Origin of the sequence: Candidatus Methylopumilus rimovensis, from assembly GCF_006364615.1 — a bacterium.
In the GTDB taxonomy this organism is placed as follows: domain Bacteria; phylum Pseudomonadota; class Gammaproteobacteria; order Burkholderiales; family Methylophilaceae; genus Methylopumilus; species Methylopumilus rimovensis.
In genome coordinates this window covers 922,747-1,038,089 of the sequence record NZ_CP040986.1, presented here as the reverse complement: position 1 = coordinate 1,038,089, position 115,343 = coordinate 922,747, and the positions used below count along the sequence as shown (strand labels likewise).

Sequence of the window (115,343 nt, the reverse complement as noted above, 5' to 3'; positions counted from 1 at the left end):
TCCATGACATAGGAGTATTTTCTTTCCGTAAATTTCGACAAGTATCGGATCATGTAATAAAACAGCACCTGTCTTTTTTTCGAAGGCTGATCCTATAAGAAAATCTCTGTTACCATGCATTAAAAAAACTTGAATATGTCGATTCGTTAATTTTTTGAGAGCTTCAATTACATTTTCGTGTTGGTTTGAATCATCGCCTATCCAATATTCAAAAAGATCCCCAAGTATGTAAAGCGCATCGACTTCATTGGTAACTTTATTTAAAAAGCTTACAAAAGCATCAGTGATACTTGGGCGGCTTTCGCACAAGTGAATATCTGATAAAAATATAGTTTGATTAGGCAATATTAATCAATAGTGACATTGAGAATCGTTACAGTTTCACGAGGGACATCTTGATGGCCGCCTGAGTTACCTGTTGCAACTTTTTGAATTTTATCTACAACATCAGTCCCTGAGGTAACCTTTCCAAAAACACAATACCCCCAGCCGTCTTGTCCTGGGTAATTTAAGAAATCATTATTGTTTACATTAATGAAGAATTGGCTTGTGGCTGAATCAGGAATGGAAGTTCTTGCCATGGCAATAGTATATTTATTATTTTTAAGACCGTTATTAGCTTCATTTTTTATGGGATTTTCAGTGGACTTTTGTTTCATTGAGCCATCAAACCCACCCCCTTGAATCATGAAGCCGTCAATTACTCTATGGAAAATTGTGCCATTGTAATAACCACTTTTCGCGTAACTTAAGAAGTTTTCGACAGTAATGGGAGCTTTGTCAGCATCAAGTTCTAAAACAATATTACCTAAACTGGTTGAGAGTGTAATCACTTAGATTCCTTTATTAAAATATTAATTGATATGTTTTGCATTAATGATTATGACAGGCCTAATAGGCACATCCGAAAAGCCCCTTGAGTTAGCTGTAGGTAATTGGCCAATTTTATAAACTACATTCATGCCTTCGATGATTTTTCCAAAAACACAATAACCGATAGCGCTTGGTTCAGGACTTGTGTAGTTTAAAAAATTATTGTCGATAAGATTAATAAAAAATTGAGCCGTTGCAGAGTTAGGGTCATTTGTTCTCGCCATTGCAACCGTTCCCGCGCTATTTATTAATCCATTATTGGATTCATTAGCAATCGGAGGCTGGGTCTTTTTTTCTGACATGTCTCTTGTAAATCCACCACCTTGAATCATAAAGTTACTAATGACTCTATGAAACACAGTTTCTTTATAAAACCCGTTATCGACATAGTATAAAAAATTACTGACTGTTTTTGGCGCCTTATCAGGGTAAAGTTCAATTTTAAAGTTGCCCTGATTGGTTTCAAATTCAACAATTGGATTGGCCGCATAAGACAAAGGTGAAAAGAAGAAAAAAACAAAAAATAACTTAATTAAATTAAGCGCCGCCTTCATACATTATTCTCCATTCATTATTTTCATTGATCCAATACTGTCTTTTATTCATTTTATTCATAATTGTAGGACTTTTATAATCTTGTATAAAATCTACTAAAACTATTTCATTTTCTGTATTTGGGTAATCAAAGAATGAAATTTCGGATAGCCCGACAGAAACCTTAGCTTTTTGAGACTGTATCAACTTTTTTCTCTCTGCCCATGTGTCGAAGTTATCCTTCTCGCTGAAAAAATTTTTTGAATAAAACTTGAGGTAATTGTCAGTATCTTGGTCTTCCCAATTTTTTCTCCAAGTCTCTATAGCATTAACAAGGGAAAGTTTTTTTTCAGTTAAATTTTTATTGGCAGACTCTAAATCTTTTAGCGAACGAAAAGAAATGATAACTGGGATTTTATTAGTATCTAAAACAGAGGATAGCTTCATTAAATCAGGATTGCTTAATACAATACATCCATCGCTTGCGAGCGGCGCTCTGTTGTAGGTTGTTTTGGGGGTTCCATGAAGCCATATGCCCGAGCCATTTCGTTTATTTTTTCTATCAATCTCATTTGGATAACTTAAAGGATAGGCTGCATCCCCATAAAAATCTGATAATGATTCTTTGATCTTTTTGCCTGTAAAGTAGACACCTACCGGTGTTTTCTTGTCACCTTCATATTGTTTGCCAAATCCATTCTTACCTATAGATACATAATAATCATCTTTATAAGTAAGTTTTCCATTAATATTTTCGTATAAATAAAGTCGGGAGTTAACTGCATCAACATAAAAAAGATATTTATCCTTTTCATTTAGTTGGGCAAAAATTTTAGGTTCGTTTTGAAGGTTAAGACTATTAAGATATCTTTCAATTCTTACTTTTGCTTCATTTTTAAAATTTTCAATCTCTTCTTTTTTTTCACTTTTATGTTCATCTCCAATACCACTAATTTGCTTTGCATGCGCTAAAAGCAAATCGCCTTGAATAAGATAGGCTAATTTAAAATTAGGTGTTTGTTTGATAAGGGTATCTATCGTTTCGAGTGCTATATCTAATCTTCCTTCAGAAATTTCTACTAAAGATTTAACAAGCATTTTCTCAGGCGATTCATATCTTAATTCAGCGGTATTGAAATTTTTGTTTGATAGAAATACCTCTTCACTTAAAGATTGAGGAATATAAAAAAGCGCAAAGATTAAAAAAAAGAAGAATTCTTTTTTTGGGGAATTGTTGATGAAGGTTTCCATCAATTACTGTTTGCCAGAATACTCTTGCTCAATAAGCCATGCAGAACCATCTTTTCTTAAGATGAGAGTTTTGCTTGAGATTTGACTTAATTTATTCGACGTATATTTCTGTTTAAAAGTTACTTGAGCAAAACTATCACCCTTTCTTGATATTTTTGCTTCAGATACTTCCACAGTAATTATATCTTTACCTAAAATTCTATTTTTTCTTGAATCTTGCCAGTCAGAGAAGCTTTCCCCGTTAGGCGTTTTGAAGTTAGGAGAATATTTAACTAAATAGCCATTAATATTTTTTGATGACCAAGCTTCAGCCCAATCAGTAATGAAGTTATTAATTTCTGATTCACCAATATTAGAAACATTATTTTTAACCGCAGGCGCTTCTTGAGGTAAATTCTTTGGCGGTTGAGTATTCGGAGTGACCGAAGTAGTTGATGAAGCGGTATTTGCCGGTGTCGCTTGGGCTATTAACGGCTTCTTATTGACATCATTATTAGTGGCTACTTGAGCTGGGGTCGAAATAGGCGTGGCTGGCGGTTTAATATCATTTGCATTGAAGAGTTTTTTAATAAGAGATAATTTTGTTTTAGCTTGTACATTTGTTTTGTCAATTTCCAAGGCTTTGTTGTAGGCGACTGTAGCGCGTTTCGTATAAAGATCACCTAAGTTAACATGCGCGGTTGCATAGCTAGGATGAGTTTTGATAGCTGATTCAAGTGCCTTTTGCGCTTTATCATAGTCACCTAATTCAGCGTAAAGTACCGCTAAGTTATTAAATGGTTCAGGCAAACTTGGATGTTTTTCGGTGAGATAAGTAAATGCTTGTATAGCTTCGTTATATTTTCCGAGCTCAGCATTAACAACCCCTTTAATAAAAATGACCTGAGGATCATTCGGGTTTGTTTTAAGATATTGATCGATTTGTTGAGCCGCTTTTTCTTTTTCGCCCTTTTCAATCAATTGCATGATTGATTTAAAATCGTCAGCCGCATAAATTTCATTTGCGATAAAAAATGTAGATAGAGATAAAAGGATAAACAGTAAAAAACCTTTTAAATTCTTAATATTAGAACATTCGTTTTTTTGAGGCATGGTATGATTTACCCTAATAAATTTAGCATAATTCTACCAAATAGCACCCTTATCATCTATATGTTATTTATGAATAAGCCCTTCACTATCTCCTTGTTTTTCTTAGCCTTACAGGCTTATTTGTAATGATTAAAATCTATAACACCCTTTCAAAAAATAAAGAGACTTTTAAGCCTATCCAAAAAGGGCAAGTAAACATGTACGTTTGTGGTATGACTGTTTACGACTTATGCCATATTGGACACGCACGAGTGATGGTTATTTTTGACGTGGTAAGGCGTTGGTTTGATATTTCAGGATATAGCGTCAATTACATCAGAAACATTACTGATATAGATGACAAGATTATCAATCGCGCCATTCAAAATAACGAGTCTATACAAAACCTTACTCAAAGATATATAGATGAGATGAACGCCGATGCAAGAGCCCTTGGTGTTATAAATCCTTCTAAAGAGCCAAAAGCAACCGAACATATTCAAGACATGGTTTTTATGATTCAAACATTAATTGAAAAGCAACATGCTTATCTTGCTAAAAATGGAGATATTTTTTATTCAGTAAGATCTTTTAATGAATATGGGAAGTTATCAGGTAAATCAATTGAAGATTTACGTGCAGGCGAGAGGGTTGATATTGACCAAAATAAGCATGATGAATTGGACTTCGTTTTATGGAAGTCTGCAAAACCTAATGAGCCTAGCTGGGATTCGCCTTGGGGTAAAGGAAGACCAGGCTGGCATATCGAATGTTCGGCTATGAGCTCTCATTATCTTGGACATCATTTTGATATTCACGGAGGCGGACAAGACCTTCAGTTCCCTCATCATGAAAATGAAATTGCTCAATCTGAAGCCGCTCACGATTGTAAGATGGCTAATTATTGGATGCATAACGGCTTTGTTCGGGTTGATGATGAAAAAATGTCTAAGTCCCTTGGAAATTTTTTCACGATTCGGACAGTGCTTGAAAAATTTGATCCAGAGGTAGTAAGATTTTTTATTTTAAGAGCTCATTATCGAAGCCCTTTAAATTATTCAGATGCTCATCTTGATGATGCAAAATTAGCATTACAAAGATTATATGTAAGTTTAAGAGGGTTTAATATTGAACATGATGATGTAGATTGGAATCACCCATTAGCAGGTAAATTCAAAGAAGCTATGGATGATGATTTCAATACCCCAGAAGCTATTTCTGTTCTATTTGAATTGGCTAATGAGATTAATAAAAATAAGTCTGCGCCACTAGCTAACTTACTTAAAAGTCTAGCAAAAACAATTGGCCTTTTAGAAAGAGATCCAGAGGCTTTTCTAAAAGGAGACACAAAAACTTCTCTTGATATTGATGCATTAATTTCTCAAAGACATGAAGCGAAAGCCGGCAAAAATTTTAAAGAAGCGGATCGTATTAGATCTTTATTGCTTGCAAATGGTGTTGTGTTAGAAGATACACCCCAAGGGACTATTTGGAGAAAAGAATAAGTTATGCCAGTTAATCTTAAACCACTTACTATCGATTCTATTTTTCCTATTAAAGGCATATCACTAGGTATTGCTAAAGCGCATATTAAAAAACCTAATCGTAAAGACTTGTTGTTAGTGACTATTGCCGAAGGCTCAAAAGTTTCGGGCGTATTTACACAAAATGCATTTTGTGCAGCACCCGTTTTTCTTTGTAAAGAACATTTAAAAAATACATCAGGCATTCGTGCACTCGTTGTGAATACAGGTTGTGCTAATGCGGGCACAGGTGAAGATGGCATTTTAAAAGCTAAAGAAACATGTGAAGCTGTCAGCAAACTTCTATCGATTGAGCCACACCAAGTTTTACCATTTTCTACAGGCGTCATTTTGGAAAGTCTACCCATTGATAAAATCAGAAACGGATTACCTGACGCATTAAAAAATTTGGACTCATCTCATTGGATAGATGCAGCTGAAGCCATTATGACTACAGATATTGCACCAAAAGCTGCGTCGAGAAAAATAAAGATTAAAGATAAAGAAGTTGTTATTTCGGGAGTAAGTAAAGGCTCTGGCATGATTCATCCAAATATGGCTACTATGCTTTCGTTTATTGCAACTGACGCTTCTATCAATCAAATCTTGCTCGACAAACTTCTCAAAGAAGTGACAGGGGAATCATTTAATTGCATTACTGTTGATGGAGATACATCCACTAATGATTCATTTATTCTGATTGCTACAGGAAAAGCGGAACATGATGAAATTAATCAAGAAGATAAAAGCTACGAAATTCTTAGAGATGCCATCCGTGAAGTTGCTATTGAATTAGCGCAGGCTATCGTAAGAGATGGTGAAGGCGCTACGAAATTTATTACTATTCAAGTGGAATCAGGCCTTGATAATGCTGAATGCAGAAAAGTGGGATTTGCGATAGCGCACTCACCTCTCATCAAGACAGCTTTCTTTGCATCCGATCCAAATCTTGGGAGAATATTAGCTGCTATCGGTTATGCGGGTATCGAATCGCTTGATATTACAAAAATACAATTATTCCTAGGAAATGTCTTGGTAGTAGAAAAAGGTGGTCGTGCAATTTCTTACACCGAGACACAAGGTCAGGAAGTCATGAAGCATCCAGAAATTAGCATGCGAATACTTCTTAATCGAGGTAACGCAAACGCCACAATATGGACATGTGATTTTTCATATGACTATGTAAAAATCAATGCTGACTATCGTACTTAAATTGTGAATATTGTTCTCGCAGCAGCAGCCGTTATTCAAAGGCAAGATGGATTTCTTCTTATGGCTCAGAGGCCTCCTGGGCGAGGGTGGAGCGGTTGGTGGGAATTTCCAGGCGGCAAGATTGAAGAAAATGAATCACCTTTTGAAGCGCTTCAAAGAGAGCTTCAAGAAGAAATTAATATTTCTGCAAATGATGCGACATTATGGTTTGAACGTAGTTATAGCTATCCAGACAAAAAGGTTTACATTTATTTTTTTAAAGTCACGAATTGGACTGGTGAAATTAAATCATGTGAGAATCAATTATTAGAATGGCAAAATCCATCTCATGTATCGGTTGCGCCAATACTCCCAACTAACTTATTTGTTCTGAAATCTATTTTACTTCCTCCAGTTTATGCAATTACCAATATTGAAGAGTTGGGCGAGAAATTATTTTTTGAACGATTAAAAATCAAATTAGAAGAAGGTTTAAAAATGATACAGGTGAGAGAAAAAAAATTACCTTATCAGGATGTAAAAAAAATAGCTCAAAAGATTTTAGATTTAGCGAAACCTCATCAAGCAAAAGTTTTAATTAATGAGAATGAAAAGCTCGCACTAGATATTGGAGCTGACGGAGTTCATTATCCATCACATAGTTTGATTCAATTAAAAGATAGACCAGAGTTTTCAATATGTGGCGCTTCTTGTCATAACCTAGAAGAGCTTATGATTGCACAAGATTTAGAAATGTCATTTGCTGTTCTTTCTCCCGTTCAAAAAACTGAATCACATCCACTCGCTGATCCGATAGGCTGGGAAATTTTTAGTGAATACGCGAATAAGTTAGATATGCCGATATTTGCCTTAGGTGGACTTAATCAAGTGAGTCTAACCAAATCCTGGCAATGCGGTGGACATGGCGTCGCGATGCAAAGAAGTATTTGGGAATAAGGCTATTTAATCAAAGCATCGATTGATTTATCAAAAGAATGATTTGTTTTGTCTTTAAAATGTAATATCAATTTCACTTTTTGACCAGCTTTAAGAGGGCCTTTAAAATCCATAAGCATTAAATGGCTACCACCAGATTTAAATTCAAAAGTCTTGCCATGTTCAATTTTAATTTCATTTGTCATGCGCATTTTCATAATACCTTTTTCTATAATAGTATTATGCATCTCAATCGTTTTAATTCTCGAAGATGTCACCGAGGTTAGGATTAAATCCTCATGACTTAAGAGTGACATGTAAGCGACACTCATGTCATCACCTTCATCAGTAGAGCCAATCCAGGCATTTTCAATTCTAATATCTCGCGCTGCCAATATATCTGTCGAAATTAAAAGTGCAATTATAAATAGTGTAAATTTTAAGAATTTCATAGTGAGAGCCTTAAAAAAAATTTCAAGTAATATCTTCGTTTAAATTTTCGGGGTTGATTTCAACTGGAATTTTATATCCTTCATTAGCCCATTGACCCAAATCAATCATGCGACATCGTTCGGAGCAGAAAGGTCTAAAAGTATTAGATAAGCTATACTCAATACTTTCGTTGCATTGTGGACAGTTTACAAAAGTAATCTTTGTTTTCATAGCCAACAGATGCTGTATTTAAATTCAAGATTCAACTTAACAGGCTCTTTTTTTAACTCTTCATTCAGCTGATTAAAGAAAACATTGACTGTATATTTGTTTGCACTAATCTCGGGATAAATATTTAAAGTTTTTTCAAGTTCAAGTCTTATGAGGTCAAATGTTTTTAGTGGATCTATGGTTTGCTGATGCTTACCTTCTTTTGCTTTAATCGATTCTACGTGACATTGATTCCTCAGTATCAATAGAATGACAGAGGCTGCATCTTTGAAAACCATAAGAGGTTGTGCCCAAGATTTAAAATCTTCTAGTTTGGACTTTCTTGTTTTGTGAGAAGCCCAGTTACGGAAATTAGGAAAATCAACATCTAATAAACCACCTGGCGAACTGATTCTTTTTTTTACTTCTTCTAAAAATAAATTGTTATTGAAATTAAAACCAGGCTTTACATCTATATTCTCTAATTTTTTTCGAGCGACTTGTATCATTGGAATGATTTCTTTTGGATTAAGCTGATCCTCTTTTAATGCTTGATGATCTAGTAGAGCTAATTGTTTCTTTTCTTGTCTTTCAAGCTCTTGAAGAAAATCAATTTTTAAATCGGATCTGGATACAAGTTGCACTATCTCAAAGAGTGTATTGAAGCAACCAAACTCAAAATAGTCGTGTGTATTTTTTAATTGGTGTTCAAATTTTTGATAGATTTCTTCAATACGAAGGAGTCTTCGAATGCGTTCATTAAGGGGAAATTCAAATATGATCATATGGGCATTATCGGATTGATTTTATTTAACAGCAACTAAATTTAAATATTTTTGATGTAATGCCTTAATCGATTCTGTGAGCATTTCTATTGAGCCATCATTAAGAATAACATCATCACCTTTTTCGATGCGGGAACAACGATCAATTTGTTGTTCGATAATGGATTGAATAATTGATGTCTCGATACCATCTCTTTTTTTAACACGTTCAATCTGATTACTTACTTCGCAGTCAATCACAAGTGATCTTGATATGAGACTTGTATACTGGTTTGTTTCAAATAATAGAGGGATATCGATCACTACATAAGGCTCATCAGATAATGCATTTAATTTTTCTTTTACTTCCTTAAGAATTCTTGGATGAAGGATCTTTTCAAGTTTTATTTTTTGACTTTTATCTGAAAAAATAATTTCCCTTAATTTTTTTCGATCCAATCGATTATCTTTATCGAATATATCCCCAAAGACTGATTTGATTTCCTCTATAGCCTGATGGTTTGTTTCTGTAATTTCTTTTGAAATTTTATCGAGATCAATGACTTTAATATTTAAAGATTCGAATATTTTTAGCGCTTCACTTTTACCTGATCCGATGCCGCCAGTCATCCCAATAATAAACATTATTTACCTTAAAATTTTTTAAATATTATGAATAAATTTACTTGAAATTATAGAATTAATCACCATTAATTGATCATGAATGATTTAAACTATGACCTATGAGTGAATTACAAAATACACTAAACAACTTAACTTCCGCTGAAGATCAGTCCGCTTGGAGCGATTTAGTGATTTGTCGAGTAGAAGTTGATTTGCCTAATTGGCTTTCGCAGCTCGCGGGAGGAAACAATTGGCAAGTTTACTCTGAATCCGAATATGACCACTCTATTAGTTTCTTGTTGCGACAAGGCAAAAAGGAAGCTGAAGTGACTTTGTTTAACAATGGCTATGCGCAAGTGGATCTTAACGGTAAATCAATTTTTGATGGATCCATCACTTCAGGCACAAATAAATGCGCACATTTAACTTATTACCGTGCCGACAATGGCGATCCTATCGTGCTAAATTAATAATCCCTTGTTGTCACAAATTGAGTGAGCGCCAAGAGCGCATCTTTATAAACTGAAGATGTAATGTGTTGAATTAGTTTTTCGCCTTTTTCTATCTCTTCTTTTGCAAGCTCTCTTACATATTCTAATGCTTTGGTTTCTTTGACAGCATTTAAAACACTTTCTAGCTCTGTTAAGCCGCCATTTTCAATGGCCGCCCTGATAATGTTTTTTTGCTCATCACTACCTTTCTTCATGGCATATAAAAGAGGTAGTGTAGGTTTTCCTTCGGCTAAATCATCGCCTAGATTTTTCCCTATTTCTTCAGGATTGCCTGATAGATCAAGAACATCATCAATCAACTGAAAAGCAATACCCATATACTTCCCAAACTGAGCAAGAACTTTAATATCATTATCATCAGCGCCACCTATAATGGCACCGAGTTCGGCCGCAGATTCAAATAATTTAGCTGTTTTGTAGTAAACAACTTTTAAATAATCTTCATCCTCAATAGAAGCGTTATGAATATTTAGGAGTTGCAAGACCTCACCTTCTGCAATTGTGTTTGTTGTATTTGCCAAAACCTCCATAACCTTCATGTGATTAATTTTCACCATCATCTGAAATGCTCTAGAGTAGATAAAATCACCCACTAAAACGCTCGCAGCATTTCCAAAAATAGTATTCGCTGTTTTGTGGTTTCTTCGTTTTGTGGATTGGTCTACCACATCATCGTGAAGAAGGGTTGCGGTATGAATAAACTCAATGACAGCAGCCAATTCATGGTGCTCTTTTCGAACAGGTCCAAAGAGTCCGCCAACCAAGAGAAGGGTGCTGGGTCTTAAACGCTTGCCGCCACCCTGAATAATATGGCCTGCGACTTGGTTTACGAGAGGCACTTCGGAATGAAGTGAGGCGCGAATAACCTCGTTTACGGCCAGTAAATCGCTTTTAATTGGGGATAAGATGGTGCTAAGGGTCACAAAAACAAGGCTTCAAGGGTTTTAAAGGCTTATTTTAACATAGCCCTCTCCACTGCTTTTGTAGGCAAAAAACCTTCATCTTTAGCCTTGAAGAGTTTGCTTAACAAGCCTAATTTAAGTATAATTCGCGATTCTTTTAGAGTTGTTAAAGTTTGAGGTTTTATCATGTACGCAGTAATCAAAACAGGTGGTAAGCAATATCGCGTAAATCAAGGCGATAAGCTTAAGATTGAAAAAATAGCAGGCGATGTGGGCGCGAATGTCGTTCTAGATCAAATTTTGACAGTCGTTGATGGTGATAATGTGACGATAGGCTCTCCTATTGTAAGAGGCGCAAGCGTTACAGCAACCGTAGTAAGCCACGGACGCCATGATAAAGTGCGAATTTTTAAAATGCGTCGTAGAAAACACTACCGCAAATCTCAGGGCCACAGACAAAGCTTTACTGAGATTCAAATCGATAAAATATCAGCTAAATAATTTAAGGATTAATCATGGCACATAAAAAAGCAGGCGGAAGTTCAAGAAACGGTCGTGACTCCCAAGCCAAACGTTTAGGGGTAAAGGCTTTCGGTGAGCAAGTAGTTTCAGCTGGTAGCATTATTGTTCGTCAACGCGGCACTAAAATGCACCCGGGTGTGAATGTTGGTATGGGCAAAGATCATACTCTTTTTGCAAAGGCTGACGGTAAGGTAACCTTTACCATCAAAGGCGCATTAAAACGTAAAACCGTTAATATTGTTCCAGTCTAAGCGACTCTAAGATTCTTCAAAGCCCTGTCAGTTGATAGGGCTTTTTTATTTGGTAAATTGATATTATGAAATTTATAGACGAAGCAACCATTAAGATTTACGCAGGCGATGGCGGTAATGGCGTTGCAACATTTCGTCGTGAAAAATATGAGCCTATGGGAGGTCCAAGCGGAGGAGATGGCGGCCGGGGAGGCTCTGTATTTTTTGAAGCTGATCAAAATTTAAATACACTCGTCGATTATCGTTATACGCGAACTTTGAAAGCGCAAAGAGGTGAAAACGGAAGAAGTGCCGAATGTTACGGCGCTAAAGGCGATGATTTAATATTGAAAGTACCGGTAGGGACAGTCATTTCAGATAAAGCGACCGGAGAATCTTATGCTGATTTAAGTCAGCATGGGGATAGAGCGCTTCTAGCTAAAGGCGGTAAAGGTGGATTGGGCAATATTCATTTTAAGTCGAGTATTAATCGAGCGCCACGACAATGCACTAAAGGTGAACCCGGGGAAGAATTTGAACTTTACCTAGAGCTTAAAGTATTAGCTGATGTCGGCCTTTTAGGTATGCCAAATGCAGGCAAATCTACTTTTATAAGATCTGTGTCGGCCGCAAAACCAAAAGTAGCCGACTATCCCTTTACAACATTGCATCCTAATTTAGGTGTGGTAAGAGTCGGAGAGAATCAGAGTTTTGTGATTGCTGATATTCCAGGTTTGATTGAAGGCGCATCAGAAGGGGCTGGATTAGGGCATCAATTTTTAAGACATCTTGCCAGAACTACATTACTCTTACATCTGGTTGATATTGCACCCTTTGATCCTGCAATCAATCCAGTAGATGAAGCGCGAGCTATTGTGAATGAGCTTAAGAAATACGATGAGCTCTTGTACCAAAAACCACGTTGGTTAATTTTAAATAAAATTGACATGTTGGAAGACGTTGCAGAGAAAGTAAAAACATTTATAAAATCTTTTGGTTGGACGGGCCCTGTATATTCAATCTCCGCTATTAAAGGGGTTGGTTGTAAAGAGCTTACATATGACATCATGACTTTTATAGAAAAAAATAAAAAAAATCAAAATGAAATCGTTATTAACGAATAGCCAGCGCATTATTATTAAAGTGGGTTCCAGCCTGGTCACCAATCATGGTGAAGGGCTGGATCAAAAAGCTATTGCTTCGTGGGTAGAGCAGATTGCTCACCTCGTTAAATCAGGCAAAGAAATTGTTTTGGTGACGAGTGGTGCTGTAGCTGAAGGTATGCAAAGATTAGGTTGGAAAGCCAGACCTACTTTAATTAATGAATTACAAGCGGCCGCAGCTATAGGTCAAATGGGTTTGGTACAAATTTATGAAAAGAATTTTTCACAACACGAATTAAAAGCTGCACAAATTTTATTGACACATGATGATCTTGCAGATCGAAAAAGATATCTCAATGCACGTTCTACATTAAACACTCTTTTAGAGCTTAAAGTCATTCCAATTATTAATGAAAACGATACAGTCGTTACAGATGAAATTCGTTTTGGTGATAATGATACATTGGCATCATTAGTTGCTAATTTAATTGAAGCGGATCTTTTAGTTATTTTGACTGATCAGCCAGGATTATTTTCTGAGGACCCTAGAAAAAATAAAGAAGCTAAGCTTGTTCATTATGGTGTTGCAGGAGACTTGTCTCTTGAGGCTATGGCTGGAGGCGCAGGCTCTTCAATAGGCACAGGCGGTATGCTGACAAAAGTTTTGGCAGCTAAACGCGCATCTAGAAGTGGTGCTCATACTATTATTGCATCAGGTAAAGAAGAAAATGTTTTAATTCGATTAAGCCAAGGCGAGATGATAGGCACTCATTTAGAAAGTAAACAATTAAAAGTTGCAGCAAGAAAACAATGGCTCGCCGATCATTTACAATTAAGGGGTAAATTGGTATTGGATGATGGCGCTATTGAAGCGCTTAAAAAAGAAGGTAAGAGCTTACTCCCTATCGGCGTAACTAAAGTCGAAGGTGATTTCGATCGAGGCGAAGTGGTCGTTTGTGAAGATGCAGAAGGACGCGAAATTGCACGTGGACTTATTAATTACAATGCAACTGAAACAAAAAAAATTATGGGCAAGTCCACTAATGCGATAGAAAATTTATTAGGCTACATTGATCAGCCTTCATTGATTCATCGAGATAATTTAATTTTACTTTAAGACTTTTAAAGGGAGTTTTACATGGCAGAAAATAAAAAACTTGTAGCCATCATCATGGGGTCAGATAGTGATTGGCCAGTCATGAAGTTTGCAGCACAAATGCTTGCGGATTTTGAAGTGCCCTATGAAGCTCAAGTGATTTCAGCCCATAGAACTCCAGACCTCATGTTCAAATTTGCTGAACATGCTGCAAAGGAAGGTTATCAAATTATTATTGCAGGTGCTGGAGGCGCTGCACATCTTCCAGGTATGGTTGCATCTAAAACAACATTACCCGTATTAGGCGTACCTATTCCTTCCAAGCATCTTCAAGGTCAAGACTCTTTATTATCTATTGTTCAAATGCCACGAGGTATTCCTGTAGCAACTTTTGCTATTGGAGAAGCGGGTGCTGCAAACGCAGGACTTTTCGCAGTATCTATTTTGGCGCATGAAAATAAAGTGTTAGCTAAAAAGCTTGAAATTTTCAGAGAGAAGCAGGCAAAAAAAGTAATTGATATGAATCTATCGGAGAAGCCTTGAGTCAACTAGATCAACCGATTTTACCTTCAGCGATGCTTGGTATTCTTGGGGGAGGCCAACTGGGCCGCTTTTTTGTCATTGCAGCTCACGAGATGGGCTATAAAGTGACTGTTTTAGATCCTGATCCAAATAGTCCCGCAGGAGCCATCGCAGATATTCATTTATGCAAAGCTTTTGATGATTTCTCGGCATTGGAAGAGATGAGAAATACATGCCAGGCCGTGACTACGGAATTTGAAAATGTATCTGCTGATAGTATGGATTTTATATCCAAAAAAATACATGTAAGTCCGTCTGCAGAATCAGTAAGAATTGCTCAATACCGTGTTCTAGAAAAAACTTTCTTAAAAGAGTCAGGTCTTCCTGTAGGTCCTTTTGAAATTATTCGAGAAGATAAAGACATTCCTTCGGAAACCTCTTCTATTTACCCTGCGATTCTAAAAGTCGCGCGTTTTGGTTATGACGGCAAAGGTCAGGCAAGAGTCGCTTCACAAAAAGAAGCTATAGCCGCATTTCATCAATTCTCAAAACAAGAATGTGTATTAGAAAAAATGCTTCCTTTAGATATGGAAGTTTCTTTGGTTTTGGCGCGAGATCAAAAAGGCTATATCAAAACATTTAATGTTTCAGAAAACATTCATACGAATGGCATTCTCGATGTGTCTATTGTGCCAGCTCGTTCAGCAAAAGCGATTAATGATTTGGTAGATCAACTCGCAAAACGCGTAGCCGAAGCGCTTAATTATGTTGGTGTTTTAGGTGTTGAGTTTTTTATTAGTGAAGGCAAAGTTTTTGTAAATGAAATTGCTCCTAGACCCCATAATTCTGGACATTACACCATTGATGCCAATGTGACGAATCAGTTCGAACAGCAGGTAAGGGTATTAGCAGGTCTCCCGCTCGGAAGCTCACGATTTCATTCATCTGCAGTGATGGTGAATCTTTTGGGTGATGTTTGGACAAATAGCAAAACAAAAGAACCTGAATGGGATAAAGTCTTTAGAGAGCCTGGTTTAAAAATGCATCTTTATGGCAAACACGAAGCAAGGTCAGGTCGCAAAATGGGCCACTTTACAGTGCTAGATGAGAAACTAGATATAGCCTTTCAAAAGGCTATGGAAGTAAGAAAACTTTTAGGAATTGCTTAGATCAAAGAGAGAAGCTCTCTTTGATATTAAGCCATTGATTTGATTGCTGCGTTTAAGCGTTGTTTATGACGTGACGCTTTGTTCTTGTGAATAATCTTTTTGTCAGCAATACGGTCGATGACTGAAACATTTTCTTGGAAAGATGTTTTTGCAGCCGCTTTATCGCCCGATTGAATTGCTTTTAAAATCTTTTTGATTGCAGTACGCAAAGTTGAACGCAAACTTGCATTGTGGGCTCGTTGCTTCGTTGCTTGGCGGGCACGCTTTCTAGCTTGTGCGGTATTTGCCATGTTTATCCTTTAATTAATATCTTTATATTACGAAGGCGAGAATTTTAGCGATATTTGAGGTTTTATACAAGATAAAACGTTCATTTTAAGCCTAAATTTCAGTCATATTCCCTTGATATTCTAAGCTAATCAATATTTTTCTTGGAAATCTTGATAAAACGACCGCCATGCTAAAATCTTTGTAATTTAGTGATACTTAAATAGATAAAATCAATGAATCTTCTTAAAGCGCTCGCAACCGTCGGAAGTATGACTTTCGTATCAAGAATTTTAGGTTTTGTGAGAGATAGCTTAATCGCCAAAATTTTTGGTGCAGGTATGGAAACGGATGCCTTCTTTGTAGCTTTTAAAATCCCTAATTTATTAAGACGCATTTCTGCTGAAGGTGCTTTTTCTCAAGCCTTTGTACCGATTCTTGCTGAGTACAAGAATAGGCGAAGTTATGAAGCCACACACCTTTTGATTAATCATGTTTGTTCATTGTTGACTCTTTTTCTTATTGTTATTACATGTGTAGGTATTTTTGCAGCACCTTGGCTTGTCTATATTAGCGCGCCCGGTTTTATTGAGCATTCAGAAAAATTTCAGCTTACCGTTGATTTATTGAGGATTACATTCCCTTATATCTTTTTTATTTCTTTAGTGTCGATGGCGGGGGGCATTCTTAATACATTTAACAAATTTTCAGTACCGGCTTTTACACCTGTATGGCTTAATTTATCCTTTATTTTTGCGGCATTATTTTTTGCGGACTATTTTGATCGACCTATTTTAGTATTGGCTTGGGCTGTATTTGTCGGAGGCGTTCTCCAATTAGTTTTTCAGATTCCTTTTTTAAAGGAGATTGGATTTATTCCCAAATATCAGTTAGATCTTAAAGATGAAGGCGTATGGCGAATCATAAAGCTTATGGCACCTGCTATTTTTGGTGTTTCTATCGCGCAACTGTCTTTACTTATCAATACTATCTTTGCATCCTTTCTTGAGACGGGCAGTGTTTCATGGCTTTATTATGCGGATCGACTGATGGAATTTCCTGCAGGCGTTTTAGGTGTCGCGCTCGGTACAATTTTACTTCCGAGCCTTTCAAAATCATATTCAGGCAAAGACCAAAAAGAATATTCGGGCTTGCTTGATTGGGGCTTAAAATTAACATTCATTCTTGCAGCTCCAGCAGCTGTAGCACTTGCCGTGCTATCACTTCCTTTAATAACAACCTTATTTCATTACGGCGCTTTTAATAGGCACGATGTTTTAATGACACAACAAGCTACAATCGCATACAGCTTTGGATTGATGGGTCTAATTATGGTTAAGGTGTTAGCCCCTGGATTTTATGCAAGACAGAATATTAAGACCCCAGTCAAAATTGCGCTCTTCACTTTATTTTCTACACAATTGATGAATATGGCATTTATCGGCCAATTTAAACACGCAGGTTTAGCGCTTGCGATCGGTTTAGGCGCTTGTTTAAATGCAAGTCTTCTTTATTACCACTTAAGAAAAGAAAAATATTACAAGCCACATGAAGGATGGACTAAGTTTTTAATAAAGCTTTTTGTCGCATTAACCTTGATGGGATTAACTTTATTTTATTTAAAAGGAGACTCATCTCTTTGGCTTGAATATTCTATTTCAAAAAGATTAATTTATTTAGTGATGCTTATTCTTGTTGGTTCTAGTGTTTATTTTGGCGCGCTATGGGTGATGGGATTAAGACTACAATCATTCATTCGAAGAGCCATCTAATTTTTCGTAATGCAAGTCTTTAGACATTTTCCATTGAATTCGAATGCGCCTATTGGCCTTACCATTGGCAATTTTGATGGCGTTCATATAGGCCACCAAGCGCTTATCAAAAAATTAATTGCAGAATCCAGAAAAAGAAACCTCACTCCTTCAGTGATGACTTTTGAGCCGCATCCTAAGGAATTTTTTATATCTGAAAATGCACCTTCTCGGCTTACAACATTAAGAGAGAAGTTAGAGTTTTTTTTAGACTATGGCATTGAAAAAGTTTTTGTTTGTGCTTTCAATCAAAAGTTTTCAAATATTTCTAGTGAAGCGTTTATGGGTCAAATATTGAAAGAGCAATTAAAAGTTCAATTGCTGATTGTGGGCGACGATTTTCGTTTCGGATCTAAACGACAAGCAGGAATTGAAGACTTAAAAAAAAATGCATTTGAGTTATTTGAGATTCCAGAAATTGATTTGAATGGCAAAAGGGTATCAAGCACTCGCATTAGAGAAGGCCTTAAAGAGGGGCGTATTCAGGAAGTAAACCAATTCCTAGGTAGGCCTTATACAATCAGTGGAAAGGTAGTTGAGGGCGATAAGCGTGGCAGACAAATGGGTTTTCCAACTGCCAATATACATATGAAGCACCTGAGACCAGCGCTAACTGGTGTATATGCGGTAAAATTAGGAAATAGAAATGGTGTTGCTAATCTTGGAGTCAGACCTACAATGGCAGGCACCCCAAAACTGTTATTAGAAGTTCATCTACTTAATTTTAATGAAGACATTTATGGCCAGCATGTTCAAGTGACTTTTTTAGAAAAAATTAGAGACGAAATGAAATTTGAAAATATTGATGCACTGATCGAACAAATTAAAAAAGACGTAGCTCACGCAACACGTTATTTTGAAAAATAGAACATATGACCGAAGAAAATAAATACCAATTAAATTTACCAGACACGCCATTTCCTATGCGAGGTGATCTTGCTAAACGAGAACCTGTTTGGGTTAAGCGTTGGCAGGAATTTAAGCTTTATCAAAAAATAAGAAAAAAAAGAAATGGCGCTAAGAAATTCATTCTGCATGACGGCCCCCCTTATGCGAATGGTGATATTCATATCGGCCATGCTGTAAATAAAATCTTAAAAGATATTATTGTTAAATCGAAAACATTATCTGGATTTGATGCGCCTTATATTCCGGGATGGGATTGCCACGGCCTTCCAATTGAACTTGTTGTTGAAAAACTTCATGGTAAAAATATTGACCCTAAAAAATTTAGAGAGTTATGTCGAGAATATGCAGCATCACAGGTTGAAAAACAAAAAAATGATTTCATACGTTTAGGTGTATTGGGAGATTGGGATAGACCATATCTCACCATGAATTTTGAAACCGAAGCTGATATTATGAGAGCGCTCGGGCACATTTACCAAAATGGCTACCTCTACCAAGGAAGTAAGCCAGTGCATTGGTGTGTTGATTGTGGTTCGGCATTAGCTGAGGCAGAAGTTGAATATGAAGATAAAACTTCTCCAACAATTGATGTCGGCTTTAAAGTTACAGATAGCGAAACTTTAAAAAATATATTTAATATTAAAGAAATAAAAGACACGTTTGCAGTCATATGGACAACCACACCTTGGACACTTCCGGCGAATCAGGCGGTATGCGTTCATCCAGATTTGAATTATGGTTTGTATAGTACTGAAAAATGCAATCTCATACTTGCTGAAGATTTAGCTGAAAAAAATATTGCACATTATGGTTTTGAGTCTTTTAAGAAATTAGCTTCTTGTAAAGGCCAGTCTTTAGAACACCTTAAGCTTAATCATCCATTTTATAAAAAGGATGTACCTGTCATATGTGGCGATCATGTCACTCTAGATGCTGGAACCGGCCTCGTGCATACAGCTCCCGCGCACGGCTTAGAAGATTATGCGGTAGGTATGCGATATAAATTGCCTGTAGATAATCCTGTGAATGAAGAAGGTAAGTTTTATTCTTTTGTAGAGCAATTTGCAGGTGAAAGTATCTGGGAAGCCAATAAAAAAATTATCGAAACATTAAGTGCAAATCAATGTTTATTTGCTTCAAAAAAATTATCACATAGTTACCCCCATTGCTGGCGCCATAAAACCCCAGTGATTTTTAGAGCAACACGCCAATGGTTTATCGGCATGAATCAGGAAAATAATAAAAAAACATTGCGTGATAAAGCAAACGATGCCGTCAGCCATACAACATTTTATCCTGAATGGGGTAAAGCTCGCTTGGAGGCTATGATTAAGAACCGCCCTGACTGGTGTGTTTCACGTCAAAGAAACTGGGGCGTTCCTATGCCTTTCTTTGTTCATAAGGAAACTTACGAGTTACATCCGCGAACAAATGAATTAACGGAGCTCGTTGCTAAAGAAGTTGAGAAGTCAGGTATTGAGGCTTGGTTTAACTTAGACGCAAAGACTTTACTTGGCGAAAATGCTGATCAATATAAAAAAATAAGTGACACATTAGATGTTTGGTTTGATTCCGGAACAACACATGCATCTGTATTAAAAAAACGTGAAGACTTAGCTTATCCAGCTGATCTTTATCTGGAAGGCTCAGATCAGCATCGGGGTTGGTTTCAATCGAGCTTACTTACAGGTTGCGCAATTGATGGAAGAGCGCCTTATGAATCTCTATTAACGCACGGCTTCGTCGTTGATGGAAGTGGACATAAGATGAGCAAATCAAAGGGTAATGTTATAGCACCTCAAAAAGTTATGGATCAATATGGTGCTGATATTTTAAGATTCTGGGTAGCTTCCACTGATTACTCTGGCGAACTGACTATTTCAGACGAAATTTTAAAGCGCGTTGCAGAAGGTTATAGACGCATTCGAAATACCTTACGGTTTTTATTGGCCAACCTTGGTGATTTTGATGCCAAAAAAGATTTGCTTCCAGTCAAACAGTGGTTATCAATCGATCGCTATGCATTGCATTTAACGCATCAACTTCAAGATCATATTAAACAAGATTATGCGTCCTACGAATTTCATTTAGGGATGCAAAAATTTGTAAGTTTTTGTTCTGAAGACTTAGGTGGATTCTATCTTGATATTTTAAAAGATCGACTTTATACATCAAATGAAAATTCAAAAGGAAGACGCGCTGCACAAAGTGCAATCTTTCATATTTCGCATGCCCTAATGAGATTGATGGCGCCTGTTTTAAGTTTCACCGCAGATGAAATTTGGCAGATTCTTATGCCACAAAGTGATGAATTAGTATTTATGGATACATGGTATGACATTCCAGCTCATGAGTTGAATACTAGAGAGTTATTAGCATGGGAACATATTATTCATGTGCGTGCGATCGCCAATAAAAAAATTGAAGAATTACGTGAAAAAGGTTTGGTCGGTTCTTCACTTCAAGCTGAGATTGATATTTACGCATCAGGTGACATTTATCAATCCTTGTCATTGCTTCACGAAGATCTTAAGTTTGCCATGATTACATCGCATGCAAAGCTTCATGAAAGACAGGGTGATTTACATATCGATGTTCGCGCAAGTATTCATAAGAAATGTGATCGATGTTGGCATTATCAAGAAGAAGTTGGATCACATCATGAACATCCAACTATTTGTAATCGATGCATTAGTAATCTTTTTGAAAAAGGCGAAGTAAGATCTCATGCTTAAGTATATTGTGATTGCATTCTTGATTGTTATTTTGGATCTCATATCCAAACAATGGATATTTAATCACCTAGATTTTGGAAGCGCTTTAGTAATAACTCCATTTTTTAATATTGTGCATTTTCAAAATACGGGAGCCGCTTTTAGTTTTTTAAGTGAAGCTTCTGGCTGGCAGAGATATTTCTTTATCGTCATTTCATTGATCGCAATTGTTATCATAATTCGATTAATGCGTGAGCGATTAAAACAGCCATTATTATGCCTAGCACTCGCTTTTATACTTGGTGGAGCCATAGGTAATTTGTGTGACAGAAGCTATTATGGCTTTGTGATCGATTTCATTTATGTTCACTATGAAGCTTATTACTGGCCAGCATTTAATGTGGCAGATAGCTTTATTTCAATAGGCGTCTCTTTAATTCTTTATGATGCATTTAAAAACAAAAAACCTTTATTGAGCTAATCATGCCTGACTGGAAAAAACTTATAGAAGGTAAAATCGCTCTCGCCAAAAAAGGCTTAAAACGAAACGAACCCAATCAAAATGATCGTATTCCCGCAGGGCAAACTCTCACCACTAAATTTCCCATACTTGATTTAGGAATCAGACCTGACATAGATGAAAGTAATTGGAAATTAAAAGTGTTTGGTCTTGTTGAAAAAGAAATTGATTTGGACTGGATGTCTTTATTGAAACTCCCTCAAACAAAAGATATTTCAGATTTTCACTGCGTGACACGCTGGTCCATGTTGGATGTGCCGTGGGAGGGTGTTTTAGCTAGGGACATTTTAAGTTTGGCTAAGCCATTAGATAAGGCTAATTTTGTGACGCTTCATAGTTATGACGATTACACAACTAATATCCCATTAGAAGTTATGTTAGATGATGATGTGATTGTTGCGCACCATGTTTTTAATAAGCCGTTAGAAAATGAACATGGCGGCCCAGTGAGATTAGTCGTGCCTAAACGTTATGCATGGAAAAGTGCAAAGTGGCTAAAAGCCATTGAATTGCACGCTGAAGATAGGCCGGGTTTTTGGGAGGTACGCGGATATCATAATGACGCTGATCCATGGCTTGAAGAGCGTTTTTCTTCTGACGATATGATTTAAATATGAAATTCTCGAGTCAAAATAAACTCACGACAACACGTGGTGCTTTATTTGAGAATTTAAAGCGTATCTTTTTATTAAGAATAGTCATTATTGTTTTTCTTATTCTGTCTCTTGTCGCACTTCGATATCTAAATATTCCGCTGCCTCTTCATTCGATTGCGCTCGCTCTTTTTTTAATGACTCTATTAAATGGATGGACCTATTTAAAACTTAAGCGGGGCAAAACGCTCTCAGATAAAACGATTTTGTCCCAACTTATTTTGGATGTATGCGTTTTAACTTTTATGTTCTATTTTATTGGGGGTTATGGCAATCCATTTATATGGATGTATCTTATTCCCATCACGATTGGGGCCGTGTCTCTAAAGAAATCTTATCTATGGTTTTTGACTAGCATCTCTTTTATAAGCTATACCGCACTTATTTTCTTTAATCGCCCTATTTCTCATTTACATATGCATGAGTTTGAATTCAAATATGACATTCATTCGCTTGGTATGTGGTTGGGATTTATAGTTTCAGCTGCCGTCATTACTATATTTGTGAGTCGTATTGGACAAAATCTTCGTGATCAAGATAGATTCATCGCGAATGCTAGAGAAAAAGTATTAGAGAGTGAGCGTATGCTAGCACTGGGCGCTGTTTCAACGAGCACCGCGCATGAATTAGGAACGCCTTTATCTACGATGGCGGTTATTACCAAAGATTTCGAGCATTTCTTGGCTAAGGATAAAAAAGCTTTAAAAAAACTATCTATCCTTACAAGTCAGATTAAACGTTGCAAAGAAATTTTAGCAACATTATCTTCAGCATCCCAAGATATTCATCAAAAAAAGATGACCAAGGTAACCGTTAATCAATTTATCTCAGAAATAGTTGATCGTTGGCGTGATACAAGGCTATCCACTCAATTAAGCTTCAAGAAAACATACCTGAATAAAAACTTGAAAATTAATTACGACCGAGCGCTTAGCCAAGCCATTCAAAATTTACTGGATAATGCTGCTGATGCGTCCGAAGATAAAGTTGATTTTTCAATTAAAACAGATAGGCGATACTTATCTTTAATCATTCGAGATTACGGAAATGGAAATGCGGCACATCTAAATCAAAGTATGTATCAGCCACAAAGTTCTTCCAAGGGCCTGGGACTAGGTGTTTATTTAAGCAAAACTATTTTTGATTTGTATGAAGGTTCTTTTGAATTTAATGCACATCCAAATCAAGGTATGATAGCAACAGTTAAAATTCCCATCGAGCGTTTAATGGATGCAAAAAAATCATGAATGCTATCCAAGAAATTTTATTAGTTGATGATGATGCGACCTTTAGGGGCGTGTTAGCGGACTCATTAAAAGCAAGAAATATTATAGTTTATGAGGCTGAAAATTTATCTTCGGCCATTAATGTAAGTAACAAAAAATTAATTAATTACGCTATCGTCGATTTAAAGATGCCTGGCGACTCAGGCTTGGTTTTAATTAAGGAGTTAAGGGCTTTAAACTCAGAAATGAATATTGTGATGCTCACGGGTTTTGCAAGTATTGCAACTGCTGTAGAGGCCGTAAAATTAGGCGCTAATCAGTATTTGGCAAAGCCTGTGAATGCTGAAGAAATATTAGAGGCTTTTAGAAAATTAGATGGTAATGAAGATCATGATATTCACTCGACACCTCTTACGGTTGATAAACTTGAATGGGAACATATCAATCGAATTTTAAATGAGAATAGCGGTAACATTTCTGCAACTGCCAGGGCTTTAAATATGCACCGCAGAACACTTCAAAGAAAGCTTCATAAAAAAATCAATTAAGGAAACTAGAATTTAGCCTCAATGCCCATGTATGCTGATCGTCCATCACCTGGGTAGTATGCTCTGCCACCATTTCCTGCATAATTACTATTAATATTAGTGGTTGCAGCATATTTTTTATCTGCGATGTTTCTTACATCCAAAAACCATGACCAAGTTTTATTAATATTTTGTCCAGCCTTAAATCCAAAAATAGTAAATGGGTCGTTGTATAAAGAGTTCGTATTGTCCATTGGCGCTCTTGAAGCATATTCAATTTTAGGTCCTGCATAGAAGTTAGGATATGAATTTCTGTCCTCAGATCCTGAGTGATATAACATTTCTGCTCTTAGCAATACAGGCGCGAAACCAGGCATTTTATTATTACGATAAATTTCGTTGTCATCAAATTTAAAATCACTATAAAGCAAAGCCGTCTTTACTTCTAAATGATTATTAAGAAAAGCCTGCCCCCCAAATTCTATGCCTTGATGAATTGTATTAGGAACGTTAATAGTTTGCGCGCCAGTTTCACAGTTAGGATTAGTTAGACACATTGTTTGAAATTCATTTTTTAAATTGGCCCTAAATAATGTTAAATCCCACTTTATCTTTTGCGCTATATCACCCCACTGGGCTTGACCACGGGATCCAATTTCGTAGGTTACTCCCGATTGAGCACTTCTTGCTGTAGTTGTATTGCCAGCCGTTGCTATTATAGGAGCCTCAAAATTTCTACTAATACTCCCAAATATTTGATTGTCATTAGAGATATTGTAAATTAAGCCAACTCTTGGACTCCATTGATTGTAGAGTCGATTAAAATTAGTAGCTCCTGGAACTATGTCCGAAACTTTCCTTCTAGCACTGTCATATTGGAGGGCTGCAACTAATAAAGTTTTGCTGGTTAGGTTATATTTATCTTCTATCAAGAAACTATGGTTCGTAGATGTTTGTGTGTAATCGGATGTCGCAGCCCCTGAACTATTACCCATATTATCTGTGGGCTTTGATGTTCCATCTGTGGTGCCATAACTGGGCAAATAGGCTAAGGTTAGTTTATTTTTATCTGTGACATTCGTAAACTTAAGATGACCACCATATGTTTGAGCATGTTGCTCTACTATGGTACCTATAGGGTGCCATAATTCTAGATTCATTGCATAAAGTGCAAATTCATAAGTATTATTTCCATTAATATAAGTTGTTTTATTTGAAATACGCTGTGAATCAATATCTCTTCTATAATTGTTTTTATTGCGCCAAGGTTGCACACCTGCTACTGTTGATCCTACTGTTGATCCTGTTGTAGTAAATGAACTTGCCTGGCTAGGATCGCTCTCTAGTTCATCTTTTGTTAAGTAACCAGGCAATTGAGTTCTGCTTCTTACAGCGCTAAGATAAAATCGTGTCTCTAAATCGTTTGAAATTTTAATACCAACATTACCAATAATTTTTTGATTCTCCATTTCAGCATGATCTCTAAATCCATTCTGAAAGGTTGTGCTTCCAGCTAAATAATAATCATAAAGATTACCACCGTCTTTAAAGTCTGAATATCCTGCAGTGCTCGAAAATATTTTCCTGTAAGCGAAACTACCAGCTTCAGCTCTGATTTTTGTCCCTGGGTTATTTAATCCGGTAGGCGTTACAAAGTTAATTGATCCTCCCAGAGTGGTTGCGCCGTAGATTGAAGCGTTTGGCCCTCTTAATACCTCTACATAACTTGAGGCATTGGGGTCAACTGTTTGCATATCAAAAAATCCATCAGCATAATTTATAGGTACGCCATCTTGCAGTATTTTGATGCCAAAGCTATGAAAAGTCCGGCTGAGTGCTGATCCACGAATCGAAACTCTTGCCTCTTCAGATCCAAAACGATCTTGAATATAAACTCCTGGTGTATAGCCTAAGCTATCTTGCCAGGTTGATTGCCTTCCTTTGCGAACATCTTCCAGATCTGTAATAGATGCTCCACCAGGAATGGTTTTTATAAGCGCTCGTGCATCTTTAATGTTTAGCTGAGTTGAGGATTTATTTGCTAATTCATTAATCTCGATAATTGGCGTAGTATTTTCTCCAGCTATTGCTATTGATAAGTGAGAAATGAAGAATAAGGCGAATAATTTATTTATAGGTTTTTTCATTGTAATTTATAGCTTAAGTATAATTTGAACCCGAATGCTAACTTATTAAAGTTATTTAAAAAAGTGACAAATTGTCGCATCTTGGTATCGATACATTGATTAGATATTTATGAAATAATAGAGAAATAATTTTAGCTCAATAGAATTCAAAAAATATAAAAACATTTAATAAACAAGCTTGCGTTTCGCATGCTTACATAAAAAAAGCTATGTTTAAATTAAATCCGATTGTTAAGTTTTTTAAAAAAATAATATTTTTATTAGTAATTATTTTATGTGAGGTAAGTATTGCTCATGAAGGCCATAGCCATGGACCCTCTGTTGCAACTTCTGTCTCATTTGACGAATTGGGGACTTTATGGCGAGTTAGGGAGCAGCAAGGCTTTATTATTGTTGACTCATCGAATGATCAGGGGATGAATTTTTCAAAAACAATAAATGTAAATACTGAATTACAGAAGATAGCTACATCTGGAGATGCGAAGCCTAAAATTTCCATTGGACCAGAAGGAAATATTTATGTCACATGGACCCAGAAACTTTCAAAACCCTATACAGGTTATGTATGGTTTGCTAGATCAAAAAATCATGGCAAAACTTTTGAATTGCCTCAGATTGTTCATCAAGATAAGTCAGAAATAACACATAGTCTTGATGCTATCAATGTAAATAAAGACGGACGAATTTTTGTAGCATGGGTAGATAAGCGCGATTTAGAAAAAGCCAAACTTCAAAATAAAGAAAAAGAATATAAAGGAGCAGCCTTGTATTATGCTGTTTCAGAAAATTTTGGCGAATCATTTAAAATTGAGAAAAAAATTGTTGATAGCAGTTGTGAATGTTGCAGAATTGCTCTTACAAATGACAAGAGTGGAAACATTATTGCTATGTGGCGGCAGCTTTATGATGGAGGCATTAGAGATCATGCAGTAGCTAAGATTGATATTAACGATAATGTCGTTATTAATAGAGCCACTTTCGGTGGTTGGAAAATTGATGCATGCCCCCATCACGGCCCAGTAATAACAAAAGGAGGGGACTGGGGATATCACATGGCTTGGTTTGATGGAGGAGAGAAAGCAGGTTTATTTTATGGGCGAATCGATGGCGATGCTTGGGTAAGTTCACCCGCTAAGAGGTTTGGAAATATAAATTTTCAGCCAAGCCACCCGTCACTGATAAGTATCAATGAAAAAGTTTATTTGGCTTGGAAAGAGATTAATGAATTTGGTAGCTATATTGTTTTATCTGTGTCAGAAGATGGCGGGAAAAATTGGCTAGAATCTAAGGTAATTAAAAAAACTGATGGCGTTTCAGACTACCCAGAGCTTATTCAATTTAATAATAAAGCCTTTCTTTCTTGGAACACCATCAAAGATGGCTATCAATTAATATCTCTAGAATAGGCTATATGAAATTAAAGATTCTTTTAATATTTTTGTTTTTTTCGAACTTTTCATTTGCATATGATTTTATGCCGTTTGATATTAACACTCGAAAAGCTATTGAGACGAAATATCTCAATCAGCCTTTGATTATTTCTTTTTGGTCTATTGATTGCCCATATTGTATAGAAGACCTTAAAAAACTTGGTAAAGTCCTCACTAAAAATACAAGCGTTAAATTAATCACAGTATGTGTAGATGGAAAAGAGTCTGCTAAAAAAGCTGAAAGAATTTTAAGTCAGGCAAATCTCCCTCAGCATGAACAATATCAATATGCAGAGGTTGATGAAGATAGGCTCAGATATAGTATTGATCCAAATTGGTACGGTGAGCTTCCTAGAACATACTTTTATGATGCAACGCATCAAGTCACTCCATTAAGTGGAAAAATCTCTAAAGCATTTCTCGATAAATGGTTTAAAAAATAATTCCATAAACTGATTGAAATTTATCAATTCATCCCCATATAAGAAGTATTAGACTAATTTATGAGGAATTAACATGCGTTTTGATAAATTGACCACGAAGTTTCAGCAAGCATTTGCTGATGCACAGAGTCTTGCAAATGCGAATGACAATCCTAATATCGAGCCAGTTCACATGGTTCAAGCCTTGCTTGACCAAGACGACGGAAGTACAGCTTCACTTTTATCTTATGCGGGTGTTAATTTAGCACCTCTTAAAGTGTCGCTTAAATCAACTATTGATAAATTACCTAAAGCTGAGAGTAATCAAGGTGAAATTTCAATATCTCGAGATTTAAATAATCTTTTAAATTTAACAGAAAAAAATTCACAAAAACTAGGTGATGCTTATATCTCAAGCGAGATGTTTTTATTAGCATTGGCTGATGATAAAAGTGATGTGGCTAAATTATTAAAACAACATGGTTTAACCAAAGCGGCTTTAGAAAAAGCTGTTCAATCTGTAAGAGGTAATGACAAAATAAATTCTCAAGATGCAGACGGCCAAAGAGAAGCCTTAAAGAAATATACAATTGATTTAACAGAACGAGCTCGCATCGGTAAGCTTGATCCAGTGATTGGTCGTGATGATGAAATCCGTCGCACTATTCAAGTTTTACAACGACGTACGAAAAATAACCCTGTATTGATTGGTGAGCCTGGTGTGGGTAAAACAGCGATTGTAGAGGGTTTGGCGCAACGCATCGTCAATGGTGAAGTCCCTGACTCATTAAAAAATAAACGAGTGCTATCACTTGATATGGCAGCATTATTAGCAGGAGCAAAATACCGAGGAGATTTTGAGGAACGCTTAAAAGCCGTTTTAAAAGAAATTGCGTTGGATGAAGGTCAAACGATAGTTTTTATCGATGAGATCCATACGATGGTAGGCGCTGGTAAGACCGAGGGTGCTATGGATGCAGGCAATATGTTAAAACCTGCATTAGCACGTGGCGAACTTCATTGTGTAGGCGCTACGACTCTAGATGAATATCGAAAATATATTGAGAAAGATGCTGCATTAGAAAGACGATTCCAAAAAGTGCTCGTAGATGAACCTTCTATGGAGGCTACTATTGCAATACTTCGTGGCCTGCAAGAAAAATATGAGCTTCATCACAATGTCGAGATTACTGATCCTGCGATTGTAGCTGCAGCAGAATTATCACATCGATATATTACGGATCGATTCTTACCTGATAAGGCAATTGACCTAATTGATGAAGCTGCATCTCGTATCAAGATGGAGATTGATTCTAAACCAGAAGTTTTAGATAAATTAGAACGTCGACTTATTCAATTAAAAATTGAACGTGAAGCTATGCGTCGCGAAAAAGATGAAGCGTCTAAAAAACGTTTTGAGTTGATTGAAGATGAAATTAAGAAGCTTGAAAAAGAATTTAGCAATTTGGAAGAAATTTGGAAATCAGAAAAAGCACAACTTCAAGGCTCAAAACATATCAAAGAAGAGATTGAACAAATACGTTTAAAAATTGAAGAGGCAACACGAAAAGGTGAATGGCAAAAAGTGTCTGAGTTGCAGTATGGAAAATTACCAGAATTAGAGACGCAACTTAAACAAGCTGCTAAAGCTGAAACTGCCAAGACCCAAGCAAATCGCATGCTTCGAACCGAAGTGGGGGCTGATGAAATAGCAGAAGTCGTGAGTCGTGCCACAGGCATTCCTGTGGCAAAAATGATGCAAGGTGAACGCGATAAGCTTTTAAAAATGGAAGATAAACTCCATGAGCGTGTCGTAGGACAAGATGAGGCTGTTCGTGTAGTGTCCGATGCAATTCGTCGTTCAAGATCAGGTTTAAGTGATCCTAATCGACCTTATGGCTCCTTCCTTTTCTTAGGACCCACAGGCGTCGGTAAAACCGAGCTATGTAAATCATTAGCTAACTTTTTATTTGACTCCCCAGATCACTTAATCAGAATTGATATGAGTGAGTTTATGGAGAAACATTCTGTAGCTCGATTAATTGGAGCTCCCCCAGGATACGTTGGCTATGAAGAAGGTGGTTATCTCACTGAAGCAGTGAGACGTAAACCTTACAGTGTCATTTTATTAGACGAGGTAGAAAAAGCACATCCAGATGTGTTTAATGTGCTTCTTCAAGTATTAGACGATGGACGTTTAACAGATGGACAAGGACGAACTGTAGATTTTAAAAATACAGTGATTATCATGACATCTAACTTAGCTTCTAACATGATCCAAGCGATGTCGGGTGATGATTATCAGGTCATTAAATTAGCTGTGATGGGTGAAGTTAAAAATCATTTCCGTCCAGAGTTCATTAATCGTATTGATGAAGTGGTTGTCTTCCACGCGTTAGCAGATGATCATGTGAAATCGATTGCAGCAATTCAGTTACAATATTTAAAAGATCGATTGGCACAACTTGAAATGAAAGTGGACATTACGGATGCTGCCTTAGAAGAAATTTCCAAAGAAGGATTTGATCCAGTCTATGGTGCAAGACCTTTAAAGAGAGCGATTCAATCTGAAATTGAAAATCCACTCGCTAAAGAAATTTTAGCAGGCCATTTTATGGCAAAAGATACCATTAAGATTGATAGTGTTTCAGGTAAACTTAAATTTACTAAAATTTAAGTAAAGTCTTGATTGATGAAACAGGCTAGTCAAACATTGGCGATCCGTACTTCGGGTCGCCATTTTTATGATGTCACCCAAAAAGTTTTGGATTGGGTAAATGAATCGGATTTCAAAGAAGGCTTATTAACGCTCTACGTGCAACATACTTCAGCGAGCCTACTTATTAATGAGAATTACGACCCTGATGTTTTAGTTGATTTAGAAAGTTTTTTTGAGCGCTTAGTACCTGATGGCGATTCTTTGTTTATTCATACAGCTGAAGGTGAAGATGATATGCCGGCGCATATCAGAACTGCCCTAACACAAACCAGCCTGTCTATACCGATCAAGCAAGGTAAAGTTGCTCTAGGCCAATGGCAAGGTATTTTTTTATACGAACATCGCTATCAATCGCATGAGCGACGTATCTTGATGCATGCGATTGGTGAGTAATTTATTTGATTGAAGTCCAGGCCAAAGGATCAAAAGGTTTACTGAGTTTTCTTAATTCAAAATAAAGACCATTTGATTCGTTTCCGCCGGTGTTACCTACTAAAGCAATCACGTCTCCTCCGCGCACAATTTCGCCTGTCTTTTTGAGTGTGGATTGATTGTTCCCATAAAGGCTCATAAAACCCTCCCCATGATCAACAATAATAAGATTGCCAAAGCCTCGAAGCCAGTCAGCAAAAACCACTCGACCTGTTGCGATTGATTTTACTTCATTACCTTCATTGGATTTAATAAATAAACCTTTCCAAGATAAGCCAGTATCTTCCCGTGGCGAACCAAATCGATTAATCACATCTCCCTTTACAGGTAAGCTTAACTTACCTCGTAGCGATTCAAATTTCTGACCTGTAAATGTTTCTGTAGGGATAGTTTCATTCCTCACAATAGGTGTTTTCGAAGATATTTTTTCTTCTCGCTTAGAAGGTGCGGGTGCTGAGGGCAATCTTGCCAAACGATCAACGAGGTCAGTCAATCTTTTTTCATCTCGCATTAATTTTTGGATTTCATTACGTTGCTGATTAATTTTAGAAGATAAGCTTGCAATGAGTTTGGCTCGATCTTTCTTTTGTGACTCGAGCTCAGCCCGCTTAACTTCTTCCTTTTGTTTTAAGTTCGCAATTTCTTTTAGTTTCGATGCGGTTTCAAGGCTATAGGCCTCAATCTTTTTTAAATTACCTTGCATTTGATAAATACTTTTAGCGCGAGCCTTAGCCACATAAGAATAGTATTGAATATTTCTCGCGACAACACTCGGATTTTCAGATTGGATAATCATTTGTAAATAACCAGGATCGCCATGGAGATATTGTTGGTAGATTTGCTCGCTTAACATTTTTCTCTGGAGATCAACTTGAGATTCTACCGTATCAGATTGTGCTTTGAGTTCTTGAAGTTTGGTATAGTTTTTCTTTTGTTGAACTGATATTTCGTATAGTGAACGATTAGTATCGCTAATTTGTTTTTCACTTTTTTTTAATTGATCAGTTGCATCTTCCTGCGCTTTTTGTGTCCCGCTCAATTCTTTTTTAAGCTGGTCAATTTTTTCATGAACAGCATTTAAATTTTCTTTCGCGGAATCAGCTTTAGTTGCAGCTAAAGCAGAATGAGATAAAAATAATATGAAGATGCATTGAATTAAAAAATTCAATGGGACATTTTTGACTTTAATCATTCAATTGAATTAAGTTTTGTCCTGTCATCTCGGATGGTTGTTTTTCACCCATGAGATAAAGCAGGGTAGGAGCAATATCAGAGAGTTTTCCGTGAGGCTTAATTGTCGCTTTACGACCTATATAGAGTAAAGGCACCACGTTGGTGGTATGTTGGGTATGGACTTGTTTATTTTCATAATCTTCCATAAGTTCTGCATTGCCGTGGTCTGCCGTAATGATGACTTCACCACCAATTGCTTCCATAGTATTCACCACTTGTCCGATACATACATCAAGTGCTTCCATTGCTTTAATCGCGGCGTCAAGATTACCCGTATGACCTACCATATCAGCATTCGCAAAATTACATATGATGGCGTTATATTTTTTACTTTGAATGGCGTCGGTAAGTTTTTGTGCGACTTCAAATGCGCTCATTTCAGGTTTTAGATCATAAGTTGCAACCTGAGGGGATGGTACTAGAATGCGATCCTCACCATCATATACAGTTTCATTACCGCCATTAAAAAAGAATGTGACGTGCGGATATTTTTCTGTTTCTGCAATACGTAGTTGTTTTAAACCTAATTTCGAGACGTATTCACCAAACGAATTATTTACTGATGTCGGTTTAAAAATAGCCGATGATTTTTTATCATTTTGATCATATTGAGTGAGTGTGAAATAGTGACTGATATTGATTTTCTTTTGACGTTCAAAAGCATCAAAGCTATCTTGCAAAAGCGCATCTGTAATTTGTCGCGCACGATCAGATCGATAATTCATAAACACAACTGCATCACCATCTTGGATAGTGATGGCTTTTTGATTTTCATCATGAATGGATGTGGGTTTTATAAACTCATCCGTTTCTTCCCTTTCATATCCTTTGTGAATCGCATCAATCGGATCTCTGAGATGAATAGGAGACCCCATGGTTAATGCGTTATAAGCCAACTCAATACGAAGCCAGCGCTTATCGCGATCCATTGCATAGTAGCGACCTGATATAGAAGCAATTTTACCAATACCTATGTCTTTTAAATGAGATTCGAGTTGTTCGATATATTGCAAAGCGCTTTTAGGTGGCGTATCTCGACCATCCAAGAAAGGATGAACGTAAACATCTTTTAGATCACATTGCTTCGCGAGTTTTAACATGGCATAGAAGTGATCTAAATGACTATGAACACCGCCATCAGAAAAAAGACCTAAAAGATGCAAGGCTTTCCCCTTTTCTTTAATTGATTTGAATGCGTTGATCAGTGCTGCATTTTTAAAAAAATCACCTGAGGCGATACTTGAATTAATTCTTTCAAGATCTTGCTGAACAATACGACCAGCACCTATATTTAAATGACCTACTTCTGAATTACCCATTTGTCCTTGAGGTAAGCCTACAAATTCCTCTGAGGCATTAATAAAGCTATGCGCATATTTAGCCCACAAACTATTCCAGTGAGGCATTTTTGCATTTTTAATTGCATTATGGTTTTCATCTTCTCGGTGTCCAAAGCCATCCAAGATGATGAGTAATACAGGTTTTTTTAACATAGTAGAAGGCATGTATATGTGGCTTTAAAGATTAATGAATTATAATGCTTGTCATCAAATTTCACACTCCTTAACGTGAGCGCCCTATGAAATCAATTAAGATGTATACCAGTGCATATTGCCCTTATTGTTCAAATGCTGAAAAGCTTTTGTCCAAAAAAGGGATTACAGATATTAAAAAAATACGCGTAGACGGAGATTCGGCTATTTTAGAAGAGATGATTGAAAAAACTGGACGTCGCACAGTGCCGCAAATTTACATTGGCGAATACCATGTGGGCGGGTTTGATGATTTAAGAGCGCTTGACCTAGAAGGCAAGCTCGATCCACTTCTTGGAATTTCCTAGAAAGATTCCCCTTATTTTATTTAAATATTCTCGATAAAAAGATAGAATGCTGTATTCGTTTAATTAAATAACAGCGGCTTTAAAGCTCGCGTGACTGGAAAATAACATGGCAGAAAAAAAGAAAGCAGCACCCAAATCAACTAAAGCAGAAAAAAGCGTCAAAATTGATCCGCAAGCAAATGGAAGCGCGCAACCTGGTTTTGCTATTGAAAAACTTTTTCTTAAAGATGTTTCGGTTGAAGTGCCTAATTCTCCAGAAATATTCACACAACGAGAAGCCCCCCAAATTGCTATTGAATTAGGTAATTCAGGTAAGCCTTTGGCTGACGGGTATTTTGAGGTTGCTTTAAAAATTACTGTGACATCAAAAATTGCTGATAAAACAGCTTTTCTCATTGAAGTGACTCAAGCAGGCATTTTCGCATTACGTAATATTCCAGAAGAAAATCTTGAAATGATTATCGCGATTACTTGTCCTAATATTTTATTCCCATATGCACGCGAAGCTATTTCAGATTTAGTGATTAAGGCAGGTTTTTCCCCTGTGCTCTTAAACCCAATTAATTTTGAAATGCTTTATTTGCAACAAAAGCAGCAAGCAGCGGGTAATGCGGTTGGCACAAAAAACTAACTTTTTTTTTAGTTATTTTTTTGTATGGATTGTGTGCTTCATTTCACAATCTGCTTATGCTGAATTTCGATCTGTTGCATTTGCTAAAACCATTCTCTATGAAGCGCCATCAGCCACTACTAAAAGAGTTTATTTAGTAGGCGAAGGCTATCCTTTAGAAATTATTGTTAATCTTGGCGACTGGCTTAAAGTCAGAGATCCTTATGGCACTCTAAGTTGGGCAGAATCAAAAAATTTACAATCTAAAAGAACGGTGATTGTGAAGGTAGATAAAGCAAATATATACAAAGACCCTGAATCTAAATCAGCGCTTGTAGCTACAATTGAAAAAGATGTCGTCATAGAACTTTCAGACCCGCTTATTGCAAATGGTTGGATTAAAGTGCGCTATCAACAAGATCTTGACGGATACATCCAAACCTCTCAGGTATGGGGAATTTAATTAATTGAAGATCGCAGTCTTAGGAGCGGGCGCGTGGGGCACGGCTTTGGCAATGCAAATTAGCCAAAAGCATCGCGTTACACTATGGGCTAGAAATGCAGGTCACGTCTCTGGCATGCGTAAAGCAAGATCAAATCCACTTTATCTAGGCGATTTTCCTTTTAACGATCAATTGATGCTCGAAGATAATTTGAGTGAAGCGATTCATGACGCCGACCTTATTTTATCGGTTGTACCCACTTCTGGTTTTAGAGCTATTTTAAAAGAGATCAAATATTTAAATCATAAAGCGCCGGTTATATGGGCAAATAAAGGCCTAGAAGCAGAGACTGCAAAACTGCCTCATGAAGTTGCTATGGAAGAATTGGGCGACCCTAAAAAAACAGGGCAACATTGGGGTGCTTTATCAGGCCCTAGTTTTGCAGCTGAGCTCGTAAGATCTCTGCCCACCGCACTTACCTTAGCTGCAACCGACGAAGCATTTACACAAAGCTTAGCTTCTATTATCCATGGGAATAACTTGCGCGTTTATACAAGTCAGGATGTGATTGGTGTGTCTGTGGGGGGCGCACTTAAAAATGTAATCGCTATTGCTGCAGGTATTTCAGATGGCATGGGATTTGGAAATAACGCGAGAGCTGCTTTAATTACCCGAGGCTTAGCTGAGATTACACGTTTTGGTATGAGTTTGGGCGGTCAAAAAGATACTTTCATTGGACTTACAGGCGCTGGCGATTTAATTTTGACTTGTACCGGAGACTACTCAAGAAATCGTGAAGTTGGTTTAAGGCTTGCTAAAGGTCAAACGATTGATGAAGTTTTAAAGGGTTTAGGTCATGTTGCTGAAGGTGTTTATACAGCCAAAGAGGTTGTGAATCGAGCAAAAGCGCTTCATGTATCTATGCCCATTACGCATGAAGTAAATCAAGTATTAAGTTTTGGTAAATCACCTAAAGAAGCTGTGATCGACTTGTTAGGTCGCGAGCAAAAGTCAGAAACACATTAAGTCCTAAACCCCACCTTTAAATCCATTTTGCCGCCATGCTTCATATAAAAGAATCGCGGCTGCATTCGATAAATTTAAGCTCCTACTATTTTCCACCATAGGGATTCTTATTTTTTTATTTTCATCAAATTGATTGCGAATCGATTCAGGCAATCCTCGCGTTTCAGGCCCAAATAAAAAGATATCCCCTTTTTGATATGCAACCTCATGGTAGGACATACTCCCTTTGGTTGTGACAGCAAATATTCGAGCGTCGCCATGAAGGGATTCAAATACTGAAAAATCCGGATAAGTTTTAACTGATGCATATTCATGATAATCGAGCCCCGCGCGCACAAGCCGCTTATCATCCAAATTAAAACCTAAAGGTTCAATTAAGTGAAGTTGTGTGCCTGTGTTGGCGCAAAGCCTAATAATATTGCCAGTGTTGGGAGGAATTTCAGGTTCAAAAAGGGCTATAGAAAACATAAAATATAACAACTGATTAATTTTTATACAATTGTAACAAATTATAGTAAAATAACTTAACAATTGCTTTTTAAGACTATTTTAATAATTAAATCATATAGATAGGGATTTATCATGATTGAATCGCAGCCTAATTTAAGTCAGCAACCCATTCAATTCGAACGAAAATCTCCTAAAAAACAAAAAAATTCCCCAAAAGACCGCTGGTCAGTTGCTGAAATTGAAGCTTTATATGCACTACCTTTTAGTGACCTTATGTTTAAGGCTCAAACCATTCATCGTGAAAATTTTGATTCTAATAAAGTTCAAGTAAGCACGCTCTTGTCTATTAAGACGGGAGGATGTTCAGAAGACTGTGGCTACTGCCCTCAATCTGCCCGCTATGACACCAATGTAGAAAATGAAGCTATGTTGCCGATCGATGATGTGCTTAAAGCTGCGAAGGCTGCAAAGGATGCTGGCGCCAGCCGTTTTTGTATGGGTGCTGCTTGGAGAAGTCCAAAGGATAAGGATTTAAAGCCCGTCTTAGAAATGATTCAAGAAGTTAAAAAAATGGGACTCGAAACTTGCGCAACCCTGGGTATGTTAAAGGATGGGCAAGCCAATATGCTAAAAGAAGCAGGGCTTGATTATTACAACCATAATTTAGATACAGCGCCTGAATTTTATGGTGACGTAATTTCAACGCGTGTATATCAAGACAGACTTGATACATTAGACCGTGTTCGAGAAGCTGATCTTCATGTATGTTGTGGCGGCATAGTAGGTATGGGGGAGAGCAGATCTCAACGTGCAGGTTTGATTGCGCAACTCGCCAATATGGAAAAGCAGCCCGAGAGTGTCCCGATTAATTTATTGACACAGGTAGAAGGTACACCTTTACATGGAACCGCACCGCTCGATCTTTTTGAGTTTGTGAGAACGATAGCTGTTGCGAGAATTACGATGCCAAAAAGTTATGTAAGATTATCTGCAGGAAGACAATCGATGCACGAAGGTATTCAATCATTAGCTTTCCTAGCTGGGGCTAACTCAATTTTTTATGGTGAAAAGTTATTGACGACAGATAATCCGGATGCAAAAGTTGATCAAGCTTTATTTAATAAGTTAGGTATTCGTCCTATATAAGTTTGTGATGCTAGATCAAATTCATCATGAACTTCAATCCTTAAAAGACAATCATCTTTTTAGAGCAAGAAAATTATTAAGCGGAAGATTGGGGTCTAATCTTTCTTTTAATCATCAAAATTATTTAAGCTTTTCATCGAATGACTATTTAGGCCTTTCACAAAATCAATCTATCCAAGATGCGCTGATCGAAGGTATTCATTTGTCAGGCAACGGCATGGGGGCTTCTCATCTTATTTCAGGCCATCATGAATTCCATGAGGCGTTTGAAAATGCATTTAGTGAAGCGCTAAATTTTGAAAGAGCACTTTTATTCTCGTCAGGCTATATGGCTAATATGGGTGTCATCTCAGCATTGGTTGGGAAAGACGATACTATTTTTTCTGATAAGTTAAATCATGCGTCATTAAATGATGCGTCTATTCTTTCTCGCGCCATTCATAAAAGATATCGACATCATGATTTACAACATTTAGAAGATTTACTTCAAGCATCAAAGTCAAAAGTAAAGCTGATTGTTACTGATGCTGTTTTCAGCATGGATGGTGATTTAGCTAATATTCCAGATTTGCTGCAATTATGTGAAATGTACGATGCTTATCTTTATATAGATGATGCGCATGGTTTTGGTGTATTGGGTAAAAATGGCAAAGGCATACTGCAACACTTTTATGACCAAGAAAAAATTAAAGAACCTTATTCGCCCAGAATTTTCTATATGGCAACACTAGGGAAGGCAGCTGGTATCTATGGTGCTGTCGTAGCATCTTCAAATAATCTTATCGAATATTTAATTCAAAAATCTAAACAATATATTTATACGACTGCAATACCAGCTTTTATGGCGTATGGATTAAAAGAGTCATTAAATCAAATTTTAAAAGCAGATCAAATAAGATCACACCTAAATAATCTTATTACACAGTTTAGAGCTAATACTAAGTTTCAAAAAATGACTTTAGGTAGCTCATTAACACCTATTCAACCCCTTATTGTTGGAAGTGAAATTAATGCATTAAGATTAAATAAATGGTTAATGGAAAAGGGAATATATGTTCCTGCTATTAGACCCCCTACTGTGCCCCGAGGCACTTCTCGACTGCGTATTTCACTTTCAGCATTGCATCAAGATAACGATGTGCTTACATTAATGAAAACTATATTAGATTTTGAAAGCTAATCTGATGCACATTAAAAAAATTGGACAGGGCAAAGATCTTGTTCTTATTCATGGATGGGGGATGCATAGCGGCATATGGAAGCCTATCATTGAGAAATTTTCAAATCAATACACCCTTCATCTTGTTGATATTCCTGGTATGGGTAAAAGTCATATCATCGATCCTTATGATCTTAATCATCTAGCTGAAGCAATCAGTAAAGAGTTACCATCTTCATTTGATATTTTAGGATGGTCTTTGGGCAGCCTTATTGCGTTAAAAATGAGCCTAATATACCCAAAAAAAATTCGTCGTATGGTTTTGGTGGGGGGGACGCCTCGTTTTATTAATCAGACAGATTGGAGTCATGGCGTAGATGTAAAAGATTTTAATGATTTTGCTAATAAGCTTTTTAAAAACTACAAATCAACCATGATAAATTTTTACACTTTACAGCTCATGTATTCAAAACATAGTAAATTGCTTATTAAAAAACTTAAAGACATGAATGATGAAGTGAACCCACCTGACGTTAAGTCATTACAACTTAGTCTTGATGTATTATTAAATAACGATTTGAGAGATGACATTAATAAGATCAATCATCGAACACTTTTAATCGTGGGCGAAAAGGATCGTTTGACACCAAAATCAGCTTCTGAGTGGCTTGAAAGTCATTTAAAAGAAGGGCAATTAAAAGTAATTCAAGGTGCATCACATATCCCTTTTTTATCTCACGCGGATGAGTTTTTTGATCATCTCGATCAATTTTTATTGGCAGCATAATCATGACTCAGCATCATATTGACAAGAAAAGAGCTCAAGCATCATTCAATAAAGCTTCGGCTTCATATGAGAACAATGCTGTTCTTCAGAGGCATGTGCTAGGAGAGATGTTCTTAAGACTTAAATTACTCAAAATTAATCCTAGCAGTATTCTTGACCTAGGCTGTGGACCGGGTAATGCAGGACCTGATTTAAAAAATTTCTACAAGCCTCATGATCTCATTTATTTAGATTTTGCATATGAGATGCTAAAAAAAGCAGAAGAAAAAAACAGAGATCATTTCTTAAAAGCATTTTCAAGCAGAACGACACAGCAATTTATATGCGCAGATATGGAAGCTATCCCATTGGAAGAAAATAGTATCGATATGGTTTGGTCAAATTTATCTCTTCAATGGTGCAATGACCTTGATCGTGTATTTGCTCAGATAGCAAAAATATTAACTCATAATGGACTTTTTATATTTAGCACGTTTGGACCAAGCACACTTCATGAATTAAGATCTTCACTCGCATCATTTTCTGAGCACTCCCACGTAAATCAATTTATTGATATGCATGATATTGGCGATGCACTAATACGATGTGGCTTTTCAGACCCAGTCTTAGATGTAGATGTTTATTCACTCACATACAGTACATTTAAAGAAATTATGTATGACTTGAAGCATATTGGCGCTCGAAATGCACTTCAGGGAAGAGCGAAGGGTATGACAGGCAAAGGCTTCTTGTACCAATTGGAAAAATTGTATGAAGTTTACAGAGCTAATGATAAATTACCTGCAAGTTACGAGGTTGTATATGGGCATGCATGGAGAGTGAATAAGCCGCATAATGAGTCATCAATTGTTAAGTTTTATTCAAAACAATAATGCATTCATTTTTTATAACTGGTACTGATACGAACATAGGAAAGACCGCTGTTACTTGCAGTTTAATTGCTAAATATATCGAAGAAGGATTTCGTGTGGGAGGTATGAAACCTGTCGCTGCTGGATGTTTTATAGAAAATGGGCATATCATATATGAAGATGTACAGAAGATTATAGAAGTAAGCAATGTTGATTTAATTACCAATCAAATTAATCCTTATCAATTTGAGGCACCGATAGCGCCTCATATTAGTTTCAAGAAAAATAAAAAAGAAATCGATATTCATCTAATTAAAAAGCATTTGCAATTATTCAAAAAACAGATGGATTATTTATTTATTGAAGGCGCTGGAGGTTTTGCTGTGCCTTTGACAGAGAATTTTTCAACTGTTGATTTAATTAAAGCCCTAGATATACCAGTTATTTTGGTAGTAGGTATGAGGTTAGGCTGCATCAATCATGCTCTATTAACAGTTGAATCAATTTTAAATAAAAAAATAAAGCTTTGTGGCTGGGTTGCTAATCGAATTGATCAACATATGCTAGCTTATGAAGAGAATATATCTTTTTTAAAAGAAAGGATTGAGGCGCCTTGTTTGGGCGAAGTGCCTTATTTAAAAAATTTTGATCCTTACAAAGCATCAAAATTTATCGATATAAATAAGCTTAACGATAAAGTCCGTGAAGATTAATATAGTCAGCAACAGCTGCAGGTAAAAGATTCGTAAGATTTTTATTTGAATAAATAGCGTCTCGAATTTGAGATGACGAGATATCAATGTACTCAAATTTTTTTGTCATAATTAGTCCGAAACTAGATCCGCGAAGATCCTCAATATTTTGAGTGAGCCTTTCACTCCATTCTTTTTTTAGAGCTGATGTTAATTGATCTACAATAATGGGGGATTCGCGTCTTTCTATTATTAATATATGGCAATAATTAAAAAGCTCATTCCATAAATGCCATGACTCAAGCTTTAGAAATGCATCGCTTCCCATTAAGAAACAAAACGCTTGATCCTCTTTTTTTTCTATTATAAGACTTTGCAATGTTTCAATCGTATAAGAGGGTTTAAGATCGCTTTGATTTTTTTTAATTTCACGGTCATCGGTAAAGAAATTAGTGTATGGATTGAGAGCGAGATTAAGCATTTCTACGCGATGCTTATTTTCTAAAACGATATTTTTATGAGGCGCTAAACCAGATGGAATAAAAAGCACTTTCGATAATGTCGCAACATCTTGCCAGGCTTTAGCTAATTTAATATGACCATAGTGTATTGGATCGAATGCGCCACCTAATACACCAATAAGTTTCAAAGACATTCCTTACTTACGTATATGCCCATTGCCTAATACGATATATTTGAGCGAAGTAAGTCCTTCAAGTCCTACAGGGCCTCTTGCATGTAATTTATTTGTTGAAATGCCTATTTCAGCACCTAAGCCATATTCAAAGCCATCAGCAAAACGAGTTGAAGCATTCACCATAACGCTACTTGAATCTACTTCTTTCAAGAATTGCATAGCGCGTTCATAGTTTTCAGTGACGATAGCATCTGTATGATGAGAAGAATATTGATTAATATGATGAATTGCATCATCGATGTCATTGACAATCTTGCATGAAATAATTGCATCAAGGTATTCAGTATAAAAATCATCTTCACTTGCTGATTTAATACCTTTCACAAGTTTCAAAGTTTCTTTACATCCACGAACCTCAACTTTATGTTGATGAAGCATTTTTACAATTTTAGGTAAAAAACCGCGTGCAATATCTTTAGATAATAGAAGTGATTCGGTCGTATTGCATGTACCTAACCTTTGAGTTTTAGAATTCTCAATAATTTTAAGTGCTTTATTTAGGTCTGCATTTTTATCTACAAAGACATGGCAATTTCCATCTAAGTGTTTAATGACAGGTACAGTTGCCTCATCACTAATCATTTTAGTTAAGCTTTTGCCACCTCTTGGAATGATCACATCAATATAGTCATTAAGCTTAATCATGCCTTTAACTATAGATCTGTCGGTTGAATCAATCACTTGAACAGCTTGATCTGAAAGATCAGCTTTTTTAAGCGCCTCGTGAATAAGATTGCTTAAAGCAATATTAGAGTGAATAGATTCGCTACCCCCTCTTAATATAATGGCATTTCCCGATTTGATAGATAAGCTCGCTGCATCAATAGTGACATTAGGACGAGATTCGTAGATCATGCCTATGACACCAAGAGCTACGCGCATTTGACCGACTTGAATACCTGATGGACGTGTATTCAAACGCATAATTTCACCAATAGGATCCTTAAGGTCAATGATATCTTGTATGCCTTTAATCATCGAATCAATAGTTTTGCTTGAAATGATAAGACGATCGATGGAAGCGCGATCTAATTTATTTTTTTTAGCTTCTTTAACATCTTTCTCATTGGCTTTCAGAATAGTTTTTGTTTTTGTATTTAAAAGATGAATGAGATGAGTTAATGCATCATTTTTTTGTTGTGTTGATGCTTTAGCCATCAGGCATGAAGCTTTTTTTGCTTCTAGTCCAATCTTTTTAAGATATTGATTAATATTTGTCATGTGTGAATTATACGCGTTAAGAAATTAACTTGTATAGGATCAAATTTTTCGGCCTCGAGATGCTATTTTTGCAAGCCCCAGGCAAAGTCTAGTCATTTCTAGCCAAGCATCACCCGGTGAAACACCCTTTGATATTTTATCTATCTCAGATAGTTTTTGAATAGCTGCTCTTAGATGTTTGAGCGAAAAAAAAGACAATGCTTGTTTAGTAAACAAAAGCTTATCTCCAAATATTCTTGATTTTGTGAGATGGTTTTCCAAAGATTGGCCTCTGAAATCAAGTTCTTTTATTTCAAGCATAGGCTTTAATACCCAAGAAAGGGAGCTTGTAATACTAATAGGATTTTGGCCTTCTTCTTTTAAGAAATTAAGCGTTGAAATGGTTTTCATCTGGTCGCCATTTAATACATATTCAGTGAGCTCAAAAGCATCATAACGAGAGACATTTGAAATAGATTGTGAAACTTTTTCATATGAAATTGATTGGCTTGGAAAAAGTAATGCTAATTTATTTAATTCTTGGTCAGCGGCAAGCATATTCCCATGAACAAATTGACTAATCAGCTGAATACTTCCTTCATCTAAGTTTATTGATAATAAAGAAGCTCTTTTCTTTAGCCAAAAAGGAAGTTCGGATGGTTTAATTTCATCAAGTCTAATTGTGTAAGCAATTTTTTCAATTTCTTTAAACCATTTCTGCAGCTTTGTTTCCTTATCTATTTGAGGCAAATGAACAACAATAAGATCATCTTGAGAAAAATTTTGGATAATTTCGTAAAAAGACTCCCCACCCTCAGCATTTATTTTTCCTGAGGGAATGATTATTTCAATAATGCGTTTTTGAGAAAACAAGCCCTGGGAGCGAAGGGATGAAGCACATTGATCCCATTTAAAATAACGATCAACAGTAAAGCTTAATTTTTCTGTATAACATAGCTCTTTTGCAAATTGACGGATGATGTCGAAAGCCTCTTTTCTTGAGAGTGCTTCATCCCCCAAAAGAAGGAATTTTGATTGCTGATTTTTTTGAAGCTCTTTACTAAATGCTTCCGAATCAAATACTGCCATTAATTATTTATTAGTATGCTGAATTTGATTAAATAGATTTGTGATAGCTTCATTACGCATAGATTCATTAAGCTGTCTTTCTTCTTCTTCTTTGCCAATAAGATTTGAGTCACTGAAGGTAAAGTCACGACGTGTTTCTATAATATTTTCTTGGCTCCAAGTTTCGCTATCTATAGTTTTAATTCGGTAACGAACTCTATAGAAAATCTCAAATTCTCGAACAAGACCTTGGCCGCTTAAAGATAAAATTCTTTTTTCGCTCTCTTCACTAAGAAGTTCAATTCTTAATTCTGGATTTTCTGTCGGAAGAATAATAGCCACTTTATTACTAGCTAGAGTTTTTTTGAGATTTTTTGTAAAACTTAATTCCTTACCTTCTAAGCTGATTGTTTTAAATGATATTTCTGTCATACCTCTCAAATGAAATCCACAGCTTGTTATCATTAGAAGCATGAAGAGCGTTATAAATTTTTCATATATGGTATTCATCATTTATCCTGTGACGATATTAATGAGTTTTTTAGGTACAAATATCATTTTTTTAACATTATCTTCATGGCCAATAAATCTTTTAACATCTTCATTTTCGAGGGCCATGCGCTCAATATCTTTTTGTTCAAGATCTGCTGATACTAGCATATTTCCTCTGAGTTTTCCGTTCACTTGGATCACCATAGCATATTCGTTTTTAATTAATGCATTAGAGTCGGCTTTAGGCCAAAGCTCTTGATCAATAGGATTATTAAAAAGGTGATCCCATAAGGCATGACATATATGAGGTACGAAAGGGTTAAGTAATAAAATTACATTTTGTATGACTTCTTGTTTCACTGAAAGTGTTACAGCATCTTCACCTTCAACTTTTGCAAAAGTATTCATAAGCTCCATTACTGAAGATATGGCTGTATTAAAACTATGTCTTCTTTGAATATCATCGGTAATTTTTTGTATAGTGTGATGTAGCTCGAATCTTAAATTCTTTGTTTGATCTGAGAGTTCGCCTTCCTTGTAGGACTCAATTTTTCCTTTAGCATGATGGTCATAAACAGTTTTCCAAAGCCGTTTTAGGAAACGATTGGCCCCCTCAACACCACTATCTGACCACTCTAAGCTTTGTTCCGGGGGGGCTGCAAACATAATAAAAAGTCTGGCAGTATCAGCACCAAATTGATCAATGAGTGACTGAGGGTCAACGGTATTGCCTTTTGATTTTGACATTTTGGTACCGTTTTTTAATACCATGCCCTGAGTCAAAAGATTTTTAAATGGCTCCTTATGTTTTATAAGTCCAAGGTCTCTTAAAAGCTTATTAAAGAAGCGCGCATATAATAAATGTAAAATCGCATGTTCAATGCCACCAATGTATTGATCAACAGGCATCCAATAATTGCTTCTCTCATCCACCATGGCATTTTGATTGTCATAACTTGGATAGCGAGCAAAATACCAGGAGGACTCCACAAAAGTATCCATTGTGTCTGTTTCTCTTTCAGCATTTTTGCCGCAGGAAGGGCAGGTTGTTTTGTAAAAAGACTCAGCTTGCTTGATGGGGGAGCCAACACCATTCATAACAATGTTTTCAGGTAATACAACAGGTAAGTCTTTTTCAGGCACAGGCACTTCGCCACATGACTGGCATTTAATAATAGGTATCGGACATCCCCAGTAACGCTGCCTTGAAATACCCCAATCACGCAATCTAAATTGCGTTGTTTTTTTACCTTTATTTAGGGATGTTAGTTTTTTAACAATGGCATCGAATGCTGACTGAAATTCCAAGCCATTAAATTCACCAGAATTAATTAGCCTACCATGCTCAGTATACGCAGCCTCAGATAAATTAATTGTTTTTGAATCTATTGGTTCAATGACCTGTTCAATTTCGAGTTTATACTTTTTCGCAAAATGAAAATCTCTTTCATCATGAGCGGGAACCGCCATTACTGCTCCAGAGCCGTAATTCATTAATACATAATTGGCAATCCAAATGGGCACTTCTTTTTGAGTGATAGGGTGGATAGCTCGAAGTCCAGAATCGATACCTATTTTTTCTGCAGTTGCAAGATCAGCTTCAGCAACACTTCCTCTTGTGCATTCATTAACAAATGCTTCAATTGTAGGATTATTTTTTTTAATAAAAGAAGTAAGTGGATGCTCTGCAGCAATAGCTATATAAGTCACGCCTAAGAGGGTGTCTGGGCGAGTGGTGTAAATTTTAACCGAATCAGCATGGTCTTTGATGTCAAATTCAATTTCACAACCATAACTTTTGCCTATCCAATTTTTCTGCATAATTTTGACTTGTTCTGGCCAACCTTCAAGGCTATCCAGATCATTTAAAAGCTCTTCCGCATATTCAGTAATTTTCATGAAGTATTGAGGAATCTCTTTTTTTTCAACAACAGCACCAGATCTCCATCCTTTGCCGTCAATCACTTGTTCATTTGCAAGAACAGTTTGATCAATAGGGTCCCAATTAACAGTAGAAATTTTTTTATAAATTAATTTCTTTTTAAAAAGCTGAGTGAAAAGCCATTGCTCCCATTTGTAATAATCTGGGCGACATGTTGCAATCTCTCTTTTCCAGTCAATAGCTAGACCTAGCTTCTTTAACTGATGCTTCATATAATCAATATTGCTGTATGTCCAATCTGCAGGAGCTGATTTATTTTGTAGTGCTGCATTTTCTGCAGGTAAGCCAAAAGCATCCCAACCCATGGGCTGTAATACATTAAAACCTAGCATGCGATGAAAGCGGCTTAATACATCGCCGATGGTATAATTCCTCACATGTCCCATATGAAGCTTTCCGCTAGGATAAGGGAACATGGACAAGCAATAATATTTTGGCTTTTTAGAATCCTCGACAACAGAGAAAGTAAGTTCGTTGTCCCAATAGGATTGAACCTTTTCTTCAATCTCTTTAAAAGGATAGGTGGCTTGCATAGATTAATTAATTAATTTGGTCAAAAATTGTTTTTTGAATATCTTTAACATCGCCGAGTCCATTAATCTTGATATAACGAAGCCGTTCATTTTCAGAAGCTGCCCATTTTGAATAATAATCAACAAGTGGTTTCGTTTGGCTATGGTAAACATCGAGTCGTTTTAGAATCGTTTCTTTTTTGTCATCATCTCTTTGAACAAGAGGTTCGCCTGTAACATCATCTTTATCTTGTATTTTAGGTGGATTGTTTTGAATATGATAAATACGACCAGATGCAAGATGGGTTCTTCGACCACTTAACCTATCTACAATAACATTATCTGGAACATCAATTTCAATAACGATATCTATCGAAATGGAGGCTTGTTTCATTGCTTCAGCTTGGGGAATAGTCCTAGGAAAACCATCTAATAAGAAGCCTTGTTTACAATCTTGATCTTGAATGCGTTCTTTAACTAATTCAATAATAAGCTTGTCCGGCACGAGAGCGCCACTGTTCATAAATTGCTTGGCTTCAACACCTAGTTTTGTATTTGCTTTTATAGCAGCACGAAGCATGTCGCCAGTAGATATTTGTGGGATGTTAAATTTGTCTTTAAGTATTTGGGCTTGTGTACCCTTCCCTGCGCCTGGCGCTCCTAGTAGAATAATTCTCATGTATTCCTCCTTAAGCCTTAATTATATCAGCCGATGTTCATTTCAAATGGTTATTAGCCTGTATAAATTAGCCTAGATAATTTGAAATTTTTACGAAATCTGATACCGATAAATTTTCAGCTCTTAACTGGGGGTTTATACCAATTTTTTCAAAGTCATTTTCACTTATAAATGATTTGAGTGTATTACGAATTGTTTTTCGTCTTTGTGAAAAAGCTTCTTTAACAATCCTTCCAAACTGTTCTATATTGTTTGCAATAAAAGGGTATTCTTCATAAGGAATAAGTCTTACGAAAGATGATTCAACTTTAGGTTCAGGCTCAAACGATTCTTTAGGAACATACACTAAATGATCCATTGAAAAATAGTATTGCAGCATTACTGACAATCTTCCGTATTCCGAAGACGAAGGGGTAGCAATCATGCGATCTACAACCTCTTTTTGCAACATAAAATGAAGGTCTTTTATGATTAAAATATTGTCAATGCATTTGAATAAAATAGGCGTTGAAATGTTGTAAGGTAAATTGCCTACAATTCTAATTTTCTGATCAAACTGATTAAAGTTAAAATTTAAAACGTCCTCATTGAATATGATGATATTCTTTTTTGAATATTCATTTTTCATCCAATTTACAATATCTCGATCAAGCTCAATTGCTAAAAGACGATTAGTTTTTTCGATTAGAGGCTTTGTAAGCGCTCCAAGTCCAGGACCTATTTCAATGAGCAGATCGTCTGGAAGAGGATTGATTGATTGAATTATTGCATGAATGATCGCAGTATCTTTGAGGAAATTTTGCCCAAATTTTTTCTTGGCAATATGCTTCATGAGTGTGATTTTTGAGCTAAGTCAATTGCCAAATCAATTGCACTATAGAAGCTATTTGGGTCTATCGTTCCTTTTCCAGCAAGATCGATAGCGGTTCCATGATCAACTGAGGTCCTAATAATAGGAAGACCGAGCGTGACATTAACACCTAAGCCAAAGTTAGCATGTTTAAATACTGCAAGACCTTGATCATGATACATTGCCAAAAAACAGTCAGCTTTTTTAATGTATTTTTCTGTAAAAAGTGTATCTGCCGGAAGTGGCCCCTCAATTAACATACCTTCTAATTTTAGTTTATGGATGACGGGTATAAGAATATCAATCTCTTCCAAACCTAAAGTGCCATTTTCGCCTGCATGCGGATTAAGGCCAGCAACAAAAATTGTAGGATTATTTATTTTAAATCGGTGAATAAGGTCGCGATGAATTGTTTTTAAAGTTTCTTCGAATTTCTCCTGTGTGATCAAACTACTTACTTGTGATATAGGCACATGAGTTGTTACAAGTGCAACCTTCATAGATTTGGAAGTGAGGAGCATGACTTCATTTTTGGCATGAGTGTAATGCGCAATATATTCAGTATGACCAGTAAAGGGTTGGCTTTCATTGATAATACTTTTATTGATAGGAGCTGTAACAAGCGCATCAAAAGATTTATTTAAACATCCATCTAATGCGAAATTTAATACATCAAAAACGTAGCTATTATTATTGGAGTTGAGGGCTCCTGCCTTAATCGGTTCGGGAGCTGCGATATGATAAACAGAAAGTGAATGGTCGCCTTTATGTTCTATCAGTTTATTTTCATGAAATGTAATTACTTTATCGAGCTGATAAGCTCTATGGGATAAGGCATTTTTATCTGCAACAACCGTAATAAAGGCTGGAAATGTTTTTTCGCTCAGCAAGACGCAAAGATCAAGGCCAATACCCGCAGGTTCGCCTGAGCTTATGACGATATGTGGCTTTAAAAAACTCAAAATAAGAAATTAAAAATTATCTTCTAAACGAAGCTCTACAAAAGAGCGATCCCTTAATTCTTGAAGCCAGTCTTGGTAAGCCTCTTCAGATTTTCGCATTTTGATTTGTTGCCTGGCTTGAATTCGAGCTGATTCCTTCGACATATCCTGAGATCTTCTTTCCAGAACCTGGATAAGATGCCATCCAAACGGAGTCTTAATAGGATCGCTGATTTGATTAATATTAAGCTGCTTGATTGTTTTTTCAAACTCAGGAACAGTATCTCCTGGATTGATCCAGCCTAAATCGCCACCGTTATTTGAAGAAGGGTCTTCTGAATATTGCTTTGCCATATCCTCAAACTTCGTGCCATTTTCTAAACGCTCTTTAATGCCGATCAGCTTTTGACGACCTTCATTTTCCGAAGTAATTTCAGAAAGTTTAATTAAAATATGCCTCACATGTGTTTGTTCAACAACTAGAGGACCACTAGACCCTTTTTTGTTGATCAGTTTAAGAATATGAAAACCATTAGGACTTCTTAAAATAGAGGTAAGTTTACCCACTTCGGTTTTTTTTAGAGCATCTACAAATAATGTTGGTAAATCTGAAGCCTTTTTCCAGCCCAGATTCCCACCTTCAAGCGCATTTGGTGTTTCTGAAAATATTGCAGAAACTTGAGTAAAATTTTTACCTGATTGAATTTGCTTAACGGCTTCCTCAGCTTTATTCTTTAATTTATCAATTTTTTCAGGCGATGCATCTTCAGGAACGCGAATAAGAATATGAGCAACTTCAAATTCGTCTTGAAATTCTTTTGATTGTGCATTTAGGAAGTTATCAATTTCTCCATCAGTGATTAAAATTTTGCTATCAACCTCACGTTCTTTCAATTGCGCAATCGTGATTTCATTTCTAATTTCTTCTCTAAACTTATAAAAATTAGTGCCATCAGTTTCTAGGTTTTTTTTGAAATCAACCACATTCAGTTTATTTTTTTCTGCGATACGTTCAATAGTTTTATCAACTTGGGCATCGCTAATTTTTAGTCCGGTTTGATTAGCAAGTTGGATTTGAATACTGTTTGATATTAATCTTTCTATCACTTGTTTTCTCAAGATACTTTCTAAAGGGATTTCAATTTTTTGACTTTTGAGATTGCTAGTAACCGAATTTATTTTTTCTTGCAATTCTTTTTCTGTAATTACATCTTGATCAACGATAGCAATAATACGATCAAGTTTTTTAATATCAGATTCAGGTTTTGTTTGCCCGAAAGAAGAGGATATTAAGCCAAAGACAATTAAGGCCAAATAAATATTTAATATTAATTTTTTAAATTGCATTTGAAAATTAGTTAAAGTTTGCCTGACGATTAACATCTGGGATTTGATTGACCGTTCTCAAGCCTGGAACATTTCTGTACAAAAAGGTATTTAATCTATTTGCATCTGATCCTATAGATCCTATACCATTTAATTCAAGCTGTACAAAAAATGCATAATTTGCTTCTGGAGTTGTTGGTAATGATATTCTGTCAAAAATTGATCTTGCAACCCAGCAGCCACCGTCGTATTCAACTCCCGCTAAAACTTCAATCGTTTGTGAAGCCTTCAAATCATAATTATAGCGACCAATAGAATAGAATCTGTTTCCAAGAGGCCACTGGCCCGCCACATTAAAAACTTCTAAATTTTGATTATTATCAATAATATTATCAATTAATCGATGGCTCACATTGAGCATTTTTCCTGGCTCTGGATTATATCGAGCCCCAAGCGTGCTTCTTAATAAACTGTTAGAGCTCGGGTTAAATTGAAACATGGCATCTAAGTTAAGTGAATTTGGTAATTTTGCTGATGCACCCATAAAAATATCTGAATTTGCTTTTTTAGCATCCAATTGATCATTACCAAAAACTCTTCTGTCTTCAAAATAATACCTTTGTGCAATTATGGCTGATAATCTCTCCTTGCCATTTTTATCTAAAATTTTAGATGTAACCGATGCAGTTAATTGATTTGCATCGTTTATTCGATCTAGTCCATTGTATTGATTTTCATAAAATAAAGTTTGCATATTTAAATCAGCAAGGCCTGTGTCAAAATTAGGTAATACTGATTGATCTTTATATGGAATGTAGACATAAAATAATCTGGGTTCAAGCGTGTTTGTATAATTTTGACTTAAAAAATTTATATTTCTGTCGAGATAAACACCGCTATCCAGAGAAAAAATGGGCGTGATTATATCTTTGTTATTATCAGGTGAATGATTAAGATTATAAGATCGTATGTTTGTAGATACTTTCGGCTTAATATATCCATAATTAGAGGTTAATGGAATAGTGATTGCTGGTGTCATGCTCAATCTACTCCCGGTAATCTGTTGGTTACCTGTAAACTTGAACTTATCATCCCTATCAAAAAGAGTCCATTGTGACTTAAGGTCTAATGTGAAATTATCGAAGTCTTTATTTCCTGAGAGATTGACTTGTGGAAGTCTCTGATATGGGGAATTTAATGCATTAGTTAATGTTTGATATTTTTCTGTTAAAACGTTTAATTTCCAAATATCACCTGAATAATTTAGATTTGCTCTTTGAGGTAAATTTACTACGCTAGTGACTTGGATCATAGATGCCAAATCAGCAAAATAATTATTGTCTGATACTTTTTGTAGGTCATAAGATCCTGACCAGCCCCTACCAAATTGATGCTGATGAGTGAGTTTTAAAAAATATCGATTATCTTGGCCACTTGCCTCATCATGATTCATGTATTGAAGTTCATTAACTCCGGAATAGTTCTCAGTTAGGTAGCGAAATTGACCTTCTGCCATAGGACCTCTTCTGCCCAAATGCCTTGCTGATAGAGTTGCATCCATATTAGGTGAAATATTAAAGTAATAAGGTATTCGAAGATCAAAACCACTTCTAGTGGTGGTACCAAATGTCGAAGATAAAAAACCAGATTGTCTATTCTTATTAAGGGAAAAGCTTGTACTTGGCATATAAAAAATAGGGACGCCTTTAAATTCAACTAAAGCATTTGAAGCTTTTACTTGATCTTTTTTTGTATCAATTTCGATATTTTTTGATTTGATATACCAGTCATCTGAATTAGCTTCACAGGTTGTTATCCTGCTAGATTGGAGGCGTTTTTTGTTTTCACCATCAAAAAAAATTGTTTTAGCATCCCCGCGATAATTATAGTTATGTTTGGTTATTTCATAACCCTTTTTAATAACTGTTTGTTCTTTTTTTTGAGACTTTAAATTAAAGCTTACGTCGTCCATCTGCCCTGTATAGTCAGTTAGTTTATAATTAAGTGATGAGCCAGTAAGGGAGATGTTTTCTAATTCTATGGATGTATTCCCTTGCGTTATTAGTTTTTCCGAGATTTCATCATACTCAATCACTTCGGCTTTAATCGTTTTATTACCTTTCTTAAGGATTGCATTACCTCTAGCTTTCATTTTGCGATCAAGAAGGGTTTCAAGATTCTCGCCTTCAATTTCAACTAAGTCTTGAGAAATTTCTGGAGATTGTTTTTCGCTTAACAAATCTTCAGCAGATGAAAGCTGAGGAAGCAGCAAAAGCAATACCCATAGCAGTGAGATTGTTTTTCTAAACATGGAATTTTGCTGAAGGAGCAAGTAGGGGTACTATAGTTTTAATGTTGAATATTTCATAAACGTTAAAATCTCATATTTTAGCTATTTTATCAACTTAAATTTATTAATAATCAGGTAGTTATATAATTTACTTAATTAAGCTAATTGCGTTAAATGTAGAATTTTTTTTAAAAATTGCTAGGTATTTTTTATTGTGACTCGCGAACTTCAAATCACTGAATGGTTAAATAATATTCTTAAAAATCAAGAGTATACGATAAAACCTGCTTCATCAGACGCTAGTTTTCGGCGTTATTTCCGCGTCATGTCTAATAATCAATCTTATATTTTGATGGACGCCCCTCCTGAAAAAGAAAATTCAAAGCCCTTTGTTGACATAGCGAATACTCTTCTTAATGCAGGTTTAAATGTCCCCAAAGTTTATGAGGCAGATCTTAAAGCAGGGTTTTTATTGTTGTCAGATTTGGGTAATAAAACTTATCTTGATGAGCTTAATCATCAAAATGCATCATTGCTCTATAGAGATGCCTATTTAGCGCTAATTAAAATTCAAAAAAATGCTGATACTCAGTCACTCAAACTCTATGACGATGCATTATTGATGCAAGAACTTAGATTATTTCCTGATTGGTATCTTAAATTCCATAAATCTTATGAAATGAATGATTCGGATAAGAATGTACTTGATTCAACTTTTGATTTGCTAATTCAAAATATTAAATCTCACACCCAAGTTTTTGTGCATAGAGATTTTCATTCTAGAAATTTAATGTTTTGTAATGGCGATCTGGGAGAAAATCCGGGCATTTTAGATTTTCAAGACGCAGTCAAAGGGTCTATCGTCTATGATCTTGTGTCCTTATTTAAAGATGCTTATATTGTTTGGAGTGAGGAAGAGGTCATAGACTGGCTTATTCGATATTGGGAGCATGCCAAACAAAATAAACTTAAAGTGCAAGATGACTTCGCAGAGTTCTATAGAGATTTTGAATGGATGGGGGTCCAAAGGCATTTAAAAGTTTTAGGTATTTTTGCCCGCTTAAATTACAGAGACCATAAAGCAAATTATTTGAATGATTTACCAGCCGTTGAAAATTACACGATCAGGGCATGTGAGCGCTATAAGGATTTCCATCCTTTATTAAAACTGATGAATAGATTAAGCTCGACATAAACTTATGAAGGCAATGATTCTAGCAGCTGGAAGGGGGGAAAGAATGCGCCCTCTTACAGATCACATACCAAAACCACTTTTAGAGGTTGCGGGAAAGCCATTGATTATTTGGCATTTAGAAAAATTAGCTAAAGCGAATTTTGAGGATGTGATTATTAATCATGCGCATTTGGGAGAAATGATTGAGGCTTGTATTGGCGATGGCTCAAGATGGAATCTTAAAATTACCTATTCTAAAGAAGGCTCACCACTAGAAACAGCAGGTGGTATTAAGAAAGCATTGCCGCTAATTGGGGATCAACCATTTTTGGTAGTTAATGCAGATATATACACTGATTTTAATTATGCCACGATAAAAAATAGGAACTTAAATGGCTGTAAAGGCCACTTAATAATGGTTAAAAATCCTAAGCAACATCCTGAGGGTGATTTTGTTTTAAAAGACAATCAAATTGTGCTAGAAGGAAAAGAAAGGCTTACATTTTCAGGGATTGCTATTTATCAGCCTGAAATTTTTGAAGATATCAGTATAGAGCCTGTTGCAAAATTAGCACCTATACTTAAAAAATTAATTGATTTGAAATACATCAGCGGAGAAGCATATCAAGGGCTTTGGTTTGATATAGGAACGCCAGAGAGATTAAATGAAATTAATCTTTTATTAAAAGAAAAATTGAAGAGCTAATTAAAAATGAACCATAAAAATTATCAAGAATTTAAAAAAAGAAGAAATACGTTAACTGAAAAAATTGGTGATGGCGTAGCAATCATTTTTAATACTGACGAGGTAATTAGAAATCGAGACAGTCATTATCCTTATCGCTCAGATAGTTATTTCCACTATTTTTCAGGATTTCCTGAGTCTCGGTCAGTATTATTTGTATTAGGTGGAAAGTCTCCAAAGACCATACTATTTTGTCGTAATAAAAATCTAGAAATGGAAATATGGAATGGCTTTATATATGGGCCTAAAGAGGCAAAAGAAGTTTTTTTATTTGATGAGTCTTATGACATAAATTTATTAGATGAGATTGCTTTAAAAGAAATTTCAGGGCGCGAAAAAATATATTATCGAATAGGGCAAGATACGCTTAATGATAAAAAAATTAATGATTGGATTAAAGTCTTGCGAGATAAGGCTAGAGCTGGAATTCAAGCCCCTCAAGCAATCGAAGATATTAGTCAAATAGCTGATGATATGAGGCTTATAAAAAGTGACTTTGAAATTGACATAATGAAGCGGTCAGCAAAAATTGCAACTCTTGCCCATAACCGTGCAATGAAATCTGTAAGGCCTAATATGTATGAATATGAACTTGAAGCTGAAATTTTGCATGAATTTATGAGTCATGGAGTTCGCGCACCAGCTTACCAGTCTATTGTTGCTGCCGGAAAAAATGCATGCACATTACATTACGTTGATAATAATTCTAAAATTCAAGATGGCGATCTTATTCTTACAGATGCTGGATGTGAATTAGAAGGTTACGCATCCGACGTATCAAGAACATTTCCCGCAAATGGTAAATTTTCAAAAATACAAAAAGATTTTTACCAATTGGTATTAGAAGCCCAAAGCGCAGCATTAAGTAAAGTCTCATCTAACCATAATTGGAATGAGCCTCATGAAGCAGCATTATCAGTTTTGATAGATGGATTCAAAGACTTTGGTTTATGCCAAGGAAGCCATCAGGAAATTTATGAAACAGGCGCCTATAAAGAATTTTATATGCATAGAACTGGCCATTGGTTAGGCCTTGATGTTCATGATGCAGGCGACTATAAGACGATAGCGCAAGAATGGAAGCAATTAAAACCAGGTATGACTTTAACAGTGGAGCCAGGATGCTACATTAGACCATCTGCAAATATTCCAAAAGAATTTTGGAATATTGGAATAAGAATCGAAGATGATGTTTTAGTTACTCATAATGGACATGAAGTGCTTACAAAAGATAGCCCAAAGACAATAGAGTCGATTGAAACCCTGATGGCAAAATGAAAAATTCAGAATATCTCATTGTGGGCGCCGGCCCAGTTGGGCTGGTATTTTCATTATTACTTGCAAAGCAAAATCAAAATTCACATCTTTTAGAATCAAGAAGAAAAAATGATTCACATTCTGACGGACGTGCATTAGCTCTATCTTACGGCACAAAACTCATTCTTGAAGATCTCGGTATTTGGAGTCCTTTAGAAAAAAAAATTAGTGAAATAAAAGATATTCATACAAGCCAAAAGAATAGCTTTGGGCGTACTTTATTATCGGCTAGCCAATATAATTTGCCAGCTTTAGGCTATATTGTCTCTTATGGTGCTTTATCAAAGGTGCTTGAAGAAGCAGTTAATCAATCTCCAAAAATAAAAATCACTCATGAGTTCGAAGTGTCGGCTATTAAAAATGAAAAAGATAGATCAATTTTGTATGGAGGCAATAAAGATCTCCCTATTGAGGCACCACTTTTAGTCTTAGCTGATGGTGGAAAAAATACTACAGCCTTAATTGAAGGCCTCAAGAAAAAAGAAACCAGTTACAATCATACGGCACTTGTAACTAAAGTCACTTCTGAGATTCCCCCTAATAAAATTGCGTATGAACGGTTTACTTCCATGGGGCCTATTGCACTTTTGCCTAATGGGCCCAAAGAATTTTCTTTGGTTTGGACTGGCAAAGATGAAGATATTCAAGCATTAGCTAAAGCACCAAAAAAATTATTTTTAGAAAAATTACATGAGCATTTTGGAGACAGAGTGGGAAAGTTTCTTGATTCTGATAATTTTATTACATTCCCACTCAAAAAAATTATCCTTGAAGAATTTCCAAAAAAACGTATGGTTGTTATTGGTAATTCTGCTCAAACAATGCACCCAGTCGCAGGACAGGGATTTAATACTGGTATTAGAGATGCCTATGATTTGTCAAAATTAATAAATAAATCAGAACCCTCCCAGGTAGGATCTGAATGTTTTATCAATCAATATTATTCGTTAAGAAAATCAGAAACAAAAAAGACACTTTTTTTTACAGATTCTTTAGTAAACATTTTTTCGAATGATTTGGTTGTCCTTTCCTTAACAAGAGGTATGAGCTTATCTCTTTTAGATAACTTTAAGCCTATTAAAAATTTTCTAGTAAATAAAATGAGTTTCGGTAAATGAAAGGAAGCTCAAGTGATGTATTGATTATGGGTTCAGGCATCGCTGGCATGGCGACATTAGTGACTCTAGATAAATATGCTATCAAGACAAGTCTGCTATCTCATTCAAAAATTATTAACAATAATGCACCTGACCCAAGATTTTATGCCATTACACCCGGCGTTAAAGAATGGCTAGAAGAAAATGGCGTTTGTGATTTCTTGCACAAAGATTTCATGTCTCCAGTAAATAAAATCAGGGTTTATTCTAATAGAGAAAATGCATCATTAAGTTTTGATGCCTATGATGCTGGAATGAATGAGCTTGCGTTTATTATCAATCATGATGATCTTGAAAATGCTTTTAAGAATCGAATAAGCAAAATTAGTTATAATGAAATAAAAATTGATAGCGCTGAGTCTTTGAATATTGAAATGGATCATATTAATCTTGTTGATGCAAAGAGCAAAAGATATCAATTTAAATTGGTCATTGGAGCTGACGGTTCCAATTCATGGGTGCGAAGCCAGACATCTATTGACGTTAAGAACAAAGCATTTAATCAAACGGCTTTAGTATTTAATATTAAAGGTACTAAAGCTCATCAAGGATGTGCTTATCAAAAATTCATGCAAGATGGCATCTTGGCGCTTTTGCCTATTCACACAGATGAATATTCTGTCGTTTTTTCTTTAAATGACAATATCCTAGATGAATATAAAAAGTTAGATGATCCAATGTTTCTGCTTAAGTTAAAAAAAGACTTAGGTGAAAAGTTTGGAGATATTAATATTTTGTCTAAGAGACAATATTTTCCTTTGAGTATGAAAATTAATGAATCATTAATTTCAGATCGAGTTATTCTAATAGGAGATGCCGCACATCAAGTTCACCCTCTCGCAGGCCAGGGTTTAAATTTAGGTTTAAGAGATGTGATAGAGTTTGATGAATTGTTAAACTCAAATAAAAAATATCATCATGATCTTGGTTTAAAGCAATTCCTTAAAAAATACAATCGAAATAGAAAGACCGATATATTATCTTTAACTTATTTAACGAATCATTTGAGCCATATTTTTTCATCCCAGAGCCTTATTCCTGAATTTGTGATTAATTTTGGATTTAACAAAATAAATCAAAACCATTTAATTAAAAAAATTCTTATAGAGAAAGCAGCTCATTAGATGACAATTTTTAAAAAAATCGCCTTATTTATTTTATTTTTCCCTTCATTCTATTTAATGGCTGATGAAGTTAGCCTAAAAAAAATGATTGAGGCCTCTTACCCTAAATATAAAGTAGAAAGTATTAAGAAGACTTCCTATAGTGGGCTTTATGAAATTTTTATGGGGGGTCAAATTATTTATACTGATGAGAGGTTTTCTTTTCTTATTGCAGAAGGCCATATCGTAGATCCTAAAACAAAAAAAGATTTAACCGGCGAGCGCCTTGAGGATCTCACCAAAGTAGACTTTTCATCCTTGCCCCTTAATTCCGCTATTAAAACAGTTAAAGGCGATGGCTCGAGAAAGTTAGTTGTTTTTGCAGATGTGGATTGCCCTTTTTGCAAACGTCTTGAGCAAAATGAATTTACACATCTTAATAATGTGACAATTTATACATTTTTATTCCCTATCGAAAAGCTTCATCCGGACGCAAAGAATAAATCACAGTTGATTTGGTGTGCCAAAGATCGCTCAAAAGCTTGGGCAGATTGGGCAATTAACGATGCACTCCCTTCAGGGAAAGTCACATGTCAGCCACCTACAGAACTAATATTAGAGTTAGGCTCAAAATTAGGTATTACATCAACGCCTACCTTGATTTTTTCAGATGGGAAGCGAATGTTAGGGGCTCAACCCTATAAAGAAATAGAAAAAGCGCTCAATAGCACCAAGTCTTAAGCCTTTTTTAAAGTAACAAATAGCTTGACATTTATAGCTAAACCACGTAAAAAAGCTCCCAGGTGTTTGGTTTCGAGTTTTATTTAGCTAGCTTTAATTTATATTTAAGTAGTGCTTTAGTTCTTGATTCAAACTTTTGGGGGGCCTCCCTTGTTTAAAGTTAAGGATTTATGAAATGGCAACAGGTACAGTAAAATGGTTTAATGATTCAAAAGGTTTTGGTTTTATTACTCCTGATGATGGTGGTGATGATTTATTTGCTCACTTCTCAGCAATCGTAGATACAGGATATAAAAGTCTTAAAGAAGGTCAAAGAGTTACTTTTGACGTTACAGACGGACCAAAAGGCAAGCAAGCTTCAAATATAAATAAAGCCTAGTTCCAAACTAAATAAATAAGCCCGCTTAAGCGGGCTTTTTTTTTACATGTAACTTATGATGACATCAGCAAAATCATCTGTAGATAATGGCAAGACATTATTTAATTGTGATGAGAAGTCTTGAGTGACTTTTTGAGCCGCTAATGTTTTTCTGAATGCTAACGAGATGGTATCGGCAGCTTCAATCCAGCCAATATGCCTTAACATCATTTCAGCCGACAGAATTAAAGAGCTAGGATTGGCAATTTTTTTACCTGCAATACTTGGTGCGGTTCCATGGGTAGCTTCAAAAATAACCGTTGAGTCTGATAAATTAGCGCCTGGAGCAATGCCAATACCACCAACTTGAGCAGCTAGCGCATCTGAAATGTAATCCCCGTTAAGGTTGAGGGTGGCTACGACATCATATTCGCTTGGGTGAATTAATATTTCTTGAAGAAAAGCGTCAGCAATGCAATCTTTGATGATAAGACCATTAGAGCAAACAAAACTGGATTTACCTTCAATAGGTTTAGCCCCAAATTCATCTTGAGCTAATTGATAACCCCATTCTTTAAATCCACCTTCAGTAAATTTCATAATATTGCCTTTGTGGACTAGTGTGACTGATCTTTTTTTATGTTCTATAGCATATTCAATCGCTTTTCTTATAAGCCTTTGACTACCTTCCTTAGAAACAGGTTTAATACCTATAGCGGTTGATTCTGGAAAGCGAATTTTATTTTTAATGCCCAATTCTGAGATCATTTTTATAATTTTTTTTGATTCTTCTGAGAATGCTTGCCATTCAATCCCCGCATAAATATCTTCTGTGTTTTCTCTAAAAATCACCATATTAGTTTTTTCAGGATTTTTTAAAGGACTTGGAACACCATTAAAATATTCAATCGGTCTTAAGCAAACATATAAATCGAGCCCTTGTCTCATAGCTACATTAAGTGATCTGATGCCGCCACTGACAGGCGTTGTGAGAGGGCCTTTAATAGACACAACAAACTCTTTCATAGTATCTAGAGTTTCTTGAGGAAGCCATGTGTCTTTATCGTATATTTTTGTGGCTTTTTCTCCGGCGAATACTTCCATCCAAGCAATTTCTTTTTTTCCATCATAAGCTTTTAAAACAGCTTGATTTACAACCTTTAACATCGCTGGAGTAATATCAACACCAATACCGTCACCTTCAATAAATGGGATAATAGGATGATCTGGAACATTCAAACTTAGATTTGAATTGACTGTAATTTTTAAAGCATTTTTTGGAAGATTAATTTTGCTAAGCATTCATACTCACTTTAAGTTTAATGAAAATATTATTTAATAAGCCTTATGGTGTCGTTTGCCAGTTTAGCAAACATGACAAACATGAGACATTAAAAGACTTTATTCCAATACCCGGTGTTTATCCTGCAGGCAGGCTTGACACAGATAGTGAAGGTTTAATTATTCTAACTGATGATGGCTTATTTCAACATCAAATTAGCGATCCAAAATATAAAATGCAAAAAACTTATTGGGCGCAAGTTGAAGGCGCCCCAAAAGAGAGTGATTTAGATGAATTAAGACATGGCGTTGATTTGGGCGACTTTAAAACTTTACCTGCAGAAATAAAAATTATAGATCAGCCAAAAACCTTATGGGAAAGAACGCCTCCTATTAGAGAAAGAAAAACAATTCCAACGACTTGGCTAGAAATTAGAATATCCGAAGGTAAAAATCGTCAAGTAAGAAGAATGACAGGAAAAATTGGATACCCCACATTAAGATTAATTCGATTTGCAATCGGAGCTTACACACTAGTAGATCTGGATCTAGGTATGTATAAAATTATCCGTGAATAAAAAATTAGTTTTAATTATGAGATTTTATGAAACTGAAGGTCCGGGCTATTTGGCTGATTTTTTAATTCAAAATGCTATTCAGTATAAATTGATTAAAGTAGATCAGATGGATAATATTCCTAGATCTATTTCTGAATATGCTGGTTTGATTTTGATGGGAGGCCCCATGAGCGTGAACGACGATTTGCCGTGGATCAAAGAAGTGGTTAAATTAATTCAAGAAGCCATATGCTCTGATATACCAGTTCTTGGGCATTGCCTTGGGGGTCAGTTAATCAGTAAGGCGCTTGGTGCAACCGTTAAAAAAAATTCTTGTAAGGAAATTGGATGGTTTGAAGTGCAAACCCTTAACCACAATTCTCAGCAAATAGAATCTTCAAAAAAATGGTTTGATGATTTATCAGAATTTGAAGTTTTTCATTGGCATGGCGAAACTTTTGAATTGCCACAAAATGCAATTCATCTTTTGACCAATAAAAATTGTCATCATCAGGCTTATAGCTATTTTGATAAGCATATTGCATTTCAATGCCATATTGAAATGATGCCTTCCATGGTAGAAAGTTGGACAAAAGCTGGGGCGGCTGAAATGGAAAATGAAAAAAATAAAGAAGCGATTCAATCGCCAGAAGTGATATTAGAAAATGTTTCTATCAAATGTGATCAATTGAATAAGTTAGCTTATCGAGTTTATAACCAATGGATTAAGGACTTACGACTCAATTAATAAATTAAAGGCTGCAATCGGGTTATGATAATATTTAAATATATTTATAAAAAAGCATATCTATGTCGGGTAATACTCTAGGCACTTTATTTACACTCACCTCTTTTGGTGAATCTCATGGCTCAGCTATAGGTGGAGTCGTAGATGGTTGCCCGCCTGGCTTGGATTTGTCGGAAGAAGATTTGCAATTAGATTTAGATAGAAGAAAACCTGGCACTTCTAAGCATGTTACTCAACGTAATGAGGAAGATAAGGTCGAGATTTTGTCTGGCGTCTTTGAAGGCAAAACAACTGGCGCACCTATCGGATTTATTATTCGAAATACAGATCAAAGAAGTCAAGATTATTCAAAAATTAAAGATGTATTCCGTCCCGGACATGCAGACTACACATATGCCCATAAATACGGCATAAGAGACTATAGAGGCGGCGGAAGATCAAGTGCTAGAGAAACCGCTGTAAGAGTTGCTGCAGGGGCTATAGCTAAGAAATGGCTAATTAAAAAATATGGCATCAAAATCCGAGCTTATTTAAGTCAAATGGGCACCATTCAAATAACATTTAAAAATTGGGAAGATGTAAATCAAAATCCATTTTTTTGTCCTAATCAAGCCCAAGTTCCTGAATTAGAAAAATATTTAGATGGCATTCGCGCAGAGAGAGATTCAGTCGGTGCCAAAATTACCGTAGTGGCAGAAAATATGCCAGTAGGCTTAGGTGAGCCAGTTTTTGGTAGGCTGGATGCTGAAATTGCATACGCAATGATGAGTATAAATGCTGTAAAAGGCATTGATATTGGAGAAGGTTTTGGCTCGATTAACCAAAAAGGCAGTGAGCATGGCGATGAATTAACTCCCCAAGGTTTTTTAACGAACCATGCAGGTGGTATTTTAGGCGGCATATCAACCGGACAATCTGTTATTGCGCATATAGCTTTTAAGCCAACCTCAAGTATTCCCCAAGACCGAAAGTCAATTAATACTGAAGGTGAAGCTGTTCTGATGCAAACAACAGGTCGTCATGATCCTTGCGTTGCAATAAGGGCGACACCGATTGTTGAGGCTATGTTAGCTTTAGTCATTATGGATCAAGCATTAAGACATCGCGCTCAAAATGCCGATGTCGTTTCTCATACACCAAAAATTTAGTGAGTGCCACGCATAATCTTCACTGGCGCTTATCGCGTTTTTATTTTTTCTATTATTTTTTTGTGGGCTCGTTTGTTCCATACTGGGGCATTTATCTTCAATCTCAAAACTTTTCACCTGCAAGTATTGGTATTCTTCTTTCTTTATTTCAAATAAGTCGTATCGTTGCTCCCAATTTTTGGGGTTGGCTGGCTGATCACACAGGTCATCGTGTTAAATGGATTAAACTTACATCGCTTTTGGGTTTGATCGGGTTTGTTGGTGTTTTTTGGGCAAAAGGATTTTTTTGGATTTTTTTGATAATGTCAGCCTTAAGTTTATTTACGAGTTCAACTTTGCCGTTAGCAGAATCTTTAACTCTTGCGCATTTAGCAACTACAGATGGACATTACAGCAGAATAAGATTATGGGGATCAATCGGATTTATTGCGGCATCTTTATTGTTAGGTTATCTAATTGATCTTCAAGGGATTAATATTTTGTTGTGGACTTTATTAATTTCTCAAGCAATTATATTTTTTTTATCAAACACTATTCCTGAAACTCAGGAGATCCATAACGCAAAAAACGATTTATCTATTTGGAACATTATTAAAACTCCTTCTGTGATAGCGCTTTTAATTGGCTGCACATTAATGGTTTCAGCACACGGAGTGCTTTACAATTTTTATTCAATTTATCTCAAAGAGCATGGTTATAGCGGCGGCACGATAGGGTGGCTTTGGGCGACTGGCGTCATCTGTGAAATTTTGATTTTTATGTTGATGCCAAAAATTTTACATCGCTATTCACTTAAAGCAATTTTGCTAATGAGTTTATTTTTAGGCGTCATTCGGTTTATTCTTATTGGAGTCTCTCCCAACCATCTTTATCTATTATTTGTAGCACAAATGTTTCATGCTGCAACTTTCGGAAGCTTTCATGCAGCATCCATTGAAGTTATTGCTTACTATTTTAAAGGCCGGAATCAAGCGAGAGGGCAGGCAATATATAACAGTGTAGCTTATGGCATTGGTGGCACTGTCGGAGGATTGGGAGGGGGTTATTTAATTCAATATCTTGGAGGGCAGATTGGATTTATGATTGCTGCCATATCTCCACTGATTGGATTTTTAGTGATTTGGTTTGGATTAAAACTAGAGATTAAAGGAAATAAAATATTTGGCTAATTTAAATTAGCTGAAATTACCCTTCAATTAAAGCGTAAGCAGAATGATTGTGAATGGATTCAAAGTTTTCGGATTCAACTACGAAATGATCAATTCTTTTTTCTAATTTTAATTGGGCTGCAACATCTCGCACCATATCTTCAACAAATTTAGGATTATCATATGCTTTCTCAGTCACAAATTTTTCATCAGGTCTTTTTAGAAGACCATAAAGCTCACATGATGCTTGTTTTTCAATAAGCTCAATTAATTCTTCAATCCAAATAAATTTATTAATTTCAGCGGTGACTGTGACGTGAGATCTTTGGTTGTGCGCGCCATAATCTGATATTTTCTTCGAGCATGGGCAAAGGCTGGTTACTGGCACAATTACTTTAATTGTATTCTTAAATTTTCCATCAATAATTTTTCCAATAAAACTTATATCATAATCCAAAAGGCTTTTAACTCCGGAAATAGGCGCGGTTTTATTAATGAAATATGGGAATGTCATTTCGACATCACATGACTTAGCTTCAAGTCGTTCCATCATTTCTCTTAAGATATTTTCAAAAGACTCAACAGATATTTCTCTTTCATTCATGTTTAGGATTTCTACAAATCTAGACATGTGAGTGCCTTTAAAATTATGTGGCAAATAAACATACATATTAAATGTTGCAACAGTGTGTTGTGCCCCACCTGTTTTATCCTTCACAAGCACAGGATGTCTTATAGATTTAATACCCACCTTATCAATATCCAAACTCCTTAAATCAGGGGTGTTTTGAACATCTTCAATTGGGCATGTGTGTTTGCTTGTTGTCATAATTAATTGTTAGGTATTAATACTTGAGTGTAACACTAGGTTAATTTTTTCTCAATTGATTTGATAATAGAAGAAGCATCCAAACCATATTCTTTACGAAGTTGTTCTTGACTGCCTTGTTCGACAAACTTATCAGGTAAACCAAGGAGTAATGTTTGACATTTTAAATCATACTCACTGATAACTTCTAGAACTGCTGATCCAGCACCGCCCGAGATTGCGTTTTCTTCTAACGTAACAAGGAGCTTATGCGATAACGCCAAATCACGAATTAATTTAATATCGAGAGGTTTAATAAATCTCATATTAACCACGGTCGCGTTAATCTTATCTGCAACTTTTAGAGCTTCATTCAACATATTGCCGAAAGCTAAAAGAGCAATCTTTTTTCCTTTTTTAATAGTTTCAGCTTTGCCAATCGGGATAGCTGCCATCTTAGATTTTACTATTGCGCCTGGCCCTTCACCCCTTGGGTAGCGAACTACTGAAATACCCTTAAATTTAAATCCGGTAAAAAGCATTTGACGACATTCATTTTCATTGCTTGGCGCCATAATCACAATATTTGGAATACACCTTAAGAATGACAAATCAAAACTACCTGAATGTGTAGGCCCGTCTTGGCCTACAATTCCGGCCCTGTCGATAGCAAACAACATAGGAATATTTTGTAAGGCGACATCGTGTATTAATTGATCGTAAGCTCTTTGAAGAAAAGTCGAGTAAATGGCAATGACAGGTTTGTAATTTTCACAGGCAAGCCCTGCTGCAAAAGTTATTGCATGCTGTTCAGCAATCCCTACATCAAAAAAACGATCTGGAAATTTTTCAGCAAATTTATTTAAGCCAGAGCCATCTGACATAGCAGGAGTAATTGCGCATAGTTTTTTATCAATCATAGCCATATCGATAATCCAATTGCCAAATACGTCGGTGTAAGAAGTCTTTTTTATTTTGGATGGTTGGGTGCCATCATCTAGATTAAATTGACCTACGCCATGAAACTTATTGGGATCAATTTCTGCGGGCTCATAACCATAACCTTTTTGGGTGGCCACATGAAGGAACTGGGGCCCTTGAAGCTCTTTAAGATTGCTGAGCGTATCAACTAATGCGTCAATATCATGACCATCAATAGGACCTATATAGTTAAAGCCGAATTCTTCAAATAAAGTGCCAGGAATTACCATGCCTTTGACATGCTCTTCAGCACGCTTCGCAAATTCAAGCATAGGAGGGATAGCAGATAAAACTGCTTTACTTGAACGCTTAATACTTCCGTAAAGATTTCCTGACATAAGTTTTGCTAGATAGTTATTAAGCGCACCGACGTTTTTAGAGATCGACATATCATTATCATTCAAAATAACTAAGATATTATTTTTTGAGTTCCCGGCATTATTAAGACCTTCAAAAGCCATACCTGCGGTCATGGCTCCATCGCCAATAATTGCAATTGCTTTGTGGTGCAAGTTTTTCTTTTTAAGTGCTTCAGCCATACCTAAGGCAGCTGATATTGAGGTGCTTGAATGACCAGTACCAAAAATATCATAATCACTCTCTACAATTTTTGGAAAACCTGAAATTCCAGACATGGCTCTTAATGAGCCCATTTTCTTTTTTCTTCCGGTTAGAATTTTATGAGGATAGGTTTGGTGCCCAACATCCCATATGAATTTATCTAGAGGGCAATCAAAAACATAATGAAGCGCAACGGTAAGCTCAATAACACCAAGATTTGATGAAAGATGGCCGCCTGTTTTTGAAACGCTTTCAATAATGAAAGTTCTTATCTCATCGCATAGTTTAGTAAGTTCGTTGCGATTAAGTTTTTTTAAATCTTTTGGTGAATTAATTTTATCAAGGAGATTCATATTAGTGCGATCGCGTCATAATTAATTCAGCCATACCAGCTAAATAATATGCTTTATCCCCGAATGGTTTGAGAGCGGTTAAAGCTTCTTCGTAATATTCAGCAGCCAATTCCTTTGATTTAGAAACACCTAGCAAAGACACAAATGTAGATTTATTATCTTTTTCATCTTTGCCAGGTGTTTTACCTAAAATCTCTTGATTTGCTTCTTTATCAAGAATGTCATCTTGAATTTGGAACATTAGTCCAATTAATTTTGAATAGGTATCTATTATATTAAGTATATTTTTGTCGTGACTTTTAGAGGCAAGCACCGTCATTAAACAAGCTGCATTAATAAGTGCGCCAGTTTTATATTGATGCATCTTTTTAAGCTCTTCTAATGAAATTTTTTTATTAGTATTTGCAATATCTAAGGCTTGACCTTTTGCCATACCTTCAATACCAATAGCGTTAGAGAAGGCGTGAATCATTTTTAATTGGTTGTCTGGGTTAACTTGAAGAGACGGTGAAGATAAGTAAGAAAAAGCAATAGATTGCAAAGAATCTCCAACAAGAAGCGCAGTGCTTTCACCAAATTTTTTATGGCAAGATAATTTTCCACGTCTCAAATCATCGTTATCCATACAAGGCATATCATCATGAACTAAAGAATAAGCATGTGCAAACTCTAGGGCACATATAATATTTTCAATCGCAATCAGGGGGGTCTCTATAATTTCTGCAGTTGCAAGTACAAGGAGTGATCGCATTCTTTTTCCGCCATTAAGAACGCTATACCTTATTGCTTCATTTAAGGGTATTTCATGGCTAATTTGAGGTAATTTTTTTTCAAGCAAAGCTTCGACAAATGCTTGTTTTTCTCGGAGCCATTCATGAAAATTATTCATTAGCTGACTTGAATTGTTCGAGTGTATTTTCTGCAGAAAGCACTAAAACTTTATGTTCAATTTCTTTTAGAGAGTCTTGACATAATTTAAGAAGAACCATTCCTTTTTCATAAGATTTTATAGATTCCTCGAGCGCCATATCACCTTGTTCCATTTTTGAAACAATAGATTCAAGTTCTTTAAGGTTTGTTTCTAGTGAATTTTTATCCATAAAAATTATCTTTAGCTAAGTGAATGATTCAAGAAAATTGATAAATCATCAATTTCTTTTTCGCAAATTTCATGCCCTATAGGGTATTTTTCAAAAATTGCAGAATTAAATTTTTTTAATAGTTTTTTATAGGAGTTATCAGCAATTTGTATATCTATAACATTATCATATAGGCCATGAGCCATAAAGATTGGCATATTGATTAACTCTTTTTTTATAGGACCTGTAAGCTTTTCTTTCAAAGGAAGATAACCTGATAAAGCAGCAATGCCACCTAATTTTTTATGATATTTTAATCCTAAATAAAAACTCATAGCAGCGCCTTGAGAAAAGCCCCCAATAATGATTTTTTCGGAAGGTATGCCAAGGGAAATCTGCTCTTCAATAAGCTTTTGAATGATTAAACTTGATCTTTCCATTCCTAATTCATCTTCATCTTTTTTTAAGGATAAATCATATAGATCATACCAGGCTCTCATTTCAAAGCCTTGATTAATGGTTACTGGCTGATAAGGCGCATGAGGTAAGATAAACCGAATTTTGTTGAGTTGTGGTCTTGCAAAAATGTCTTTAAGGTTAAATCCATCAGCACCCAAGCCATGAAGAAATATCACTGCTCCTATGGGCGCCGTCGTACTATTAATTATAATCGGCATCATAAATAAAAAAAGCAGAATTAAATTCTGCTTTTTTCTAAATAAATTAAATTATTTGGTTTCAGCTAATTTCTTAAGTGCCGGAAGTCCTGCATCATAAATTTCAGTCACAGCTTTTACTGCTGTTTCATCATCTTGGCCAGCTGGAATAGGTGGGTTGAGTTTATAAACCCTATAAAAACGACCAACCCATGTTACAGTCGATTGGTTGGGATTTGAGCCTTTTGCTACAACAATAAATGAATTGTAATCAGCCACAGGTATGGCACCTTCTACAATTTCATATTTTAATTTCATGGCTTCTTCATCGATACCTTTAAGTCTCTCAATGACTTTGCCTCCAGATTTTAATGTAAGTATTCTTGTTGTATCTTCACCTTTTTTTTCTACTTTGCTATCAGTTACAAGGGGTATCCATTTTTGAACAGCACCAAAATCTTTAACAATTGCCCAAACTTTATCAGGGGATGCATTGATTGTAATTGACTTTTCAACTTTTTGAGGCGATGGGCCGTGAGCAAATACATTGAAGGATATAAAAATAAGCAAAATACTGGTAATAATTTTTTTCATTTGAATTAAGGCCTTTATTGATTAATTAACTTATTAATTATAAATTGTTTTTATATATAACATTAGTCAATTTTAATAAATTGACCAAAAGATCGACTTTGCTTGCCCGTTTTAATTTCATAGAGATACTCTTGTTTTTCTAAGTCAATAATTGAAATTGAGTCGCTTCTCCAATTAGAAGTTATTAGCATATTATTTTGCTCATTAATATCGATACCTTCTGGATTTCCGCCCACTTTAATCTTTTTGACTTCCTTTTTTGATTTAAGATCAATGACGCTAATATTGTCATCTTGAGTATTTGTAACAAAGGCAAAATGATTGTTTAAATCAGATACCACGCCATAAGGATGATCGCCAACCTTAATAGTCTCTGAAGCAAATGAACTGGTATTCACAATAGATATTGAATCATCTAGGACATTAACAACAAAAAGCAAGTCTTTGTTAACAAACACGCCGTATGGATGCATACCTACTTTAATTTTGTTAACAAGATTTAAATCCGATTGGTTATATATTTCAACTGTATTTTCGTCGCGATTGGAAATAAAAAGATACTTCCCTTTAGTGTCACAGATTATGCCGGAAGGTGATTTGCCAACAGTCATTTTTTTAATCACCACTAAAGATTTTGTTTCGATTACATAAATCTCGCTATTAAACCAATCGCTCACAAAGATATAATCATCATTGGTAGATTTAGTAATTCCAACTGGCGTTCCGTTAAGTTTGATTGTCTTAATAACCTCATTACGTTGAAGATCTAAAACGCTCACAGAACTATCATTGGCATTTGAAATATAGGCATAAGATTGCTTTAAAGAAATAGCAATGCCTACAGGACCATTGCCTACAGAAATTTCTTGTCTAATTTTTTTCTTTTTGATATCAACGACACTAACTGTATTCGAGCCTTGATTAGTAATATAGGCAATAGGTGCGCTGAAACATCCACTAAAGGATATACATAAAATAACTAAAATAAGATTTTTAAAAGTCATGTTTTTTCAATTTTTTCTTAATAGATTCTAGCTTTAATTCTGGCTTTTATTTAAACTAAATCAATAAAAAAACTGAAGTAAATCTTAAGGTATTTCTATGATTGATAAAGATGGGTATCGGCCCAATGTTGGCATTGTAATTTGTAATGCTGAGAATCAAGTTTTTTGGGCAAAGCGCACACAAGAACATGCTTGGCAATTTCCTCAAGGTGGCATTCAAAAGGGCGAGGCGCCAGAACAGGCTATGTATCGAGAGCTTATGGAAGAAGTGGGATTAAAGCCGCATCATGTAGAAATACTTGGCCGAACAAAAGACTGGTTGAAATATGAAGTGCCATCGCAATGGCTTCGAAGAGATTTTAGAGGTACTTACAAAGGGCAAAAACAAATATGGTATCTATTAAGAATGAAGGGTCAAGATACCGATATATTCTTGAGAAACACCAAAAAGCCTGAATTTGATGCATGGCGATGGCATGATTACTGGTTGCCTCTTAGTGAGGTGATTGAATTTAAGAGGGACGTATATAGATTGGCTTTAAATGAGCTTCGTTTATTTATAGACAATTAATTTATTTTTTTAATTCAGCAATAATGGTTTCGCCATTAAAAACTTTTTCGCCTAGAGAAACTTTTATCTTTGAATTGATAGGTAAGTATAAATCAACACGCGAACCAAATCTTATAAACCCATATCTTTCACCAACCTCCAATACTTCACCTTTATTTACATAGCATAAAATTCTTCTCGCAATTAAGCCTGCAATTTGAACGCAAGTGATATCAAAACCTTCTTTAGTTTTAAGATGAAGTGCGCATCTTTCGTTCTCTAATGATGCTTTTGATAAGGCCGCATTTAGGAATTTTCCAGGGAAATACCATTTATTCATAACGGTTGATTTGACCGGGCTTTTGTTCGAGTGGACATTGAAGACATTCATAAAGACACTTACTTTAATTGCACGTCTATTAAGGTAATCGTCTTTGCATTTTTCAATTACAATTACTTTGCCATCAGCCGCTGATACCACAATATTTTTCTTAGAAGGCGTATTTCTTTTTGGATCTCTAAAAAATTGCAAAATAAATAATGAGATAATCCAAAGAGGAATCGACCATAAAGTGCATATATTGAATGCGAAGGCTGATATAGCAATCGATGCTATTAGAAATGGCCAGCCTTCTCTAGCGATTATAGGGTAAGTTTTTTTTACCATGAAGCTAGTTTTTGCTTTGATCTACAAGCTTGTTTTTAGCAATCCAAGGCATCATTGATCTTAATTGTGAGCCGACTTTTTCAATAGGATGTTCAGCATTCAATCTTCTTCTTGCTGTCATTTCTGGATAGTTTGTTTTTCCTTCAAGGATAAAACGTTTTGCATATTCACCGTTTTGAATATTTTTCAAAGCTTCTTTCATTGCTAATTTGGCTTCATTACCAATCACTCTTGGGCCAGTCACGTATTCACCATACTCAGCATTGTTTGAGATGGAATAGTTCATATTAGCAATACCACCTTCATACATTAAATCTACAATTAGTTTAAGTTCATGTAAGCATTCGAAATAAGCCATTTCTGGAGCGTAACCTGCTTCAGTTAATGTTTCAAAGCCTGCTTTAACGAGCTCAACTGCACCGCCACATAAAACAGCTTGTTCTCCAAACAAATCAGTTTCAGTTTCTTCACGGAAATCTGTTTCAATGACACCGCCTTTAGTGCCTCCATTTGCCGCTGCATATGCCAGCGCGATGTCTTTAGCTTTACCAGATTTATTTTGATAAATCGCAATTAATGTAGGTACACCACCACCTTTGAGATACTCTGAGCGCACTGTATGGCCAGGGCCTTTTGGCGCAATCATAATGACATCAAGATCTTCCCTTGGAATAATTTGGTTATAGTGGATATTAAATCCGTGTGCGAAAGCTAACACTGCATTTTTTTTCAAGAATGGCGCGACCTCTTGATGAAAAATTTGAGGCATTGTTTCATCTGGGATTAAAAGCATAACGACGTCAGCATTTTTAACGGCTTCATTGATTTCTAAAACGTTATGTCCAGCATTTTTGGCTTTATCCCATGAAGCACCACCTTTTCTAAGGGCAACAGTGACGTTGACGCCTGATTCTTTTAGATTGGCTGCGTGAGCATGGCCCTGTGAGCCATAACCTACAATAGCAACATTCAATTTTTTAATTAAATTTAAATCAGCATCTTTGTCGTAGTAAACCTTCATAATAACCTTTCAGTTTTAATTTATACTTTTAAAATTCTATCACCGCGTCCAATACCTGACGCACCAGTTCTCACTGTTTCTAAAATAGCGGCTTTATCAATACTTTCAATATAAGCATCTAATTTACTAGATGATCCTGTTATCTCAATGGTAAAAGAACTGTCAGAAACATCGATAATTCTGCCTCTAAAAATATCGCACATCCTTTTCATCTCATCTCGATATTGAGCATTCGCTTTTACTTTAACGATCATTAATTCTCGTTCAATGAATCGACCATCATTAAGATCTAACACCTTTACAACATCAATTAATTTATTTAACTGCTTAATGATTTGTTCAATAATTTCATCCGAACCAGAAGTTACAATGGTCATTCTTGATAGCGTTGGGTCTTCAGTGGGCGCTACAGTTAAAGATTCAATGTTATAACCCCTTGCAGAAAATAGTCCTGACACTCTTGATAAAGCCCCAGACTCGTTTTCCATCAAAAGAGAAATAATATGTCTCATTTATAGATCCTCAGCTGTAATCATTTCTGATAAGCCTTTTCCATTAGGAACCATTGGAAATACATTCTCTTTTTGATCGGTAATAAAGTCCATAAAGACTAAACGTTCTTTAAGTTTATTGCTAAAAGCTTCTTTCAGGGCCGGTTCAACATCGCTAGGTTTTTCAATCTTCATTCCAACATGCCCATAGGATTCGGCTAATTTTACAAAATCAGGTAATGCTTCCATGTAGGACTCCGCATAACGATTTCCATAAAAAAATTCTTGCCATTGTCTTACCATTCCCATGTAACGATTATTAAGATTAATAATCTTAATAGGCAAATGGAATTGCTTACATGTAGATAATTCTTGAATACACATTTGTATGGAAGCCTCGCCTGTAACGCAAGCAACTTGTGCATCAGGGTGTGCTAATTGAGCACCCATCGCGTAAGGTAGGCCAACGCCCATCGTTCCAAGCCCGCCCGAATTAATCCATCTTCTGGGTTTGTCAAATGGATAATATTGCGCTGCCCACATTTGGTGCTGCCCCACATCGGAAGTTATAAAGGCATCACCCTTTGTGACTTTATGTAATGTTTGAATAACAAATTGAGGTTTAATAAGCTTTTTGTCATTTTTAAAGCTTAAACAATTCATTGATCGCCATTGATCAATATCTTTAAACCAATGTTTAAGATATGAGTTTTGTTTCATTTTCTCTTTAGATAAGAGATCATTGAGTTCAGTAAGTACCGAAACGACATCGCCTACAATAGGAATATCGATTTTTACTCTTTTAGAAATAGATGATGGATCAATATCAATATGAATGATTGTTTTTGGTTTTGATAAAAAATGTTCTGGATTGCCAATTACCCTATCGTCAAAGCGAGCACCAACAGCCAGCAATACATCACATTCTTGCATCGCCATATTAGCTTCATAAGTGCCATGCATGCCTAACATGCCGAGAAACTGTTTATCGCTTGCTGGAAAGCCACCTAAACCCATAAGTGTGCTTGTGATGGGGGATCCAATAGTGCGAACAAATTTGGATAATTGTGAAGACGCGTCCCCTAATACAACGCCACCACCTGAATAGATCATTGGTCTTTTCGCATTTAAAAGTAGCGATAACGCTTTTTTAATTTGACCACTATGACCCTTAACAATAGGGTTATAAGATCTTAAATGCACCGATTTTGGATAACTAAATTCGTATTTTTCGGCTGTAATATCTTTTGGTATATCAACGAGAACAGGGCCAGGCCTGCCGCTTGATGCAACATAAAATGCTTTTTTCATTGTTGATGCAATATCTTTAATATCTTTAACTAAAAAATTATGTTTTACACAAGGACGAGTAATACCAACCGTGTCACACTCCTGAAATGCATCTTGACCTATAGCGTAAGTGGGAACTTGACCGCTAATGATCACCATAGGAATGGAGTCCATGTAAGCGGTAGCTATACCAGTTACTGCATTGGTAGCACCAGGACCTGAAGTTACAAGTGCAACCCCCACTTTTCCAGTAGATCTAGAGTATGCATCAGCTGCATGAACCGCAGCTTGTTCGTGACGAACTAAGACATGCTTAAATTTATTCTGCTGAAAAACAGCATCGTAAATATTAAGAACGGCGCCTCCAGGATAGCCAAAAACGAATTTGACTTTTTCCTCATGAAGGCAACGAATAACAATTTCTGCCCCAGAAATGTGGTTTGAGCTCATAGAATTCTTGATTGTAATTAATGAGATAGCTATAAACCCTCAACCTTAACGCTTTAAGCGTATTTGGTCAAGTTTAGAGACTTTTAAAAGTCTCTATTTTCATAGATAAATCAATTGCTTTGATATTTTTTGTGAGTGAGCCCAGAGAAATTCTATTTACACCCGTGAGTGCAATTTTTTTGACATTTTTTAGTGTGATATTTCCTGATGCCTCAAGAACGGCTCTTTTTTTATTAAGAAGCACAGCTTTTTTAAGATTTTTAATGCTAAAGTTATCTAACAATATATTTTTAAAACCTATCTCTATAGCTTTCTCAAACTGATTAAGATTTTCAACCTCAATTTGAATGTCTTTATTTTTTGCATATTTCAAAGAAAGCGAAAGTAAATCATCCATTTTTTTTGAAGATTTAATATGATTTTCTTTAATAAGAATTTGATCAAAGAGCCCCATACGTTGATTATTACCACCCCCTATAGTGACAGCATACTTTTGTGCAATTCTTAATCCCGGTATTGTTTTTCGTGTATCAAATATTTTTGCATGGGTATTTTTTATAGCCTGGACATATTGATGGGTGATTGTAGAAGTTGCAGACAAGGTTTGCAGGAAATTAAGTGCTACTCTTTCACCGCTAAGAATAGGCTTTGTTTTGCCATAAATCTCACAAAGTCTTTGATTTTTTTTCACAATCGCACCTTCTTTAATAAACCACTTTATTTTGATCTTTGGGTCCAGCATTAAGAAGGTAGTATTAAACCAAGGAATGCCAGAAATCACAGCCGAATCTTTAGATTTAACATATGCTTTTGCAGAAGATTTTTCTTCAATGAGTTCACTAGATAAATCGATATTGCCTATATCTTCTTGAAGCGCTATGGCGATATTTTTTTGTATGACTTCTGTTAAATTTTTTTTATTTATTTTTGATCTATGCATAATCTAATAGCTTATCAAATTATAATAAATTTAGTTTTTTTAAATCGAGAGATACATGAAGCTTTTTTATTCAAATAATAGCCCATACGCAAGAAAGATAAGAGTTCTGATTAGCGAGAAAAAAGCCCTGGTCGATTTAGAGAAGGTTGTACTTGCAGATAAAAATTGTACCATTCATCAATATAATCCTTTGGCAAAAGTTCCTACATTAATTGCAAACGATGTATCTTTTTTTGATTCACCTGTAATAGCTGAATATATTGACCATAAGAGTGATCTGCCTTATTTAATACCGAGCGATTTTGATAAAAAAATATTAGTCAAAAGATGGGAAGCGATAGCGGATGGATTATGCGATGCCGCTGTAGCAATTATGTTGGAAAAACGTAAGCCCCTTTCGCAACAAAATGCTGATCTTTTTGAAAAGCAAATAAAAAAAATAAAACTAAGTTTGGAATGGCTGAATCGCGAAATGGAATGCAAAAAATATTACTTGGAGAATAAATTTTCGTACGCTGATATAGCGGTTGGATGTGCTTTGGGATACGTCAAATTGAGATACCCTGAAATTGACTTTGAAAAAGAATATTTAAATTTACATCATCTTTATGAATTGCTTATGCAGCGACCGTCTTTTCAGAAGACGATACCTGAGCCCTATCTATAGCGCTTTCAATAATAGCCCCTCCTAAGCAAACATTGCTTTCATAAACTACTACCGATTGTCCAGGGGTAATAGCCCATTGTTTTTGCCCAAAGAATATCTCAACGGACTCATTGGCTATTGCATCAATTTCGCAAGGAGCATCAGGTTGACGGTATCTCGTTTTCGCACCGTATACCCAATGTTTTTTTGGTAAAGCCCCATGTATCCAATGCGTTTTCTTTGCAGTTAATCCATCTTTAAATAAAAGAGGATGCCCATGCCCTTGCGCAACAATAAGAGTGTTTTCTTGAATATTTTTCTCAACAACAAACCAAGGCTCTCCATTGCTTGTTTTTGAGCCGCCAATCCCTAGCCCTTGTCTTTGACCAAGCGTGTAAAACATTAGGCCTATATGTTCCGCCAATGTTTTGCCATGCTCGTCTTTAATGGGCCCTGGCGAATTTTCTACATATTTATTTAAAAATTCAGTAAAAGGCCTTTCGCCGATGAAACATATGCCAGTCGAGTCTTTTTTATCGCTATTATGCAAACCTTCTTTTTTGGCAATCTCCCTTACATCTTTTTTAAGAAGGGTTCCTAGAGGAAATATAGATTTTGAAAGTTGGTGTTGATTGAGTCGATATAGAAAATAACTTTGATCTTTAGTTGAGTCTTCAGCTTTAAGCAGACTAAACAAACCATCATTTTCTTTAATTTGTGCATAATGCCCAGTTGCAATTTTATCGGCACCCATTGAAATGGCATGATTTAAAAACGCATTAAATTTAATTTCGGAATTACATAATATATCTGGATTCGGAGTTCTGCCATTTTTAATTTCATTAATAAACTCAGAAAAAACTTTTTCTTTGTACTCTTTACTGAAATTTACTACTTCAATATCAATGCCGATTTTATCGGCAACGGATGCAGCGTCTACAAGATCTTGTTTGCTTGAACAATACTCGTCATCATCGTCATCTTCCCAATTTTTCATGAAGAGTCCAACGACTTTGTACCCCTGGTTTTTTAAAAGCAAAGCAGTCACTGAAGAATCAACGCCGCCGGATAAACCCACAATGACTGTATTATTTTTCATTTATTTAATTAAATTCTGAGCCAAGTTTTTTTGATCTTTCATACGCAGCACGCGTCGCTTTTAAAAGTGCTTCATCTAATTTATTTGACTCGAGTTGTTTTAATCCCTCTTCTGTCGTGCCGCCTTTTGAAGCTACCGATGTAATTAAATTTTGAAGATTATTTAGTTGGTCTTTGGCTAAATGGGATGAGCCAAGCATGGTTTTGCTACATAATTTCTCAGCTTCATTTCGCGATAAGCCTAATTCGATAGCTGCTTTAATGAATGCATCAAGGAAATAAAATATATAAGCAGGACCGCTTCCTGAAATAGCTGTAACTGCATCCAGTTTAGATTCATTATCTAGCCATATAAAATCTCCAATAGCACCTGCAATTTCTTCTATGGCCATTTTATTTTTTGTATCTAAAGTTTCTTGAGTAAAAAGAGCTGTAATCCCAAGTTGAATTTGAGCGCACATATTAGGCATAGAACGGACAATGCTTTTATGTCCATTTGTCCATTTTTCAATAGATTTTATTTGAATACCTGCGGCAATCGATAAAATAATTTGTTGCGAAATTTCATGAGATATTGATTTGAGAAGAGATTCAGTTTGTTGAGGTTTAACTGCAAGCACAATAATTTCATCTTCATCTATTTTCTTAAATTCTGCTTCTGAAGAAATATTAAATCTAGCTTTAATCTCCAATCTCTTTTTGCTATCAGATTCAATGACTCGAATAAGCGCAGGGGAATAGTTTTTGTTTAATAGGCCGCTAATCATAGCAGAAGCCATATTTCCACCACCTAAAAAGCAAATATTCAATTATCAACCCCTTGAGTTTTTAAGGCGCGCACTCCAAAAATAGCGGTTCCAATTCTAACAAGATTTGAGCCGTATTCAATTGCTAGCTTAAAGTCATTCGACATTCCCATGGATAAGGTATCAATGGAAGACATTTCATTCTTGAGCTCGCTATAAAGTGTGTGCATAGCTTTAAATTCATCAATCACTTGTTTGGCATCTTTTGTATTAGAGGGTATAGACATAATACCTCTTAGTTTAAGCTTGGGAAGTTCTTTAAGTACCTGAATGAGCTCTTTTAGATGTGCTTTTGCATCTTTAATTGGGATACCGCTTTTAGTTTCTTCCCCGCTCGTATTGATTTGGATGCAAATATTTAAAGGGGGGAGGTTTGAAGGCCTATTATCGTTAAGCAATTTCATAACTTTTATTCTGTCAACGCTATGTACCCAATTAAAATTTTCTGCAATAAGTTTGCATTTATTACCTTGAATGGGCCCTAAAAAATGCCATTGAATTGGAAATTTTTCTAGATGCTTTTTTTTGTCGAGCGCTTCTTGAAGGTAATTTTCACCAAAATTTAAAATACCGACATCAAAAGCCTCGATAATTTTATTAAAGTTCTGACTTTTGCTCACGGCTACTAAAGTAATTTTTTCAGGAGAAGCATTAATAGCAGAAGCTTCTTGAATGTCATCATGAATTTGAGAGATATTATGGGAGATTGTAGACATTAATTAAATAAAAAAACCAAGCAAAAATGAAGTTTGCTTGGTTTTAGTGTGTTTAGCAACAAAGAACTTGCTAATAAAAACGGGACTTAAAGTCCCGTTAAGATTATTTTTTAGCTGCTGGTTTTCTTTTAGCTGCTGGTTTTCTTTTAGCTGCTGGTTTTTTCTTGGCTGCTGGTTTTTTCTTAGCTGCTGGTTTTTTCTTAGCTGCTGGTTTTTTCTTAGCTGCTGGTTTTTTCTTAGCTGCTGGTTTTTTCTTAGCTGCTGGTTTTTTCTTAGCTGCTGGTTTTTTCTTAGCTGCTGGTTTTTTCTTAGCTGCTGGTTTTTTCTTAGCTGCTGGTTTTTTCTTAGCTGCTGGTTTTTTCTTAGCGCTAACTGATGTTGAAGGTTTTGAAATTGTTGCTGGAAGCGTACTATTAGTTTCTGCTGGTTTTGAAGAACCAAAAATTGCTGAAATTAATTTTTTGATCATTTAAAAAGACTCCAAAGAATAAAAAAAATTTTTTTTACTGCAAATGCAAGTGTAAATATGGACTTGTTTTTAAAGCTAGTCAAGTTTTTATTGTAATTATTTTGATATTATTTTGAACGATAAATTTACTATATTTATTTAGCTTTTTAAAATTGCTAGTGACCAATAAAGACAATATTGCCGTTAAAAATGGTGCTTGATACTTTTCCGGTTAAATTTTGGTTAAAAAATGGCGTATTTTTACCTTCACTAATTAAAGTTTTTGAATTTATTTCCCATGGATATTCAGGATCAAATATACAAATATCAGCTTCCGAATTTATTGAGAGATTTCCTTTATTAATTTCTAGAATGTTTGAGGGCTGATAAGTTATTTTGTTAACCAGCAAACTTAAATCTATTTTATATTCATCTGAAAGCTTGAATATAAGTGGCATGAGGAGCTCCGCGCTTGATGCACCATATTCTGATTCTGCGAAAGGTTTTAATTTATTATCTTCATTTACCGGGGAATGATCTGAGCATATTGCATCAATTGTGCCATCAATAATTGACTCAATAATCTTTACTCGATCAGATTCTTTCCTTAAAGGAGGCTTTAAAAAACAGTTTGTGTTAAAGAATCCAATATCATTGTCTGTAAGAAAAATTTGGTGGATAGAAACGTCGCAAGTTACATTGACACCATTTTTTTTGGCTATTTTTATTAAATTTAATCCTTCAGCTGTTGATATTTTATTTAAATGAACTTTAGTTTTAGTTAAGTCCGCTATTTCCAGTATTTTATTAATAGCAGTGGTTTCACTAATGCTTTGAATGCCTTTTAATCCAAGTCGAGTCGAAATTTCACCTGCATTTATAATGCCTTTTTCTGATAAATAGGCATCTTCAGCCCTTAAAAAAGCTTTGAGATTAAACGTTGAGAGATATTGAAATGACCTATATAGAACCTCTGTATCTTGGATAGGTTTTTCTGCTTGAGAAAATCCAATGCAACCTGATTCATATAAATCATTTATTTCAGTTAATAGTTTTCCATTTAATTCTTGAGTGAGCGCACCAAGAGGGTAAACGTTACCTAATTTGAGAGCTTCAGATTTGTTCTTTAGCATTTTTACAAGACCAGGCTCATCTAGAATAGGGGTGGTATCTGGGGGGCATACCATGCCAGTAATTCCACCAGCATTTGCTGCTTTCATTTCACTTTCTAATGTCGATTTGTATTGATTGCCAGGCTCTCTTAAATTCAATTGAAGATCTATAATGCCTGGCATGACTATTTTTTTTGAGGCATCAATTATCTGTGTTGCTTTTTTTGGATCTAAATTTTTATTTAATTCTGAAATTTTTCCATCCGCAATCAAGATATCTAAATCTGCATCAATATTATTTTTTGGGTCAATCACACGACCATTTTTAATTAAAATACTCATGAGTGTTGCCCCGCCAAAATTGCCATCACAGCCATTCTGACTGCAATTCCAAAAGTAACTTGGGGAAGGATAACGGATTGATCGCTATCCGCAACCGCTGAATCTATCTCTACGCCTCTATTCATTGGGCCTGGGTGCATAACTATTGCATCTTTTTTTGCTAAGTCCAGACGCGTTTGATTTAATCCGTAAGTTTTAAAATATTCTTCTTGGGAAGGAAGCATGACACCATCCATTCTCTCATTTTGAATCCTTAACATCATAATGACATCTGCATCCTTAAGCCCTTTATCAATATCATGAAACACGTGTACCCCTAATTTTTCAATCTCGTAAGGAAGTAATGTTTTGGGAGCAATCACTCTAATTTCAGGAACGCCAAGTATGTTTAATGCGTGAATGTTGGATCGAGCAACTCTAGAATGCAAAATATCTCCCACAATAGCTACTTTTAACTTATTAAAGTTAGTTTTATATTTTCTGATAGTAAAAGCGTCTAGCAATCCTTGGGTGGGATGAGAGTGATTTCCATCACCTGCATTAATAATATGGATATTCGGCTTTACATGTGACGCAATAAAATGTGCAGCGCCTGATGATGAATGTCTTACAACAAAAATATCTGCATTCATGGCAATTAAATTATTAATCGTGTCTAAGATGGTTTCACCTTTAGATTGAGATGAGGTGGCTACATTTAAATTAATGACATCAGCAGAAAGTCTTTTGGCGGCAATTTCAAAAGTAGTTCTTGTTCTTGTGCTATTTTCAAAGAAAACGTTACATACTGTTTTTCCTCTTAATATAGGCACTTTTTTAACATCTCTCTCGCCTATCTTTAAAAATGACTCTGCCGTATCAAATATTTGAATAATTTTTTCTTTAGATAAGCCTTCAATAGATAGAAGATGGTTTAAATTGCCCTTGCTATTCAGCTGCGGATTAAACATGAGACTCCTTTAGCTGAAAGATAAATTTTTTATTTTCATCTAATCCAAGCTCTAAATGTTGATTTTTATTTAGACTAATTTTTTCAATACAAATCTGAGGGGTAATCGGAAGTTCTTGCTCATTACGATCGATCAAAACAGCTAATATAATTTTTGCAGGCCTTCCATAGTCAAAAATTTCATTCATAGCAGCACGAACAGTTCTTCCAGTAGAAAATACATCGTCTATAAGGATAATATGCTTGCCATTAATTTCTGTATCAATTTTTGATGGGTTATTTTTAACTTTCAATCCGCGACTTGAAAAATCATCCCTATAAAACGATGTATCAATTGAACCTGTCGCGACAGTACTTTTTAAACCAGGCAAAATCTTTTGAAGAATAAGTTCTCCACCACGCTGAACCCCAATGAGAACAGTCTTGTCATCAATTATTTCATTGATTTGATTTTTTAAGTTTTCTACGAGGTTTTCTGCGTTAGGTAGAGTCATTTTTTAGTTAAATTTGATCAAGATAAGATTGTAAAATAATTTTTGCAGCTATTTGATCAATTAAAAGCTTCTTCTTTTTTAAATCAATTTTTTTATCTTTAATTTCATGATTAGCTTCAATCGAAGTGTAGCGTTCGTCAATAAGATGAGTCGGTAGTGAATATTTTTGTTCCAGCTGTTTAGCGAATTTTCTAGATAGATTTGTGACCTTATGTTCAGAGCCATCTACATTAAATGGAACGCCAACCACGATAGAGATCGGTTGCCATTCTTCTATAATTTTTTGTATTACTTCAAATTTTTGATTATTCGATGAAGAGTCGATGGTGATTAAAGCCTGGGCTGTCTTGGATATATTATTTCCAACTGCAATGCCTATGCGCTTTTGTCCAAAATCAAACCCTATGACATTCCCTTCTTTTTGTTTGCCAGATTGATGATGATTTTCGTTAATTAACATGGCAATTTTTTTGGGCTTAATTTTAAATTTAAGCTAATGAGGGTAGTTTTTTTCGAAAAAAAAACTGACGTGAAGTCAGTTTGACAGATCGCTTTAAAATTATTTTTTCTATAATTTTTCAATGACATTATTCTAGCATAATTTATTAATGGCACATATTAATTTTCTATGTAACCTGTAATTTCAAGGCCAAAACCAATCATGCTTGGCATTTTTCTTGGTGTAGATAGCAGTTTCATTTTTTTAACCCCTAAATCCACTAGTATCTGAGAGCCAATCCCATAATTTCTTAAATCGTTATTGCTTTTTAGTGGGGCAGTATTTTCTGTTTTAAGGATGCCTAAAAGATCATTTGTGTTTGTATTGTGATTGATAAAAATCAAGACGCCACCATCCTCACTTATTTTTTTAATAGCCTTTAATGCATTCCATGAGTGTTTTTTATCTTCCATATCCAAAAGGTCTATGACCGACAAAGGCTCATGAACTCTTACAATAGTTTCCTTATCTTTTTGAATTTCACCTTTTACAAGGACAATGTGACTTTCTTCTAAAATCTTATCTTTATATAAGACTAATTTCATTTCACCATAAGGCGTTAAGATATTTTTTTCAATTAATTTTTCAATTAATTTCTCATTCTTTCTTCGATATTCAATGAGATCTGCAATCGTTCCAATCTTAATATTATGCTGCTCAGAAAATTTAATTAAATCTGGAAGTCTTGCCATATTTCCGTCTTCATTAAGAATTTCGCAAATTACTGATGCTGATTCTAAGCCTGCAAGATGAGCAAGATCACATCCAGCTTCGGTATGCCCAGCCCTCACAAGCACGCCACCTTTTTTAGATATCAATGGAAATATATGACCTGGTCTTACAATACTTTTTGAAGTTGCATTTTTATGGATAGCAGCCTTGATTGTAGTGGCTCTATCATTGGCTGAGATCCCTGTAGTGACACCCTCAGCTGCCTCAATAGATACCGTAAAATTAGTTCCTAAGCGAGTTTCATTTTCTTGGACCATTAAGGGTAATTCGAGCATCTCGCACTTTTCTTCAGTTAGTGTAAGACAGATAAGGCCGCGTCCGAATTTAGACATAAAATTTATATGGTCTGAATTAGCAAACTCTGCAGCAAGAACGAGATCGCCCTCATTCTCTCTATTTTCCTCATCTACAAGGATAACCATTTTGCCTTGCTTGATATCTTCAATAATTTCAACTATCGGCCTGATCATTTATTCTTTATTTTCTTTTGAGTATGTTTTCGAGATATCTAGCAATTAAATCTATTTCAATATTAACTTCATTACCCTTAGTTAGAGATCCCAAATTAGTTTCTTTTAAAGTAAAGGGAATGATATTTACCTTGAATTTTTCGTCATTAATTGAATTTACCGTAAGACTTACACCGTTGATCGCAATAGATCCTTTTTCGGCGATAAATTTAAGTAGCTTTTTAGGAGGCTTTATTTCAAGAATCCAGCATTCGCTTGTGATTTTAATACTTGTAATTTTTCCTATTCCATCAATATGACCTGTTACAAAATGACCGCCCACTTTACCATTGAATAAAAGTGCACTCTCTAAATTTACTAGAGACTTTTCGGTAAAAGTTATGGATCTATTTAATGTTTCTTCGGACACATGAAATGTAAATTGATTTTTTTGTTTTTTTTGTACGGTAAGGCACACGCCATTTATACATATGCTGTCACCTAGACTACTTGCTTTCATTTGACTTGGCTTGTATGCAATAGTAATGCGAACATCTTTTTTTAAAGGTTCAATTTTTTTTATTAAGCCAACGGATTGAATAATGCCTGTGAACATAAGGTGATTTTATCAGATTAGAATGTATAACCCTGATAAAATAAAACAAATGCCCTCACTTAATAAATACATACCTTTTGAAGCTTGGATTGCTTATAGATATATAAAATTTAAGCAAAAAAATAGCTTCATATCTTTTATTTCAACGACAAGTATGGTTGGGATAGCACTTGGAGTTTCGGCGCTCATAATTATTATGTCCGTTATGAATGGTTTTCAAGATGAGCTTCGAACACGAATTCTAGGAGTAGCTTCTCATATTGAAATTACAAGCTCAAATAATACATTGGCTCATTGGGAAGATTTAACAAAAAAGCTCCAAGGAGTTTCTGATGTTAAGGGTTCGGCACCTTATATAGACGGTCAGGGAATGTTGGTTAGTGAATATGGAAGTCAAGGAATTATGCTTCGCGGCATTTCACCAGAACTAGAAAGCAATGTTGATGACCTAGAAAAGAAAGTTAAGGTAGGCCATTTGTCAGATTTAAAGGCCGGGACATTTAATATTATTTTAGGTATAGATGCTGCAAAGCAATTGGGCATTGTCGTTGGGGATAAAGTTAATATTTTAATTCCGCAAGGCTCTTATACGCCTGCAGGCACATTTCCTAGAATGCGACAATTTAATGTTGAAGGTATTTTTGAAATCGGAATGTATGAATATGACTCTGGAATGGCGTTAATGAATTTAGAGGACGCTCAAAAATTCCTTCAAATGCACGATACTGTTTCTGGCGTTAGAGTCAAAATTGATGATCTTTTTTTGGCGCCTGCAGTGGCCCAGAGGTTGTCAAATAAACTTTCGGAATCAGGTCTTTTTTATATCAGTGACTGGACAAAAAAGCATTCGAATTTTTTCTCAGCTGTAAAGATGGAAAAGAGAGTAATGTTTATCATTCTCACGTTAATTATTGCTGTTGCAGCATTTAATATTGTATCGACTTTGGTAATGGCAGTAACTGACAAAAGATCAGATATTGCAATTCTTCGAACATACGGAGCAAAACCAAAAAGTATTCTGTATATATTTATTATTCAGGGCTCTCTAATAGGCATTATTGGAACTGTCGCTGGCGCATTTTTTGGAATTGCAATCTCACTTAACATTCAAGCAATTGTTCCTTTTATTGAGCATTTATTTAATGTCCAATTTTTATCTAAAGACATTTATTATATTTCTGAAGTACCTTCTAAGCTTTTATTAACTGATGTGATCGCTATCACTTCAATTTCTATTTTATTGACTATTCTTGCAACGATTTACCCTAGTATAAAAGCATCTAGCACGTCACCCGCTGAGGCGTTAAAGCATGACTAAAAAATTACTTATAACTTGTAAAAATTTATCGAAGACATTTCCTGGTCTAGATGAAAAAATTATTAATAAGTTGAATCTAAATATTAATGAAGGAGATCATTCAGCTATTGTTGGAGTTTCTGGCTCTGGTAAAAGCACACTCCTTCATCTTATGGCTGGGCTTGAAAAAGCCTCATCAGGCCAGGTAAAAATTTTAGATCAGGATATTGCATCTCTAACTCAGGATGATTTAGGTGTTTTGAGAAATGCGCATCTTGGTTTTGTGTATCAATTTCATCATTTACTTAGTGATTTTAATGCGATAGAAAATGTTGCAATACCATTATTAATTAGAAGATATCCATACAAGCTTGCTTTTAAAGAAGCTGAAGTGCTTTTAAAAAAAATAGGACTGAACAAAAGGCTAACTCATAAGCCATATGAATTATCTGGAGGCGAAAGACAGAGAGTTGCAATCGCTAGATCTTTAATCACTAAGCCAAAATGCATTCTTGCGGATGAACCTACAGGAAATTTAGATGGAAAAACAGCGCATTTTGTATTTGATTTATTACTTGACTTAACAAAAGAGAATCGTTCAACTCTGGTCTTGGTAACACATGATAATCAGCTTGCATCAAAATTAAAGTTTCAATATAAATTAACCCAAGGAAAGCTTAAAAAGATATAGCTTGGTTTAAGTAATTAACTGAATATTAAGATAAGTTGATTTAAACAATTAACTAAATATTAAGATAAGTTGATTTAAACAATTAACTAAATATTAAGATAAGTTGATTTAAACAATTAACTGAATATTAAGATAGAATATTACTCATCAAACACTTGGAGAATTAGATATGTGGGAAATTATTTTAGCTGCAGGATGGCCTATTTGGCCGCTCATATTTGCATCAATTATTGCCCTAGCAATAATTGGTGAGCGCTTCTGGTCATTAAGAGTTGAGGTTGTTGCACCAAGCGATCTTCTTCCTGAGGTTCAGAAGTTGTTAAATCAAGGCTCGATAAAGAAAGATGTAATTGCAAAAATCAGAGAGCACTCTCTCTTAGGTGAAATTTTTGCAAGCGCTCTTCTTAATTCAAATACATCCGCAGCTCATATTAAAGAGGCTATAGAAGAGTCAGGTAGAGCAGTGAACTACAAGCTTGAAAAGTACTTGCCAACATTGGGCACAATTGCTGCAGTAGCTCCTCTTTTAGGACTCTTGGGAACGGTCATAGGTATGGTCGATCTTTTTAGCTCATTTACAAATAGCGGTCATGATGTAGCTGTATTTGCAAGAGGTATTTCTGTTGCTTTGTACAATACAGCAGCGGGTATTGTTGTAGCGGTTCCTGCAATGATTTTTTATCGCTTTTTTAGATCTAAAGTAGATGATTTAATTTTTGATATGGAGCAACAAGCTCTTAAGCTAATTGAATCTATGGGTGTTCGTAAATAAATAATTAGGATTATATATGAATTTTCAACGAGGAAAAAAACACGAAGAAATGGAATTAAACTTGGTTCCTTTAATCGACGTATTATTGGTTATTATTATTTTCCTTGTCGTGAGTACAACCTTTTCTAGATTTAGCGAATTAAAAATTAATCTTCCGACCGCTGAAGCTAATAGCCCCGATAAAAAGCCTAATGTTATTAACGTATCCATTACTGCCGATGGTGTTTATTCGGTCAACGAAACACAGCTTCCAAATAAGAGCCTTGAGTCTATTATTGCAGCCTTAAAAAATTCGTCTAAAGGCGAAAAAGAAATTCCTGTGATCATTAATGCAGATGCAAAATGCGAACACCAATCAGTAATTAACGTTATGGAAGCCTCAAGGCAAGCCGGCTTAACTCATATTACATTTTCTACAAAAATTAATTAGACTTTAGAAAAGTTTAGTTTTTTCTTGGCCTAATGTCAAAAAATATTAAAAAAATAACTTCATCACAGTCTATTAATCTTAAGTATCTTTACAAAAGACTTTTTAAATATACTTGGCAACATAAGATTATTTTATTCTTAAGTTTTATCTCGCTAGTTGTTTTGTCCTTAACTAATGCAGCATTTTTAGCCACTATAAAAAAGATTACAGATCACGGATTTGGATCTGATTCTGGACATAAACAAGTTTCCTTGACGCTTCTTTTGCTTCTGGTAATGTTTATAAGAGCATTGTCAGGATTATTTTCAAGTTATTTTTTAAAATCAATTTCAATGAGAACTGTTGAAAGTATTAGATGTGATCTTTTTAAGAAAATTATGATGTTACCAGTTAATTTTTTTGATAAAAATTCTTCAAGTCACATCGTTTCTAAAATAACTAATGATGTTCAGCAGCTTTCAGAGCTCATTACAGATATTGGTTTTTATTTTATTAAGGACGGATTAAGTGTTATTGGGATTATCTCTTACATGATTTATTTGGACTGGAAACTTACCTTAACATTCTTTTTATTGGCCCCTTTGCTTACTTATTATTTAAGGATGATGTCACCCAGGTTGAGAAATGCTGGGACCATTTCCCAGCGTGCCATGGGGGAACTCACAATGTCTTCAGATGAAGCCATTTCAGGCCAAAGAATTGTTAAAATTTTTGGCTCAAATAAATATGAAATTAGTCGATTTACTAAGATTTCTGAAAAAATAAGAAAAGCACAAACTAAGCTTGTAAGAATAAGTGCATTAAATTCTTTCACGGTTGAAGTTTTGGCGGGTATTGCATTATCTGGTATTGCTTTTTATTCCTTTGGTAAACTATCCGCAGGGCAATTTGCTGCTTTTTTTGGGGCTTTGCTAATGATTATTTCCCCAATTAGGAGCCTAACTTTAATAAATGATAAAGTTCAAATTGCTATTGCAGCTGCAAGAAGCGTATTCGGATTGATGGATGAAGCTTCCGAGATCGATCGAGGCTCAAAATCTATCAAGCGCGCAAAAGGATATATAAAAATATCTGATTTAACATTCAAATATCATGATAGTAAACATAATATTCTTGAAGGTATTAATTTAAATATTAAGCCCGGGGAAAAAGTAGCGCTTGTTGGCAAATCAGGCGGAGGGAAAACAACGCTAATTAATTTACTGCCCAGATTTTATGAAATTGAACAGGGCCAAATATCATTAGATGGTATTAATATTAAAGATCTCAAGTTAAGAAATTTGCGAAGTCAGTTTTCCTTAGTGAGTCAAGATACGATTTTATTTAATGACACTATTATGAATAATATAGCTTATGGTGCCGCAGATCGATTGGTAAATAAAGAAGAGGTAAAAAAAGCTGCTATAGCAGCTAACGCATGGGAGTTTATTGAGCCTCTTGAAAATCAATTAGACCACGAAATTGGGGATAGAGGTTTGCGATTATCAGGGGGGCAGCGCCAAAGAATTGCAATTGCCCGTGCAATTTTAAAAAATGCACCTATATTGCTCCTCGATGAAGCTACATCTGCGCTCGACTCTCATTCTGAAAAATATGTTCAGTTAGCTCTAGACAATTTAATGAAAAATAGAACAACTTTAGTTATTGCCCATAGACTCTCTACAATTTTAAATGCTGATCGAATCGTTGTGATTGAAAAATCAAGAGTCATTGATGTCGGGACTCACAAAGAATTGATTAGGCGCTGTAAGCATTATGCAGTACTCTACAAAAAAGGGCTAAAGTAATATTTTGATTGCATACGAAGAAGTTCTCTCTAAAATACATTACTCAAAAAGCCCAGCTTCTTTATTGCTTCTTCCTTTATCAGCAATATTTTTTTTAATATCTTATGCTAGAAAATATCTTTACCAATTTAATTTTCTAAAATCTTACAAATTAAAAGTCCCTGTGGTTGTTGTAGGAAACATTACGCTCGGTGGGACAGGGAAAACCCCTTTAGTTATCCATCTTGCAAATGAATTGAAAAAAAATGGATATCATCCCGGTATAGTAAGCAGAGGATATGGCTCCAAAGTAATAGATGCTGCTGAAGTTAATCCAAAAAGCAATACAGATGAGGTAGGGGACGAGCCGATTTTGATCCAAAAGCGTACCCGTATGCCAGTTTTTGTTTCAAAAGATAGAGTGATGGCAGCAAAAGCACTTATTAAGAAGTATAAAAAAATAGACGTCATTTTATCTGACGACGGCATTCAGCATTATCGTTTAATGCGCGATGTAGAAGTAATAGTAATTGATGGTACTAGGAAATTTGGAAATGGATATCTTTTGCCAGCAGGACCGCTAAGAGAGTCTATATATAAGTTAAATGATGTAGATATCATTGTATGCAATCATAAAAAAGTGATAGATGGCAGTTACCTCATGAAATATAAGAGAGAGGTTTTAATAAATCTAAAGACCAATCAAGAGATTTCATTAAATAAGATTCGCTTAAGGAATATTCATGCCATAGCTGGCATAGGGAATCCAGATCTATTTTTTAATGATCTTAAATCGCTTGGTTTAGTATTTGATAGTTCCGCCTATAAAGATCATTATCGATTTACAAAAAAAGATTTTAAAACTATGGATGATAAGAATATTATAATGACTGAGAAAGATGCTGTGAAATGCGAGAAGTTTGCTCAAGATAACTTTTGGTATTTGCCAGTTTCTGCCGAAATAAATTCGAAGTTTATCGACGTTATTTTAAAAAAGTTGAAGCATATAAGCCATGGATAAAAATCTACTAAAAATCTTAGTTTGCCCAGTAACCAAAGGCCCATTAATTTATAAAAAAGATCAGAATGAGCTCATATCAAAGTCTGCCAAGCTTGCTTATCCTATTAAAGACGGTATTCCTATTTTGCTTGAGAGTGAAGCGAGGCTGCTTAAAGATAATGAAGATTATTCATGACTTTTAAAATTATTATTCCAGCGAGATACCAAAGCAGTCGTTTAGAGGGAAAACCTCTTTTGGATATCGGTGGCATCCCAATGGTCATTCATGTTGTGCAACAATCATTAAAAAGCAAGTCTAATGAGGTTGTGGTTGCAACTGACGACCAAAAGATTTTTGATGTTGTTGAAAATTTTGGTTACAAAGCAATCATGACTAATGTCAATCATAAATCTGGCACCGACCGTGTAGTAGAGGTCGTTAACTTAATGGGTTGGTCAGATAATGAGATTATTGTGAATGTGCAAGGTGATGAACCTCTTATCAATCCTTTATTAATTAATCAGGTTGCTGAATATTTGGAAAATAAAAAAGACATTTTTGTTTCTACGGCGTGCCATTCCATCTCAGATTATAATGATTTTATTAATCCAAATAACGTCAAAGTCGTATTAGATAAAAATTCTCAAGCATTATATTTTAGTAGAGCGCCCATTCCTTTTCCGAGAGATGAATTCACTCAAAAGATCATAGGAAAGCAAGGATTCTATAAACATATTGGTATCTATGCTTACCGAGTCAAGTTTTTAAAAGGCTATAAGGATATAGGGCAGGCTGAATTAGAAGATATTGAAAAGTTAGAACAACTTAGAATTCTATATGCAGGACACAAAATTGGTGTTGTGGCATCAACTGTCATTCCAATGACAGGCGTTGATACACTTGAAGACCTAGAAAAAGTAAGAAAGTTATTTCTAATTAAATAGCAGATTCGCCTGTTTCGCCCGTTCTAATTCTTACCACTTCTTCGATATTACTGACAAAAATTTTGCCATCACCAATTTTGCCTGTATGTGCGGCAGTTGATATTGCTTCAATCACTTTTTTAACCATTTTGTCTGAAACGATAATATCTAATTTGATTTTAGGTAAAAAATCAATTACATATTCTGCCCCTCTGTAGAGTTCCGTATGTCCTTTTTGTCTTCCAAAGCCTTTAACTTCGGTAGCCGTGATTCCATTAATACCAATTTCGGAAAGGGCTTCTCTTACTTCATCTAATTTAAATGGCTTAATAACTGCTTCAATTTTTTTCATCTATCTTCCCTCTTTGTATGCATTAATGTTTAAAGGTAATGGGGTATCTTCTGTCTTTGCCAAAAGCCCTTTTGGTAATTTTTGGACCTATTGGACTTTGGGCTCTTTTGAATTCGTTATCATTAATTAACTTTACAACGTGATTAACATTTTTACTAGAAAAACCTTTTTTTACAATAGAGTCTATAGACAAATCTTTTTCAATATAAAGCTCAATTATCTTATCAAGAATTTCATATTTAGGCAGACTATTCTGATCTAACTGATTAGGCCTAAGTTCAGCCGTTGGCGGCCTCTTAATTATTTTATTTGGAATGATAGTTGATATTGAATTTCTATAATTTGCTAATTTATAAACCCATGTTTTTGGCACATCTTTAAGAAGGGCAAAACCTCCCACCATATCGCCATATAGCGTTGAGTAACCAACAGCAGTTTCACTTTTGTTACTTGTTGATATTACAATTCCATTAAATTTATTAGATAGCGCCATTAATAAAACAGCTCTTATACGAGCCTGTATATTTTCTTCGGTAGTATCAAAAGGCTTATTTTTAAATTCACTAGACAATGTTTTTCTGAAAAGTTTAAAAATAGATTGAATATCTATTTCCTTGTAATTCACGCCAGTATTTTTAATCATTCTTCGAGACTCTGTAATACTTAATTTTGCAGTAAATTCTGAGGGCATCATAACAGCAGTAATATTTTTTTTATCAAATGTGTCGCTTGCCAACGCTAAAACTAGAGCAGAATCAATGCCACCGGATAAGCCTATAAATAGGTTTTTAAAATTATTTTTAACTACATAATCTTTGAGTGCTAATTTAAGCGCTTCATATAGATGTGCCTCCTTATGATAAGAGATTTTATGCCTATTAAATTTAATAATTGTTTTTGAAAAAACATCAATAATGGCTGTTTCTTCCTTAAAGAAGGATGATTGATGTAAGAGTTTTGCTTCTTTATTGACAACGAAAGAACCACCATCAAATATCAGCTCATCTTGGCCTCCAATTGCGTTGAGGTAGATCACAGTGGATTTAGTTTCTCTCGCTAATTTAGAAATAACTTTTATTCGGGTATTAGATTTTTCTATTTCATAAGGAGATGCATTAATTACAATAATGCTATCAACTGATTTTTTTTTGAGTAATTTGCTTGGTAAAAAACTCCAGGCATCTTCACATATTAGAAGACCAAATTTTAAATTTTTATGTGTAAAAATAAATTCTTTTTCACCTGATTTAAAATATCTATTTTCGTCAAATACACCATAGTTTGGCAGCGTTTGTTTCGAATAGGTACCTTGAATTTTTCCATTAAAAATTAAGGAGGCTGAATTATATATTTTACTATCTTTTTTTAATGGGTGCCCTACGATAACCTTTATGAAAGGTAAGGCTTTCGCAATTTTTTTTAATGCTTTTGTGCATGCATCAAGAAAATCTTCTCTTAAAACCAGATCCTCAGGCGGGTAGCCGCATATAGAAAGCTCAGGAGTAATAAATATTTCAGCTCCTTTATTAGAAGCTTCTTTGGCGCGCTTAATAATAAGGTTACTATTTTTTTCTATATCACCAACAAATGAATTTATTTGCGCTAGGGCTATTTTCATGATTTTTAGTAACCACCACCTGCATTTTTAATTAGATCAACAATTTCAGTGTTTTTAGCTTTAAGCGCGTATACAAGAGCTGTTAATCCATAACGATCCTTTGCTTTTAAATTTACTTTTGCGTCAATGAAAAGCTGAATCATTTCTTTAGATTTATTTGCTACAGCGTAATGAAGAATAGGTGTGCCATCAGAATCTTTGCGATCAATATTAGCGCCGTTTTCTATGAGGATCTTGGCGACAGGTAAGTGATTCTTTTTAGTAGCCCATGTCAGTGCTGTCCAGCTAAATTGGTCTTCATAATCAACTTTTACGCCACGTTTTATAAAGAGGGCTGCTGCGCCTGCATTACCTTCTCTGGCGGCATACATTAGAGGACTACATTTATATTTGTCTGTCATATTTGGATCGGCACCATGATCTAGTAATGTTTGAATTATTTTAATGTCACCATTTTTGGCTGCATACATTAAAACAGTTTGCCCAGCATCGTTGGTGTTATTCGGGTCAATACCGCGTTTGATTAAAAGATCTACAGTCTCGTGAAATCCTGATATAGCTGCTAATCCATATGCGCTCCATCCATCATTGTCTCTTATTTTTGGATCTGCCCCATTGTCTAATAATAATTGAGCTGATCGTACGTAGTTTTTTTTGGCTGCAAACATTAATGCAGTCCAACCATTACTTTCTGTTGCATTCACTGCCGCACCTTTTTTAATTAAAAGCGCTACAATTTTATCCATATCTTTTCTTGCAGCATACATTAGTGCTGTGACACCATCCTCATCTTTAGTATTTGGATTGCCGCCACTCTCTAGAATAGCGCTTACTGTTTCAACGTCACCTTTTGAGGCTGCCGTTAAAAGATAATTCACAGATTCTTCAGTATATGCAATTGATGCAAACAAAGAAGCAATTAAAAGGAGGAAAAAAAGAGTTTTTTTGTACAATTTTATTTTTTTAATAAAGCTTGCATGGTAAGACCCATGTCTGCAGGGGATTTTGACATGCTGACACCGACCTTCTCCAATGCATTTATTTTATCTATTGCAAGACCAGAGCCTTGAGAGATAATGGCGCCTGCATGACCCATTCGTTTTCCTTCGGGAGCTGTGATGCCGGCAATATAACCTGCGATAGGTTTTTTGATATGTTGTTTAATGTATTCAGCAGCCACTTCTTCATCCGAGCCGCCAATTTCACCGACTAAGATAATACCCTTAGTATTTTTATCTTCCTCAAACATTTGTAAGCATTCAATAAAATTAAGTCCTTTGATAGGATCTCCACCAATACCAACACATGTGCTTTGACCTAAACCAAGGGTGGTAGTTTGCTGAACAGCCTCATAAGTTAATGTACCTGATTTTGAAATAATACCAATCGATCCGGGCAAATGAATGCTGCCAGGCATAATGCCAATCTTGCATTCGCCAGGTGTAATAACACCGGGACAGTTAGGACCAATAAGCTTTGATTGATTAGCGCGTATAGCTGCCTTAACATTAATCATATCCTGAATTGGAATGCCTTCTGTAATACATACAATAATTTCAATACCTTCTTCCGAAGCCTCGATAATTGAGTCTGCGGCATAAGCAGGGGGGACATAAATTACTGAAGCATTAGCGCTAGTCATTTTAATAGCATCTCTTACTGTATTAAATACAGGTAGATTAAGATGAGATGTGCCCCCTTTACCAGGCGTAACTCCACCTACTAATTTTGTACCATAAGCGAGTGCTTGCTCTGAGTGAAAGGTGCCCTGTTTACCAGTAAAACCCTGGCAAATTACTTTGGTAGATTTATTAATAAGAATAGACATTTATTTTTTTATAAGACTAGTCGCGATAGTTGCCGCTTCAGTAAGTGAATTCGCAGCTTTGATATTTAAGCCGCTTGTTTGTAAAAGTTTCTTGCCAAGATCCACATTGGTACCTTCCAATCTCACCACTATAGGTATTTGGATGCCAACTTCTTTGACTGCTGCAATAATGCCTTCGGCAATAATATCGCAACGCATAATACCGCCAAAAATATTCACTAAAACAACTTGCACGTTATTATCATCAAGAATAATTTTAAAAGCTTTCGCAACAGTTTCAGCAGTTGCTCCACCACCGACGTCTAAAAAGTTTGCAGGCTCTCCACCATAAAGTTTAATAAGATCCATGGTAGCCATAGCAAGACCTGCGCCATTAACCATGCAGCCAATATTTCCATTAAGTGCAATATAGTTTAATCCAGCGTTAAAAGCCTCAGCTTCTTTAGAATCATTTTGTGACCAATCGCGAAGTTCGGCCAATGTTTTTTGTTTCAAAAGTGCATTGTCATCAACTGTCACTTTGCAATCGAGAGCAATTATTTTTTTATTAGAAGTAATCACGAGCGGATTAATCTCTAATAGTGCTAGATCATTTTCAATAAAGACCTTAAAAGCACTTCGAGCAAACTTAACAAAATCATTAATCATCTCATTAGGCAAACCTAATGCAAAGGCAATATTTCGAGATTGAAAGTCCATGAGGCCGTTAATTGGACTACATAGCTCTTTGATAATTTTTTCAGGATTATTTTTAGAAATTTCTTCAATTTCTATGCCGCCAGCAGAAGATGCAATGACAACGATTCTTTCTGATTGCCTATCAACCAATATAGAGAAATATAATTCTTTTTCGATGTCGCATGACTCTTCGATAAGAACTAAATTAACAGGCTGACCATCTGGCTTATTTTGATAAGTGACAAGTTTTTTATTAATAAGTGAATTTACAACTTCAGACGCCTCTTTTTTTGAATTAACAATCTTAACGCCACCTGCTTTACCTCTCCCACCTGCGTGAATTTGGGCTTTTATGACATAAGAAGAAGTTTCCAGCTCCCCTATTGATTGATCTACTTCATCTATCGACTTAATTACAATACCTTCTGGAACAGAAATACCGTATTTTGCAATTAATTGTTTGGCCTGATATTCGTGGAGATTCATGATAAAAAAGGATCTAAATAAGCATTATTTTCTATGAATTTAGGCAAACATGCTAGTTAAGAATTATATTTTCATAGCAATGTTAGAATTATTCATTTAGAGCCTTTTATCATTTATTCATTTTATGAAATTATTAATTCAATCTTCATATAGTTTCCAAAGTCATTTGGCTGAAATCTCTGAAATTTTAGACCAAGTGACAGCTTCCCCATCTAAGCTTATCAATGATAATGCTGCTATATATGATATTAGTGATGACTTATCCGGAGATTTAAAAAATCAACTTCATTTGAAAAATATAGATTTTGCAATCTTAGATAGCTACAAAGCTTTAAATGAATTTAGCTTATGTGTGATGGATATGGATTCAACACTCATATCGATTGAATGTATCGATGAAATCGCAGATATGTGCGGCAAAAAAGAAGATGTCGCTTTGATTACTAAAAGTGCCATGATGGGCGAGATTGATTTTTCACAAAGTCTCATTAAGCGAGTTTCTTTATTAGAAGGTCTAGGAGAAGAGATGCTCTTTAAGGTCATAGAAGAAAGATTAAAATTTAATGAAGGCACTCAAGCATGGGTTAAAGCTTGCCGTAAAAATAACGTCACGACAGTACTTGTTTCAGGTGGCTTTGATTATTTTGCAGATTATGTGAAGAATAAACTAGGGATTGATGTTGCTATATCTAATCAGCTTGAAATTAAAGATAAGAAACTCACAGGTAAAGTTTTAGGCCGCATTGTGAACGATGAGGTGAAGGCTCAGACAGTGCGAGATTTTCAATCTAAACTTAACATTGATAGATCAAAAACTATTGTGATTGGGGATGGAGCGAATGATTTAAAGATGTTAGCTGAAGCTCAATATAGTATCGCATATCATGCTAAGCCTATTGTTCAAGAAAAGGCACGATTTAAATTTAACCACTCAGATTTTAAAGGCGTATTAAATCTTTTTAAAATTTAAATAAGCTCTTCTTTTAAGAAGCCTGCTTTATAACGTGCTTCCTTATTTAGCTTTCCATAATTTAATTCAATATCATACTTTTTAAGCAAACTCTTATAGGTTTCATGAGGGTCTAGCTTCTGAGACTCACATGCCCAGCGATACCAAATATTGCCGATAGACACATGACGAATCTCTTCTTCATAAATGATTTGTAGAATCGATGCAATTTCATCATCTTTCTGCTGCTTAAATTTTTCAATAATAGGGGGCGTCACATCAAGACCTCTTGCTTCCATGGTTCTTGGAATAAGTGCTAAACGATGTATTAAATCGTGATGAGTTCTTTCAGCCATTTCCCAAAGGCTATTATGTACATTAAAGCTGCCATAGCTTAAACCAAATTTTTTAAGATAGTCATTAAGTAAATTGAAATGTGTCTGCTCTTCGTAGGCGACTTGAATCCAGTCAAAATAAAATTGTTCTGGAAGATTTTTAAAGCGCCAGATAATATCGAGCGCTAAATTGATTGCACTAAATTCAATATGGGCTAGCGCATGAATGAATATTAATTTCCCTTGCTGAGTCGAAGTCGATCTTTTTTCAACTAGTCTTGGCGGGACAATATTAGGTTTTGAGGGCGCGCCTGGTATATGGGAGGTGTGATGAATATCAGCTTTTGAATCAATCGTTACTCGGCGGGATGTAAAGAATTCGTATATAGCTTTAACATGATTTAATTTATCATTTAAATCGTTTGTGGCAAGAGCCTTTAGGCATTCCGCTCTTAACTCCATAATGTAATCAATTAATAAATAGGAACGATCGTAACGGAACCAGCTTTCATATCTGGTGTAATGATAGATTTTTTATCAAAAGATAGTGCTATATCAGCAGCAGCTCTAAAACCGTCTTTAAATAAACTGACTTTGTTGCCTTGTACTTTATATATTTTTCCATTTTTCCAGTCACTGACAAAGAAATTATCTCCAGATTTAACTAGACCATCTCCACCGCCAAGCGCTTCAGCAACCTTTGAAATTGATTTAGTTTTCAAATTAATTTTGTATAAAATGCCACTTGAAAAATCCACTTCATAAAGATCATTTTTAACAACCCAAAGACCATTAGGCGCAAGAATTTCAGGCAAATTTTCATTAAGTACTAAAGTAATTTTTTTGTCCTTAGCAATTTTAAAAATGGCGCCACCTGATTTAAGATTGCCGCTATCACTCACATATAAATTGCCTGATTCATCTGAAGTAATGTCATTTAGAAAAATAGGTGTTTGTGGAAATGCCATGGTACTTCCGAATACACTCCATTTACCATCCGCCTCAACTTTCAACACTCTATTTTTATCTGTTACATACAAAGACTTACCAATAAAAATTAACCCTTTAGGGTCATCCATGCCATTTGCAAATGTTGAAAGTTTTCCATCGATTGAAATACGTGTAATTTTTCCATCACCATCTTTATTAAATTCACCAATCTCAGAGACATAAATGTCACCTTTGGCATCTTGAACCACTGATTCAGGACTTACAAAACCTGAGATTGTATTTAATGATTCATGCGCTTTTAAAGTGACACTTACGAGCGCTGATAATAGAAATAAAGAAACACGTAAATTTTTCATAATTTTTTTAGAGAGCCTTAATTAAAGACACTTTTCATCACAGCCCTCTTCACTTACGCCCAACGAAAGAAGCAAGTCTACCATTTTTGCATCACCTTTCTCTTTAACAACACGAACGATAGATACGCCACCTTTCATTTTTTTATTGATATCAGCTCCCTTAGAAGCAAGGTATTTGACAATTTCTGTTCTACCGTCAAAAGCAGCGTGATGAAAAGCATTCATTTTAGTAAGTGGGTGAGTGTAATTAATGTCTGCACCGTGATCTGCTAAGTATTTGAGTGTTTGAAATTGACCTTTAGAGGCTGCCATGAGAAGCGGGCTCCATGCGAAATAAGTTGAATTGACATCTACTTTTTTGACTTCAATATATTTTTTAACGATTGGTAATTTACCTTCATTCACGGCGCCTGCAAATTCGATTTCTTCTGCATCAGTTAGTGCAAAAAGCTGCATCGAGAAAGTAAGCAAAATTAATGTAAGTGTTGTTTTTAAAAATTTATTCATAAAGAGTGATTCTTTCGTTTAGTTAAAAAATTGATAAGCATTGGTAAACATTTTATACCATGGCGCTAATCCATCCCAGGCTTCAGGATGCCAAGAGTTTTGTATTGCTCTATAAACCCTCTCGGGATGAGGCATCATAATAGAAAACCGTCCATTTTCCGAAGTAAATCCAGTAATTCCTTCAGGAGACCCATTTGGATTCATCGGATAGATAGAAGTTCCCTTATGGTAATTATCAACATAGCGAAGTGTTGCAAGTTGATGATTTAAAACATCATTCATCTGATTCTGGGTTTGATATTCTGTAAAGCCTTCACCATGCGCTACAGCAATTGGAAGTATTGCGCCATTCATATCATTAAAGAATATTGAATTAGATTTAAGAATTTCGACAGACACAAATCTTGCTTCAAATTGTTCAGATTTATTTTTTATAAAATGAGGCCATAAGGCAGACCCTGGAATAATTTCTTTCAAGTTACTCATCATTTGGCAACCATTACAAATGCCAAGTGCTATCGTGTCGGTTCTTGAGAAAAAGTCTTCAAAAGCATCACGAGTTTTTGAATTAAACAAAATAGATTTAGCCCAGCCTTCACCTGCGCCTAATACATCGCCATATGAAAAACCGCCACATGCAACGAGCGCTGAAAAATCAGTTAAAGATTTTCGACCCTCAATAATATCTGACATGTGAACATCATGCGCCTCAAATCCTGCAGTCGAAAATGCAGATGCCATTTCAACATGACCATTAACGCCTTGCTCTCTTAAGATAGCTATCTTAGGTTTTGTTTTTTTGATTGCAAAAGATTGGGGAATTTCAAAATCAAATTTTGGATTTAACCCCGGATCAAAATCATCTGAAATTTTAGAAAACTCTTCTAAAGCGCATACTGGATTATCTCGCATAGATTGTATTTTGTATGATGTTTCAGTCCATGCGCTTTGTAAGCTTGACCTTGTATCTTCAAAGACAGTTTTATTTTGATATTTGATGTGAATGATTTGATCTAAGTTGACAGATCCAATTAAGAAGGCATTTTGATTTAAAGTGGCATTAATTTTTGTAAGTGCATTTGAGATATGTTCTTTCTTAATTTGAATGACAGCACCTAACTCTTCATTGAATAGAATAGCTTTAATATCAGGTCCACACGCGGTTAAATCAATATCTAAACCACAACGCCCTGCAAAAGCCATTTCAGTTAAAGTAGCAAGGAGCCCACCATCTGATCTATCATGATAAGCCTCAATCATATTTTCATCTTTCAATGTTTGAATCACATGAAAGAATGCTTTAAGAGTTTTTGCGTCATCAAGATTTGGTGGTATATCGCCTACTTCATTAAACACCAAGTTAAATGATGAAGCACCTAATCGATTCTTGCCTAAACCCAGGTCGATATAAATAAGGCCACTTTCCTTAAGATTTCTATTAAGTGAAGGCGTTAACGTTTTTCTAGCATCAAAGACAGGTGCAAACGCGCTTACGATAAGCGATACAGGCGAAACAACAGTTTTTTCTTTTTTGTTCTCAAGCCAAGCTGTCTTCATGGACATAGAATCTTTACCTACAGGAATACTAATACCTAAATCAGGGCAAAGATGCATACCGATTTCTTCAACAGCATCAAATAAAGCAGCATCTTCACCTTCATGCCCTGCAGATGCCATCCAATTAGCTGATAATTTAATATCTTCTAAATGATGAATGGATGCTGCGGATAAATTGGTAATCGCTTCACCTAAGGCCATACGAACAGAGGCTTTAGCATCAATCATTGCAATAGGTGTTTTTTCACCAATAGCAAAAGCTTCACCTACGTTACTATCAAAAGATGATAAAGCGACGGCGACATCAGCAACAGGAACTTGCCAAGGACCTACAAGCTGATCCCTTGCAATTAATCCTGTCACTGATCGATCGCCGATATGAATCAGGAACATTTTGTTTGCAACAGCAGGGTATCTTAAAACACGATATGCTGCGTCTTGGATATTAATATTTTCTGTATTGACAGATTTAACTGTTCTTTCTTTTCTCTTCACATTTCGTGTCATCTTAGGCGGCTTTCCTAAGAGGATAGATAAATCCATATGGACTGCATCTTTTTTAAGGAGACTATCTTCGACAATAAGTTGTTTGTCTTCTTTTGCAGTACCTACAATTGCAAATGGACATCTTTCTCGTTCGCAAAGCGCTTTAAATAAATCCAGATCTTTTTCTTTGATAGCTAATACATAACGCTCTTGAGCTTCATTACACCAAAGCTCGCGTGGCGACATACTTGGCTCTTCATTATTAATTGCACGTAATTGAAAAATCGCACCTACGCCACCATCATTCACTAATTCAGGAAATGCATTTGATAAACCACCAGCGCCTACATCATGAATACTTAAGATAGGATTTTGATCACCTAATTGCCAGCATCGATCAATCACTTCTTGAGCTCTTCTTTGCAATTCAGGATTGCCACGTTGTACAGAATCGAAATCTAAATTTTCTTCATTGAATCCAGTGCCCATACTTGAGGCAGCGCCACCACCTAAACCGATAAGCATCGCAGGACCCCCTAATTGAATAAGAAGGGCGCTTGGTGGAATCGCATGTTTTTTTGTATGAATATCATTAATACTGCCAATGCCACCTGCCAACATAATGGGCTTATGAAAACCTTTTATCTCATTGCCGTGTTGGATTTCTAATGTTCTAAAATAGCCTGCAATATTGGGTCTGCCAAATTCATTGTTATATGAAGCGCCTCCAATGGGACCGTCGATCATAATTTGAAGTGCTGATGATATGCGCGAAGGGGCGCCATAGCTATCTTTTTCCCAAGGCTGAATAAATTCAGGAATGCGAAGATTAGATACTGAAAACCCTGTGAGACCGGCTTTAGGTTTCGAGCCTCTTCCTGTTGCACCTTCATCTCTAATCTCACCGCCTGCGCCAGTCGCGGCGCCAGAGAAGGGGGAAATTGCTGTTGGATGATTATGCGTTTCTACCTTCATAATAAAGTGAGTGAGTTCTTCATGATCACAATAAATACCATTTTGATTTGGATAAAAGCGATTGATTTTAGGACCCTCTATAATAGAAGAATTATCGGAGTAAGCCACAATCGTATTGCCAGGATGTAACTGATGCGTATTTTTAATCATGCCGAAAAGTGATTTAGATTGCGTCTTGCCATCTATAACCCAATCGGCATTAAATATTTTATGGCGACAATGTTCTGAATTTGCTTGAGCAAACATCATGAGTTCTACATCTGTAGGATTTCTTTTGATAGAAGTGAAGTAATTAAATAAATAATCGATTTCATCTTCAGATAAAGCAAGCCCGAGTTTTTTATTGAAATCATTTAAGACTTGTTTCCCACCTTCAATTATTTCTGCATACTGGATCGGTTTTGGAGGTAAATGAGAAAAAAGAGATTGAGCATCATCAAGATTAAAAATTGAAACTTCTGTCATGCGATCATGAAGTGATAAGGAAAGTGCTTTTTTTTCATTTTCGGATAATAAAGTTTCATTTTTTAACTCAATATAAACAGCAACAGCTCTCTCGATACGTTTGATGTCAGAAAGTCCGCAATGATTTGCAATATCAGTAGCTCTTGAAGCCCAGGGTGATATGGTGCCCGGACGCGGCATAGTGATAATTACATTATGTTTAAATGTTAAGGTTTGAGCCTTAGGGCCGTAATGCAGAATTTTTTTTAAGGTCGCTTTATGTGTTTCTGTGATTTTTTTTTCACACCATATGATATGAATATATTCAGAATGAATATCTTTGATCTGATTATTAATTGTTTGAAGTTTTCCAAGAAGCTTTTCTTTTCTAAACTTTGAGTAAGCTGGACCACCAGCAATATGAATAATTTCTTGGCTTTGCATGTTTTGGGTAGTGTTTTAAGACGTTACTTTAAGCTTATGATTTTAACAGAAGCTATTTTTTTAAACCTTGTTAATTTTTAACAAATTAACTAGAAAAGTAGAGTGAGGTTTGATAGAAAATAAAGCTAAAAACCCATGCCAGAAGAAGTGCCCATGAAACTGAATAAATCACAAATGAAAGGTTTTTGGATTCATTTTTAAGGGTTGCGATCGTAGAAAGGCAAGGAGTATAAATGAGGGTAAAAATCATAAAGCTAATAGCCTGAATTTGAGTCACATTACTATAAAGATGATGGGCTAAAGCTGTGCCCTCTGCGCCGTAAATTACAGCTAAGGCGCCAATGACAATTTCTTTGGCAATAAAACCAAAAATGAGGGCAATCACCAATTGTTCATTAATGCCAATGGGTTGGAAAATAGGGGATAACCATTTACCTAATTGGCCAGAATACGTGAGTTCACTCGCAATCGGCACATCCATTGGGAAATGCGTTAACGCCCAAACAAGAAGCACGCCAATAATAATAAATTTGGTAGCGCGCGTTAGAAAATGTTTAATTTCAAGCACGCTCCTTTTGATAATGTGATTCATCGTTGGAAAGCGATAGGGGGGCAATTCAATAATAATAGGTTCTTTGTTTTTGAATTGATTTTTAAAGATAAGCGCTGAAATAAAGATCGTGAAAAAACTTAATAAATAAAGACAGAAAAGTACCAGTGGCCCGTATTTGGCGTTAAAGAGCGCTGTAATAATAAATAAAAATACTTGGAGTCTTGCTGAGCATAATGAAAATGGAATCACAAACATCGTTAAAAGACGAAGTTCTTTTGTACGCATAATTTTAGTACCCATGAGAGCCGGCACATTGCATCCAAAACCCATAAGCATCATCACAAAACCTCTTCCATCCAAGCCTATTTTTTCCATCAAAGCGTCCATCAAAAATGCAGCTCTTGAAAAATAACCACTATCTTCTACAACACTCATGATGAGGAAGAAAAGAATAATAATGGGCGCAAAAGCAGCTATGGTTGTGACCCCTAAATAGAGACCATCTAAGAGGAGGCTTTGAAAAATACCATGATGATTTGTAAATAAAGGCTCAAGATAATCTGCTCTAAAGAAATTGAAGAATTGAGCCATTAAATCTTGAATAGGTTTGCCTAGCGTGAAGATAAACTGAAAAATAGAAAACACAATAATAAAAAAAATGGGCAGACCCCAGAAGGGATTCAAAAAGAGTGCGTCTAGTTTTTTTGTATTCTTGTCGTTAAGTTTAGTTGGATATTTAACAGTCAATTTAATTAAACTTTGAATCGTTTTTTGATGAGATATTTGATCAGATGAATTTAATGGACTAATTTTTTTAATGGGTGTGGCGACTTTTTGACTCATTAGTTGAGAAGATGCTTTTAAAAGTTCAGTCATACCTTCGCCGAATTTAGCACTAGTTTTAACCACAGGCGTTTTAAGTTTTTTCTCTAACAATGGCGCGTTAATAGTGATACCCATTTTTTTTGCTTCGTCATGCATATTGAGAGCTATTACACAGGGGATATGAAGCTTTTGAAGTTGTAATAACAATGAAAGTTGTCGCTCAATTTGAGCGCTACATAAGACAACAATCGCTAAATCAATCTTGTTATGATTGATAAAGCTTTGTACAATTTTTTCATCTTCAGATAAACCTTGAAGGTCATATATGCCTGGTAAGTCAACGAGTTCAGCCATATGGCCGCCTAGTATTGTTTTCACCACATGAAGGTCTACAGTAATGCCAGGCCAATTACCGATGCGCGCAGAGGAGCCGCTTAAGCGATTAAACAGAGTCGACTTGCCCGTATTTGGCATGCCTAAGAGAGCAATACGCTTCATAGGGCAGATGAGTTAATTTGAATGAGCGATGCTTCTTGTTCCCGAATCATGAGCTCAGTGGTATCAATCATGATATGAAAAGGACCTTTAAGTGGCGCCTTTCTTAAGATGGTGATTTTTTTGCCGCATCTCAACCCCATGGCATTGAGCCTTTGAATAAGCAAGCGATCCATATCAAGCTTTTGGATAATACCGCTCTGGCCTTCTGACAATTCTAATAAAGTGGTCATAGTTATCTAAATGATAATGATTCTTATTATTATATACAAAAAAGCCTGCGTAACGCAGGCTTTAGCTGACTCCTAAGATGGATTTCTTTATTTGCGGTTATCAACAATCTTAGCTTTTGCTTTAAGATCTGTTACAAGCTTATCAAGTTGTTTTTGTTGAAGTGTTTTAGTTAAACCTTCTTTTACTTTATCGAACTCAGGTGCTTGAAGTGCTCTTGTGTCTTCTAGCTTAATTACATGCCAGCCAAATTGTGTTTGAACAGGTAGGGTTGTAAAGCTACCTTTTTTAATTGAGGTAAGTGCTTCAGCAAAAGGCTTCACCATTGAGTTCGCTGGAAACCAACCCAAATCACCACCTTTATCTTTTGAACCTGGATCTTTTGATTTTTCTTTAGCTATTTTGCTAAAGTTTCCACCTTTATTAAGTTCAGTAATCACGTCTTTAGCTTCTTGCTCGCTTCCAACAAGAATATGTTTTGCATTGAATTCTTGAGTTCCCAAATCTTTTTTGTATTGTTCATACGCATTTTTAATATCAGATTCTGAAATAGGATTTTTTTGTACGTAGTTTTGTAAGAATGTGTTGTATAGCATTTCTTTACGCGCTAATTCTTCTTTCAAAAGATAGTTTGTGTCCTTGCTAAGTCCTGTTCTTTCAGCTTCTTGGTTAATAAGTTCCATAGCAATCATACGATTGACAATCATATTGTTAAGGTTGTCATCCATTTTTTGGCCGCGATTTGCAAGATCTTTCACTACAAAATCATAGAGATTCTTTTTGATAGGCTTGCCGTTCACTGTAATATTTAAATCGGCTGAATGCGCTAAAGCACCAAACTGAAAAAGTAAAATAAAGGCAAAGGTTTTGATAAAAGAAAACATTAAAGCTCCTTGATAATTAACATTGAAGAGTGATTCCTTAAGGCAAATCAGCTTTGATACTTAATGCATGAATTTTTTGAGGAATTAAATCTTTAAGCGCGTCGTAAATGATGCGATGCCTCATTATCGTTGATTTTCCTAAAAAATGCGAACTTGTAATTTCCAAATCGAAATGGCCGCCACCTGTATTGCCGCTATGTCCTTTATGAAGATCACTTAAGTCTTTAAGACTTAAGTGAGAGGGCTCTAAAAATGCTAGCCTTTCTTTAATAAGATCTTGCAACATAAATATTTAAGGAAGTGTTTTTTTGAACGGTTTTACTTCAACAGAAGCATAAACGCCTGAAGTATAAAAAGGATCTTCATGTGCCCAGCTTATCGCTTCATCTAGCGAAGTAAATTCAGCCACAATAAGACTTCCTGAAAAGCCATCTAAACCAGGATCGATCGCATCGATCGCAGGGAAAGGTCCTGCGAGAATCAGCTTTCCTTGATCTTGCAATATTTTAATGCGCGCTAAATGCGCTGGCCTTTGAGCCAATCTTTGATTGAGGCTATTTTGCTGATCTTTAGCGATGATGGCGTAAAACATATTATTTATGATTAGCTCTTGATGCCAAAACACCAATCAATATGGCATAACAAATGATTAATCCTGTAATACCGAATAATTTAAAATTTACCCAGATACTTTCTGAAAAATTAAAAGCAACGTATAGATTAAGTACGCCTAAGCCTGCAAAAAATACTGCGGAAGTCATGTTAATTTGATTCCAAGTTTTTTCATTTAATCGAATTTGTTCGCCCATGAGATTTTTAACAAGATTTTTTTTCTTGAAAAAATGAAAAAATAAAAGCGCGCCTGCTAATAACCAATACAAAATACTGGGCTTCCATTTAATAAAATTTGCATCATGAAGCCATAATGTTGTGCCACCTAAGATGCTGATCAATACAGCATTAAATATAAGCAATTTATCCACTCTTTTATGAATGAGCTTGCTATAGATCACTTGAAAAAACGTGGCAGCTATAACGACTAATGTTGCTGTATAAATGTCTGAAAATTTATATGCAATAAAAAAAAGAATGACAGGAAAGAGATCAAATAGAAATTTCATTTGTAAAATTACCTCATGGCTTTTGTAAATTATCTTTGGTCTAGACTATCTGATACTATGGTAGTTCATATTGAAGCACCTAATACCCATGATCGATCTTCATTCACATTCTACTATATCTGACGGATTATTAAGCCCAACTGAACTTGTTCGGCATGCTCATACTAAAGGTATCAAGGTTCTTTCTTTAACCGATCATGATGATGTGGAAGGTTTAAAGGAAGCAACTTCAGAAGCAAAATTATTGGGCATGCATTTAATTCACGGCGTTGAAATTTCAGTGACATGGAAAAGGGCCACGATTCATATTGTTGGATTGAATGTGGACTCAGAAAATAAAACCTTATTACAAGGACTTTCTTCTATTCGAGACGGGCGATTTGAAAGAGCAAAGCAAATGGCCCATGCGCTTGGTCAAATAGGTATCAAAGGTAGTCTAGAGGGCGCATTAAAATATGCAAAATCAGGCATTTTAGGCCGAACACATTTTGCAAGATTTTTAGTTGACACGGGGCACGCTAAAGATGTGAGAGCAGTATTTAAAAATTATCTCGTCAAAGGCAAGCCAGGCTTTATTGAACATACATGGACAAATTTAGAAAATGCACTCACATGGATACATGAAAGTGGTGGTATCGCTGCTATCGCTCATCCTGCGCGATATGATTTGGGTAAAAATAATCTTTTGGCATTCTTGAGCGAATTTAAAGAATTAGGCGGTCAAGGGATTGAAGTCATTTCAGGAAGCCATACGACTGAACAATCTTTAAAATTTGAAAGAATCGCAGATGATTATGAATTTCTGGCTTCTATAGGTTCTGATTATCATGGCCCAGGTATTTCTTATAGGGAGATGGGGTCATTACCAAAACTTCCCGAAACATGCGTTCCGATATGGAAAACTTGGAATGAAGTCAATGCCTTATTGAACTAAATTTTTTCTGAAAAATACATATTTCTTGAATGAATTTAAGAATATTCAAATAGAATGACATTCTATATATGGAATTAACTGTTATACAAAAAGTTACCGTTTACGCGCTTCCCATTATCTTTGCGATTACGGTTCATGAAGCAGCGCATGGCTATGCTGCCAAGCATTTTGGCGATTTGACAGCTTATAACCAAAATAGAATCAGTCTTAATCCATTAAGGCATATTGATCCCATTGGTACCCTTCTTTTACCAGCATTAACTGTATTACTAGGCGGTGTTTTATTTGGATGGGCTAAGCCTGTGCCAGTTAATTTTATGAATTTGCGCCACCCTAAAAAAGATATGCTTTGGGTAGCTGCTGCCGGCCCTTTTTCAAATTTAATTATGGCGATCTTTTGGACGATTTTATATGGACGAAGTGCCTACTTCCCAGAATCGATGTCTTTGTTTATCCAGCAAATGGGAATTGCAGGCATTAGTATTAATTTATCTTTAATGGTATTAAATTTAATTCCATTACCCCCGCTTGACGGTGGAAGAATTGCTGTGAGTTTATTACCTAATCATCTCGCTTATAAGTATGCACAAGTTGAACGATATGGTTTTTTAATTTTAATTATTTTATTAATGACTCATATTCTCGATTTAATAATTTTTCCGCTTATCCAAATTAGTCAAAGTCTAATTTTATGGATATTTGCTTAAGGATGAAGATATAAGTTATGGCTATTGAACGCGTCATATCTGGGATGCGACCCACGGGCAATCTTCATTTGGGTCACTTCAATGGAGTGTTGAAGAATTGGATCAATCTCCAACATGAATTTGAATGTTTATTCTTCGTAGCCGATTGGCACGCTCTCACGACACATTACGACTCCCCTGAAATTATTGAAGAGAATGTTTGGGAAATGGTGGTTGATTGGCTTGCAGCTGGTGTTGATCCAGCGACAGCAACTATTTTTATTCAGTCTAAAGTCCCTGAGCACGCCGAGCTTCATACCTTGCTATCTATGATCACACCTCTGGGCTGGCTTGAAAGAGTCCCAACCTATAAAGATCAGCAAGAAAAATTATCCTCTAAAGATTTATCGACTTATGGATTCTTAGGCTATCCATTATTACAAAGCGCAGATATTCTCATTTATAAAGCAACTCAAGTGCCTGTTGGCGAAGATCAAATTCCTCATATTGAATTTACACGTGAGATTGCAAGACGCTTTAATCATCTCTACGGCAAAGAAGCTGGTTTTGTTGAAAAAGCTGAAGAGGCAATTAAAAAATTAGGCTCTAAAAAAAGTAGTCTCTATATGGAAATGAAAACAGCTTATCAAGAAAATGGTGACGAGGAAGCTTTAGATTCAGCGCGCGTATTAATCGAAGAACATCAGGGATTAAGCTTAGGCGATAAAGAAAGATTGTTAGGCTTTTTAGAAGGTGGCGGCAAAATGATTCTAGTTGAGCCAGAGTATAAGCTAGCACCCGCATCAAAAATGATTGGCTTAGATGGTCAAAAAATGTCTAAGTCTTATAACAATACAATTGCTTTAAGAGAGCCTCCTGAATCTGTTGAGAAAAAAATTAAAACAATGCCAACAGATCCTGCGCGTGTCAGAAGAAATGACCCGGGTAATCCAGATCATTGCCCTGTATGGCAACTACACCAAGTCTACTCAAATGATGAAGTAAAGTCTTGGGTCGAAACGGGATGTAAAGAAGCGAAAATAGGATGTATTGAGTGTAAGCAGCCTATTATTGAAGCAATTAATAAAGAATTGAAACCTATTCAAGAAAGAGCATCTCATTACATTGAAGATCCTGATCTCGTAAAAAATATCGTGGCAGAAGGCTGTGAAAAAGCGAGAAAATTGGCAAGAGAAACGATGCGAGAAGTCAGAGAAGCTATGGGGTTGAATTACTAATGAATCAAGAATTGCCAACAGCGACTATTGGAAAAATTCATGGAGAGAATATTGAGGTATTACCTCAGGATCTCTATATTCCGCCTGACGCACTTGAAATTTATTTGGAAGCTTTTGAAGGACCACTCGATCTTCTTTTATATCTCATTAGGAAACATAACTTAGATATTCTCGATATACCTATGGCTGATTTAACAATTCAGTATATGGATTATGTAGAGAAGATGAAAGAAATTAAACTTGAGTTAGCTGCAGATTATTTGCTTATGTCTGCTGTCTTGATTGAAATTAAATCAAGAATGTTATTACCTAAGAAAACAGCTGAAGTAGATACAGAGCAAGATCCTCGCGCTGAACTTGTTCGAAGGCTCATGGAATATGAGCTCATTAAAATAGCCTCTGAAAAGCTTACACAAATGCCGCAAGTAGGTGTTGATCTTTATGTGGCTAATGCCTATTTTGAAAAAATTACAGAAATTACTTACCCTGATGTATCGATTGATGAAATTTTTTCTGCATGGAAAAATATTTTAAATCGTGCAAAACATTTTGAGTCGCATAAGGTTGCTCGAAATGAGCTCTCCGTCCGAGAACACATGACAATGATTTTAAGAAAACTTCAAGAAGAAGAGTTTGTTGAGTTTTCATCACTATTTAATGTGGCCGAAGATAGAATTCAAAAGTTAGTTGTATGCTTCCTAGCTATATTAGAATTAGCAAGAGAGCGACTCATTAAGATTACTCAACAAGAAAGCTTTTCTCCTATCTACATTAAATTACAGATTAATTAAGCCATGACAGATTTAAATAACATATCGAAAATTAAACAAATACTAGAGGTAGCTCTTCTAACAAGCGCTAATCCTTTATCATTGGATGATTTGCAAAAATTATTTTCAGAAAAAATTGAGCGATCTACATTAAGAATGTTGTTAGATGAACTTAAAACAGAATGGCAAGACCGCACTATGGAATTAGTCCTTGTCGCATCGGGCTATCGCTTTAAAGCAAGAGATGAATATTCAAGCTATCTTATGAGATTGAGCCCTGAAAAAGTAGCTAAATATAGTCGTGCAGTAATGGAGGTATTGGCGATTGTGGCTTATAGACAGCCAGTCACGCGTGGCGACATTGAAGAGATTAGAGGTGTGGCACTTAATCCTAATGCTATTAGGCAGTTGCAAGAAAGAGACTGGATTGATGTGATTGGTCAAAAAGACGTTCCTGGCAGACCTTCCTTATATGCAACAACAAAACATTTTTTAAATGATTTTAATTTAAGATCTATATCCGAGCTTCCTGATATCGAAAGCTTCCTTCAAAATGAAATTCCTTTGAATGTCTAACGTTAAGTCATTAAAGACTTAATTACCTTATGCGTTCACAAGATCAAGATTCATCTAAAGACAGCAAGCAAATAAGTCCAACAAAAACTCAGCGCCTACATAAACTTCTCGCTCAATCTGGCATTGGATCCAGGCGAGAAATGGAAAAATATATTGAAGCGGGTCGTGTACATGTAAATGACAGCGCAGCTACCTTAGGCCAATTGATCCATGAGCATGACATCATTAAGATTGATGGAAAAACGACCCATCTTTTCTTTGATTTAAAATTCCCTAAAATTCTTATCTACCATAAGCCTGAAGGTGAAATTGTTTCTGTAAGTGACCCGCAAAAAAGAACCACAGTATTCTCAAAGCTACCTAGAATTAAGAATGAAAAATGGATTTCGATAGGGCGTCTTGACATCAATACTTCAGGGCTCCTTATGTTTACTACTTCAGGCGATCTTGCTAATCGCCTCATGCACCCTAAATTTGAAATTGAACGTGAATATGCTGTTCGTATCTTTGGCGAATTAACTGAAGAGCAAATATCAAAGTTAAAATCAGGCGTTAAGTTAGATGATGGCCTCGCAAAATTCGATGAAATTCGTTATCAAGGTGGCGAAGGAGCTAATCGCTGGTATCAGGTCATACTAATGGAAGGTAGAAATCGAGAAGTTAGGCGTTTGTTTGAACATTTTAATTTGCCCGTGAGTCGTCTCATTCGAACAAGATTTGGACCTGTGTCTCTGCCATCTCGGGTAAAAAGAGGCATGATGCTAGAGCTTGAAGTGAAAGAAGTTGAAAAAATTTTAAAATGGCTAGATATGCCTTTTTCGATGGTCAGCCGTAATGAAAGTCTCAATAAAGTTAAAGCGCGGAAAAAACATGCGCATCCATCACCCTATGCGCCGAAAGTGAAGCTTGATCGAAAAGCTATGTTAGATAAAAAGATTGGAAGAAAACCAGTTAAGAGAAGAATCAGAAGTGATTCTGATATTAAAAAAATCTAATCAGGTAATTGAGATTTTTGAAGCATAAATACAAAGTCATTACCTAAAGAAACATCTAGCCATTGAAATTTAAGTGTAGGGAATTTATTTAATAAAACTTCTTTGTTGTGACCAATTTCAACAATCAATATGCCATCATCATTAAGGTAGCGTTTTGCTTCGTTGATAATTCTAATGGTGTGATCTAGACCCTCTTCTCCACTTCCTAAAGCCATACTTGGTTCTTTTAAAAATTCCATAGGGAAGCTATCAACTGAAGCTTGATTTACATAAGGAGGGTTCGAAATAATGAGGTCATATTTCTTATCTTGTAAGGCATCAAATAAATCAGATTGAATTAATTCGGTACGATCATTCAGCCCATAATGATTAATATTGATTTCTGCTACCTGTAATGCTTTTTCAGATAAGTCTACAAGATCAATAATTGCATTCTGAAAGCTATGTGCCATCATGATACCTAAGCAACCACTGCCAGAGCATAGATCTAGCGCGCTAAAGATTTTTTCAGGGTCATCGATCCACGGGTAAAGATTTTCGCTTAATGACTCCGCAATTAAAGATCTAGGAACAATGACGCGCTCATCCACATAAAACTTATAATCTCTTAGCCAGGCCTCATTAAGAAGATAAGCGGTTGGGATTTTGTCTTTAATTCTTTTTTCAATTAAAAATAATAAATCTTTTTTTTCTTTGCCTGTTAGGCTAGCGTCTAAAAAGTTTTCTATCGTATCGTGAGGAAGGTGAAGAAAGCCGAAAATAAGCCAGACAGCTTCGTCATATGCATTAGAAGTGCCATGACCAAAAAAAATATCAGAACTTTCAAATTGACTGACGGTGTATCTTAGCCAATCACGAATTGAAGAAAGCTCAGTAAGAATTTGCGCTTGGCTCAAGTGAGAATCTTATGCAACGTCAGTTTGTAGATATCTTTAAGTGGTTCGATATCTTTTACATCAATACATTCATTTATTTTATGAATCGTGGCATTAAGCGGGCCAAATTCCACAACCTGATCACTGATGTTCGCAATAAAGCGACCGTCCGAAGTGCCGCCCGTTGTAGAGAGCTCGGGCGTGATACCCACAGTTTCTTTAATCGCTTCCGATAAAATCTCTACAAGCTTACCTTTTTTTGTTAAATAAGGATTGCCCGAATACTCCCAATCAATAACATAATCAAGTTTATGCTTATCTAAAATAGCATGTGCTCTTTCTTTTAAATTTTCAGCAGTACTTGCTGTTGAATATCTAAAATTAAAAAGAATATCGACTTCCCCAGGAACAACATTGGTAGCACCGGTGCCACCTTTAATATTTGAAATTTGCCAAGAGGTTTTAGGAAAATATTCATTGCCTTCATCCCAAGACATATTGACTAAATCTGTGATTGCAGGGGCAACCATATGAATCGGATTCTTAACCAAATGAGGGTAGGCAATATGACCTTGAATGCCTTTTACAGTAAGCTTTGCGGAAAGCGATCCTCTTCGGCCATTTTTAATCATGTCACCGAACTTAAGATGTGAAGTAGGCTCACCGACTACACAAAAATCAATCCTTTGATTTCTTTCTTTAAGAAGTTCAACTACTTTCACGGTACCATCCACCGCAACACCTTCTTCGTCGGAAGTAATAATTAATCCAATCGAACCTTTGAAACCTTTGGTTTCTTTTAAAAATTCTTCAATAGAAACAATAAAGGCTGCAATAGATGTTTTCATATCCGCAGCACCTCGACCATAGAGCTTGTCATCTTTGATCGTAGGTTCAAAAGGAGGCGATACCCATTGATCGACTGGACCACTAGGTACGACATCTGTATGACCTGCAAAAACAAAGAAGGGCGCTTCAGTCCCTCTCCGTGCGTATAAGTTTTCTACAT

The 115,343-nt window shown here is 35.6% G+C and carries 123 protein-coding genes (2 of these 123 only partly in view); 58 read left to right on the top strand and 65 right to left on the bottom strand.

The window, feature by feature from the left end:
• From FIT61_RS05330 to FIT61_RS05310, 5 genes are all read right to left on the bottom strand, one after another.
• Window positions 1–345 carry the start of a UDP-2,3-diacylglucosamine diphosphatase gene (locus tag FIT61_RS05330; protein ID WP_139873756.1) on the bottom strand. It extends 375 nt beyond the left edge of the window, so only the first 345 of its 720 coding nucleotides appear in the window; the start codon lies at window positions 343–345; its stop codon lies off the left edge, out of view.
• 2 nt (window positions 346–347) lie between these two features.
• Window positions 348–833, bottom strand: coding sequence for a peptidylprolyl isomerase (locus FIT61_RS05325; protein ID WP_139873755.1), 486 nt, complete (start codon window positions 831–833; stop codon window positions 348–350).
• Window positions 834–854: 21 nt separating this feature from the next.
• Entirely contained in the window at window positions 855–1,349 is a 495-nt protein-coding gene (locus FIT61_RS05320) for a peptidylprolyl isomerase (protein ID WP_420886433.1), read from the bottom strand.
• Between the two features lie 61 nt (window positions 1,350–1,410).
• On the bottom strand, window positions 1,411–2,658 hold the full coding sequence (locus tag FIT61_RS05315) for a L,D-transpeptidase family protein (RefSeq protein WP_139883701.1): 1,248 nt from the start codon (window positions 2,656–2,658) through the stop codon (window positions 1,411–1,413).
• 3 nt (window positions 2,659–2,661) lie between these two features.
• Window positions 2,662–3,750, bottom strand: coding sequence for a L,D-transpeptidase Cds6 family protein (locus FIT61_RS05310; RefSeq protein ID WP_139883699.1), 1,089 nt, complete (start codon window positions 3,748–3,750; stop codon window positions 2,662–2,664).
• A 125-nt stretch (window positions 3,751–3,875) separates the two neighbouring features.
• Here FIT61_RS05310 and cysS point away from each other — a divergent pair, with 125 nt between their 5' ends.
• Genes cysS through FIT61_RS05295 form a run of 3 tightly spaced genes read left to right on the top strand, consistent with a single transcriptional unit; the run spans window position 3,876 to window position 7,400 of the window.
• Window positions 3,876–5,234 (top strand): cysteine--tRNA ligase, encoded by a 1,359-nt coding sequence (cysS, locus tag FIT61_RS05305; RefSeq protein WP_139873751.1) that lies wholly within the window; start codon window positions 3,876–3,878, stop codon window positions 5,232–5,234.
• Window positions 5,235–5,237: 3 nt separating this feature from the next.
• Complete coding sequence (gene argJ / locus FIT61_RS05300; protein WP_139883698.1) at window positions 5,238–6,464, top strand: bifunctional glutamate N-acetyltransferase/amino-acid acetyltransferase ArgJ; 1,227 nt, start codon at window positions 5,238–5,240, stop codon at window positions 6,462–6,464.
• A 3-nt stretch (window positions 6,465–6,467) separates the two neighbouring features.
• Window positions 6,468–7,400, top strand: coding sequence for a Nudix family hydrolase (locus FIT61_RS05295; protein ID WP_187351787.1), 933 nt, complete (start codon window positions 6,468–6,470; stop codon window positions 7,398–7,400).
• Window positions 7,401–7,402: 2 nt separating this feature from the next.
• Here FIT61_RS05295 and FIT61_RS05290 read toward each other — a convergent pair whose 3' ends face one another.
• Genes FIT61_RS05290 through coaE form a run of 4 tightly spaced genes read right to left on the bottom strand, consistent with a single transcriptional unit; the run spans window position 7,403 to window position 9,430 of the window.
• Entirely contained in the window at window positions 7,403–7,831 is a 429-nt protein-coding gene (locus FIT61_RS05290) for a copper chaperone PCu(A)C (RefSeq protein ID WP_139883694.1), read from the bottom strand.
• A gap of 22 nt (window positions 7,832–7,853) precedes the next feature.
• The gene (locus FIT61_RS05285) at window positions 7,854–8,042 is read right to left on the bottom strand and encodes a DNA gyrase inhibitor YacG (protein WP_139873747.1); all 189 of its coding nucleotides are present in this window, start codon (window positions 8,040–8,042) and stop codon (window positions 7,854–7,856) included.
• Window positions 8,039–8,806: a cell division protein ZapD gene (zapD, locus tag FIT61_RS05280; RefSeq protein WP_139873746.1), complete on the bottom strand. Its 768-nt coding sequence runs from the start codon at window positions 8,804–8,806 to the stop codon at window positions 8,039–8,041. The genes FIT61_RS05285 and zapD overlap by 4 nt, the downstream gene beginning before the upstream one ends.
• 21 nt (window positions 8,807–8,827) lie before the next feature.
• The gene (gene coaE, locus FIT61_RS05275; RefSeq protein WP_139883692.1) at window positions 8,828–9,430 is read right to left on the bottom strand and encodes a dephospho-CoA kinase; all 603 of its coding nucleotides are present in this window, start codon (window positions 9,428–9,430) and stop codon (window positions 8,828–8,830) included.
• Window positions 9,431–9,528: 98 nt separating this feature from the next.
• Here coaE and FIT61_RS05270 point away from each other — a divergent pair, with 98 nt between their 5' ends.
• Window positions 9,529–9,879, top strand: coding sequence for a hypothetical protein (locus FIT61_RS05270; RefSeq protein WP_139883690.1), 351 nt, complete (start codon window positions 9,529–9,531; stop codon window positions 9,877–9,879).
• Here the strand turns inward: FIT61_RS05270 and FIT61_RS05265 are convergent.
• Entirely contained in the window at window positions 9,876–10,844 is a 969-nt protein-coding gene (locus FIT61_RS05265; RefSeq protein WP_139883688.1) for a polyprenyl synthetase family protein, read from the bottom strand. The two genes, FIT61_RS05270 and FIT61_RS05265, sit on opposite strands and share 4 nt — an antisense overlap.
• Before the next feature lie 165 nt (window positions 10,845–11,009).
• Between FIT61_RS05265 and rplU the strand changes: the two genes are divergently transcribed.
• The 6 genes from rplU (at window position 11,010) to FIT61_RS05235 (ending at window position 15,465) form a co-directional block, all read left to right on the top strand.
• On the top strand, window positions 11,010–11,324 hold the full coding sequence (rplU, locus tag FIT61_RS05260) for a 50S ribosomal protein L21 (protein ID WP_139871077.1): 315 nt from the start codon (window positions 11,010–11,012) through the stop codon (window positions 11,322–11,324).
• A gap of 14 nt (window positions 11,325–11,338) precedes the next feature.
• A complete protein-coding gene (gene rpmA, locus FIT61_RS05255; protein WP_139867058.1) occupies window positions 11,339–11,596 on the top strand; it encodes a 50S ribosomal protein L27 in 258 nt (85 codons plus the stop codon).
• Between the two features lie 65 nt (window positions 11,597–11,661).
• Window positions 11,662–12,699: an Obg family GTPase CgtA gene (gene cgtA, locus FIT61_RS05250; RefSeq protein WP_139883686.1), complete on the top strand. Its 1,038-nt coding sequence runs from the start codon at window positions 11,662–11,664 to the stop codon at window positions 12,697–12,699.
• Complete coding sequence (proB, locus tag FIT61_RS05245) at window positions 12,677–13,795, top strand: glutamate 5-kinase (protein ID WP_139873741.1); 1,119 nt, start codon at window positions 12,677–12,679, stop codon at window positions 13,793–13,795. The genes cgtA and proB overlap by 23 nt, the downstream gene beginning before the upstream one ends.
• Window positions 13,796–13,816: 21 nt before the next feature.
• A complete protein-coding gene (gene purE / locus FIT61_RS05240; RefSeq protein ID WP_139873740.1) occupies window positions 13,817–14,317 on the top strand; it encodes a 5-(carboxyamino)imidazole ribonucleotide mutase in 501 nt (166 codons plus the stop codon).
• A gap of 32 nt (window positions 14,318–14,349) precedes the next feature.
• Window positions 14,350–15,465: a 5-(carboxyamino)imidazole ribonucleotide synthase gene (locus tag FIT61_RS05235; protein ID WP_244925230.1), complete on the top strand. Its 1,116-nt coding sequence runs from the start codon at window positions 14,350–14,352 to the stop codon at window positions 15,463–15,465.
• 26 nt (window positions 15,466–15,491) lie between these two features.
• On the opposite strand, the gene rpsT is transcribed toward FIT61_RS05235, so the two are convergent.
• Window positions 15,492–15,755 (bottom strand): 30S ribosomal protein S20, encoded by a 264-nt coding sequence (gene rpsT / locus FIT61_RS05230; RefSeq protein ID WP_139873738.1) that lies wholly within the window; start codon window positions 15,753–15,755, stop codon window positions 15,492–15,494.
• A 213-nt stretch (window positions 15,756–15,968) separates the two neighbouring features.
• On the opposite strand from rpsT, the gene murJ reads away from it, so the two are divergent.
• From murJ to FIT61_RS05195, 7 genes are read left to right on the top strand one after another with little or no spacing between them, the layout of a single operon-like run.
• Window positions 15,969–17,504, top strand: a complete 1,536-nt coding sequence (murJ, locus tag FIT61_RS05225) for a murein biosynthesis integral membrane protein MurJ (protein WP_139883682.1) — start codon at window positions 15,969–15,971, stop codon at window positions 17,502–17,504.
• A 9-nt stretch (window positions 17,505–17,513) separates the two neighbouring features.
• A complete protein-coding gene (locus tag FIT61_RS05220; RefSeq protein ID WP_139883680.1) occupies window positions 17,514–18,410 on the top strand; it encodes a bifunctional riboflavin kinase/FAD synthetase in 897 nt (298 codons plus the stop codon).
• 5 nt (window positions 18,411–18,415) lie between these two features.
• The gene (gene ileS, locus FIT61_RS05215) at window positions 18,416–21,187 is read left to right on the top strand and encodes an isoleucine--tRNA ligase (protein WP_139883678.1); all 2,772 of its coding nucleotides are present in this window, start codon (window positions 18,416–18,418) and stop codon (window positions 21,185–21,187) included.
• Window positions 21,180–21,647 (top strand): signal peptidase II, encoded by a 468-nt coding sequence (gene lspA, locus FIT61_RS05210; protein ID WP_139883676.1) that lies wholly within the window; start codon window positions 21,180–21,182, stop codon window positions 21,645–21,647. The genes ileS and lspA overlap by 8 nt, the downstream gene beginning before the upstream one ends.
• A gap of 2 nt (window positions 21,648–21,649) precedes the next feature.
• Window positions 21,650–22,297 (top strand): sulfite oxidase-like oxidoreductase, encoded by a 648-nt coding sequence (locus FIT61_RS05205; protein WP_139883675.1) that lies wholly within the window; start codon window positions 21,650–21,652, stop codon window positions 22,295–22,297.
• 2 nt (window positions 22,298–22,299) lie between these two features.
• Window positions 22,300–23,586: an ATP-binding protein gene (locus tag FIT61_RS05200; protein WP_139883673.1), complete on the top strand. Its 1,287-nt coding sequence runs from the start codon at window positions 22,300–22,302 to the stop codon at window positions 23,584–23,586.
• Window positions 23,583–24,113, top strand: coding sequence for a response regulator transcription factor (locus FIT61_RS05195; protein WP_139883671.1), 531 nt, complete (start codon window positions 23,583–23,585; stop codon window positions 24,111–24,113). The genes FIT61_RS05200 and FIT61_RS05195 overlap by 4 nt, the downstream gene beginning before the upstream one ends.
• A 5-nt stretch (window positions 24,114–24,118) precedes the next feature.
• On the opposite strand, the gene FIT61_RS05190 is transcribed toward FIT61_RS05195, so the two are convergent.
• On the bottom strand, window positions 24,119–26,239 hold the full coding sequence (locus tag FIT61_RS05190; RefSeq protein ID WP_139883669.1) for a TonB-dependent receptor family protein: 2,121 nt from the start codon (window positions 26,237–26,239) through the stop codon (window positions 24,119–24,121).
• A 209-nt stretch (window positions 26,240–26,448) separates the two neighbouring features.
• Here FIT61_RS05190 and FIT61_RS05185 point away from each other — a divergent pair, with 209 nt between their 5' ends.
• The 4 genes from FIT61_RS05185 to FIT61_RS05170 all read left to right on the top strand — a co-directional run bounded on the left by FIT61_RS05185 (window position 26,449) and on the right by FIT61_RS05170 (window position 31,203).
• Entirely contained in the window at window positions 26,449–27,645 is a 1,197-nt protein-coding gene (locus FIT61_RS05185) for an exo-alpha-sialidase (protein WP_139883668.1), read from the top strand.
• A 68-nt stretch (window positions 27,646–27,713) separates the two neighbouring features.
• A complete protein-coding gene (locus FIT61_RS05180; RefSeq protein ID WP_139873726.1) occupies window positions 27,714–28,112 on the top strand; it encodes a TlpA family protein disulfide reductase in 399 nt (132 codons plus the stop codon).
• Between the two features lie 73 nt (window positions 28,113–28,185).
• Complete coding sequence (gene clpB, locus FIT61_RS05175; RefSeq protein WP_139883666.1) at window positions 28,186–30,768, top strand: ATP-dependent chaperone ClpB; 2,583 nt, start codon at window positions 28,186–28,188, stop codon at window positions 30,766–30,768.
• 15 nt (window positions 30,769–30,783) lie between these two features.
• Entirely contained in the window at window positions 30,784–31,203 is a 420-nt protein-coding gene (locus tag FIT61_RS05170) for a secondary thiamine-phosphate synthase enzyme YjbQ (RefSeq protein ID WP_139873724.1), read from the top strand.
• A 1-nt stretch (window position 31,204) separates the two neighbouring features.
• On the opposite strand, the gene FIT61_RS05165 is transcribed toward FIT61_RS05170, so the two are convergent.
• Entirely contained in the window at window positions 31,205–32,434 is a 1,230-nt protein-coding gene (locus FIT61_RS05165; protein ID WP_139873723.1) for a murein hydrolase activator EnvC family protein, read from the bottom strand.
• The gene (gene gpmI, locus FIT61_RS05160) at window positions 32,427–33,968 is read right to left on the bottom strand and encodes a 2,3-bisphosphoglycerate-independent phosphoglycerate mutase (RefSeq protein WP_139883949.1); all 1,542 of its coding nucleotides are present in this window, start codon (window positions 33,966–33,968) and stop codon (window positions 32,427–32,429) included. Before gpmI ends, FIT61_RS05165 begins: the two co-directional genes overlap by 8 nt.
• Window positions 33,969–34,054: 86 nt before the next feature.
• Between gpmI and grxC the strand changes: the two genes are divergently transcribed.
• From grxC to FIT61_RS05140, 4 genes are all read left to right on the top strand, one after another.
• Complete coding sequence (gene grxC, locus FIT61_RS05155) at window positions 34,055–34,315, top strand: glutaredoxin 3 (protein WP_139883664.1); 261 nt, start codon at window positions 34,055–34,057, stop codon at window positions 34,313–34,315.
• A 106-nt stretch (window positions 34,316–34,421) separates the two neighbouring features.
• Window positions 34,422–34,946 (top strand): protein-export chaperone SecB, encoded by a 525-nt coding sequence (gene secB, locus FIT61_RS05150; RefSeq protein WP_139883661.1) that lies wholly within the window; start codon window positions 34,422–34,424, stop codon window positions 34,944–34,946.
• The gene (locus tag FIT61_RS05145; protein ID WP_139883659.1) at window positions 34,924–35,388 is read left to right on the top strand and encodes an SH3 domain-containing protein; all 465 of its coding nucleotides are present in this window, start codon (window positions 34,924–34,926) and stop codon (window positions 35,386–35,388) included. The genes secB and FIT61_RS05145 overlap by 23 nt, the downstream gene beginning before the upstream one ends.
• Before the next feature lie 4 nt (window positions 35,389–35,392).
• On the top strand, window positions 35,393–36,394 hold the full coding sequence (locus tag FIT61_RS05140; protein WP_139883658.1) for an NAD(P)H-dependent glycerol-3-phosphate dehydrogenase: 1,002 nt from the start codon (window positions 35,393–35,395) through the stop codon (window positions 36,392–36,394).
• A 3-nt stretch (window positions 36,395–36,397) separates the two neighbouring features.
• Here the strand turns inward: FIT61_RS05140 and trmL are convergent, their stop codons facing one another.
• Window positions 36,398–36,862, bottom strand: coding sequence for a tRNA (uridine(34)/cytosine(34)/5-carboxymethylaminomethyluridine(34)-2'-O)-methyltransferase TrmL (gene trmL / locus FIT61_RS05135; RefSeq protein WP_139883656.1), 465 nt, complete (start codon window positions 36,860–36,862; stop codon window positions 36,398–36,400).
• 114 nt (window positions 36,863–36,976) lie between these two features.
• On the opposite strand from trmL, the gene bioB reads away from it, so the two are divergent.
• From bioB to bioD, 5 genes are read left to right on the top strand one after another with little or no spacing between them, the layout of a single operon-like run.
• Entirely contained in the window at window positions 36,977–37,990 is a 1,014-nt protein-coding gene (bioB, locus tag FIT61_RS05130) for a biotin synthase BioB (protein ID WP_139883654.1), read from the top strand.
• 7 nt (window positions 37,991–37,997) lie between these two features.
• Complete coding sequence (locus FIT61_RS05125) at window positions 37,998–39,170, top strand: aminotransferase class I/II-fold pyridoxal phosphate-dependent enzyme (RefSeq protein WP_139883653.1); 1,173 nt, start codon at window positions 37,998–38,000, stop codon at window positions 39,168–39,170.
• 4 nt (window positions 39,171–39,174) lie between these two features.
• Window positions 39,175–39,936, top strand: coding sequence for a pimeloyl-ACP methyl ester esterase BioH (bioH, locus tag FIT61_RS05120; RefSeq protein WP_139883651.1), 762 nt, complete (start codon window positions 39,175–39,177; stop codon window positions 39,934–39,936).
• A gap of 2 nt (window positions 39,937–39,938) precedes the next feature.
• The gene (gene bioC / locus FIT61_RS05115; RefSeq protein ID WP_244925188.1) at window positions 39,939–40,808 is read left to right on the top strand and encodes a malonyl-ACP O-methyltransferase BioC; all 870 of its coding nucleotides are present in this window, start codon (window positions 39,939–39,941) and stop codon (window positions 40,806–40,808) included.
• Window positions 40,808–41,500 carry a dethiobiotin synthase gene (gene bioD, locus FIT61_RS05110; protein WP_139883647.1) on the top strand — a complete coding sequence of 231 codons (693 nt, stop codon included), beginning with the start codon at window positions 40,808–40,810 and terminating at the stop codon, window positions 41,498–41,500. The genes bioC and bioD overlap by 1 nt, the downstream gene beginning before the upstream one ends.
• Here the strand turns inward: bioD and nadD are convergent.
• The 10 genes from nadD to FIT61_RS05060 all read right to left on the bottom strand — a co-directional run bounded on the left by nadD (window position 41,475) and on the right by FIT61_RS05060 (window position 53,497).
• Window positions 41,475–42,128 carry a nicotinate (nicotinamide) nucleotide adenylyltransferase gene (gene nadD / locus FIT61_RS05105; protein ID WP_187351786.1) on the bottom strand — a complete coding sequence of 218 codons (654 nt, stop codon included), beginning with the start codon at window positions 42,126–42,128 and terminating at the stop codon, window positions 41,475–41,477. The two genes, bioD and nadD, sit on opposite strands and share 26 nt — an antisense overlap.
• Window positions 42,129–42,137: 9 nt before the next feature.
• A complete protein-coding gene (locus FIT61_RS05100; RefSeq protein WP_139883643.1) occupies window positions 42,138–43,397 on the bottom strand; it encodes a glutamate-5-semialdehyde dehydrogenase in 1,260 nt (419 codons plus the stop codon).
• A 39-nt stretch (window positions 43,398–43,436) separates the two neighbouring features.
• The gene (holA, locus tag FIT61_RS05095; RefSeq protein WP_139883641.1) at window positions 43,437–44,465 is read right to left on the bottom strand and encodes a DNA polymerase III subunit delta; all 1,029 of its coding nucleotides are present in this window, start codon (window positions 44,463–44,465) and stop codon (window positions 43,437–43,439) included.
• A 3-nt stretch (window positions 44,466–44,468) separates the two neighbouring features.
• Window positions 44,469–44,876 carry an LPS-assembly lipoprotein LptE gene (locus FIT61_RS05090; RefSeq protein WP_187351785.1) on the bottom strand — a complete coding sequence of 136 codons (408 nt, stop codon included), beginning with the start codon at window positions 44,874–44,876 and terminating at the stop codon, window positions 44,469–44,471.
• An 81-nt stretch (window positions 44,877–44,957) separates the two neighbouring features.
• A complete protein-coding gene (leuS, locus tag FIT61_RS05085; RefSeq protein WP_139883637.1) occupies window positions 44,958–47,411 on the bottom strand; it encodes a leucine--tRNA ligase in 2,454 nt (817 codons plus the stop codon).
• Between the two features lie 7 nt (window positions 47,412–47,418).
• Window positions 47,419–48,069 (bottom strand): adenylate kinase, encoded by a 651-nt coding sequence (adk, locus tag FIT61_RS05080; protein ID WP_139883635.1) that lies wholly within the window; start codon window positions 48,067–48,069, stop codon window positions 47,419–47,421.
• 67 nt (window positions 48,070–48,136) lie between these two features.
• Window positions 48,137–48,901 carry a 16S rRNA (adenine(1518)-N(6)/adenine(1519)-N(6))-dimethyltransferase RsmA gene (gene rsmA / locus FIT61_RS05075; protein WP_139883633.1) on the bottom strand — a complete coding sequence of 255 codons (765 nt, stop codon included), beginning with the start codon at window positions 48,899–48,901 and terminating at the stop codon, window positions 48,137–48,139.
• Window positions 48,898–49,881: a 4-hydroxythreonine-4-phosphate dehydrogenase PdxA gene (gene pdxA / locus FIT61_RS05070; protein WP_139883630.1), complete on the bottom strand. Its 984-nt coding sequence runs from the start codon at window positions 49,879–49,881 to the stop codon at window positions 48,898–48,900. Before pdxA ends, rsmA begins: the two co-directional genes overlap by 4 nt.
• Window positions 49,882–49,890: 9 nt before the next feature.
• Window positions 49,891–51,207, bottom strand: a complete 1,317-nt coding sequence (locus FIT61_RS05065; RefSeq protein ID WP_139883629.1) for a peptidylprolyl isomerase — start codon at window positions 51,205–51,207, stop codon at window positions 49,891–49,893.
• 7 nt (window positions 51,208–51,214) lie between these two features.
• On the bottom strand, window positions 51,215–53,497 hold the full coding sequence (locus FIT61_RS05060) for an LPS-assembly protein LptD (protein ID WP_139883627.1): 2,283 nt from the start codon (window positions 53,495–53,497) through the stop codon (window positions 51,215–51,217).
• Between the two features lie 193 nt (window positions 53,498–53,690).
• Here FIT61_RS05060 and FIT61_RS05055 point away from each other — a divergent pair, with 193 nt between their 5' ends.
• The 7 genes from FIT61_RS05055 to FIT61_RS05025 all read left to right on the top strand — a co-directional run bounded on the left by FIT61_RS05055 (window position 53,691) and on the right by FIT61_RS05025 (window position 60,092).
• On the top strand, window positions 53,691–54,671 hold the full coding sequence (locus tag FIT61_RS05055) for an aminoglycoside phosphotransferase family protein (RefSeq protein ID WP_139873702.1): 981 nt from the start codon (window positions 53,691–53,693) through the stop codon (window positions 54,669–54,671).
• Between the two features lie 4 nt (window positions 54,672–54,675).
• Window positions 54,676–55,356: an N-acetylmuramate alpha-1-phosphate uridylyltransferase MurU gene (gene murU, locus FIT61_RS05050; protein WP_139873701.1), complete on the top strand. Its 681-nt coding sequence runs from the start codon at window positions 54,676–54,678 to the stop codon at window positions 55,354–55,356.
• A 6-nt stretch (window positions 55,357–55,362) separates the two neighbouring features.
• The gene (locus FIT61_RS05045) at window positions 55,363–56,673 is read left to right on the top strand and encodes an aminopeptidase P N-terminal domain-containing protein (protein WP_139883625.1); all 1,311 of its coding nucleotides are present in this window, start codon (window positions 55,363–55,365) and stop codon (window positions 56,671–56,673) included.
• Window positions 56,670–57,830, top strand: a complete 1,161-nt coding sequence (locus tag FIT61_RS05040) for an FAD-dependent monooxygenase (RefSeq protein WP_139873699.1) — start codon at window positions 56,670–56,672, stop codon at window positions 57,828–57,830. Before FIT61_RS05045 ends, FIT61_RS05040 begins: the two co-directional genes overlap by 4 nt.
• On the top strand, window positions 57,827–58,993 hold the full coding sequence (locus FIT61_RS05035) for an FAD-dependent monooxygenase (RefSeq protein WP_139873698.1): 1,167 nt from the start codon (window positions 57,827–57,829) through the stop codon (window positions 58,991–58,993). The genes FIT61_RS05040 and FIT61_RS05035 overlap by 4 nt, the downstream gene beginning before the upstream one ends.
• Window positions 58,994–59,713 (top strand): DsbC family protein, encoded by a 720-nt coding sequence (locus FIT61_RS05030; RefSeq protein WP_139883623.1) that lies wholly within the window; start codon window positions 58,994–58,996, stop codon window positions 59,711–59,713.
• A gap of 175 nt (window positions 59,714–59,888) precedes the next feature.
• Window positions 59,889–60,092 carry a cold-shock protein gene (locus FIT61_RS05025; RefSeq protein ID WP_046487297.1) on the top strand — a complete coding sequence of 68 codons (204 nt, stop codon included), beginning with the start codon at window positions 59,889–59,891 and terminating at the stop codon, window positions 60,090–60,092.
• Between the two features lie 42 nt (window positions 60,093–60,134).
• Here FIT61_RS05025 and icd read toward each other — a convergent pair whose 3' ends face one another.
• Window positions 60,135–61,373: an NADP-dependent isocitrate dehydrogenase gene (gene icd, locus FIT61_RS05020; protein WP_139883621.1), complete on the bottom strand. Its 1,239-nt coding sequence runs from the start codon at window positions 61,371–61,373 to the stop codon at window positions 60,135–60,137.
• A 20-nt stretch (window positions 61,374–61,393) separates the two neighbouring features.
• On the opposite strand from icd, the gene FIT61_RS05015 reads away from it, so the two are divergent.
• From FIT61_RS05015 to FIT61_RS05000, 4 genes are all read left to right on the top strand, one after another.
• Window positions 61,394–61,930 carry a pseudouridine synthase gene (locus FIT61_RS05015; RefSeq protein WP_139883619.1) on the top strand — a complete coding sequence of 179 codons (537 nt, stop codon included), beginning with the start codon at window positions 61,394–61,396 and terminating at the stop codon, window positions 61,928–61,930.
• Window positions 61,931–61,946: 16 nt separating this feature from the next.
• Window positions 61,947–62,657 (top strand): type 1 glutamine amidotransferase, encoded by a 711-nt coding sequence (locus tag FIT61_RS05010; protein WP_139883948.1) that lies wholly within the window; start codon window positions 61,947–61,949, stop codon window positions 62,655–62,657.
• Window positions 62,658–62,719: 62 nt separating this feature from the next.
• On the top strand, window positions 62,720–63,805 hold the full coding sequence (gene aroC / locus FIT61_RS05005; protein ID WP_139873693.1) for a chorismate synthase: 1,086 nt from the start codon (window positions 62,720–62,722) through the stop codon (window positions 63,803–63,805).
• 62 nt (window positions 63,806–63,867) lie between these two features.
• The gene (locus FIT61_RS05000) at window positions 63,868–64,974 is read left to right on the top strand and encodes an MFS transporter (RefSeq protein ID WP_244925187.1); all 1,107 of its coding nucleotides are present in this window, start codon (window positions 63,868–63,870) and stop codon (window positions 64,972–64,974) included.
• Window positions 64,975–64,990: 16 nt separating this feature from the next.
• On the opposite strand, the gene folE2 is transcribed toward FIT61_RS05000, so the two are convergent.
• The 7 genes from folE2 to FIT61_RS04965 form a co-directional block, all read right to left on the bottom strand.
• Entirely contained in the window at window positions 64,991–65,782 is a 792-nt protein-coding gene (gene folE2 / locus FIT61_RS04995) for a GTP cyclohydrolase FolE2 (RefSeq protein ID WP_139883615.1), read from the bottom strand.
• Window positions 65,783–65,817: 35 nt separating this feature from the next.
• The gene (dxs, locus tag FIT61_RS04990; protein WP_139873690.1) at window positions 65,818–67,656 is read right to left on the bottom strand and encodes a 1-deoxy-D-xylulose-5-phosphate synthase; all 1,839 of its coding nucleotides are present in this window, start codon (window positions 67,654–67,656) and stop codon (window positions 65,818–65,820) included.
• A gap of 1 nt (window position 67,657) precedes the next feature.
• Entirely contained in the window at window positions 67,658–68,545 is an 888-nt protein-coding gene (locus FIT61_RS04985) for a polyprenyl synthetase family protein (protein WP_139873689.1), read from the bottom strand.
• Window positions 68,538–68,756, bottom strand: coding sequence for an exodeoxyribonuclease VII small subunit (xseB, locus tag FIT61_RS04980; RefSeq protein WP_139873688.1), 219 nt, complete (start codon window positions 68,754–68,756; stop codon window positions 68,538–68,540). The genes FIT61_RS04985 and xseB overlap by 8 nt, the downstream gene beginning before the upstream one ends.
• A gap of 11 nt (window positions 68,757–68,767) precedes the next feature.
• The gene (locus FIT61_RS04975) at window positions 68,768–69,415 is read right to left on the bottom strand and encodes an alpha/beta hydrolase family protein (protein WP_139883613.1); all 648 of its coding nucleotides are present in this window, start codon (window positions 69,413–69,415) and stop codon (window positions 68,768–68,770) included.
• A gap of 48 nt (window positions 69,416–69,463) precedes the next feature.
• Window positions 69,464–69,985 carry an SRPBCC family protein gene (locus FIT61_RS04970; protein WP_139873686.1) on the bottom strand — a complete coding sequence of 174 codons (522 nt, stop codon included), beginning with the start codon at window positions 69,983–69,985 and terminating at the stop codon, window positions 69,464–69,466.
• A 62-nt stretch (window positions 69,986–70,047) separates the two neighbouring features.
• The gene (locus FIT61_RS04965; RefSeq protein ID WP_139883611.1) at window positions 70,048–70,989 is read right to left on the bottom strand and encodes a YncE family protein; all 942 of its coding nucleotides are present in this window, start codon (window positions 70,987–70,989) and stop codon (window positions 70,048–70,050) included.
• Between the two features lie 97 nt (window positions 70,990–71,086).
• On the opposite strand from FIT61_RS04965, the gene FIT61_RS04960 reads away from it, so the two are divergent.
• Window positions 71,087–71,560: an RNA pyrophosphohydrolase gene (locus FIT61_RS04960; RefSeq protein ID WP_139873684.1), complete on the top strand. Its 474-nt coding sequence runs from the start codon at window positions 71,087–71,089 to the stop codon at window positions 71,558–71,560.
• Window position 71,561: 1 nt separating this feature from the next.
• On the opposite strand, the gene FIT61_RS04955 is transcribed toward FIT61_RS04960, so the two are convergent.
• The 5 genes from FIT61_RS04955 to nadC form a co-directional block, all read right to left on the bottom strand.
• On the bottom strand, window positions 71,562–72,206 hold the full coding sequence (locus FIT61_RS04955; RefSeq protein WP_139873683.1) for a phosphatidylserine decarboxylase: 645 nt from the start codon (window positions 72,204–72,206) through the stop codon (window positions 71,562–71,564).
• 4 nt (window positions 72,207–72,210) lie between these two features.
• Window positions 72,211–73,227 carry a ketol-acid reductoisomerase gene (gene ilvC / locus FIT61_RS04950; RefSeq protein ID WP_139873682.1) on the bottom strand — a complete coding sequence of 339 codons (1,017 nt, stop codon included), beginning with the start codon at window positions 73,225–73,227 and terminating at the stop codon, window positions 72,211–72,213.
• A 20-nt stretch (window positions 73,228–73,247) separates the two neighbouring features.
• Entirely contained in the window at window positions 73,248–73,739 is a 492-nt protein-coding gene (ilvN, locus tag FIT61_RS04945) for an acetolactate synthase small subunit (RefSeq protein ID WP_139873681.1), read from the bottom strand.
• Window positions 73,740–75,458 carry an acetolactate synthase 3 catalytic subunit gene (locus FIT61_RS04940; RefSeq protein WP_139873680.1) on the bottom strand — a complete coding sequence of 573 codons (1,719 nt, stop codon included), beginning with the start codon at window positions 75,456–75,458 and terminating at the stop codon, window positions 73,740–73,742.
• Between the two features lie 73 nt (window positions 75,459–75,531).
• Window positions 75,532–76,398, bottom strand: coding sequence for a carboxylating nicotinate-nucleotide diphosphorylase (nadC, locus tag FIT61_RS04935; RefSeq protein ID WP_139873679.1), 867 nt, complete (start codon window positions 76,396–76,398; stop codon window positions 75,532–75,534).
• Between the two features lie 55 nt (window positions 76,399–76,453).
• On the opposite strand from nadC, the gene FIT61_RS04930 reads away from it, so the two are divergent.
• A complete protein-coding gene (locus FIT61_RS04930; RefSeq protein ID WP_139873678.1) occupies window positions 76,454–77,065 on the top strand; it encodes a glutathione S-transferase family protein in 612 nt (203 codons plus the stop codon).
• Here FIT61_RS04930 and mnmA read toward each other — a convergent pair.
• The 10 genes from mnmA to FIT61_RS04880 form a co-directional block, all read right to left on the bottom strand.
• Window positions 77,016–78,143 (bottom strand): tRNA 2-thiouridine(34) synthase MnmA, encoded by a 1,128-nt coding sequence (gene mnmA, locus FIT61_RS04925; protein WP_139873677.1) that lies wholly within the window; start codon window positions 78,141–78,143, stop codon window positions 77,016–77,018. The genes FIT61_RS04930 and mnmA overlap by 50 nt on opposite strands.
• A gap of 4 nt (window positions 78,144–78,147) precedes the next feature.
• Window positions 78,148–78,951, bottom strand: coding sequence for a pyrroline-5-carboxylate reductase (gene proC, locus FIT61_RS04920; protein ID WP_139883609.1), 804 nt, complete (start codon window positions 78,949–78,951; stop codon window positions 78,148–78,150).
• Window positions 78,948–79,664, bottom strand: a complete 717-nt coding sequence (locus FIT61_RS04915; RefSeq protein ID WP_139883607.1) for a YggS family pyridoxal phosphate-dependent enzyme — start codon at window positions 79,662–79,664, stop codon at window positions 78,948–78,950. Before FIT61_RS04915 ends, proC begins: the two co-directional genes overlap by 4 nt.
• Window positions 79,665–79,767: 103 nt before the next feature.
• Window positions 79,768–80,133: a hypothetical protein gene (locus tag FIT61_RS04910; protein ID WP_187351783.1), complete on the bottom strand. Its 366-nt coding sequence runs from the start codon at window positions 80,131–80,133 to the stop codon at window positions 79,768–79,770.
• 155 nt (window positions 80,134–80,288) lie between these two features.
• Window positions 80,289–81,566 (bottom strand): dihydroorotase, encoded by a 1,278-nt coding sequence (locus FIT61_RS04905; protein ID WP_139883606.1) that lies wholly within the window; start codon window positions 81,564–81,566, stop codon window positions 80,289–80,291.
• Window positions 81,563–82,516 carry an aspartate carbamoyltransferase catalytic subunit gene (locus FIT61_RS04900; RefSeq protein ID WP_139873673.1) on the bottom strand — a complete coding sequence of 318 codons (954 nt, stop codon included), beginning with the start codon at window positions 82,514–82,516 and terminating at the stop codon, window positions 81,563–81,565. Before FIT61_RS04900 ends, FIT61_RS04905 begins: the two co-directional genes overlap by 4 nt.
• Window positions 82,509–83,009 carry a bifunctional pyr operon transcriptional regulator/uracil phosphoribosyltransferase PyrR gene (pyrR, locus tag FIT61_RS04895; protein WP_139873672.1) on the bottom strand — a complete coding sequence of 167 codons (501 nt, stop codon included), beginning with the start codon at window positions 83,007–83,009 and terminating at the stop codon, window positions 82,509–82,511. Before pyrR ends, FIT61_RS04900 begins: the two co-directional genes overlap by 8 nt.
• Before the next feature lie 7 nt (window positions 83,010–83,016).
• Window positions 83,017–83,469: a Holliday junction resolvase RuvX gene (gene ruvX, locus FIT61_RS04890; protein ID WP_139873671.1), complete on the bottom strand. Its 453-nt coding sequence runs from the start codon at window positions 83,467–83,469 to the stop codon at window positions 83,017–83,019.
• Between the two features lie 158 nt (window positions 83,470–83,627).
• A complete protein-coding gene (ribBA, locus tag FIT61_RS04885; RefSeq protein ID WP_139883604.1) occupies window positions 83,628–84,710 on the bottom strand; it encodes a bifunctional 3,4-dihydroxy-2-butanone-4-phosphate synthase/GTP cyclohydrolase II in 1,083 nt (360 codons plus the stop codon).
• Window positions 84,711–84,717: 7 nt separating this feature from the next.
• Window positions 84,718–85,305 (bottom strand): riboflavin synthase, encoded by a 588-nt coding sequence (locus FIT61_RS04880; RefSeq protein WP_139883602.1) that lies wholly within the window; start codon window positions 85,303–85,305, stop codon window positions 84,718–84,720.
• A 22-nt stretch (window positions 85,306–85,327) separates the two neighbouring features.
• Between FIT61_RS04880 and FIT61_RS04875 the strand changes: the two genes are divergently transcribed.
• The 8 genes from FIT61_RS04875 to kdsB all read left to right on the top strand — a co-directional run bounded on the left by FIT61_RS04875 (window position 85,328) and on the right by kdsB (window position 92,206).
• Window positions 85,328–86,623, top strand: coding sequence for a lipoprotein-releasing ABC transporter permease subunit (locus FIT61_RS04875; protein ID WP_244925186.1), 1,296 nt, complete (start codon window positions 85,328–85,330; stop codon window positions 86,621–86,623).
• Window positions 86,616–87,293: an ABC transporter ATP-binding protein gene (locus FIT61_RS04870; protein WP_139883600.1), complete on the top strand. Its 678-nt coding sequence runs from the start codon at window positions 86,616–86,618 to the stop codon at window positions 87,291–87,293. The genes FIT61_RS04875 and FIT61_RS04870 overlap by 8 nt, the downstream gene beginning before the upstream one ends.
• Before the next feature lie 169 nt (window positions 87,294–87,462).
• On the top strand, window positions 87,463–88,065 hold the full coding sequence (locus tag FIT61_RS04865) for a MotA/TolQ/ExbB proton channel family protein (protein ID WP_139883598.1): 603 nt from the start codon (window positions 87,463–87,465) through the stop codon (window positions 88,063–88,065).
• Window positions 88,066–88,081: 16 nt separating this feature from the next.
• The gene (locus tag FIT61_RS04860; protein WP_139883596.1) at window positions 88,082–88,495 is read left to right on the top strand and encodes an ExbD/TolR family protein; all 414 of its coding nucleotides are present in this window, start codon (window positions 88,082–88,084) and stop codon (window positions 88,493–88,495) included.
• A gap of 32 nt (window positions 88,496–88,527) precedes the next feature.
• Complete coding sequence (gene msbA, locus FIT61_RS04855) at window positions 88,528–90,282, top strand: lipid A export permease/ATP-binding protein MsbA (protein WP_139883594.1); 1,755 nt, start codon at window positions 88,528–88,530, stop codon at window positions 90,280–90,282.
• Between the two features lie 4 nt (window positions 90,283–90,286).
• Complete coding sequence (gene lpxK, locus FIT61_RS04850; RefSeq protein ID WP_244925185.1) at window positions 90,287–91,282, top strand: tetraacyldisaccharide 4'-kinase; 996 nt, start codon at window positions 90,287–90,289, stop codon at window positions 91,280–91,282.
• Window positions 91,275–91,457 carry a Trm112 family protein gene (locus FIT61_RS04845; RefSeq protein ID WP_139883593.1) on the top strand — a complete coding sequence of 61 codons (183 nt, stop codon included), beginning with the start codon at window positions 91,275–91,277 and terminating at the stop codon, window positions 91,455–91,457. The genes lpxK and FIT61_RS04845 overlap by 8 nt, the downstream gene beginning before the upstream one ends.
• Window positions 91,454–92,206, top strand: coding sequence for a 3-deoxy-manno-octulosonate cytidylyltransferase (gene kdsB, locus FIT61_RS04840; protein WP_139883590.1), 753 nt, complete (start codon window positions 91,454–91,456; stop codon window positions 92,204–92,206). The genes FIT61_RS04845 and kdsB overlap by 4 nt, the downstream gene beginning before the upstream one ends.
• On the opposite strand, the gene FIT61_RS04835 is transcribed toward kdsB, so the two are convergent.
• The 5 genes from FIT61_RS04835 to sucC are packed head-to-tail and all read right to left on the bottom strand — an operon-like array spanning window position 92,199 to window position 97,147.
• The gene (locus tag FIT61_RS04835) at window positions 92,199–92,537 is read right to left on the bottom strand and encodes a P-II family nitrogen regulator (protein ID WP_139873662.1); all 339 of its coding nucleotides are present in this window, start codon (window positions 92,535–92,537) and stop codon (window positions 92,199–92,201) included. The genes kdsB and FIT61_RS04835 overlap by 8 nt on opposite strands.
• A gap of 22 nt (window positions 92,538–92,559) precedes the next feature.
• Window positions 92,560–94,155 carry an NAD+ synthase gene (locus FIT61_RS04830; RefSeq protein ID WP_139883588.1) on the bottom strand — a complete coding sequence of 532 codons (1,596 nt, stop codon included), beginning with the start codon at window positions 94,153–94,155 and terminating at the stop codon, window positions 92,560–92,562.
• 5 nt (window positions 94,156–94,160) lie between these two features.
• Entirely contained in the window at window positions 94,161–95,066 is a 906-nt protein-coding gene (locus tag FIT61_RS04825; RefSeq protein ID WP_244925184.1) for an ankyrin repeat domain-containing protein, read from the bottom strand.
• 44 nt (window positions 95,067–95,110) lie between these two features.
• Window positions 95,111–95,983, bottom strand: a complete 873-nt coding sequence (gene sucD / locus FIT61_RS04820) for a succinate--CoA ligase subunit alpha (RefSeq protein ID WP_139883585.1) — start codon at window positions 95,981–95,983, stop codon at window positions 95,111–95,113.
• Window positions 95,984–97,147, bottom strand: coding sequence for an ADP-forming succinate--CoA ligase subunit beta (gene sucC / locus FIT61_RS04815; RefSeq protein ID WP_139883583.1), 1,164 nt, complete (start codon window positions 97,145–97,147; stop codon window positions 95,984–95,986).
• Window positions 97,148–97,271: 124 nt separating this feature from the next.
• Between sucC and serB the strand changes: the two genes are divergently transcribed.
• Entirely contained in the window at window positions 97,272–98,117 is an 846-nt protein-coding gene (serB, locus tag FIT61_RS04810; RefSeq protein ID WP_139883581.1) for a phosphoserine phosphatase SerB, read from the top strand.
• Here serB and FIT61_RS04805 read toward each other — a convergent pair.
• The 10 genes from FIT61_RS04805 to FIT61_RS04760 all read right to left on the bottom strand — a co-directional run bounded on the left by FIT61_RS04805 (window position 98,114) and on the right by FIT61_RS04760 (window position 108,260).
• On the bottom strand, window positions 98,114–98,893 hold the full coding sequence (locus tag FIT61_RS04805) for a ferritin-like domain-containing protein (RefSeq protein WP_139883579.1): 780 nt from the start codon (window positions 98,891–98,893) through the stop codon (window positions 98,114–98,116). The two genes, serB and FIT61_RS04805, sit on opposite strands and share 4 nt — an antisense overlap.
• A gap of 11 nt (window positions 98,894–98,904) precedes the next feature.
• On the bottom strand, window positions 98,905–99,738 hold the full coding sequence (locus tag FIT61_RS04800; RefSeq protein WP_139883577.1) for an SMP-30/gluconolactonase/LRE family protein: 834 nt from the start codon (window positions 99,736–99,738) through the stop codon (window positions 98,905–98,907).
• A gap of 21 nt (window positions 99,739–99,759) precedes the next feature.
• A complete protein-coding gene (locus FIT61_RS04795; protein WP_139883576.1) occupies window positions 99,760–100,245 on the bottom strand; it encodes an ankyrin repeat domain-containing protein in 486 nt (161 codons plus the stop codon).
• Between the two features lie 18 nt (window positions 100,246–100,263).
• On the bottom strand, window positions 100,264–104,151 hold the full coding sequence (gene purL, locus FIT61_RS04790) for a phosphoribosylformylglycinamidine synthase (RefSeq protein ID WP_139883574.1): 3,888 nt from the start codon (window positions 104,149–104,151) through the stop codon (window positions 100,264–100,266).
• An 85-nt stretch (window positions 104,152–104,236) separates the two neighbouring features.
• Window positions 104,237–106,027 (bottom strand): ferrous iron transport protein B, encoded by a 1,791-nt coding sequence (gene feoB, locus FIT61_RS04785; protein WP_139883572.1) that lies wholly within the window; start codon window positions 106,025–106,027, stop codon window positions 104,237–104,239.
• Window positions 106,024–106,257 (bottom strand): FeoA family protein, encoded by a 234-nt coding sequence (locus FIT61_RS04780; protein ID WP_139883570.1) that lies wholly within the window; start codon window positions 106,255–106,257, stop codon window positions 106,024–106,026. Before FIT61_RS04780 ends, feoB begins: the two co-directional genes overlap by 4 nt.
• An 87-nt stretch (window positions 106,258–106,344) precedes the next feature.
• Window positions 106,345–107,139 (bottom strand): peptidylprolyl isomerase, encoded by a 795-nt coding sequence (locus FIT61_RS04775; protein ID WP_139883568.1) that lies wholly within the window; start codon window positions 107,137–107,139, stop codon window positions 106,345–106,347.
• 37 nt (window positions 107,140–107,176) lie between these two features.
• A complete protein-coding gene (locus FIT61_RS04770) occupies window positions 107,177–107,425 on the bottom strand; it encodes a BolA family protein (protein ID WP_139883566.1) in 249 nt (82 codons plus the stop codon).
• Between the two features lie 6 nt (window positions 107,426–107,431).
• Entirely contained in the window at window positions 107,432–107,731 is a 300-nt protein-coding gene (locus FIT61_RS04765) for a YciI family protein (RefSeq protein ID WP_139873648.1), read from the bottom strand.
• Window position 107,732: 1 nt separating this feature from the next.
• A complete protein-coding gene (locus FIT61_RS04760) occupies window positions 107,733–108,260 on the bottom strand; it encodes a septation protein A (protein WP_139883565.1) in 528 nt (175 codons plus the stop codon).
• 88 nt (window positions 108,261–108,348) lie between these two features.
• Between FIT61_RS04760 and FIT61_RS04755 the strand changes: the two genes are divergently transcribed.
• The 6 genes from FIT61_RS04755 (at window position 108,349) to FIT61_RS04730 (ending at window position 113,459) form a co-directional block, all read left to right on the top strand.
• Window positions 108,349–109,194, top strand: coding sequence for a 3',5'-nucleoside bisphosphate phosphatase (locus tag FIT61_RS04755; RefSeq protein ID WP_139883563.1), 846 nt, complete (start codon window positions 108,349–108,351; stop codon window positions 109,192–109,194).
• 68 nt (window positions 109,195–109,262) lie between these two features.
• Complete coding sequence (locus FIT61_RS04750) at window positions 109,263–109,901, top strand: site-2 protease family protein (RefSeq protein WP_139883562.1); 639 nt, start codon at window positions 109,263–109,265, stop codon at window positions 109,899–109,901.
• Between the two features lie 17 nt (window positions 109,902–109,918).
• A complete protein-coding gene (locus FIT61_RS04745) occupies window positions 109,919–111,118 on the top strand; it encodes a tryptophan--tRNA ligase (protein ID WP_139883560.1) in 1,200 nt (399 codons plus the stop codon).
• On the top strand, window positions 111,118–111,909 hold the full coding sequence (locus tag FIT61_RS04740; RefSeq protein WP_139883558.1) for a segregation and condensation protein A: 792 nt from the start codon (window positions 111,118–111,120) through the stop codon (window positions 111,907–111,909). Before FIT61_RS04745 ends, FIT61_RS04740 begins: the two co-directional genes overlap by 1 nt.
• A gap of 3 nt (window positions 111,910–111,912) precedes the next feature.
• Window positions 111,913–112,464 (top strand): SMC-Scp complex subunit ScpB, encoded by a 552-nt coding sequence (gene scpB / locus FIT61_RS04735; protein ID WP_139873642.1) that lies wholly within the window; start codon window positions 111,913–111,915, stop codon window positions 112,462–112,464.
• 29 nt (window positions 112,465–112,493) lie between these two features.
• Window positions 112,494–113,459, top strand: a complete 966-nt coding sequence (locus FIT61_RS04730; protein ID WP_139883557.1) for a pseudouridine synthase — start codon at window positions 112,494–112,496, stop codon at window positions 113,457–113,459.
• Here FIT61_RS04730 and prmB read toward each other — a convergent pair.
• Window positions 113,456–114,355 (bottom strand): 50S ribosomal protein L3 N(5)-glutamine methyltransferase, encoded by a 900-nt coding sequence (prmB, locus tag FIT61_RS04725; RefSeq protein ID WP_244925183.1) that lies wholly within the window; start codon window positions 114,353–114,355, stop codon window positions 113,456–113,458. The genes FIT61_RS04730 and prmB overlap by 4 nt on opposite strands.
• Window positions 114,352–115,343 carry the 3' portion of a succinyl-diaminopimelate desuccinylase gene (dapE, locus tag FIT61_RS04720; protein WP_139883555.1) on the bottom strand. 136 nt of this gene lie beyond the right edge of the window, so only the last 992 of its 1,128 coding nucleotides appear in the window; its start codon lies off the right edge, out of view; the stop codon is at window positions 114,352–114,354. The genes prmB and dapE overlap by 4 nt, the downstream gene beginning before the upstream one ends.

Bases quoted from the DNA above. Each gene is read 5' to 3' on its own strand.
- FIT61_RS05025 (WP_046487297.1), top strand. From the start codon at position 59,889: ATGGCAACAGGTACAGTAAAATGGTTTAATGATTCAAAAGGTTTTGGT.
- FIT61_RS05060 (WP_139883627.1), bottom strand. From the start codon at position 53,497: ATGTTTAGAAAAACAATCTCACTGCTATGGGTATTGCTTTTGCTGCTT.
- msbA (WP_139883594.1), top strand. From the start codon at position 88,528: ATGTCAAAAAATATTAAAAAAATAACTTCATCACAGTCTATTAATCTT.
- FIT61_RS05165 (WP_139873723.1), bottom strand. From the start codon at position 32,434: ATGATTAAAGTCAAAAATGTCCCATTGAATTTTTTAATTCAATGCATC.
- FIT61_RS04775 (WP_139883568.1), bottom strand. From the start codon at position 107,139: ATGTTTTCTTTTATCAAAACCTTTGCCTTTATTTTACTTTTTCAGTTT.
- FIT61_RS04780 (WP_139883570.1), bottom strand. From the start codon at position 106,257: ATGACCACTTTATTAGAATTGTCAGAAGGCCAGAGCGGTATTATCCAA.
- FIT61_RS05100 (WP_139883643.1), bottom strand. From the start codon at position 43,397: ATGACAAATATTAATCAATATCTTAAAAAGATTGGACTAGAAGCAAAA.
- purE (WP_139873740.1), top strand. From the start codon at position 13,817: ATGGCAGAAAATAAAAAACTTGTAGCCATCATCATGGGGTCAGATAGT.
- FIT61_RS04985 (WP_139873689.1), bottom strand. From the start codon at position 68,545: ATGAATAATTTTCATGAATGGCTCCGAGAAAAACAAGCATTTGTCGAA.
- FIT61_RS05315 (WP_139883701.1), bottom strand. From the start codon at position 2,658: ATGGAAACCTTCATCAACAATTCCCCAAAAAAAGAATTCTTCTTTTTT.
- FIT61_RS05205 (WP_139883675.1), top strand. From the start codon at position 21,650: ATGCCTGACTGGAAAAAACTTATAGAAGGTAAAATCGCTCTCGCCAAA.
- FIT61_RS05270 (WP_139883690.1), top strand. From the start codon at position 9,529: ATGAGTGAATTACAAAATACACTAAACAACTTAACTTCCGCTGAAGAT.
- rsmA (WP_139883633.1), bottom strand. From the start codon at position 48,901: ATGAAGCATATTGCCAAGAAAAAATTTGGGCAAAATTTCCTCAAAGAT.
- FIT61_RS05035 (WP_139873698.1), top strand. From the start codon at position 57,827: ATGAAAGGAAGCTCAAGTGATGTATTGATTATGGGTTCAGGCATCGCT.
- rpmA (WP_139867058.1), top strand. From the start codon at position 11,339: ATGGCACATAAAAAAGCAGGCGGAAGTTCAAGAAACGGTCGTGACTCC.
- ileS (WP_139883678.1), top strand. From the start codon at position 18,416: ATGACCGAAGAAAATAAATACCAATTAAATTTACCAGACACGCCATTT.
- dxs (WP_139873690.1), bottom strand. From the start codon at position 67,656: ATGAATCTCCTTGATAAAATTAATTCACCAAAAGATTTAAAAAAACTT.
- serB (WP_139883581.1), top strand. From the start codon at position 97,272: ATGAAATTATTAATTCAATCTTCATATAGTTTCCAAAGTCATTTGGCT.
- grxC (WP_139883664.1), top strand. From the start codon at position 34,055: ATGAAATCAATTAAGATGTATACCAGTGCATATTGCCCTTATTGTTCA.
- FIT61_RS04860 (WP_139883596.1), top strand. From the start codon at position 88,082: ATGAATTTTCAACGAGGAAAAAAACACGAAGAAATGGAATTAAACTTG.
- bioD (WP_139883647.1), top strand. From the start codon at position 40,808: ATGCATTCATTTTTTATAACTGGTACTGATACGAACATAGGAAAGACC.
- proB (WP_139873741.1), top strand. From the start codon at position 12,677: ATGAAATCGTTATTAACGAATAGCCAGCGCATTATTATTAAAGTGGGT.
- FIT61_RS05220 (WP_139883680.1), top strand. From the start codon at position 17,514: ATGCAAGTCTTTAGACATTTTCCATTGAATTCGAATGCGCCTATTGGC.
- FIT61_RS05015 (WP_139883619.1), top strand. From the start codon at position 61,394: ATGAAAATATTATTTAATAAGCCTTATGGTGTCGTTTGCCAGTTTAGC.
- FIT61_RS04910 (WP_187351783.1), bottom strand. From the start codon at position 80,133: ATGATCAAAAAATTAATTTCAGCAATTTTTGGTTCTTCAAAACCAGCA.
- FIT61_RS04750 (WP_139883562.1), top strand. From the start codon at position 109,263: ATGGAATTAACTGTTATACAAAAAGTTACCGTTTACGCGCTTCCCATT.
- FIT61_RS04940 (WP_139873680.1), bottom strand. From the start codon at position 75,458: ATGAGCTCAAACCACATTTCTGGGGCAGAAATTGTTATTCGTTGCCTT.
- FIT61_RS05090 (WP_187351785.1), bottom strand. From the start codon at position 44,876: ATGACAGAAATATCATTTAAAACAATCAGCTTAGAAGGTAAGGAATTA.
- FIT61_RS04880 (WP_139883602.1), bottom strand. From the start codon at position 85,305: ATGTTCACAGGCATTATTCAATCCGTTGGCTTAATAAAAAAAATTGAA.
- murJ (WP_139883682.1), top strand. From the start codon at position 15,969: ATGAATCTTCTTAAAGCGCTCGCAACCGTCGGAAGTATGACTTTCGTA.
- FIT61_RS04805 (WP_139883579.1), bottom strand. From the start codon at position 98,893: ATGGAGTTAAGAGCGGAATGCCTAAAGGCTCTTGCCACAAACGATTTA.
- FIT61_RS05045 (WP_139883625.1), top strand. From the start codon at position 55,363: ATGAACCATAAAAATTATCAAGAATTTAAAAAAAGAAGAAATACGTTA.
- FIT61_RS04730 (WP_139883557.1), top strand. From the start codon at position 112,494: ATGCGTTCACAAGATCAAGATTCATCTAAAGACAGCAAGCAAATAAGT.
- murU (WP_139873701.1), top strand. From the start codon at position 54,676: ATGAAGGCAATGATTCTAGCAGCTGGAAGGGGGGAAAGAATGCGCCCT.
- FIT61_RS05195 (WP_139883671.1), top strand. From the start codon at position 23,583: ATGAATGCTATCCAAGAAATTTTATTAGTTGATGATGATGCGACCTTT.
- FIT61_RS04845 (WP_139883593.1), top strand. From the start codon at position 91,275: ATGGATAAAAATCTACTAAAAATCTTAGTTTGCCCAGTAACCAAAGGC.
- ruvX (WP_139873671.1), bottom strand. From the start codon at position 83,469: ATGTTAATTAACGAAAATCATCATCAATCTGGCAAACAAAAAGAAGGG.
- FIT61_RS05170 (WP_139873724.1), top strand. From the start codon at position 30,784: ATGAAACAGGCTAGTCAAACATTGGCGATCCGTACTTCGGGTCGCCAT.
- gpmI (WP_139883949.1), bottom strand. From the start codon at position 33,968: ATGTTAAAAAAACCTGTATTACTCATCATCTTGGATGGCTTTGGACAC.
- trmL (WP_139883656.1), bottom strand. From the start codon at position 36,862: ATGTTTTCTATAGCCCTTTTTGAACCTGAAATTCCTCCCAACACTGGC.
- FIT61_RS04740 (WP_139883558.1), top strand. From the start codon at position 111,118: ATGAATCAAGAATTGCCAACAGCGACTATTGGAAAAATTCATGGAGAG.
- ilvN (WP_139873681.1), bottom strand. From the start codon at position 73,739: ATGAGACATATTATTTCTCTTTTGATGGAAAACGAGTCTGGGGCTTTA.
- ribBA (WP_139883604.1), bottom strand. From the start codon at position 84,710: ATGATCAGGCCGATAGTTGAAATTATTGAAGATATCAAGCAAGGCAAA.
- clpB (WP_139883666.1), top strand. From the start codon at position 28,186: ATGCGTTTTGATAAATTGACCACGAAGTTTCAGCAAGCATTTGCTGAT.
- sucD (WP_139883585.1), bottom strand. From the start codon at position 95,983: ATGTCTATTCTTATTAATAAATCTACCAAAGTAATTTGCCAGGGTTTT.
- holA (WP_139883641.1), bottom strand. From the start codon at position 44,465: ATGGCAGTATTTGATTCGGAAGCATTTAGTAAAGAGCTTCAAAAAAAT.
- rplU (WP_139871077.1), top strand. From the start codon at position 11,010: ATGTACGCAGTAATCAAAACAGGTGGTAAGCAATATCGCGTAAATCAA.
- FIT61_RS04965 (WP_139883611.1), bottom strand. From the start codon at position 70,989: ATGACTTTTAAAAATCTTATTTTAGTTATTTTATGTATATCCTTTAGT.
- aroC (WP_139873693.1), top strand. From the start codon at position 62,720: ATGTCGGGTAATACTCTAGGCACTTTATTTACACTCACCTCTTTTGGT.
- FIT61_RS04745 (WP_139883560.1), top strand. From the start codon at position 109,919: ATGGCTATTGAACGCGTCATATCTGGGATGCGACCCACGGGCAATCTT.
- bioB (WP_139883654.1), top strand. From the start codon at position 36,977: ATGATTGAATCGCAGCCTAATTTAAGTCAGCAACCCATTCAATTCGAA.
- FIT61_RS05040 (WP_139873699.1), top strand. From the start codon at position 56,670: ATGAAAAATTCAGAATATCTCATTGTGGGCGCCGGCCCAGTTGGGCTG.
- FIT61_RS04765 (WP_139873648.1), bottom strand. From the start codon at position 107,731: ATGTTTTACGCCATCATCGCTAAAGATCAGCAAAATAGCCTCAATCAA.
- mnmA (WP_139873677.1), bottom strand. From the start codon at position 78,143: ATGAAAAATAATACAGTCATTGTGGGTTTATCCGGCGGCGTTGATTCT.
- FIT61_RS04960 (WP_139873684.1), top strand. From the start codon at position 71,087: ATGATTGATAAAGATGGGTATCGGCCCAATGTTGGCATTGTAATTTGT.
- FIT61_RS05065 (WP_139883629.1), bottom strand. From the start codon at position 51,207: ATGCAATTTAAAAAATTAATATTAAATATTTATTTGGCCTTAATTGTC.
- cysS (WP_139873751.1), top strand. From the start codon at position 3,876: ATGATTAAAATCTATAACACCCTTTCAAAAAATAAAGAGACTTTTAAG.
- FIT61_RS05285 (WP_139873747.1), bottom strand. From the start codon at position 8,042: ATGAAAACAAAGATTACTTTTGTAAACTGTCCACAATGCAACGAAAGT.
- FIT61_RS04795 (WP_139883576.1), bottom strand. From the start codon at position 100,245: ATGAATAAATTTTTAAAAACAACACTTACATTAATTTTGCTTACTTTC.
- FIT61_RS04830 (WP_139883588.1), bottom strand. From the start codon at position 94,155: ATGAAAATAGCCCTAGCGCAAATAAATTCATTTGTTGGTGATATAGAA.
- FIT61_RS04930 (WP_139873678.1), top strand. From the start codon at position 76,454: ATGAAGCTTTTTTATTCAAATAATAGCCCATACGCAAGAAAGATAAGA.
- scpB (WP_139873642.1), top strand. From the start codon at position 111,913: ATGACAGATTTAAATAACATATCGAAAATTAAACAAATACTAGAGGTA.
- FIT61_RS04835 (WP_139873662.1), bottom strand. From the start codon at position 92,537: ATGAAAAAAATTGAAGCAGTTATTAAGCCATTTAAATTAGATGAAGTA.
- FIT61_RS04870 (WP_139883600.1), top strand. From the start codon at position 86,616: ATGACTAAAAAATTACTTATAACTTGTAAAAATTTATCGAAGACATTT.
- cgtA (WP_139883686.1), top strand. From the start codon at position 11,662: ATGAAATTTATAGACGAAGCAACCATTAAGATTTACGCAGGCGATGGC.
- FIT61_RS05180 (WP_139873726.1), top strand. From the start codon at position 27,714: ATGCCGTTTGATATTAACACTCGAAAAGCTATTGAGACGAAATATCTC.
- folE2 (WP_139883615.1), bottom strand. From the start codon at position 65,782: ATGACAACAAGCAAACACACATGCCCAATTGAAGATGTTCAAAACACC.
- FIT61_RS05310 (WP_139883699.1), bottom strand. From the start codon at position 3,750: ATGCCTCAAAAAAACGAATGTTCTAATATTAAGAATTTAAAAGGTTTT.
- adk (WP_139883635.1), bottom strand. From the start codon at position 48,069: ATGAGAATTATTCTACTAGGAGCGCCAGGCGCAGGGAAGGGTACACAA.
- FIT61_RS05185 (WP_139883668.1), top strand. From the start codon at position 26,449: ATGTTTAAATTAAATCCGATTGTTAAGTTTTTTAAAAAAATAATATTT.
- xseB (WP_139873688.1), bottom strand. From the start codon at position 68,756: ATGGATAAAAATTCACTAGAAACAAACCTTAAAGAACTTGAATCTATT.
- FIT61_RS05030 (WP_139883623.1), top strand. From the start codon at position 58,994: ATGACAATTTTTAAAAAAATCGCCTTATTTATTTTATTTTTCCCTTCA.
- argJ (WP_139883698.1), top strand. From the start codon at position 5,238: ATGCCAGTTAATCTTAAACCACTTACTATCGATTCTATTTTTCCTATT.
- pyrR (WP_139873672.1), bottom strand. From the start codon at position 83,009: ATGACTCTACCTAACGCAGAAAACCTCGTAGAAAACTTAAAAAATCAA.
- icd (WP_139883621.1), bottom strand. From the start codon at position 61,373: ATGCTTAGCAAAATTAATCTTCCAAAAAATGCTTTAAAAATTACAGTC.
- bioC (WP_244925188.1), top strand. From the start codon at position 39,939: ATGACTCAGCATCATATTGACAAGAAAAGAGCTCAAGCATCATTCAAT.
- feoB (WP_139883572.1), bottom strand. From the start codon at position 106,027: ATGAAGCGTATTGCTCTCTTAGGCATGCCAAATACGGGCAAGTCGACT.
- FIT61_RS05290 (WP_139883694.1), bottom strand. From the start codon at position 7,831: ATGAAATTCTTAAAATTTACACTATTTATAATTGCACTTTTAATTTCG.
- FIT61_RS05010 (WP_139883948.1), top strand. From the start codon at position 61,947: ATGAGATTTTATGAAACTGAAGGTCCGGGCTATTTGGCTGATTTTTTA.
- FIT61_RS04875 (WP_244925186.1), top strand. From the start codon at position 85,328: ATGTATAACCCTGATAAAATAAAACAAATGCCCTCACTTAATAAATAC.
- FIT61_RS05145 (WP_139883659.1), top strand. From the start codon at position 34,924: ATGCGGTTGGCACAAAAAACTAACTTTTTTTTTAGTTATTTTTTTGTA.
- coaE (WP_139883692.1), bottom strand. From the start codon at position 9,430: ATGTTTATTATTGGGATGACTGGCGGCATCGGATCAGGTAAAAGTGAA.
- FIT61_RS05200 (WP_139883673.1), top strand. From the start codon at position 22,300: ATGAAATTCTCGAGTCAAAATAAACTCACGACAACACGTGGTGCTTTA.
- FIT61_RS04975 (WP_139883613.1), bottom strand. From the start codon at position 69,415: ATGATGCCGATTATAATTAATAGTACGACGGCGCCCATAGGAGCAGTG.
- nadC (WP_139873679.1), bottom strand. From the start codon at position 76,398: ATGCATAGATCAAAAATAAATAAAAAAAATTTAACAGAAGTCATACAA.
- lspA (WP_139883676.1), top strand. From the start codon at position 21,180: ATGCTTAAGTATATTGTGATTGCATTCTTGATTGTTATTTTGGATCTC.
- FIT61_RS05190 (WP_139883669.1), bottom strand. From the start codon at position 26,239: ATGAAAAAACCTATAAATAAATTATTCGCCTTATTCTTCATTTCTCAC.
- zapD (WP_139873746.1), bottom strand. From the start codon at position 8,806: ATGATCATATTTGAATTTCCCCTTAATGAACGCATTCGAAGACTCCTT.
- FIT61_RS04955 (WP_139873683.1), bottom strand. From the start codon at position 72,206: ATGGTAAAAAAAACTTACCCTATAATCGCTAGAGAAGGCTGGCCATTT.
- sucC (WP_139883583.1), bottom strand. From the start codon at position 97,147: ATGAATCTCCACGAATATCAGGCCAAACAATTAATTGCAAAATACGGT.
- leuS (WP_139883637.1), bottom strand. From the start codon at position 47,411: ATGCAAGCCACCTATCCTTTTAAAGAGATTGAAGAAAAGGTTCAATCC.
- FIT61_RS04970 (WP_139873686.1), bottom strand. From the start codon at position 69,985: ATGAAAAAAATTATTACCAGTATTTTGCTTATTTTTATATCCTTCAAT.
- FIT61_RS04915 (WP_139883607.1), bottom strand. From the start codon at position 79,664: ATGTCTACAATCTCCCATAATATCTCTCAAATTCATGATGACATTCAA.
- secB (WP_139883661.1), top strand. From the start codon at position 34,422: ATGGCAGAAAAAAAGAAAGCAGCACCCAAATCAACTAAAGCAGAAAAA.
- FIT61_RS05125 (WP_139883653.1), top strand. From the start codon at position 37,998: ATGCTAGATCAAATTCATCATGAACTTCAATCCTTAAAAGACAATCAT.
- bioH (WP_139883651.1), top strand. From the start codon at position 39,175: ATGCACATTAAAAAAATTGGACAGGGCAAAGATCTTGTTCTTATTCAT.
- rpsT (WP_139873738.1), bottom strand. From the start codon at position 15,755: ATGGCAAATACCGCACAAGCTAGAAAGCGTGCCCGCCAAGCAACGAAG.
- FIT61_RS04800 (WP_139883577.1), bottom strand. From the start codon at position 99,738: ATGAAAAATTTACGTGTTTCTTTATTTCTATTATCAGCGCTCGTAAGT.
- FIT61_RS04755 (WP_139883563.1), top strand. From the start codon at position 108,349: ATGATCGATCTTCATTCACATTCTACTATATCTGACGGATTATTAAGC.
- FIT61_RS05235 (WP_244925230.1), top strand. From the start codon at position 14,350: ATGCTTGGTATTCTTGGGGGAGGCCAACTGGGCCGCTTTTTTGTCATT.
- FIT61_RS04865 (WP_139883598.1), top strand. From the start codon at position 87,463: ATGTGGGAAATTATTTTAGCTGCAGGATGGCCTATTTGGCCGCTCATA.
- purL (WP_139883574.1), bottom strand. From the start codon at position 104,151: ATGCAAAGCCAAGAAATTATTCATATTGCTGGTGGTCCAGCTTACTCA.
- kdsB (WP_139883590.1), top strand. From the start codon at position 91,454: ATGACTTTTAAAATTATTATTCCAGCGAGATACCAAAGCAGTCGTTTA.
- FIT61_RS04760 (WP_139883565.1), bottom strand. From the start codon at position 108,260: ATGAAATTTCTATTTGATCTCTTTCCTGTCATTCTTTTTTTTATTGCA.
- ilvC (WP_139873682.1), bottom strand. From the start codon at position 73,227: ATGAAGGTTTACTACGACAAAGATGCTGATTTAAATTTAATTAAAAAA.
- FIT61_RS04900 (WP_139873673.1), bottom strand. From the start codon at position 82,516: ATGTTTAATCCGCAGCTGAATAGCAAGGGCAATTTAAACCATCTTCTA.
- FIT61_RS04905 (WP_139883606.1), bottom strand. From the start codon at position 81,566: ATGAGTATTTTAATTAAAAATGGTCGTGTGATTGACCCAAAAAATAAT.
- FIT61_RS04770 (WP_139883566.1), bottom strand. From the start codon at position 107,425: ATGTTGCAAGATCTTATTAAAGAAAGGCTAGCATTTTTAGAGCCCTCT.